Here is a 113,511-nt window from a genome sequence, read left to right on the forward strand (position 1 = left end):
TTCGCAGTGGTTGACCTGGGGGCGTCGTCAAGGGTGAATCGGGACGGCTGCTGCCGGAGCAGCGGCTCGGGCCGGCGCCGGCCGGGGCCGAAGGGCGGACCGGGGCGCGCAGCGCGCGTCGAGCCTGTCGTGAACTGCGGTGAAAAGCCGTCGGGAAAGCCTTCCATTATAGCTTTACGCGCTGTCCGGGGCGGACGGCGGGTTGTAGCCGCGCGACGCCGTCCGCCGCGCTCCTACCCCGAAATGGTGCGAGGCCGGCCGCGGCTGCGGTCGTCAGCGGCACGCGTTCAGCAGGTCGTCGTGCGCGGCTTCCTCGCGCGCGAAGCGTTCGACGAGGAAGTCGAGCAGCACGCGCACGCGCGGCGCCATGTAGCGCTTGCCCGGATAGATCGCGTGCAGCGGCGCGCTCTGGTGCCGCCAGTCGGGCAGCAGGACCTTGAGCCGCCCGGCGCGGATGTCGTCGGCGACATCCCAGATCGAGTTCAGCACGATGCCGCGACCGCGCAGTGCCCACTCGCGGGCGAGGCCGCCGTCGTTGGTCTCGAACGCGGTGGCGAGCGGCACCGTGCAGGTCTGCGTGTCGTCGCCGCGCGTGAAGCGCCACGTGTTCATCGGCCCGGACGCGACCGTGATCACGTTGCATGGAAAGCGGGCCAGATCGTGCGGATCACGCGGCTCGCCGTGGCGTTCGACGAACGACGGTGCCGCGCACGGCACGCGCCGGTCCGCGGCAAGCCGGCGGGCGACCAGCGCGCCGTCGGGCGGCGCGGCGAAACGGATCGCGAGGTCGATCTCGTCCTGCCACAGGTTCACCGTCGAGTCGGACGCCGTCAGCGAGAACGTCACGTCCGGGTGGCGTGCGGTGAATTCGTCGAGCCAGTCGAGCAGCCGTCGGCGGCCGAAATCGGACGTCGCCGACAGCCGCACCCGGCCGCCGACGACGTTGCGGCCGGCCTGCAGCAGCGCGTTTGCGTCGTCGAGCGCCTGCAATGCCTGCCGGCAGCCGTTCAGGTACAGGCGGCCCTCGTCGGTGAGCCGCAACTGCCGGGTCGAACGGTCGAACAGCCGGGTGGCGACCGCCGCTTCCAGCTTCGCGAGGCGCGCGCTCGCGGCGGCCGGCGTGAGGTTCAGCTTGCGCCCGGCCGCCGACAGGCTGCCCAGTTCAGCCGCCTCGACGAACAGCCGGATATCGCCCAGTCGGTCCATCGGATTTTTCACAATTTTTTGAAAATGGTTCAAATGCCACGCCAATTATCAAGGATAGGCGTATTCGGGACAATGCGCGCACATCCCGCCTTTTGTGCGGTGCGGCACCGATCTGACGCCGCATCCGCCGCCTTCCGGAGAACGTCATGCCCATTCCGCTCCTGGCGCTCGCGATCAGCGCGTTTGCCATCGGCACCACCGAATTCATCATCATGGGGCTCCTGCCCGAGGTCGCGCACGACCTGGCCGTGTCGCTGCCGTCGGCCGGGTTGCTGGTCACCGGCTATGCGCTGGGCGTCGCGGCCGGCGCGCCGCTGCTCGCCGTGCTGACGAGCCGCATGCCGCGCAAGGCTGCGCTGCAGCTGCTGATGGCGATCTTCATCGTCGGCAACGTGCTGTGCGCGACCGCGTCCGGCTACGCGATGCTGATGGTCGCGCGCGTCGTCACGTCGTTCGCGCACGGCTCGTTCTTCGGGATCGGCGCGGTGGTCGCCGCGTCGCTCGTGCCGGCCGACAAGCGCGCAAGCGCGATCGCGCTGATGTTCACGGGGCTCACGCTGGCGAACGTGCTCGGCGTGCCGTTCGGCACGTTCGTCGGCCAGTTGCTCGGCTGGCGTGCGTCGTTCTGGATCGTCGCCGCGCTCGGCGTGCTGGCGCTCGGCGGCGTCGCGCTGCTGGTGCCTAACCACCGCGACAGCGGGCCGGTCGGCCTCGGCCGCGAAGTGCGCGTGCTGAAGGAGCCGCAGGTGTGGCTCGCGCTGCTGATGACCGTGCTCGGCTTCGGCGGCGTATTCGTCGTGTTCACATACATCGCGCCGATTCTCGAGAGCGTGTCCGGCTATTCGCCGCGCGCGGTCGCGCTGATCCTCGTGCTGTTCGGCGCGGGGCTGACGATCGGCAACATGCTCGGCGGCAAGCTCGCCGACCGCGCGCTGATGCCGTCGCTGATCGCGATCCTCGTCGCGCTGATGGCCGTGATGGCCGTGTTCGCGAAGACGAGCCACCTGCCGGTCGCGGCGGCCGTGACCGTGTTCGTGTGGGGGATCGCCGCGTTCGCGACGGTGCCGCCGCTGCAGGCGCGCGTGGTCGAGAAGGCCGCGAGCGCGCCGCATCTCGCGTCGACGCTGAACATCGGCGCGTTCAACGTCGGCAACGCGGGCGGCGCGTGGCTCGGCGGGCTGGCGCTGGAGCACGGTTTCGCGCTCGATGCGTTGCCGTGGGTGGCCGTCGCGGTGACGTTCGCGGCACTCGTCGTCACGTGGGTCGCGATGCGGCTCGATGCGCGCGCGCCGGCACGCGGTGCGGCACCGGCCGCGCATTGAGCGAGGCAATGAGCAGGGCATCGACCGGTGCCTGCCTGGGTGCCGGACCGGTGCCATAGCGGCAGGAAAAGGTTCGCGAGAAACGCATTCCTCCGCGATGCTGATAACGGTGTGAAGATAACTTCGTTTGCCGTCTGGGGGCCGGGTGATAGCGTCTCGATACGCGCTGTTCGTGGCGCAACCCGATTCCGGTTTACCCCATTCGCAGGGCCGCGCAGCGGCCCGGAGGCCATGCTATGTCTTCACCCCTGGCGCTGGTGCGCGACGTGTCTTCCTTCGAGTCCGGCGACACCGCCGACGCGCGGACGTCCGCGTCGCTCGAGGTCCTCGAGCAGGTCGTTGGCGTGAACCTCGCGCGCTTGCGCGCCGAGCGGCAACTGTCGCTCGATGCGCTCGCGCGGCTGTCGGGTGTCTCGCGTGCGATGCTCGCGCAGATCGAGTCGGCGCGCAGCGTGCCGTCGATCAAGGTGCTCTGCAAGATCGCCGCGGCGCTGAAGGTGTCGGTCGCCGCATTTCTGCGCCGGCACGCGGTGAACGGCTTCGAGCATCTGGCGGCCGAGCGTGCGTCGCGCGTCGTCAGCTCGAACGGCCGCTTCTCGGCGCGCGCGCTGTATCCGGAAGGCGAACCGGCCGCCGCCGAATTCCACGAGCTGCGGATCGCGCCGCTGCATACGGAGCCTGGTGCGCGCCGCGCGCCCGGCACGACGGTGAACCTGGTCGTCAGCGAGGGCACGCTGGAGGTCAGCGTGCACGATCGCCGCCAGTTGCTCGCGACGGGCGATGCGATCGTGTTCGACGCCGATCAGCCGTACAGCTTGCGCAACCCGGGCGACAGCGAAGCGCGCGCGTTCCGCGTGACGGTCAGCCCCGAGGTGCCGCCGCGCTGGCTCGTGCCCGACGCGGCACACGCGGCCGGTTGATGCTGCGGCCGACGCCGGGCCCGTGCCTGTCGCATTCCGGACAGGTGCCCGGCGCCCGGTATCGGTCGTTTGGACGATGCCGTTAGACGGTGTCGTCAGTAAGGTTTTAGGTGTGGTTCGCTGCGCGGTGCGCGCAGCTGATGTATGCTTGGCCCGCCGGTCGTGGGTAGCCCCCAGCCGGCATCAGTGCGTCTTCAGGGCGGGGCGAAATTCCCCACCGGCGGTAGGCTGGCGAAAGCCGGCGAGCCCGCGAGCGCCCGCGCATCCGCGCGGGGTCAGCAGATCTGGTCGAATGCCAGAGCCGACGGTCACAGTCCGGATGAGAGAAGATGTGCAGATAGTCATGTCCGTCAGGGCCGCTTTGCCATGCGTGCGAAGCGGGTTGCCGTTCTGTCTGTTTGCAATGCCCTGAAACGTTTTTCGCCCAAATCGTCTTTGCGAGGAGCGTTTCACATGTCCTTGATGTCCGTTTCGTCGGCACCGTCCGACGCCTTTGCCGATCTCCCGTTGCTCGATTCCGAACCGGTGCCGCCGCGCATCGCCGCTGCGCTCGACGCGATGCGTGCGGGCCGTGCCGTCGTGTTGCAGGACGATCACGACCGCGAGAACGAGGCCGACCTGATCGTCGCCGCCGAGCGCATCACGCCCGAGACGATGGCGCTGCTGATCCGCGAATGCAGCGGCATCGTGTGCCTGTGCCTGACCGACGAGCAGGTGCGCGCGCTCGAGCTGCCGCCGATGGTGCAGACCAACGAGAGTCGCAACGGCACCGCATTCACCGTCTCGATCGAGGCGCGCGAGGGCGTGCATACCGGCGTGTCCGCGGCCGATCGCGTGACGACGATTCGCGCGGCGATCGCCGCCGATGCGAGGCCGTACGACATCGTGCGCCCCGGCCACGTGTTCCCGTTGCGGGCGCAGCCGGGCGGCGTGCTGGCGCGTCGCGGTCACACCGAAGGCACGGTCGACCTGTCGATCCTCGCGGGCCTGAAGCCGGCGGGCGTGCTGTGCGAGCTAATGAATCCGGACGGCACGATGACGCGCGGCGACGACGTCGAGCGTTTCGCGCAGCAGCACGGCCTGCCGATGCTGACGATCGCCGAACTGGTCGAATTCCGCGAGGCGCTGGCAGCTGCGCGCGAGCGCTGCTGCGAACCGGCCTGACGGGGCAGGAAGCGGGCGCGTCGATACGCCGATACGCCCGCGAGACGGCGTGCGCGCATCGGCGCACGCGAGCGCCGGCCGTCAGGACTGCACGTCGCCGAATTCGCCGCGCTGGCCGGCCGCGACGAGCGCCGGCAGTTCATCCATCTTGCGCATGATCCGCGTGATGCCCATCGCGCGCAGCGCGTCCGCGTAGTTGTCGGGGATGTGGCTCGCGCCGACGAACGCGATCGTCTTCATCCCTGCCGCGCGCGCGGCGTTCAGGCCCGACACGCTGTCCTCGACGACGATGCAGCGCTCCGGCGCGACGCCGAGCGTCTGCGCCGCGTGCAGGTACACGTCAGGGTAGGGCTTCGGCCGCGCGACCTGCTCGGAGCTGAACACGCGGTCGCCGAAGATGTCGGTCAGCGACGCGCGCTTCAGCGAGTTGCGCACGCGTACGAGCCGGCTGTTCGACACCACCGCGGCCGGCAGGCCGACCTTCAGCAATGCATCGCGCACGCCGGTGATCGGCGCGAGCGACTGCGCGAGCGCGATCTCGATGTTGTGCTCGATGGTTTCGATGAAGTTCCCGGGCATCCGGATCGCGAAGTGCGCTTCGAGTCCGGCGAGAAAGCGGGACGTCTGCTGGCCGAACGCGGACTTCGCGGCGGCTTCGAAATCGAGGTGCGGGAACGTGGCAGACAGCGTTTCGAGCAATACGCGGTCGGCGATGACTTCGCTGTCGACGAGGACGCCGTCGCAGTCGCAGATGAGGTGATCGAGCATGATGATGAAGAAGCGGGGTGTCGGCGACGCCGATCATGCCGCCATGATACGTGCTTTCGCCGATGCGCCGCGAGCCGTTCGGCGGGCGGTTTTCACCGGCGCGGGCGATTGCCGGCGGCGGAGATGCGAGGGGAGACGAAGGGCGGCAGCGCGCGACAACCGATGCCGCGCGCCGAAGGTGACGAAGGTGGCGAAGGTGGCGAAGGGCAGCGCGATCAGGCCATCGCGTGCAGATGCAGATACAGGCCGGCGGCCGCAGCGCCGCCGAGCAGCGGGCCGATCACCGGCACCCACGCATAGCGCCAGTCGCTGTCGCGCTTGCCGGGAATCGGCAGCAGCGCATGCATGATGCGCGGCGACAGGTCGCGCGCCGGGCTCATCGCATAGCCGGTCGGGCCGCCGAGCGAGATGCCGATGCCGAGCACCAGGAGGCCGACGGGCAGCGCGTCGAGCGCGCCGAGGCCGACTTGCGGCGACGCCAGGTACAGCACGCCGAGGATCAGCACGAACGTACAGATCGCTTCGGTCAGCACGTTGTGCGTGACGCTGCGGATTGCGGGCGCCGTGCAGAACACCGCGAGCTTCAGGTCGGGGTCGACTTCCTTCGCGAAGTGCTGGCGATACGCGAGCCACACGAGCAGCGAGCCGGCCATCCCGCCGAGCATCTGCGCGAGGATGTAGCCGCCGACTTTCGACCACGCGAACTTGCCCGCGAGCGCCAGGCTGATCGTCACGATCGGGTTCAGGTGCGCGCCGCTGAACGACGCGGTCACGTAGACGGCGACGAATACGGCCATCGCCCAGCCCATCACGATCACGATCAGGTCCGCGCCTTTGCCCTTGGTCTTCGCAAGCAGCACGTTTGCGACCGCGCCGTTGCCGAGCAGCACGAGGATCGCAGTGCCAATGAATTCTGCAATATAAGGTGACATGATTTGTCTCTCGTAAGTCGCGGCGGACTCGCGCGCTGCGCGGCCCGCCGGTGTTGTTGTATTTCTCTGGTTTTCTGGTGATTACTGCGCGTCGTCGGCCCACGCCTTGGCGGCGCGCACCGCACGCTGCCAGCCGGCCATGCAGCGTTCGACCTGCTCCTTCGGCATCGACGGCGAGAAGCGGCGATCGAGCTGCCACTGGTCGCGCACTTCGTCGAGGTTCTTCCAGTAGCCGATCGCGAGGCCCGCGAGGTAGGCCGCGCCGAGCGCGGTCGTCTCGGTGATCTGCGGACGCACCGCGTCGACGCCGAGCAGGTCGGCCTGGAACTGCATCAGCAGGTTGTTCGCGCTTGCGCCGCCGTCCACGCGCAGCTCGCCGATGCTGATGCCCGAGTCGGCTTCCATTGCGGCCAGCACGTCGAGCGACTGATACGCGATCGCGTCGAGCGCCGCGCGTGCGAGGTGCGCGGACGTCGTGCCGCGCGTGACGCCGAACACCGAACCGCGTGCGCGTGCATTCCAGTGCGGTGCGCCGAGGCCCGCGAACGCCGGCACGAGATAGACGCCGTCGGTGTGCGGCACGCTCGCGGCGAGCGCTTCGATTTCGGCGGCGGTCTTGATGATGCCGACGCCGTCGCGCAGCCACTGCACGACCGCGCCCGCGATGAAGATGCTGCCTTCGAGCGCGTACTGCACGTCGTCGCCGATCTGCCATGCGATCGTCGTCACGAGGTTGTTCTTCGACTCGATCGGCTTGCTGCCGGTGTTCATCATCAGGAAGCAGCCGGTGCCGTAGGTGTTCTTCACCATGCCCGAGGTCGTGCACATCTGGCCGAACAGCGCCGCGTGCTGGTCGCCGGCGATACCCGCGAGCGGGATCTTCGAGGCGAATACCGTGGTCTTGGTGTGGCCGTAGATTTCCGACGACGCCTTCACTTCCGGCAGCATGCTGCGCGGGATGTCGAGCAGTTCGAGCAGCTCGCTGTCCCACTCGCGCGTGTGGATGTTGAACAGCATCGTGCGCGACGCGTTCGTCACGTCGGTCACGTGCAGTTCGTGCTTCGTGAAGTTCCACACGAGCCAGCTGTCGACGGTGCCGAACGCGAGCTTGCCCTGGCGTGCCTTGTCGCGCGCGCCCGGCACGTTGTCGAGGATCCAGCGGATCTTGGTCGCGGAGAAGTACGAGTCGATCGGCAGGCCGGTCTTCGCGCGCACCTTCGCTTCGAGGCCCTGCTTCTTCAGCGAATCGCAGAAGTCGGCGGTGCGGCGGTCCTGCCAGACGATCGCGTTGTACACGGGCTGGCCCGTCTCGCGATCCCAGACGATCGTCGTCTCGCGCTGGTTGGTGATGCCGATCGCGGCGATCGACGTGCCGTTCAGGCCGGTGCGCGTGACCGCTTCGGCGGCGACGCCCGCTTGCGTCGACCAGATTTCCTGCGGGTCGTGCTCGACCCAGCCGGGTTGCGGGTAGATCTGCTCGAATTCCTTCTGGGCGATCGATACGATGTTGCCCTGGCGATCGAACAGCATTGCGCGGGAGCTCGTCGTGCCCTGGTCAAGCGCGAGGATGTACTGATCCTGCATGTCTCTCATCTCCATCCGTGGATTGGCGTAGTTGTGATGCGCGCCGCGTGTGGCGGCGCGTCGGTGAGTCAACGTCGGTAACGCAACTGCTACTGCAATCGGAATCAGGCGTGCGGCGCGTGCGCGGCGGCGAACCAGGCGTCGACCGCGGCCGTCACGGCGTCGAGCGTGCCCGGCGTGACGTGCAGGCCGAGCTTCGAGCGGCGCCACAGCACGTCCTGCGCGCAGGTCGCCCATTCGACGTCGCGCAGGTAGCGCAGTTCGGCGTCGTGAATGCCCGGGGCGATTTCGGCGCCCAGGTCGGCGAGCGACGTCGCGCCGTCGACCACGTGCTCCGCGCGCGTGCCGTACGCACGCGCATAACGGCGTGCGAGCGCGGCAGGCAGCCACGGATGGCGTTTCGCGAACGCGCCGGCGAACACGTCGAACTTCGCGTTCGCGATGTCGCCGCCCGGCAGCGGGGCGCCGGCCGTCCACGTCTTCGCGTCGCGGCCGAGCGCGCGGCACAGCATGTCGCCGGCTTCTTCGGCGAGCTTGCGGAAGGTCGTGATCTTGCCGCCGAACACCGACAGCAGCGGCGCGCCGGCGCCGTCGTCCATCTCGAGGCGGTAGTCGCGCGTGACGGCCGATGCGTTCGCCGCGTTCTCGTCCTCGAGCAGCGGGCGCACGCCGGAATAGGTCCAGTGCACGTCGGCCGGCGAGATCTTGCGCTTGAAATAGCGGTTGATCGACTCGCACAGATACTGCGTCTCGTCGCGGTCGATCGCGACCTTCGCGGGATCGTTGGTGTATTCGACGTCGGTCGTGCCGATCAGCGTGAAGTCGTGTTCGTACGGAATCGCGAAGATGATCCGCTTGTCCGGATTCTGGAAGATGTACGCGTGATCGTGATCGAACAGGCGCCGCGTGATGATGTGGCTGCCCTTCACGAGCCGCACGCTGTGATGCGCGCCGCGGCCGAGCGCGCCGTGCAGCACGTCGCCGACCCACGGGCCGGCCGCGTTCGCGACCGCACGCGCGTGCACGACGCGGATCGAACCGTCCGCGTGCTGCAGCCGCGCTTCCCATTCGTCGCCGTGGCGTTCGGCGGACACGAGCTTCGTGCGCGTGAGGATCTCGGCGCCGCGCTCCTTCGCATCCATCGCGTTCAGCACGACGAGGCGGGCGTCATCGACCCAGCCGTCCGAATACACGAAGCCGCGCTTGATCGAATCGATCAGCGGCGTGCCGGCCGCATGGCGGCGCATGTCGATGCCGCGCGAGCCCGGCAGCAGTTCGCGTTTCGCGAGGTGATCGTAGAGGAACAGGCCGATGCGGATCAGCCACGCCGGCCGCAGGTTCGGCATGTGCGGCATCACGAAGCGCAGCGGCCACATGATGTGCGGCGCCGCGCGCAGTAGTGTCTCGCGCTCCTGCAGCGCCTTGCGCACCAGTCCGAACTCGTTGTATTCGAGATAGCGCAGGCCGCCGTGAATCAGCTTCGTGCTGCACGACGACGTGTGCGACGCGAGGTCGTCCTGCTCGCAGAGCAGGACCGACAGGCCGCGGCCGGCCGCATCGCGCGCGATGCCCGCGCCGTTGATGCCGCCGCCGACGACGAGCAGATCGTAGCGATTCGGTTGGGTCACCCTGCTGTCCTTATCGTCTGATGGAAATGGATGAACATGAAATGTTCGAATTCGAAATTTAACGAACGAAATCGAAAAAGTAAAGTTCGAAAAAGCGGGGCCAGTAGCGCGCGGCGCCATCCCGGACGATACTGGCGGAATCGACCGTTTCGCGAGGTGAGTCATGCGTATTGGGATGTGGGCCGGCGCGTGCGCCGTCGTTCTGGCAGGCTGCACCGTCGGCACGCCGCCGCTGGCCGGCAACTGGCGTGCACCGTCATTCGTCGACCTGCAGACGTCGTGCGGCGGTGCCGCGCGCGACTGGGGCGCGGACGCGCAGCCGGTCTATTCGACGCTGTACGACGCGTACGTCGCGAAACGGTATCGCGGGCTGACGCAAGCGAACTATTGTGCGTTCGTAAACGAACTTTCGACGCACTATGTGGCGCCGGACGCGGCGGGGCGTGCCGGCTGGGTCGCATATTTCAACGGCGCGCGTGCGCAGGCGGTGAGCTGGCGGGCCGCGGTCGATCCGACGCTGCGCGGCGGCTGACGCGGGAAAGCTGCGGGAGGCGGAACGGGCGGGGAAGGCGGCCCGGCCGGGAATCCGGCCGGGCGCTCAGGTCAGGAACAGCAGGACTTCACGAATAGCGGCATTTGATCGATCGCAATGCGGCGTCGCCGGTTTCGGTCACGCAGTACTTGCGTCCCGATCCCAGTCCTTCCAGTCGTACGAGCTGCTGTTCGAGCAGCGCGTCGAGTTCATCGCGATCCATGTCGCCGTGATCGGGGGCGTCCTTTACTAGCAGTAGCGTGGCGAATTCATGCGGACTCAGCATCGTTCTCTCCATGGCAACCGGTTTGCCCGCGCGGCCGGCGCAAACGCCGGTGCGCGATACCCCGCGGGGTATGGCTTGGGGGGAAAGCTGTCTTCGCCGGCCTGGAGATTCGCACACGCCTTGGCACGGGCGGATCGCGCGAACGGGCCGGGGAACTGGAGTCTAGTCGAGCGCGCGGGCAACGACAAATCGTGCCCCGTTAATTTTCAGTTTGACAGGCACGCATGCTGCAAGCGGTTCGGCCGTCGCGCCAACTTCTTGATTTCACTTGAAGTTTTGGGTGCGGTGCAGCATCGCAACCGTCATTCCGCGACATACACCTCGGTGCCCGCGGTCGCGACCGCATCGGCCATCTCGGCCGGCAGCGGCTTGTCGGTGAAGAGCGCGTGCACCTGGCTCAGATGCCCCTGGCGCACCAGCGCGGGGCGGCCGACTTTCGAATGATCGGCGACGAGATAGACGGTGCGCGCGTGCTGCATGATCGCTTCGGCGACGCGCACCTCGCGCGTGTCGAAATCGCGCAGCGTGCCGTCGGCTTCGATCGCCGACGTGCCGATGATCGCGTAGTCGACCTTGAACTGGCGGATGAAGTCGATCGCGAGTTCGCCGACGATGCCCTTGTCCCACGGTCGCACGATGCCGCCCGTGATCAGCACCTCGCAATCGGGGTAGCCGCTCATCATCGACGCGACGTTCAGGTTGTTCGTGATCACGTGCAGCCCGTGATGGCGGTTCAGCGCGCGCGCGACTTCCTCGGTCGTCGTGCCGAGGTTGATGAACAGCGATGCCTGGTCGGGGATGTGCGACGCCGCGAGCGCCGCGATGCGCCGCTTCTCGTCGTGGAACATGCGCTGGCGCGCGGTGTATGACACGTTCTCCGAGCTGGTCGGCAGGCTCGCGCCGCCGTGGTAGCGGCGCAGCAGGTTCAGGTCGGCGAGCCAGTTCACGTCGCGGCGGATCGTCTGCGGCGTGACCGCGAAATGCGCGGCGAGATCGTCGACGGTCACGAAGCCGTCGCGCTGCACCCATTCGAGCAATTCCTGCTGGCGCGCGTTGAGGGTGAGGCGAGGATCTCGGGTCATGGCTCGGCGGTCGGATCGTAAGGCGGAGCGGCTATTGTAAGGGCGGGAAGGGCGTTCGACCGGCCTGCCGCGCACGGTTGCCGGCGATTCATGCGCAAATCGCATGGATTGATGTGACAAATGAATTTGCATGATTGCCTAGATCGCGCTGCAATGGCGGACTGCCCGCACGCGCGGGCGCGCATTCATTCAGCTTTCGACGAGGTAGAACCGATGACTGGCTTCAACTGGCACAACCCGTATCCGACGACCCGCATCCCGGTGTTCGCACGCAACGTCGTGTCGACGTCGCACCCGCTCGCCGCGCAGGCCGGGCTGCGGATGCTGTGGAAGGGCGGCAACGCCGTCGACGCGGCGCTGGCCGCTGCGGCCGCGATCACGGTGGTCGAGCCCGTGTCGTGCGGGCTGGGCGGCGACGCGTTCGCGCTGGTGTGGGACGGCGAGCGGCTGTCGGGGCTGAATGCGTCGGGCGTCGCGCCTGCCGCGTGGAACCCCGACTATTTCCGCAAGCGCCACGGCGAGGACGCGAACGGCGTCGCGAACAAGCCGACGCGCGGCTGGGATACCGTCACGGTGCCGGGCGTGATCGCGGGCTGGGAAGCGCTGCACGCGAAGTTCGGCTCGCTGCCGTTCGCGGATCTCCTCGAGCCGGCGATCGAGATCGCCGAGCGCGGCTATTCGGTGTCGCCGATCGTCGCGCACAAGTGGGCGGCCGCGGTGCCCGAACTGCAGGGGCTGCCGGGTTTCGCCGAGACCTTCATGCCGCGCGGGCGCGCGCCGCTCGTCGGCGAACGCATGTGCCTGCCGGGCCATGCGCAGACGCTGCGCACGCTCGCGAAGGAAGGTGCGCGCGCATTCTACGAGGGCGCGCTCGCCGAGCAGATCGCGGCGTTTGCGCGCGAAGGCGGCGGCGCGCTGACCGAAGCCGACCTGCGCGCATACCGGCCGGAATGGGTCGAGCCGATCGGCAAGCGCTTCGGCCGCCACACGATTCACGAGATCCCGCCGAACGGGCAGGGCATCGCCGCGCTGATCGCGCTCGGCATCGCCGAGCATGCCGGCGTGACCGAGTGGCCGGTCGATTCGGTCGACTCGCAGCACCTGCAGATCGAGGCGATGAAGCTCGCGTTCGCGGACGTCTATCGCTACGTCGCCGATCCGCGCGCGATGGAAGTGACGCCCGAGCAGATGCTCGACGACGCGTATCTCGCGGCGCGCGCGAAGCTGATCGACCGCTCGCGCGCGACGCACTTCGCGTCCGGCCGGCCGCATTCGGGCGGTACGATCTATCTGTCCGCCGCGGACGAGCGCGGGATGATGGTGAGCTTCATCCAGTCGAACTACATGGGCTTCGGTTCGGGGCTCGTCGTGCCCGGCTCCGGCATTGCATTGCAGAACCGCGGGCACGGCTTCTCGATGGACCCGGCGTCGCCGAACGTCGTCGCGGGCGGCAAGCGGCCGTTCCACACGATCATTCCGTCGTTCGTCACCGAGGAAGCGAACGGCCGCACCGAGGCCGTGATGAGCTTCGGCGTGATGGGCGGCGACATGCAGCCGCAGGGCCATCTGCAGACCATCGTGCGGATGCTCGGGTACGGGCAGCAGCCGCAGGCCGCATGCTGCGCGCCGCGCTGGAAGGTCAATCGCGACTTCACGCTCGACGTCGAGGCGACGATGAATCGCGACACGGTCGATGCGCTCGCCGCGCGCGGCCATACGATCAAGTCGATCGACGATCCTTACATGGATTTCGGTTCGGGGCAGTTCGTGTGGCGCCTCGATCCGGACGATCCCGAGCGCGGCTACGTGGCCGCGAGCGACAGCCGCCGCGACGGGCTGGCGGCCGGTTTCTGACGGAACGCTTCCAGTGTGGTGCCCCGACGGGCGGCCGAACGGCCGCCCGTTTTGCTTGATGCAGCACATGCTGCCGCATGCGCGCCATCCGTTCGAAGAACTCATCTAACGAACGGCAATACAGGCGGTGGAACTGCGCCCGTCAGGTATGGTCAGTGCTCTGAAGCACGAAGATCGAAGTCCGGCTAAGATGCCAGAATGGTTCGGCCGGACCCATCCACTATAAATGCAAGCAAAACGTCGCCTGCGGGCGCTCCGGGTCTGTTGCCGAAGGCACGGGCCGGACGGTCGCGCGACGACTGGGAGCGCATCACCATGCACACTGAAACGACGCATGTCATGCCGTGGCGTATCGAGGACATCGATCTGAACCGGATCGATCGTCAGCGCGCCGCTGCGAACGAGGATTTGCTGCTGCTGCTGTGCGCGGCATCCTTCATCGAGAGCGGCTCCGATCTGTACACGAGCAACCTGAGCGAGTTCTTCAACGACGATCCTGAAGTATCCGCGTGGCTCAACAATGCATGGGAGCACGAAGAGTTGCAGCACGGCCGCGCGTTGAAGGCGTACATCGCGCACGTGTGGCCGGAGTTCGACTGGGATACCGCGTTCGCGAATTTCTTCGACGAGTATTCGAAGACTTGCTCGATCGAAGCGTTCGAGAAGACGCGCGCGCTCGAGATGGTCGCGCGCTGCGTCGTCGAGACGGGCACGGCCACGCTCTATCGCGCGATCAACGAGTGCTCGGACGAGCCCGTACTGAAGGAAATCACCGACAACATCCGCACGGACGAAGTGCGCCACTACAAGCACTTCTTCAAATACTTCAAGAAGTACAACCAGCTCGAAGGCAATGGCCGGCTCGCCGTGCTCGGTGCGCTGATGCGTCGCGTGATGGAAATCAAGAACGAGGATTCGGAGATCGCGTTGCGCCACGTGTTCGCGATCCGCTATCCGGAGCACATCGGCGACAGCGAATACAACCGCGCGCGCGTGGCGCGCATCAACTCGCTGGTGCGACGCAACCTGTCGGCCGACATGTGCGTGAAGATGCTGCTCAAGCCGCTCGACCTGCCCGCGAAGATCCAGCCGGGCGTCCACTATCCGCTCACGAAGCTCACGCAGCACGTGTTCTTCCGCTGATCGTCACTGCGTGAACCGCCCCTGGCGCGTATGCTGCGGCATCGTCATTCGCTTTCCACCGGGGCCGCCATCATGACCGATTCCCATCGCCACGCGCTCGAACAATGGACGTTCGACACGTGGCCGCCGGCTGTCGTTGCACTGTTCGACGGCACCGCGCTCGACCGCCACGCCGACTTTGCCGCAGCGCTGATCGTCGCGACCGACGACGGCCAGTTGCGCACGACGCTGCTCAGCGTCGGCGAGATCTACGCGCGCGATGCGGGCACGCTGCTGCTCGCGCTATGGCCGCAATCTCGTGCGGCGCGCGCGCTGGCGCAACGGCGTGCGGCCGCGTTGACGCTCGTCGCGGACGGCGCGTTCTGGCAGGCTCAAATGAGGATCGAACCGCTCGAAGGGGACTTCGGCGGACTGGCCGGATTCGCTGCGACGATCGCGCACGGCGATGCGCAGCGGGTCGGCTATGCGCGTCTCGCGACTGGCGTCACGTTTGCGCTGGAAGGGGCGCGCACCGAGGTGCTCGCACGCTGGCAGCGCCAGGTCGAGCACCTGCGGCGCGCGGCCGCGCGGCTTCAGTGGCCGCGCTGACCGCTGCGCGACGAACGATTGCGGTTCGCGTGCGCGGCATTGCCGTTCGCGGGACGGGCACCGTTGCCGGCGGCCGGGCGACCGCCGCCACCATTGCCGGCGTTGCCGCTCGCGCCGCCTGCCGCGCGCGGCTTCGCCGTCTTCGCGGCCTTCGGCTGCGCGTTGCCGTCGCGCTTCGCGGCCGGCTGGCCTGAGCCGCCTGCACGCGGCTGGCGATTGCCGCCACCGCCACCACCGCTGTTGCCGCCGCGCGGCTGCTGGCCGCGGCGCTGCTGAATCGGTTCCGGCTTCGCGGTCGGGTCGGGTTCGAAGCCCGCGATTACTTCCTGCGGAATCTCGCGCTTGATCAGCCGCTCGATGTCGCGCAGCAACTGCTTCTCGTCGACGCACACGAGCGACACGGCTTCGCCGGTCGCGCCCGCGCGGCCCGTGCGGCCGATCCGGTGCACGTAATCTTCCGGCACGTTCGGCAGGTCGAAGTTGACGACGTGCGGCAACTGGTCGATGTCGATCCCGCGTGCGGCGATGTCGGTCGCGACCAGCACCTGCAGCGTGCTGTTCTTGAATTCGGCGAGCGCGCGCGTGCGGGCCGACTGGCTCTTGTTGCCGTGGATCGCCATCGCGCTGATACCGTCCTTCGTCAGCTGTTCGGCGAGCCGGTTCGCGCCGTGCTTCGTCCGCGTGAACACGAGCACCTGGAACCAGTTGTGTTCGCGGATCAGGTGCGTGAGCAGCTCGCGCTTGCGATCGCGGTCGACCGGGTGGATCTTCTGTGCGACGCCTTCCGCGGTGGTGTTGCGGCGTGCGACTTCGATCAGCGCGGGCGAGTCGAGCAGGCTGTCGGCGAGCGCCTTGATCTCGTCGGAGAACGTGGCCGAGAACAGCAGGTTCTGACGCTGCGGCGGCAGCTTCGCGAGCACGCGCTTGATGTCGTGGATGAAGCCCATGTCGAGCATCCGGTCGGCTTCGTCGAGCACGAGGATGTCGAGGTTCGACAGGTCGATCGTCTTTTGCTGCATGTGATCGAGCAGGCGGCCCGGCGTCGCGACGACGATGTCGACGCCGCGCTTGAGCGCATCGATCTGCGGATTGATGCTGACGCCGCCGAACATCACGGTCGAGCGCAGCTTCACGTATTTGCTGTAGGCACGCACGCTTTCCTCGACCTGCGCGGCGAGTTCGCGCGTCGGCGTGAGGATCAGCGCGCGCACCGCGCGCTTCGCGCCGCGGTGCTCGGTGTAGAAGGTATGCAGGCGCTGCAGGATCGGGAGCGTGAAGCCGGCGGTCTTGCCGGTGCCGGTCTGTGCGCCGGCGAGCAGGTCGCCGCCGCCGAGGACGGCCGGGATCGCCTGTTGCTGGATGGGGGTCGGCGACGTGTAGCCGAGCTCGTTGACCGCCTTGACGAGCGGTTCGGCCAAGCCGAGAGATTCGAAAGACATAGATACCACTCTTGAGTTTTATGATCGGCGACGCCTCGCGCGGCCCGCGCGGGGAACTGGCGTCGCAAAAAGCAAAGGGGCGCGGCTGCGGTTTCCCGCAGCCGCGCCCCCGTTTGTGTCGCGCGTTATTTAGTCAAGCGGCGCGGAACGCAGGTCGCTCACCTGTTGCGGCGAGATCGGCGTACCGTTGTTGCCCCACGACATCCGGATATACGTGACGACTGCCGCGACTTCCTGGTTCGACAGCGACTGTGCGAACGGCGGCATCCCGTACGGACGCGGATTCTTGAACGTGCTCGGCGGATAGCCACCATTCAGCACCATGCGGATCGGGTTGACTGCCGATTCCATCACGATCGAATGGTTGCCTGCCAGCGGCGGATAGGCCGGTGGCTTGCCCGAGCCCGTTGCCGCGTGACAGGTCGCGCAGTTGTCCGCGTAGATCTTCTTGCCCTGGTCGAACAATGCATTGCCGAACTGCTTCGACGGCTCGTACTGCATGTTCTTCGGCGCTTCAGCCTTCTGCGGGATCGACTTCAGGTACGTCGACATGGCGCGCGTATCTTCGTCGTTCATGTACTGCAGGCTGTTGTGCACGACGTCGGCCATCGGGCCGAACACCGCGCCCTTGTTCGACACGCCGGCCTGCAGCAGGTCGGACAGCTCCTGCACGTGCCAGTCGCCGAGGCCGAGTTCCTTGTCGTTCGTCAGCGACGGCGCGTACCAGTTCTGCAGCGGAATCAGGCCGCCGGCGAACGCCGACCCCGTCACCGGGCCGCCCATCATGTTGATCGACGTGTGGCACATCGAGCAGTGGCCGAGGCCTTCGACGAGGTACGCACCGCGGTTCCATTCGACCGACTTCGTCGGATCCGGCTTGTACTCGCCTTCCTTGAAGAACAGCGTGCGCCAGCCGATCAGCAGGTTGCGGTTGTTGAACGGGAACTTCAGTTCGTGCGGACGGCTCGGCACCGACACCGGCGCAACCGAACGCAGGTACGCGTAGATCGCGTCCGAATCGGCGCGCGTGACCTTCGTGTAGCTCGCGAACGGGAAGCCCGGGTAGAGCAGGCTGCCGTCCTTCGAACGGCCGGTGTGCATCGCGCGGTAGAAGTCGTCCGACGTCCACTTGCCGATACCGTCCGTGTCGTCCGGCGTGATGTTCGGCGTGTACATCGTGCCGAACGGCGTCGCCATCGGCAGGCCGCCCGCGAACGACTTGCCGCCGCGCACGGTGTGGCAAGCGATACAGTCGCCGACGCGCGCGAGGTATTCGCCCTTCTTGATCAGCGCGGCCTGGTCGGCCGGCGTGGCCGCGACGGCAGCAGCGCCGTGCAGCGTGTCGCTGCCCGGCCAGAAGACCGGGACGAGAGCGGCGGCAGCGACGATCGCGGCAGCCGAGAGTGCAAACAGGGACTTGCGTTTCATTGTGTCTGTCTCCCTTGCCTTATTGCGGTTCGCTGCCGCAGGCGAGCGGAGTCTTCATCGAACGCGCCGGAGCCGGCACGGGGTTGGCGGGCGCCGGTTGAGCCGCAAGCCATGCGGTCACGGCCGTCACGTCTTCGTCGGACAGCTTCGACGCGATCTCGTGCATGCAATCAGGTGCCTTCGCGTGACGGTTGCCCGAGCGCCATGCGCCGAGCTGTGCGCTCAGGTAGTCGGCGTGCAGGCCGACGAGGCCCGGGATCGCAGGCTGCATGCCGGTCAGCCCTGCGCCGTGGCAGGCCACGCAGGCCGGCAGCTTGCGGGACGGGTCGCCTTGCGTGACGATCTGCTTGCCGCGCGCGAGCGTGGCAGCCGGCAGCGTCGGCGTGGCCGGCGTCGGGTACGGCGGACGCTCGGCCGAGAAGTGCTCGGCGATTTCCTTCAGGTAATCGTCGTTCAGGTACGTCAGCAGGTAGTTCATCGGCGGGTACTTGCGCCGGCCGTCACGGAAATTGACGAGCTGGTTGTACAAGTACTCCGCGGGCTTGCCGGCAAGCCGCGGGAAGTAGTCGTTGTCCGTGCCCTGGCCGTGAACGCCGTGGCATGCGGTACAGCCGCGCACGCGCTCGGCCATGGTATCGGGTGCCTTGAGCGGCGCCTGCTGGGCGTGCGCTTGCTCGGGCTTGGTCTGCGCTTGGGCAGCGCTCATAAGGCCCGCGCTGCCGATCAAGAGAACGGCGAGCAACGGACGGAAGAGGCGTCTTGAAGACACACGAGACTCCATGTTTATTCGTCGGGGACCTGTCCGGGCTACGATCGGCTCGGCGCGTGGACGGCAGGACAGCCGGGCTGCTGCGACGCGGCATTCTATCATTGATGGGTAATGACGGCTATTTGGCAAAAGGACATCAGTTCCTGTCTGTTTGCGACTTGCGACAATTTGACGCGGTTTGGGCGCAGGTAGTGTGAACCGGCGTGCGCTTTGACCATCGAAGACCGTACACTCGCGGGTCGCGCGGCGCCGCCTCCGCCGCAGATCCAGTCATTTCTCCCGTTTCCGGAATCATCGATGACGTTTTTTACCATGCCGTTGCCGTCTTCCCGCCGTTGTTCCGTTTGCCGCCGCATCGCCGGCCTGCCGTTGTCGGGAGGGTGCGCACGATGAGGATCGACAGCTTGTGGATCGGGCAGGTGGCGCTCGCGGCGCTGATGGATGCAACGTTCGCGATGGCGGTCGGCTCCGCGCTGCTCAAGGCATGGCTCGGCAAGGACGGCGCGCGGCCGGTCGTCGCGCCGTCGCATCCCGCATGGCTGCGCGCGCAACATTCGCTGGTCGCGGCGGCGCTGGCGCTCGTGCTCGCCGATCTCGGCTGGCTGGTGTACGAGGCGGCGTCGATGAGCGGTGCGGGCCTCGGCGGCGCGTTCGCCGCGATTCCCGTCGTGCTCACGCAAACCCATGCGGGCTTCGCGTGGAGCGTCGCATTCGCCGGCGCCGTGGTGCTCGCGATCGTCGCGCTGGCCAAGCCCGACGGCCCGCGCGCACATGCGGTGCTGTGGCTCGCGGTGATCGTGATCGCGGGCGGCAAGGCGTCGCTCGGCCATGCGGCCGACACGGGCCCGCTGTCCGCCGCGGTCGGCGTGCAGACGCTGCACCTGCTCGCCACCGCGGTGTGGGGCGGCCTCGTGCTCGCGGGCGGGCTCGCGGTGCTGCCGGTGCTCGGCGCGTCGGTCGCGCGCGGCGCGCTGATCCGGGTCGGCCAGCACCTGTCGCGCACGTCGATGATCGCGGTCGTGTTCGTGCTCGGCACCGGCGTGCTCAATGCGCTGCGCGGGCTCGGCGGCTCGCTCGCGCCGCTCGACGGCAGCACGTGGGGCCGCGTGCTGTTGCTCAAGCTGCTGCTCGTCGTGCTCGCGCTCGTGCTCGGCGGGCTGAACCGCCTCTCCGCGCTGCCGCGCCTGCGTCGCACCGCGTCGACCGAGGATGCGCACACGTTCCGCAACATTCTGCATCTCGAAGCGCTGACGATGATCGGCGTGTTCGTCGCGGCCGCCGTGCTGTCGTTCAGCGTGCCGGGCTTCGCGGCGCTCAACTGACGGTACGCCCGGCGCGGCGCGCGGCGGCGTCGCCCGCGCGTGCCGCGCACGCAAAAACGGCCGCCTGGTCGGGCGGCCGTATCGAAACCGGCGGCGCGGCGTGATGCCCGCGCAATCCAGCCTGTCTCACCATTCGGCGACGCTGCCGTCCGCGTGACGCCACACCGGGTTGCGCCAGCGGTGGCCGGTTTTCGCCATCTCGCGCACCTTCTCCTCGTTGACGTCGATGCCGAGCCCCGGACCCTGCGGGATCGCTACGAAGCCGTCCTCGTAGCGGAACACCTCCGGGTTGCGCAGGTAGTCGAGCAGGTCGTTGCCCTGGTTGTAGTGGATGCCGAGGCTCTGTTCCTGGATGAACGCGTTGTAGCTGACCGCATCGAGCTGCAGGCACGCGGCGAGCGCGATGGGCCCAAGCGGGCAGTGCAGCGCGAGTGCGACGTCATAGCTTTCCGCGAGCGTCGCGATCTTGCGGCACTCGGTGATGCCGCCCGCATGCGATGCATCGGGCTGGATGATGTCGACGTAGCCGCCCGCGAGGATGTGCTTGAAGTCCCAGCGCGAGTAGAGCCGCTCGCCCAGCGCGATCGGCGTGTTGGTCTGGTTGACGATGTCGCGCAGCGCCTCGGCGTTCTCCGACAGCACCGGCTCCTCGATGAACATCAGCTTGTATGGATCGAGCTCCTTCGCGAGCACCTTCGCCATCGGCTTGTGCACGCGGCCGTGGAAGTCCACGCCGATCCCGACGTGCGGGCCGACCGCGTCGCGCACCGCCGAGACGTTCGCGATCACCTGCTCGACCTTGTCGTAGGTGTCGACGATCTGCAACTCCTCGGAGCCGTTCATCTTCACGGCCTTGAAGCCGCGCTCGACCACCGCGCGCGCATTGTTCGCGACGTCGCTCGGGCGATCGCCGCCGATCCACGAATACACCTTGATCCGGTCGCGCACCTGGCCGCCGAGCAGCGCGTGCACGGGCACGCCGTGATGCTTGCCCTTGATGTCCCACAATGCCTGGTCGACGCCGGCGATCGCGCTCATCATGATCGGACCGCCGCGGTAGAAGCCGGCGCGATACATTACCTGCCAGTGATCCTCGATCAGCAGCGGGTCGCGGCCGACGAGGTAGTCGGCGAGTTCCTGCACGGCGGCCTCGACCGTGTGCGCGCGGCCCTCGACGATCGGCTCGCCCCAGCCGACGATGCCCTCGTCGGTTTCGATCTTGAGGAACAGCCAGCGCGGCGGGACGACGAAGGTTTCGAGGCGGGTGATTTTCATGTCGCGAGTCTCCAGGGTTGACCGGTGCGGACGTGCGGAGGCCGGGCCGGTCGCGTGCGGTGCGGTTATCCTAGCGTAGGCTGATAAAAAATAGTATTAATAGCATTATTGTGCAGATAGTGGGCAACCGGCGGCATGGCCGTCAACGGAGAACGATCATTCAACGCGACCTGCATGGACAGACGGCTTTCCAGCTTGCGACCGCGATCCTGCGCGGCGACTATCCGCCCGAATCGCTGCTGCCGAGGGAACCCGAGTTGATGGAGATGTTCGGCGTGAGCCGCACGGTGCTGCGCGAGGCGCTGCGCACGCTGACGTCGAAGGGGCTCATCGAATCGCGGCCGAAGGTCGGCACGCGCGTGCGGCCGCGGCGCGCGTGGAACCTGCTCGATGCCGATCTGCTCGACTGGTATGCGCGCGTCGCGCCGCCGCTCGCGTTCGCGCTGAAGCTGCAGGAGATGCGCGAGATGATCGAGCCGCACGCGGCCGCGCTGGCGGCGCGCGCACACGGCCCGGGCGGCTTCGATGCGATCGAGGACGCGGTGCGTGCGATGGCCGCCGCACGCAACATCGACGAATGGGTGCGCGCCGACCTGCGCTTTCACCTGAGCGTGCTGGAGGCCGGCGGCAACGAACTGCTGGTGCCGCTCGGCGCACTGATCGACCGCACGCTCGAGGCGCAGCTGCATCTGAATGCGCGGCGCGCGCACGTGTTCAACGCGTCGCTCGCCGAGCACACGGCCGTCAGCGACGCGATCCGCGTGCGCGACGAGGACGGCGCGCGCCGTGCGATGACGACGCTGCTCGCGGTGACGCGCGCGCGGATCGAGATGTCGTGACCGGCAGGGCGCCGGCGTGGCGTCAGGCGTTTGCGCAGCCGCCGGGTTTCAGCACGCGTTGCGTCGACGCCGGGTATGTCGCGAGCAGGCTCGCCGGCCGCCGCGGGCGCGCGACCAGATCGCCGCCGCAGTTCGGGCAGCGGGCCTTCAGCACGTCGTCGGCGCAGCTCGCGCAAAACGGCTGGCCGCCCGCGTACACTCAAACGTACAAATACGTGCCTCCGCCGAATCGGGCGGCAGATCCTTGTCGCAGCATTCGCAGCCGGGGCGCAGTTCGAGCATGGCGATTTCCTGGTGATCGGAGCGGTTCGGGACGGCCGTCGCCGGACATTGCGCACGGTGCGGCTGCGCGCTACTGTACGCGCTTGAGTCGGCCCGGCCAACGGTGTCCCGCCGGGGTGCCGTCGACGCGCACGGGCCACCCCGGGAGACGACCATGCTTTATCGCGGAAGCTGTCACTGCGGCGACGTGAAGTTCGAGGCGGAAGGCGACCTGCAGGGCGTGATGGCCTGCAACTGCTCGATCTGCCAGCGCAAGGGCGCGCTGATGTGGTTCGTGCCGCGCGAGCATCTGACGCTGCTCACGCCGGACGAGAACCTCGCGACCTACATGTTCAACAAGCACGTGATCCGGCATCGCTTCTGCAAGCGTTGCGGGATTCACACGTTCGGCGAGGGCACCCATCCGAACGGCACCGAAATGGCCGCGATCAACGTGCGATGCCTCGAGGATGTCGATCTCGACGCGCTGCCCGTCACGCACTTCGACGGCCGCTCGCACTAGCGCCGGCAGCAGCGTGAGCCGGCCCCGGGCGGCGCGCCGTCGCGTGCGCGCGCGTGGCCGTCAGGACGGCTCGACCGGCGCCGCTTGCGGCGTCGGCATTTCGGCCTGCGGCGCCGGGCCCGTCGTGCGCGTGCCGGCGTCGGCCGGGCGTTCGATCAGCGGTGCGAGTGCCGGCGCCATCATCTTCAGCAACTGCACGGCCATCGCGCTCGTGAAGTCGTAGCGGGCCGCGTACGGCTCGTGCGCGGTCGCCGTCAGCACGCCGAAGAAGCGGTCGCCGAGCACGAACACGAACGTGCCGCTGCGATTGACCTTGCGCGACTCGATCAGCCGCGCCCCGCGCGCATACACGTTGAAGCGCTGGTCGCCCGTCCCCGTCTTGCCGTACACCGCCAGCGTCTTGCCGTCGGGCAGCGTGAGGCCGCCCGCGAGCCGCCGCCCCGTGCCGTTGAGCACGACGTCGCGCAGCAGCGTGCGCGACACGTTGACGATCTCCGGCGACAGCGTCGGCTGCGGTTGCGCGGCCGCCCGCACGAAGCGCGTTTCGTATGGCGTGCCCTTCGCGAAGTCCAGGCGCGTGATCGTCTCGGTCGGTGCCTTCTCGCCGTTGTTCGCGATCAGGCCGATCAGCTTCGCGAGCGCGTCGGGCTGGTCGCCCGACGCGCCGATCGCGGCCGCATACGACGGCGTGACGTTCGCGAACGGATAGCCGAGCGCGCGCCATGCCTTCGTGATTTCCCCGTACGCGCGCAGCTCGACCATGCGGCGGATGCGGCGATCCTGGGTCGCGTGGTAGCGCGTCTTGTACAGCCACGAGTACGTGTAGAAGCGGGCATCGTGGCTGTCGCGCTGCACGTCGGCGAGCGATGCGTCCGGGCGCGCGCGCAGGTAGTTCAGCGTCCACAGCGCGAGCGGGTGGACGCTCGCGATATAGCCGCGATCGTTCAGGTTGAAGCGGTCGATCGCGTACTTCGCATAGAGCGCGGCGAGATCGTCGTCCGACAGCGATGCGGCCGGCGTGCCCTTCAGTTGCGCGCGCATCTGCGCATCGAACCACGCGAGCGATTCGTTCGGCGCGACGCTGCGCAGCACCGTCGCGATCTTCGGCGGCGACTTGCGCACGTCCTGCAGCATCAGCGCGAGCGCATCGTCCGGCGCCTTGCCCGCATAGCGCGTGTAGTAGCGCTTCACGTAGACCTGGCTTTCGCTGTCGACGAACTGCGCGAGGTAATGCTGGCGCTGTTCGGGATCGTCGAGCCACGACGACGACGGGCCGGCCGCCTTCAGCATTTCGTAATGGACGATGTCGCGCATCAGCCGCACGAACACGAGGTTGACCGAATGCTCGAACGCGGTGTGCAGCGTCATGATCCGGCCGTTGTCCGACTTGTCGAAGTTCGAGAACACCTGCGCGCCGCCGCCCGTGTAGAACACGTCGGGGCTCGCCGAGTACTTGCGTTCGACCGCCGCGTCGAGCATCGCCTGCAGCGAGTGGTCGCGCGTATGCGACAGGTAGTCGAGCGCCCAGCGCGACAGCGCGTCGATTGGATCGGGCTTCACCTGCGCGAGCTGCGCGTTCGACAGGCCGGCGTAGCGCGCGTGCAGGTCGGACATGATCTGCAGGTAGGTGATCAGCGTGCGCAGCTTCGCGGTCGAGCCGAGGTTGATGCGGCCGCCGCGATTCACGTCGAACGGCTCGTTCACGCTGTCGGTCTGCACGCGCAGCAGGTTCGCGCCGTTGCGATGCTCGTACAGCGTGAAGCTGTACGTCAGGTGCGACGGATCGTCCTTCGGCGCGAGCATCTCGAAGCCGTACAGGCCGGCGGCCTGCGCGCCGTCGCGGGTGGAGGCCTGCGCGAGCCGTTGCGCGACGGCCTGCTGCACGCCGTTGTCGAGCGTGCTGGTCGCCTGCAGGTCGAGCTGGTCGAGTTGATACAGGTCGCTGATGCCGAGCACCGACAGCAGCGATGCGCGTGCCGACGTCACGGCCTTGCGCGACACGAACGATTGCACGTGCGCAGCGGCCGGCGGCGCGCTGCGCTCGATCTGCGCGGCGAGCGCCGCATCGCGCAGCGCGGGCGAGATCACGCCGCCGCCCGACAGCAGCCGCAGATAGCTGTCCGTCAGCTTCTGCAGCGCCGGATAGCCGCGATTCAGGAAATACGACGGCGCGCGCTGCGCGATGATCAGCGACAGCACCTCGCGGAACGTCTTGCCCTGTTCGTCGACGTTGTCGCCGGTGGTCGGTGCGGACAGGATGCGGTTCACGTCGTTGAAGTCGCGGCCGTACCAGGCGGCCAGGCCGTCGCCGATCCCGGTGATCTCGCCGATGTGCGGGCGCGCGGCGAGCGGCACCGAGTTCAGGTAGCGCACCAGGACCGTGCGGCGCGCGAGCATCGTCTGCGGGCCGTTCATGTACGCGAGGATCGACGCGGACGCGATCTGCCGCAGCTTCTCGGGCGGCGTCGCGGTGCGCCCGTTCGGCGAATGGCGGAATTTCTCGATCTGCGTGGCGAGCGTGCTGCCGCCCGGGCGCGCCTGGTGATGGTTGACGACGTGCATCGCCTGGTCGGCGAGCGCGCGGCTGAAGCGGCCCCAGTCGATCGCCGGGTTGCGGTTCGGCTGGGTCGGGTCGAGCAGGTAGCGATCCTCGATGAACATCAGCGAGTTGGCGACCAGCGGCGGCACCGTGTCGAAATCGGCGTACACGCGCTGCGGGAACACCGTCGCGAACAGCGGCGCGCCGGTCGAGTCGAACAGCATCAGCCCGGTCTGGTCTTTCTCGTCGTAAGGCAGGAACAGGCCGCGATCGGCGAGCGACAGCATCCGGTCGGAGTCGCGCGCCTGCTGGCCGACGACGAAGCCGCGCGCGAGCAGGCGCTGCTGGAATGCCGGAATCATCGAGTAGCCGAGCCGCTCGTCGTACGGGCCGTTCGCCGGAAAGCGGATATGGTCGCTCGGCCCGGTCTCGACGGTGTAGCCGACGTCGCGGGTGAGTTCGGACAGGTAGTGCGCCTGCAGGCGCGACGTCTCGATCTCGGTCTGTACGACGCGCGCAATGATCGCGATCGCGACCACCAGCGCGGCCAGCAAAGACCATTTGATCCACGTCCAGACCGATGCACTCCCGGTCACGCGCGGCAGGATGCGATTCAGCGGCCGATTCATGGCGGCGTCTCCCTGAAGGCGCGGGCTCCGGCCGCACCACTCATTAAGGATTAGTGTAGTCCTCAACCGCGGGCTGCCAAGAGCGGTTCACTACGGAGATGCGCTGACGCAACACGCGTGCCCGGGTCGCGCGAAGCGGGGGCGGGCACCGCCGGCGCGCCGGCTGGCGTGGCCTTGCGGCCGTTCGCGGCGGCGCGCAACAGGCGGGATCGAATGCCGAAAAAAGGTGTTCGATTACATCCTTCATTTACCTGACGAAATGGTCGATCAGGTGATCGACGAAGAGCCGCGCCTTGCGCGGAAAATGGCGCCGGCTCGGATACGCGATATTCATCTCGAGTGCCTCGAGCCGGTAGTCTGGCAGCATCGCCAGCAACCGGCCCTCTGCGAGATCCGGTTCGACGAGAAAATCGGGCAGCACCGCGATACCCATGCCCGCGAGTGCCCAGTTCCGGATCAACCCGATGTTGTTCGACGACGCCGATTTGTTCGGGCGGACGGTGACGTGCGCCGAGCCCTGGTCGAACGACAGGTGTTCGCCCGCGAAGTCGGCATGAAACGCGAGGCATGCGTGGGACGCGAGGTCGTGCGGGTGGGCCGGCGCGCCATGCCGCTCGACATACTGCGGCGCCGCGCAGACGAGCCGCCTGAGGCGCGTGAGCGGACGTTTCACCAGCGTGTTGTGGCTGATGTGCTGCGACAGCAGCAGCCCGACGTCGAAGCCTTCCGAGATGAGGTCGACGTGACGATCCACGATCGTGACTTCCGGCACGATGGCCGGATGCAGCGTCTTGAACGCTTCGATCGCCGGCGCGAGCACGTGCATGCCGAACATGACGGGCGCGGCGATTTTCAGCGACCCGATCGGCTCGTGGTGCATCGACGCGATCGTTTCCTCGACGCGGTCGATTTCCTCGATCACGTGACGAATCTGCGCGAGATACAGATGACCGGCGTCGGTCAGCGACAGGCTGCGGGTCGTGCGATTCAGCAGGCGTGCGCCGAGGCGATCCTCGATGCCCATCACGAGGCGCGTGGCCGACGAATTGGAGATGTTCAGCTCGGTGGCGGCGCGCGCGAAGCTGCGCAATTCGGCCACCTTGACAAATAATCGCATCGGTAGGAGTTCGTCCATTTTTTATCGTTAAACAGAAATTGTTTATTGAATTCTATCTAGCGATTTTCGAGTTTGAACGTCTCTTTTTGACGAATAATTATTATGAAATACAAGGTTGATCCGGACTGCGATCGGACCAAGAATGAACGGTTTGAAGCGGTGTTTTAAGGTTCATTGCCCGGTTTTCGTCGGATATAAACCTTGGTGGCTGATTTGTATTTGGTAATTGTACGAAAACGTCTGGAAATTTTTGGGAAAAAGAATTCGATATTTCAGGTGCGATTCGAGTTGAACGGGACGCGTCGCTATCGCCACAGCAATTTCGCGGGATCGTACCGGCGCACGGCCTCGACGAAGCAGTGGATCAGGTAGTCGCATGCGAGCGTGTTCAGCGCATCGCGCCGCGTGAGCACGCCGGCCGACACGGCCGGAATCGTCTCCTTCACGTCGATCGTGACCATCCGCTCGCGGATCCAGTCCACTTCCATGAAGTGCTTCGGCACGCACGACACGGTGTCGGTGTGCACCGACAGCGAGAACGCCGCGCTGAACGACGTGCATTCGACGATCGGCTGCGGCGCCGGGTAGCCGTGCGCGACGAACACGTTCTGCAGCAGCCGGCCGATGCTTTCCGGCGACGTGTTGAGCACCCATTGCGCGTCCTGAAGCTGCGCGAGCGACGTGCAGTGACGCAGCGGATTGCTCGCGCGCGTCATCAGGATCAGCTCCGATTCGATCAGCGGCCGGAACGTGAATTCGGGCGACAGCCGCGTGGCGTCGACGATCGCGATCACGAAGTCGAGCGAGCCGTCGCGCAGGCGCGGCAGCGCCGTGTCGAGAAAGCCTTCGCGCACGTCGAGACGAATCATCGGCATCCGCTGGCGGAATGCCTCGAGCGCGGCCGGCAGGAAGCCGAGCGACATCAGCGGCGTCAGCGCGCACGCGAGCGCGCCTTCCTTGCCGCCCGACAACTGGATCACGTCGTCGCGCGCGTGCTGCATTTCCGCGAGGATCAGCCGCGCGCGTGCATGGACGGCCTGCCCGAAGCGCGTGAGCTGCGCGCCGCGCGCATTGCGCGTGACGAGCGGCACGCCGAGGTCCTGTTCGAGTTCGCGGATCGCCTTCGTGAGCGCGGGCTGCGACAGATGGATGGCGCGTGCGGCGGCGCGCAGGCTGCCGTGTTCGGCGATGGCGGCAAGCGCGCGGAGCTGGTGATGTTTCACGGCGTGGCGGGGCGCGGCGGCAGTGGCGACGTTCGTATCCTACACCGCGCCAGCGCAGGAAAAGCACGCGATAACCAGGCGTTATCACGATCGAAAAATGTCGCTCCGGGCTGCGTATTTTGAATGCCTAGACTGCATGCGCAGGCCGTCGAACGGGCCGCGCACCAGACACGCACAACCAGTACGGAGACACACCTTCATGAAGGCGCCCCGAGCGGACAGCATGTTCGGCGGGCATGTCGGCGAGCTTGCCGCATCCCCGTCCAATCGCCAGCTGATCGTCGCAATCACGATCGGCAACGGCCTCGAATTCTTCGATCTCACCGTGTTCAGCTTCTTCGCGGTGCTGCTCGGCAAACTGTTCTTTCCGGCTGCGTCCGCGCAGCAGCAATTGCTGATGTCGGTCGCGACGTTCGGCGTCGGCTTCATCGCGCGGCCGCTCGGCGGTGTCGTGATCGGGCTCGTGGCCGACCGCTTCGGCCGCGTGCCGGCCATGAACCTCACGCTCGTCACGATGGCGCTTGGCACCGGAATGATCGGCATTCTGCCGACCTATGCGCAGATCGGCGTCGCGGCGCCCGTGCTCGTCGTGCTCGCACGGCTGCTGCAGGGCTTTTCGGCCGGCGGCGAAGTCGGCGTATCGACGTCGCTGCTCGCCGAGCGCGCGCCGCCCGGCCAGCGCGGCTACTACACGAGCTGGCAGTTCGCGAGCCAGGGTGCCGCGGCGCTGGCCGGTTCGTTCGTCGGCTTCCTGCTGTCGTATTTCCTCGAGCCGGCCGCGCTCGAATCGTGGGGCTGGCGCGTGCCGTTTCTCGCCGGCGTGCTGATCGCGCCGGTCGGCCTGTATTTGCGCGCACGCTTCAATGCGATCGAACAGCACGCGCCGGCCGCCGCTGCGCGACGCTCGTCCGCGGTGCTCGGCACCGTGCTGCGACGCGACGGCGGTGCGGTGCTGACCGCGCTCGGCCTCGTGGTCGGCGGCACGGCCGCGCATTTCATCGTCCTCTATTACATGTCGACGTACGCGATCCGGGTGCTGCACCTGCCGATGGATACCGCGCTGTGGTGCGGGATTTTGTCCGGTGCGGTGATGTTCGTCGCCGCGCCGATCGGCGGGCGCCTGTCGGACCGCACCGGCAGCAAGCGGGTCGCGCTGTGGACGCGCGTGGCGCTGACCGTGCTGATCCTGCCGGGCTTCTGGCTGATCCGCGCGGTGCCGTCGATCGCAACGATGTACGCGGTCGTGATGCTGCTCGCCGCGCTGCATTCGATCAACGCCGGCGCGAACGGCGTGATCCTCGCGGAGCTGTTTCCGAAGAGCACGCGTGCGACCGCGCTGTCGATCGCGTATGCGGGCGGCGTGTCGATCTTCGGCGGCTTCGCGCAGTTCATCGTCACCTGGCTGATCGGTGCAACCGGCAATCCCGCCGCCCCGGCATGGTACGTGATCGTCTGCGGTGTGCTGTCGCTCGTCGCGCTGGCGTTTGCGTCTGACCGAAGTGATAAGGATGACTGATCGGTTTTCTTATTCTTCTTCCACTCGCCCCATGACCTCCACCATTTCGTTTTCGTCGTCGCCCGCCGACGTCGCCGCCGGCGACCTGTGCGACCTGCCCGCGCGCACGATGCTCGCGTTGCTGAAGTCCCGGCAGATCGGCGCATGCGACCTGCTCGATGCGCATCTCGCGCGAATCGCGACGGTCAATCCGCGCGTGAACGCGCTCGTCACCCTCGTCGATCCCGATGCGCTGCGCGCCCGTGCGCGCGAGCTCGATGCGCGCTGGATGCGCGGCGAATGGCAGGGGCCGCTGCACGGGCTGCCGGTGTCGCAGAAGGACCTGACCGCGACGCGCGGTGTGCGCACGACCTTCGGTTCGCCGTTGTTCGCCGATCACGTGCCGCGGCACGACGCGCTGATCGTGCGCCGCTGTGCCGGCGCCGGCGCGCTGATGATCGGCAAGTCGAACACGCCGGAATTCGGTGCCGGCTCGCATACGTTCAACGAGGTGTTCGGCGCGACGCGCAACCCGTGGGACCTGACGTGCTCCGCCGGCGGCAGCAGCGGTGGCGCGGCGGCCGCGCTCGCATGCGGGATGAATCCGCTCGCGTGCGGCAGCGACATGGGCGGCTCGCTGCGCAACCCGGCCGCGTGGAACAACGTCGTCGGGCTGCGGCCGTCGCCCGGCCGCGTGCCGCGCGCGCCGGACCTCAACGGCTGGGCCACGCTCGGCGTCGACGGGCCGATGGCGCGCGATGTCGCCGACACCGCGCTGCTGCTGTCCGCGATCGCCGGGCCGAGCGGCGAAACCGCGACCGAAATCGCGGAGCCGGGTGCATGCTTCGCGCAGCCGCTAGAACGCGATTTCCGCGGCACGCGGATCGCGATGTCGCGCGGTCTGCCCGGCGTGCCGGTCGATCCCGAGATCCAGCGCGCGGTGGATGCGCAGGCGCGCGTATTCGCGTCGCTCGGCTGCGAAGTCGAATTCGACGACCCCGATCTCGCCGATGCCGAGGACGTGTTCCGGATCGAGCGCGCATGGATGATCGGTACGCTGGTCGACGGCTTCGACGAGCGGCAGCGCGCGGCGCTGAAACCTGAACTCCTCGACGAATACCGGCTGCATCGCTCGCTCACGGTCGCGGATCTCGGCCGCATGTTCGTGACGAAAACGCGCCTGTTCGAACGGATGCGTGCATTCATGCAGCGCCATGCGTTCTACGTGCTGCCGACGACCCAGGTGATGCCGTTCGACGCCGCGCTGCGCGCGCCCGCCGATGTGCTTGGCATCGCGAATACGTCCTACATCGACTGGATGCGCGTGTGCTGGCTGCTGTCGTCGACCGAGGCGCCGATCCTGTCGGTGCCGTGCGGCTTCTCCGCGACCGGCTTGCCGATCGGCATGCAGATCGTCGGCCGCTACCGCGACGACTGGAGCGTGCTGCAACTCGGCCATGCGTACGAAGTCGCGGCCGGCCGTCGCTGGACGCCGCCGCCCGTTGTCGCCGACACACTGCGCTGACCGTTTTTCCCGGCTGACACCGGAGCGTTCCGGTTCGTGCCGGAAGGCTGCGCGCCTGCGGGGGGCGCGCACGCCTGCGTTTCGCCATTACGACCCGCGCAATGGAGATCTCTCGATGAAAGAACGGCTGTTGGCAGGCGCGGGCGTCGCGCTGATCGCGGGTGCGGCGCACGCACAGAGCAGCGTCACGCTGTACGGCATTATTGACGAAGGGCTGACCTACACGAGCAATGTCGCGTCGACGAGTGCGAACGGCACGGCAAGCGGCAAGCCCGCGCTGCGGTTGCTGGGCGGCGTGCAGCAGGCAAGCCGCTGGGGGCTGCGCGGCAGCGAGGATCTGGGCGGCGGGCTCGCGGCGGTCTTCACGCTCGAGAACGGGTTCGATCCGAGCACCGGCAAGCTCGGGCAGGGCGGGCTGATCTTCGGCAAGAAGGCGTTCGTCGGGTTGTCGGGGCCGTTCGGCACCGTGACGCTCGGCCGGCAGTACGACACCAACGTCGACTTCCTCGGCCCGCTCGAGGCCGCCGCGCTGTTCGGCGGCTACATGGTTGCGCACCCCGGCGACCTCGACAACGTGAACAACGCGAATTCGACCAACAACGCGATCAAGTTCACGAGCAACGACTACGGCGGATTCCGCGTTGCGGCGATGTATGGGGTCGGCGGCGTGGCGGGCGCGGCGACGCGCAACCAGGTGTGGTCGGCGACCGTCGGCTACACGCGCGGGCCGCTCGCGGTGGCGGCCGGCTACCTGAATGCGCGCAACCCCAACGTGTCGTTTTTCGGCACGACCGGCAGCCCCGCGCCGACCGTGGGCGGCGTGCCGGGCAACAACATGCTGTCGCCGGTGTATTCGGGCTATGCATCGGCGCGCGCGCTGCAGGTCGCGGCCGTGGGCGGCACCTATGCAGTCGGCGCGGTGACGCTCGGCGCGATGTATACGAACACGTCGTTCCGCCAGCTCGGCGACCTGTCGTCCGGACCGAACCCGGGCGGCGTGTCCGGCAACGCGGTGTTCAACAACGCCGAGGCGAGCGTGCGCTACCAGTTCACGCCTTATCTGTTCGGCGGCGTCGCGTACGACTACACGCACGGCGGCGGCGTGAACGGCCGCGACGGCGCGACGTATCACCAGGTTGCGGCCGGGCTCGACTATTTCCTGTCGAAGCGTACCGACGTCTACGTGACCGCCGTGTATCAGCGCGCATCGGGCACCGATTCGACGGGGCATGCGGCCGTCGCGGCGATCAACGGTCCCGGCGCGTCCGCGAACGACCGGCAGTTCGAGGCGCGAATCGGCATGCGGCACAAGTTCTGACGGGCCGATCAGGAAGAGGGCGCGCGGCCGCACGGTGATATCCTCGCGAAACGCCCGCGACCGACGGGCGGATGCGGATTACCCGCACGCGGCCCGATGTTGCGTTGCGCGGCGTTTCCGAGGGAGAGCCGAACCATGAGCCGAAAATTCATTCTGAAGGGCGACACGACCGACCATGGCGGCGTCGTGCTCGACGGGATCGCCAATTCGTCGTTCGACGGCCGCGAGCTGGCCTATCTCGGCGCGCCGGTGTTCTGCGCCACGTGCAAGACCCAGGGCGTGATCGTGTCGGACGGCGGCGAGCGGACGATGACCGTGATGGGCAAGGTCGTCGCGCTCGAACACGACCTGTGCCAGTGCCTGTGCACGCCGCAACCGAAACTGATCCCGTCGCAGGGGACGGGGACCATCTCGGGCTGACCCCCGTCGTCAGGCGCTGCCTTCGGTCTCGATCACGAGGATGCGCGCTTCGCCGAGCGGGTGCGCGACGTGTTCGGTGCCGATCGTCGCGTGGAAGACGTCTCCCGTTTCGAGCACCGTCGCGTGCTCGATGCCCGCTTCTCGATAGCGCATCTCGACACGGCCGTCGAGTACCGCGAACACTTCCTCACCGTCGTTCACGTGCCATCTGTACGGCTGATCGGTCCAGTGCAGACGGACCGTGATGCCGTTCAGGTTCGCAATGTCCAGCGCGCCCCATGGGCGCTGCGCGGTGAACGCGCGACTGCGGACGATGTTCATCGGTAGATCCTTGTGTGCGCATGCGTCGACAGGCAGGCAGTCGGGCGAGCGGTGCCTGCCTGCGGGATTCCGTTCGCTCGGGATCACTGCGACATCGCGCGCAACGCTGTGTCGACGATCTGCCTGCGCTTTTCCAGACCGGCCGCCGTGCGCTCCGTCACGCGTTTCAGGACCGAGGCCGGTGCGGTATCCGGCGATCCCGCATTGAACGGCGGTGCCGGCGCGTATTCGAGTGCGAGCTGGATCGACTGCGCTTCTTCTTCGCCGGCCAGCTCGGCGGCGATCGTCAATGCGAAGTCGATGCCGGCCGTCACGCCGCCGCCGGTGATCAGGTTGCCGTCGCGCACCACGCGTTCGCGCACGGGCACTGCGCCGAGCGGTTCCAGCAGCGAATGAAAGCCCCAGTGCGTCGTGGCGCGGCGTCCGCGCAGCAGGCCGGCCACGCCGAGCAGCAGCGCACCCGTGCAGACCGATGTCACGTAACGCGCCGTGGCTGCGCGCTGCTGCACGAACGCGATCGTTTCGGCATCGAGCAGCAACGCGTTGATCCCGATTCCACCGGGCACGCAGATCACGTCGAGCGGCGGGCAATCGTCGAACGTGCAGGTCGGCGCGAGCACGAGGCCGCTGCTCGACGCGACCGTGTCGCGCGATTTCCACACGAGATGGACGGCCGCGTCGGGCAGCGACGCGAGCACGTCGTGCGGGCCGGTGAGATCGAGTTGCTGGACACCCGGAAACACGAGAAGGCCGATATGCAGGGTCATGCGAACACTCCGGATGAAAGGGGAACGCGCCGCGGCCGGCGCACGATGGACAGATCGATTCTAGGCGCGTAGTGTTTGGCGAAATTGCCATATCGCCCACGTTTTCAGCCAATCGCCATGCCTGCCGCTCCGCGCTCGATCCTGGTCCTCGCGTTTCCCCGTGCGCAACTGCTCGACGTGACCGGGCCGCTGCAGGTGTTCGCGTCCGTCAACGAGCTCGCGCAGGAGCGCGGACAGCCTGCGCCGTATGCGCCGCGCGTCGTCGCCGCCGACGCGGGGCCGATCGAGACGTCGTCCGGCCTCGTTGTGATGGCCGATTCGCTGCGCTCGGCCGGACGGCCCGATACGGTGATCGTGGCCGGCGGCAAGGGCGTGCAGGCTGCGTCGCGGGATCCGCGGATGGTGCGCTGGGTCCGGCAGCAGGCGCAGCGCGCGCGACGTGTCGCGTCGGTCTGCACCGGCGCGTTCCTGCTTGCCGAGGCCGGCCTGCTCGACGGGCGGCGCGCGGTCACGCACTGGGCGCGTTGCGACGAATTCGCGGCGCGTTACCCGAACGTGCGCGTCGAAGCCGATCCGATCTTCATCCGCGAAGGCGCGTTGTGGACGTCCGCCGGCGTGACGGCCGGCATCGATCTCGCGCTGGCGCTCGTCGAGGAGGATCTCGGACGGGCGGTCGCACTCGACGCCGCGCGCGAACTCGTCGTGTTCCTGAAGCGGCCGGGCGGACAGGCGCAGTTCAGCGCGATGCTGTCGATGCAGCGCACCGACGATCGTTTCGGCGAACTGCATGCGTGGATCGCCGAGCATCTGACGGCCGACCTGTCGGTGCCGGCGCTGGCCGAGCGCGTCAGCATGAGCGAGCGCAGCTTCGTGCGCCACTATCGCGCCGAAACCGGCCGCACGCCCGCGCGCGCGGTCGAGCAGATCCGCATCGAGGCCGCGCAGCGTCTGCTCGGTGAAACCACGTGGCCCATCAAGCGAATCGCCACGCGCTGCGGCTTCGGTTCCGAAGAGACGCTGCGGCGCAGTTTCGTGCGCGTGCTCGGCGTGTCGCCGCAGGGCTATCGCGAGCGCTTCGTGCGGTAACTGCACGGATGCGCGGTTGGCGGCCGCGCGCGGTTGCCGGGGACGGAACAATTGCCGCGTCGAACTGAACGCAGGTCGATCACTTTCGAGTCCGAAACGCTGCGACTATTCAGAAGTGGAGAACAATAGGCGGGGGCTTGTGCCGTGCCCGTTGCGCGCACTATTCTGTTCCGTTGGCGATTCGAAGGGGGCGCAGCATGGACCGCATCCAGGCAATGGAAGTTTTCACCCGCGTGGTCGACGCGAACAGCTTTACACGCGCGGCCGACACGCTCGCGATGCCGCGCGCGTCGGTGACGACCATCATCCAGAATCTCGAGGCGCTGCTCGGCGTGCGCCTGATGCACCGGACGACGCGCCGGCTGTCGCTGACGCCGGAGGGCGCCGCGTACTACGAGCATTGCATGAAGATCATTTCGGAGATCGCGGAAGCCGACGCGAGTTTCCAGACCGGCAACCGCAAGCCGAGCGGCGTGTTGCGCGTCCACATGCCGAGTTCGCTCGGGCGGCGCGTCGTGCTGCCCGAGCTGTCGGTCTTCCGGCAGCGCTATCCGGACATCACGCTCGATCTCGGCTTGTCGGACCGCTACGTCGATCCGGTCGAAGAGGGCATCGACTGCATGATCCGGGTGGGGCCGCTCGAGGATTCGTCGATGGTCGCGCGGCGGGTCGGGATGCTCAAGCGCGTGACCTGCGCGTCGCCCGACTATCTGGCGCGTCATGGCGAGCCGCAGGAGATCGCCGATCTGGCCGATCATCATGCGGTGAATTTCCGCGCGAGTCAGGGCGCGCGGGCGATTCCGTGGGTGTTCATGATCGAAGGCAAGCCGGTCGAGGTGCGGATGAACGGCAGCGTGACCGTCAACGAGTCGGATGCGTACGTGACCTGCGGGCTCGAAGGGTTCGGGATGATCCAGCCGACGTTGTTCATGGTGCTGTCGAACCTGCGTGACGGTTCGCTCGTCGAGGTGCTGCCCGACTGCAATCCGAAGCCCAAGCCGATCTCGATCGTGTATCCGCACAACCGGCATCTGTCGCAGAAGGTGCGCGTGTTCGCGGACTGGATCGCGGAGTTGTTCGAATCGACGCCGGCGCTGGAAGGCGGGGAGAACTGGCGGGGGAAGGTGCGGGCGGAGGTGCCGGAGTCGCGGCGGGGGGCGGTGGTGGCGTAGGGCAACGCGCGTATGGCCGGAAGGACGGGCGACGCGCGCGCCGGATGAGGCAATGAAAAAGCCCGGTAGATCTAGGATCTACCGGGCTTTCGCATTTGGTGGCGAATCAGGGATTCGAACCCCGGACCTGCGGATTATGATTCCGTCGCTCTAACCGACTGAGCTAATTCGCCGAAGACTTGAATTATGTCGATGTCCCGCCAGGCTGTCAATACCTTTTCCCATCTTTCCTGAAAAAAGTTGCCGGCGGCCCGCTCGGGCCAGGATGGCGGGCAGGGTGCCGCCCGCTATCCGAGGCTACCCGACCTCAATCCTGCGCGTAGATATCGGAGTCCTTCGTCTCCTTGACGAACAGCAGACCGATCACGAACGTGACCAGCGCGATCACGATCGGATACCAGAGCCCCGAGTAGATGTCGCCCTTCGCCGCGACGATCGCGAACGCGGTCGCCGGCAGGAAGCCACCGAACCAGCCGTTGCCGATGTGATACGGCAGCGACATCGACGTATAGCGGATCCGCGTCGGGAACATCTCGACCAGCATCGCGGCGATCGGACCGTAGACCATCGTCACGTAGATCACGAGGATCGTCAGGATCACGATCGTCATCGGCCAGTTGAGCTGCGCCGGGTCGGCCTTGGCCGGATAGCCTGCCGCCTTCAGCGTCGACGCGAGCGTCTTGTCGAACGCCGCGCCCTGCGCCTTCGCATCGGCCGCCTTGCCGTCATAGGCCGGGATCACCGTGTCGCCCACCTTGATCTCGGCGTTCGAGCCGGCCGGTGCCGCGACGTTCTCGTAGTTCAGGCCGGCCTTCGCCAGCGCGCTCTTCACGATGTCGCAGGAGCTCGTGAACTTCGACGTGCCCACCGGGTTGAACTGGAACGAGCAGGTGTCCGGATCGGCGACGACCGAGATCGGTGCCTTCTGCGTCGCGAGCTCGAGCTGCGGGTTCGCGTAGTGCGTGAGCGCCTTGAACAGCGGGAAGTAGGTGAGCGCGGCGATCAGGCAGCCGGCGAGAATGATCGGCTTGCGGCCGATCCGGTCCGACAGCGAGCCGAAGAACAGGAAGAACGGCGTGCCGATCAGGAGCGCGATCGCGATCAGGATGTTCGCGCTCGCGCCGTCGACCTTCAGCGTCTGCGTCAGGAAGAACAGCGCGTAGAACTGGCCCGTGTACCACACGACGGCCTGGCCGGCGGTCAGGCCGACGAGCGCGAGGATCACGATCTTCAGGTTCTTCCACTGGCCGAATGCTTCGGTCAGCGGCGCCTTCGACGTCTTGCCTTCCGCCTTGATGCGCAGGAACACCGGCGATTCGTTCAGTTGCATCCGGATCCACACCGACACCGCGAGCAGCAGGATCGACGCGATGAACGGCACGCGCCAGCCCCAGTTGCCGAACGCTTCTTCGCCGATGAAGGTGCGCACGCCGAGGATCACGAGCAGCGACAGGAACAGGCCGAGCGTCGCGGTCGTCTGGATCCACGCGGTGTAGAAGCCGCGGCGGTTCGCCGGCGCATGTTCGGCGACGTAGGTCGCCGCGCCGCCGTACTCGCCGCCGAGTGCGAGGCCCTGCAGCAGCCGCATCGCGATGAAGATCACCGGCGCGGCGATGCCGATCGACGTGTAGCCGGGCAGGAAGCCGACCACGAACGTCGAGATGCCCATGATCACGATCGTCACGAGGAACGTGTGCTTGCGGCCGACGAGGTCGCCGAGCCGGCCGAACACGATCGCGCCGAACGGTCGCACGGCGAAGCCGGCCGCGAAGCCGAGCAGGGTGAAGATGAAGGCGGCGGTCGGATTGACCCCGGAGAAGAAGCTCTTGCTGATGTAGGCCGCGAGCGAGCCGGCCAGGTAAAAGTCGTACCACTCGAACACGGTGCCGAGCGACGATGCGAAGATCACCTTCTTTTCTTCGCCCGTCATCGGCGAGTGCGAAATTTGCCCGCCTAACGTTGCCATGAATCGTCTCCAAGTCCCTTGATATAGATATGCGGCCGCCTTGGGTGGGCGGGCCTGTCGACGATTATTGGCAGGGAAACTTACGGCGCACTGACTCGCGCATGCAAAACGACTGCACGTTAACCCGCGAAGAATCGGCCGCTTCGCGTCCCGATCGTGTCGCGAACGGGCGATAAAACGCCGGTCTCGACGCGATCGCGACGGGCCGGGCGCGCGTGTCAGGATGGATCGGGCACGGCGCCCGACAGCGGCAGGCTGATGCGCACGAGCGTGCCGGCGAGGCGCGGCGTGTGCTGGTAGACGTGATCGTCGAGCGTCAGCGTGCCGCCATGCTGTGCAGCGATTTCACGCACGATCGCGAGCCCCAGCCCGCTGCCGTCGCCTTCGCGGCCGAGGATCCGGTAGAAGCGCTCGACAACACGCTCGCGTTCGCCGGCCGGGATGCCGGGCCCGGTATCCTCGACTTCGAGATGCACGCGCTGCGCCGCATGGTCGGCCCGCACGCGCACGGTGATGCGGCCGCCTTCGGGCGTGTAGCGGATCGCGTTGTCGACGAGGTTGCCGAGCATCTCGCGCAGCATCACGGGATGGCCGTCGACGTCGAGCGGCGCATCGTCCTCGGGGCCTTCGTAACCGAGGTCCATCCGTTTCGCGAGCGCGGCCTGAACCCAGTCGCGCACCGTGCGGCGCGCGAGCGAGCCGATCTCGACCGGCTCGAACGTCAGCCCGCTCGCGCGGTTCTCGGCGCGCGCGAGCGCGAGCAGTTGCGTGACGAGCCGCGCGGCCTGCTCGGAGCTCGTCGCGATCTGCTCGAGCGAGCGCTGCACGTCGGGCGGCACGGGGTGGCGCAGCGCGAATTCGGCCTGCGTGCGCAAGCCGGCGAGCGGGGTCTTCATCTGGTGCGCGGCGTCGGCGATGAAGCGCTTTTGCAGCGCCATGTTCTGCTCGAGGCGCGCAAGCAGGTCGTTGAACGACGTGACGAGCGGCTCGATCTCGGGCGGCGCGCGCTGCGCCTCGACGGGCGACAGGTCGTCGGGCCGCCGTGCGCGGATGTGCGCCTGCAGCGCGTTGAGCGGCGCGAGCCCGCGCGACAGCCCGAACCAGACGAGCAGGATCGCGAGCGGCAGGATCACGAACTGCGGCAGGATCACGCCCTTGATGATGTCGTTCGCGAGCGCATTGCGCTTGTCGAGCGTCTCGCCGACCTGCACGAGCACCGGCTGCGTATCGCTCGACTGCGGCAGCGCGACGGTCGTATACGCGACACGCACGTCGTTGCCGCGCAGCAGGTCGTCGCGGAACACGACGACGCCCGGCGGCGGGCGGTCCTCGTCGCGCGGCAGCGGCATGTCGGCTTCGCCCGCGACCAGCTCGCCACGGGTGCCGAGCACCTGGAAGTAGACGCTGTCGACGTTGTCCGCGCGCAGGAAGTCGCGGGTCTGCTGCGGCAGCGTCAGCTCGGCGACGCCGTTGACCGGATGGATCTGCCGCGCGAGCACGTACGCGTTGGTTTCGAGCGCGCGGTCGAACGGGCCGTTCGCGATCGTCTTTGCGACGAGATAGGTGACGGCAATGCTCATCGGCCACAGCAGCAGGAGCGGCGCGAGCATCCAGTCAAGAATTTCGCCGAACAGCGAGCGCGGGCGCGCGGCTTCGGGCGTGTCGATTTCGTCGGGCGGCGCGAACGGGTTCTCGTAGCGCGCGTCGCGCGCCACGTCGGCGGCGGACGGCTGCTCGCCGGTCGGATGACGGGAATGGGCCGGCGTGGCCATCGCGGCGACGGCCGGGGTCAGCGCAGCGGCGTGCCGGCCGCCGCGGGCTGGGGCGCCGCCGTGTCGGCCGGCGCCGCGGGCGCGACTTTCTCGAGGCAGTAGCCGAGGCCGCGCACGGTGGAGATCCGCACGCCGCTCGGCTCGATCTTCTTGCGCAGCCGGTGCACGTACACTTCGATCGCGTTGTTGCTGACTTCCTCGCCCCATTCGCACAGATGATCGACGAGCTGCTCCTTCGACACGAGTCGGCCGATGCGCTGCAGCAGCACTTCGAGCAGGCCGAGTTCGCGCGCGGACAGGTCCAGCACGCGCTCGTTCGCATACGCGATGCGGCCGACCTGGTCGAACGCGAGCGAGCCGTGCCGCACGACGGTCGGGCCGCCGCCCGCACCGCGCCGGGTCAGCGCGCGCACGCGTGCCTCGAGCTCGTTGAGCGCGAACGGTTTGGCCATGTAGTCGTCCGCGCCGAGGTCGAGCCCCTTCACGCGCTCGTCGACGCTGTCGGCGGCGGTGAGGATCAGCACGGGGAGGTTGGAGTTGCGGGCGCGCAGGCGCTTCAGCACGTCGAGCCCGGACATTTTGGGCAGTCCGAGATCGAGGATCAGCAGGTCGAAAGCCTGCATCGACAGCGCGGTATCGGCGTCGACGCCGCTCTTCACGTGGTCGACCGCATAGCCCGATTGGCGGAGTGACCGGGTGAGGCCGTCCGCGAGTATGCTGTCGTCTTCGGCGATGAGAATTCGCATGTTGCTGACCGGTGGCCGGCGGGGCGTTTGCGCCGGCGCGGCTGTCTCCGAATATTCATGTACAACGCAGCCTGCATTGCGGGCTTGCATAAAGTACTGTTTTTTTATACAGTGTCTGCATTCGTGGGCAGCGCTTGAAAGCGGGCGTGCCTCTAACAGACGCTGCTCATCATAGCAAAGGACGATTCATGGAAGATAGCAAGAAGGGCTCCGGGATGACCGCCGAGAAGAGCAAGGCGCTGGCGGCCGCACTCGCGCAGATCGAGAAGCAGTTCGGCAAAGGGTCGATCATGCGGATGGGCGACGGCGAAGCGACCGAAGACATCCAGGTCGTCTCCACGGGCTCGCTGGGTCTCGACATCGCGCTCGGCGTCGGCGGCCTGCCGCGCGGCCGGGTGGTCGAGATCTACGGTCCGGAATCGTCGGGTAAAACCACCCTCACGCTGCAGGTCATCGCCGAACTGCAGAAGATCGGCGGCACGGCAGCCTTCATCGACGCCGAGCACGCGCTCGACGTCCAGTACGCGTCGAAGCTCGGCGTGAACGTGCCGGAGCTGCTGATCTCGCAGCCGGACACCGGCGAGCAGGCGCTCGAAATCACCGACGCGCTGGTGCGCTCGGGCTCGATCGACATGATCGTCATCGACTCGGTCGCGGCGCTCGTGCCGAAGGCCGAAATTGAAGGTGAGATGGGCGATTCGCTGCCGGGCCTGCAGGCTCGCCTGATGTCGCAGGCGCTGCGCAAGCTGACGGGCACGATCAAGCGCACGAACTGCCTCGTGATCTTCATCAACCAGATCCGGATGAAGATCGGCGTGATGTTCGGCAACCCGGAAACCACGACGGGCGGCAACGCGCTGAAATTCTATGCGTCGGTGCGTCTCGACATCCGCCGGATCGGCTCGATCAAGAAGAACGACGAGGTGATCGGCAACGAAACCCGCGTGAAGGTCGTCAAGAACAAGGTGTCGCCGCCGTTCCGCGAAGCGATCTTCGACATCCTGTACGGCGAAGGCATTTCGCGTCAGGGCGAGATCATTGATCTCGGCGTGCAGGCGAAGATCGTCGACAAGGCCGGCGCCTGGTACAGCTACAACGGCGAGAAGATCGGTCAGGGCAAGGACAACGCGCGTGAATTCCTGCGCGAGAATCCGGAAATCGCTCGCGAGATCGAAAACCGCATTCGTGAATCGCTCGGTGTCGTCGCAATGCCGGATGGCGCAGGCAACGAAGCCGAGGCGATGGACGAAGAAGAGTGATGGTCGGACGCCGAGGTCAGGCTGGCGAACCGGAGCAGAGCGACGCGCCCGAAACGGCGGGTCGCTCCGGCCGGCGAACCGGGTCCTCGGCCACCAACCGGCGGGTCGCGGGCAGTCAGGCCGCGAACCGCACCGCGACGAGGGCATCCGACGATGCCCTCGTTTCGTTTGAGATTGCCGCGCCGGTCGATCCGTTCGACGACGACGAAGCGTTCGACGCACACGACCGGTCGCGTCGCCGCGTGTCCGGCGTCAGCTTCCCCGGTGAGCGCGCAGACGATGCCGCGGCACCGGTCAAGGAAGATGTCTATACGCGCAGCAGCCAGCATCCGCGTCGCACGCGCCGTGCGTCCGGCGCCTCTTCCGGCGATGCGCCGGGTGCGAGCGAGCGCAAGTCGTCGAAGCCGCCGCGTTCGCTGAAGGGCCGCGCACTCGGCTATCTGTCCCGGCGCGAGTACAGCCGTACCGAACTTGCCCGCAAGCTCGCGCCGTACGTCGGCGAGGACGAATCGGTCGAGCCGGTGCTCGATGCGCTGGAAAAGGACGGCTGGTTGTCCGATGCACGCTTTGCCGAGAGCCTCGTGCATCGCCGCGCATCGCGTGTCGGGGTCGCACGCATCGTCAGCGAACTGAAGCGCCATGCGGTCGGCGACAGTCTCGTCGAGGAGGTGAATGCACAATTGCGCGAGACCGAGTTGACACGCGCGCAGGCCGTCTGGCGCAAGAAATTCGGTGCACTGCCGCAAACGCCGGCCGAGCGCGCGAAGCAGGCACGCTTTCTTGCTGCGCGCGGCTTCTCGAGCGCGACCATCGTGAAGTTGCTGAAAGTCGGCGACGATTTCCCGATCGACGACTGAGTGCGTCAGTCACGCGCGCGGCGCGCGATTTTGCTGCAATGCAACCGGTGATGGACAGCGGGGAATACCCGCCGTCGCGGCAGCCTGCCTCAAATACCCAATATGCTAAAATCCACGGGTTTTCCTCTTCGGCCTCAACCTCCAGCATGCCGCTATCCGAGCCCGTGCCCCGTCAGTTGCGACATCGACGCGCAATCCGAGCGGAAGCTTACGAGCGCGGCGACGGCTTGTGGGACATCGAAGCCTGCCTGACCGACCACAAGCCGCGCGATGTCGCGCTTGCGTCGGGCATCCGGCCCCAAGGCCTGCCAATCCACGAACTCTGGCTGCGCGTGACTATCGATCGTGATCTCAATGTCGTCGACGCCGAAGCGTCTTCGGAATGGGTTCCCTATCCCGGTCACTGTCAATCCGCTCCTCCTGCCTATCGGGCCCTCATCGGGCTCAATCTCTTCCGCAATTTCCGCCGCAACGCGAACCGGCTGCTCGCCGGCGTCGCAGGCTGCTCCCATCTCACCGAACTGTGCGCCGTGCTGCCGACCGCAGCGATCCAGGCGTTCGCCGGTGATGTATGGAATGTGCGCGAAGAGGGGGGCGAAGGGCCGGATCACGACGGCGCGCACGCCGAAGCGCCTTTCCAGCTCGGCCGCTGCCAGGCGTTGCGGTTCGACGGCGAGGTCGTGCGGCAGTACTACCCGCGCTGGTATGGCCCGATTCGGCCGGATCTGCCCGGTGATGGCAGCACGAAGGAATGAACGGAAATCATTCGAAGAAGCGTCTTAAGCGACATTTCATCCAACTCTCAGACTGAAGGGAATCACGCATGAAGATTCACGAGTACCAGGGTAAGGAAATCCTGCGGAAATTCGGAGTCGCGGTACCGCGCGGCAAGCCGGCGTTCTCGGTTGACGAGGCCGTCAAGGTGGCAGAAGAGCTCGGCGGCCCGGTATGGGTCGTGAAGGCTCAGATTCACGCGGGTGGCCGTGGCAAGGGCGGCGGCGTGAAGGTGGCGAAGTCGATCGAGCAGGTTCGCGAATACGCGAACCAGATCCTCGGCATGCAACTCGTCACGCACCAGACCGGTCCGGAAGGCCAGAAGGTCAACCGTCTGATGGTCGAAGAAGGCGCCGACATCAAGCAGGAACTGTATGTCAGCCTCGTCGTTGATCGCGTGACGCAGAAGATCGTTCTGATGGGTTCGAGCGAAGGCGGCATGGACATCGAAGAAGTCGCCGAAAAGCACCCGGAACTGATCCACAAGGTCATCGTGGAACCGTCGACCGGCCTGCTCGACGCGCAAGCCGACGACCTCGCCGCGAAGATCGGCGTGCCGGCTGCTTCGATCCCGCAAGCGCGCGCGATCCTGCAAGGCCTGTACAAGGCATTCTGGGAAACCGACGCATCGCTGGCTGAAATCAACCCGCTGAACGTCGCCGGCGACGGCAAGGTCATCGCACTCGACGCGAAGTTCAACTTCGACTCGAACGCGCTGTTCCGCCACCCGGAAATCGTCGCGTATCGCGATCTGGACGAAGAAGATCCGGCTGAAATCGAAGCGTCGAAGTTCGACCTCGCGTACATCTCGCTCGACGGCAACATCGGCTGTCTCGTGAACGGCGCAGGCCTCGCAATGGCGACGATGGACACCATCAAGCTGTTCGGCGGCGAGCCGGCGAACTTCCTGGACGTCGGCGGTGGCGCGACGACCGAGAAGGTCACGGAAGCGTTCAAGCTGATGCTGAAGAACCCGGATCTGAAGGCGATCCTCGTGAACATCTTCGGCGGCATCATGCGCTGCGACGTGATCGCTGAAGGCGTGATCGCCGGTTCGAAGGCCGTGAACCTGAACGTGCCGCTCGTCGTGCGCATGAAGGGCACGAACGAGGACCTCGGCAAGAAGATGCTGGCCGACTCGGGCCTGCCGATCATCTCGGCGGACAGCATGGAAGAGGCTGCGCAGAAGGTCGTCGCGGCTGCCGCAGGCAAGTAAGCGCGCTCAATGAATAGGTATGGCGGCGCGGTTTGCACGCGACGCCAATCGAACAGAGGTCAAAATACATGTCGATTCTGATCAACAAGGACACGAAGGTCATCACGCAGGGCATTACCGGCAAAACCGGTCAGTTCCATACGCGCGCCTGCCGTGAATACGCAAACGGCCGCGAAGCATTCGTCGCGGGCGTGAACCCGAAGAAGGCCGGCGAAGATTTCGAAGGCATTCCGATCTACGCAAGCGTCAAGGAAGCGAAGGCAGAAACCGGCGCAACCGTGTCGGTCATCTACGTTCCGCCGGCAGGCGCAGCGGCTGCAATCTGGGAAGCGGTCGAAGCCGACCTGGATCTCGCGATCTGCATTACGGAAGGCATCCCCGTCCGTGACATGATCGAAGTGAAGGATCGCATGCGTCGCGAAGGCCGCAAGACGCTGCTGCTCGGGCCGAACTGCCCGGGCACGATCACGCCGGACGAACTGAAGATCGGCATCATGCCGGGTCACATCCACCGCAAGGGCCGCATCGGCGTCGTGTCGCGTTCGGGCACGCTGACGTATGAAGCTGTTGCACAGCTGACGGCACTGGGCCTCGGCCAGTCGTCGGCAGTCGGTATCGGCGGCGACCCGATCAACGGTCTGAAGCACATCGACGTGATGAAGATGTTCAACGACGATCCGGATACGGACGCAGTCGTGATGATCGGCGAAATCGGTGGTCCGGACGAAGCCAACGCGGCCGAGTGGATCAAGGACAACATGAAGAAGCCGGTCGTCGGCTTCATCGCGGGTGTCACGGCGCCTCCGGGCAAGCGCATGGGCCACGCCGGCGCGCTGATCTCGGGCGGTGCGGATACGGCTGAAGCGAAGCTGGAAATCATGGAAGCGTGCGGCATTACCGTCACGCGCAACCCGTCGGAAATGGGCCGTCTGCTGAAGAAGGCGCTGTAATTTCCGTCTGGTTCACCCCGCAGAAAACGCCGGCCATGCCGGCGTTTTTTGTTATGCTCGGCGAAATGATTTTGTAAGAAGCGGGCATGCGCGATGCATGCCTCGGCGATCAACCGGGTCGCCTGTCCGACCGTCGTTGCCCCGCACCGGATACCGCTCATGCTTGAATTCCTGACGTCGCTGCACTGGGGCGCCGTGCTTCAGATCGTCATCATCGACATCCTGCTCGGCGGCGACAACGCGGTCGTGATCGCGCTCGCGTGTCGCAACCTGCCGGCCAGCCAGCGGCTGCGCGGCATCGTGTGGGGGACGGCCGGTGCGATCCTGCTGCGTGTCGCGCTGATCGCATTCGCGGTCGTGCTGCTCGACGTCCCGTTCCTGAAATTCGGAGGTGGCCTGCTGCTGCTGTGGATCGGCATCAAGCTGATGGTGCCGGACGCCGATGCGCACGATAACGTGAAGCCGGCCGACCGGCTGTGGGACGCGGTGAAGACCATCGTGATCGCCGATGCGGTGATGAGCCTCGACAACGTCGTCGCGATCGCGGGCGCGGCCGAACAGGCCGATCCGTCGCACCGGCTCGCGCTCGTGATCTTCGGGCTCGTCGTCAGCGTGCCGATCATCGTGTGGGGCAGCACGCTGGTGCTGAAATTGCTCGACCGCTTTCCGGTCGTCGTCGCGTTCGGCGCCGGGTTGCTCGGCTGGATCGCGGGCGGGCTGATCGTGCACGACCCGGTGGCCGATCGCTGGCCGGTCCTCGATACGCCGGCTGCGATCTACGGCGCGAGCGTGGCCGGCGCATTGTTCGTCGTGGCGGCCGGCTATGCGCTCAGACGCCGTCGCGGCGTCCCGCACGCCCACTGACGTTGGCCATCCGGCCGAGTGCCGGATACGCAGCCCGCTGGCTACGATCGAAACGCCTGCCTGGATCGGCAGGCGTTTTTCGTTTCCGGAGCCTGTCATGTTCGAAGCCTTTTCCATTTCCCTGTTTCGTCGTCTTGCTGCCGATCTGCGGCGCACCCATCGGACGGTGCCGCGCTGGCGGCCGGCCGGTTTCACGCTGATCGAGCTGATGATCGTGCTCGCGATCGTCGGCGTGATCGCGGCCTATGCGATTCCCGCGTATCAGGATTACCTGGCGCGCTCGCGCGTCGGCGAAGGGCTCGCGCTCGCGTCGTCCGCGCGGCTCGCGGTGGCCGACAACGCCGCGAGCGGTGCAAGCCTGGACGGCGGCTACAGCCCGCCGGCTGCCACCCGCAACGTCGAATCCGTCGTCATCGACGGCGCGACGGGCCAGATCACGGTGGCGTTCACGACACGCGTCGCCGCGGCCGGCGTGAATACGCTGGTGCTGGTGCCGTCCGCGCCCGACAAGGCCGATACGCCGACCGCGCGCGTGCCGCTTAAAAAGGGCGCGATGCAGGCCGGCGCGATCGCATGGGAGTGTTTTGCCGCGGGGAAGGACGCGTCGTCGCTGCCGGCGCCGGGTGCCGGGCCGTTGCCCGCGCAGGCGGCAACGTTGCCGGCGAAATATGCGCCGGCGGAGTGCCGCGCGTAGCGTCGGCAGCGATGCGGGCCGGCGCGGCCCGGTGTGCACGGGGCGGCCTTTGCCGCTCCTGCCGACCGCGCCGGTCGTATACCCGTCGTGCGATGGCGCGACAGGCCCGCACAGAGCAGGGAAAGTTTTGTATAGTGCGCCGGTTGCTGACATCCGGTTTGCTCATGCCCTCTACTTTTTCCCGTTCGTTGCCGCTCGTTGCGCTGGCTGTCGCCCTGATCGTGCCGTACGCGATCACGAATCACACGTATCCGATCCCGACCTTCTATTCCGAGTTTGCCGCGCTGGTGCTGTACATGCTGGTGGGCGTCTCCGTCGTGCTGCTCGCGAGCACGGGCCGCCCGGCCCAGCCGTTTGCCGCGCCGACCGCTTTCGTCGCACCGCTCGGGTTTGCAGCGGTGCTGCTCGCACAGGTCGCGCTGATGCCGCTGAAGGTGCCGTCGATGAACTGGCTGGCGGTCGGCTATCTCGTCGCGGCGCTGGTCGCGATGCAGGCCGGCTATACGCTCGCGCGCGAGGGGCTCGCGGAAGCCGTCGCACGGATGATGGCCGGTGCACTGCTGATCGGCGGGGTGTTCGCCGTTGCCAGCCAGATCGTGCAGTTGTTCCATCTCGAGTCCGTGGTGGCACCGTTCGTCGTCTCGTACAACATCACGGTCGATCGCCGCCCGTACGGCAACATGGCGCAGGCGAATCACCTGGCGACCTACATCGCGTTTGCGCTCGCGGGTGCGCTGTATCTGGTGCAGACGCGCCGGCTCGCCGTCTGGGCGTGGCTCGCGCTGTCGATCGTACTGTCGGTCGGTCTCGCGCTGACCGTGTCGCGCGGGCCGTGGCTGCAGGTCGCGGTGATGGTGGTCGCCGGTTTCTGGATGGCGTGGCTCGAATCGCGCCGCGAGCCGGGCAACCGGCGGGCATGGCTGATGCCGGCCGTGCTCGCGGTGGCCTTCGTCGCGGTGAACGTCGCGGTGCGCTGGGCCAACGTGCATTTTCATCTGGGGCTCGCCGAGTCGGCGGCCGACCGGATGCGTGACGCCGGGCAGATCGCGCCGCGTCTCGCGCTGTGGAAGTACGGCCTTGCGATGTTCCGCGAGCATCCGCTGCTCGGCGTCGGCTGGGGCGAGTTCCCGTCGTACCAGTTCGCGCTCGTGCGCACGCTCGGCGGCGTCGAGATCGCGAACAACTCGCACGACATCTTCATCGACCTGCTCGCGAAGTCCGGGGTCGTCGGCCTCGGCGTGCTCGTCGTCGCGCTCGTGACGTGGTTCGGGCGCGCGGTGCGCGCGCCGCAGTCGAGCACGCGCGTGTTCGGCCTCGCGCTGATCGGCGTCCTGCTGATGCATGCGCTCGTCGAGTACCCGCAGCAATACATGTTCTTCCTGCTGCCCGCGATGTTCGTGATCGGTCTGCTCGAAGTGAAGCCGCTGCGGATCCTGCCGGGCCGCGCGGCGTTCGGGCTGTTCGCGGTGCTGTCGGTCGGCGGCGTGCTGGCGGCGGTGCCGATCCTGCGCGACTACCAGCGTGCGGAAGTGCTGTATTACGGCAGCAATCCGGCCGCGCAGTACCGTGATGCGCCGTCGTTGCTGTTCGGCGCGTGGGGCGACTACGGCGCGGCGACGCTGCTGCCCATTTCGCCGGACGACCTGCCGCTCAAGCTGGCCGCTCACGAGCGTGCGATCGCGCTGCTGCCCGGCGAGACGGTGCTGCGCCGCTATGCAGCGCTGCAGGCGATGGCCGGTCGCGAAGCCGACGCGCTCGACACGGTCGCGCGCCTGTACGTGTTCGCGAATGAGCTGAAGGACTGGCCGCAGCAACTCGCGTCGCTGTACAAACTGTGCGATCAGCAGCCGTCGTTGAAGGCGTTCAAGGCGGCCGTCGTCGCGAAGTACGGAGACGTGCCGCCCGACGAGGACGACGACGACTCGGACGACGATTCGGAATGAAACCGATTGGCGCCGGGCGGGGAATCCCGGCGTTTTTCGGATCGCGCTGAAGCAGGGGAGCAGGGAAGAGGTGACGTGCCGGGGCGGCGCGTCGATTGCTTCCCGTCGTGAATGGATACGGGCCGAAACCGACCTGATTCACGTCAACCATTGTCAAATCGCCGCCATGTGCGGGGTGGTGCGTGCACAATGCGCGAAAGCGGTCGCGTGCCGGGTTGCCCGTTGCGGGCCGCCGACGCGAAAGCAGCTCCCGGGGCCTATCCGGGGAACCCGCCAAGCAGGATCGCGGCCGATGCAGCCATCGGTCGTGCGGCCGTAACGGGGCGCCGGTCCGATGGCCGCGGCGCAGGGCGATGCATCCGATGCGGCCAAGTGTGGCCCGCCGATGCGGCAGTCGTCCGCAACAGTGCTGAAGAACGATATTCGACCATGGCCCTCCGCTCTACCTACCTGATCCTGCCTGCCGTCGCGGTGCTCTTTTCCGGCTGCGCGATGCTGTCGTCGTCGCAGGAAAGCAAGCTCACCTGCCACATCCCGCGTGCCGTCTACCCGGATACCGCGAAACCGCTCACGCGCCCGGTTACGGTGCTGGTGCGCGCGCTGATGACGACGTCGGGCGAAGCGCAGAACGTCACCGTGACGACGAGCAGCCGCAATGCGGCGGCCGACCGCGCGGCCGTCGACGCGATGACGCATGCGACCTGCGTGCAGACGGGCGCTACCGCGAATCCGTTCCTGCTGACCCAGCCGTTCGTATTCGAGCCGAAACACGCGGATTGATGCGAGGGCGGTGCGGACAGTCAGGCCGCATCGTCCTCGTTTCGAGCGAACCTCAATGCTGCGGCATCAGGTTCGCACCGTGACACATCGGCTCGGTTGTATTGCGCAGCCCAAGCATCGTGAATCCGTTGCGTTCCTGGCGGATCAGCGCGTAGCGTCGCGCGACCGTGTTCCCGTCCTTGCCCGTCAGATCCAGTTCGACCTGGAAGCGGTCCTTGCTGTCCGCGCAACCGCGCACCGGGCCGTAGGCGAAACCGATGTCGGGCGCGTTGCTTTCCGTATTGAATGCCTTGCGGGCTTGCAGCGCGGCCGCGGCGGCAGCGGGTTCGCTCCATGCGCGCGCGAGCGCGTCGTCCACCTTTAGCCATTCGTCGACGAAATCGCGTCCGTTGACCGCGGCGGGCTGCACGCGTTGCACCGTGTCGCCGTCGACGCGGTAGCGGAAGATGCCCGGCCGCGTCATCACTTCGCTGTCGAGCGAGCCGACCGTCGTGCGCATCTCGAAACCGTCCGGGCGCACCTTGAAGCGGATCGCGTTGTCGTCGAGCACGTAGCCGTGTTCCGTATGGAACAGCGTGCGTTGCGCGGCCGAGCCGCTCGCAGGCGCGACCACGTCCGCGCCGAAGCGGCTCCAGCGCGACGAGCACCACGGCGTGCCGTGGACGGCCGCGACCTGTCCTCCCGGCAACGCACCGAACCAGAAACCGCCGCCGTAGGCGCCGCCGATGTCCTTGTAGTCGTCGGCTTGCCAGCGCAGCACGCGCCGCCAGCCGCCGTTTTCCCATGCATAGCCCGTGAGCAGGTTGTCGTCGCCGCACGCGATGTCGAAGCCGGCGCGCACGAAGAGCAGCGGGCGGGACGTGCCGTCGCGTTCGACGTCGACGTCCGGGTTGCGACCGAACGCCGATTCACCGTTTTTCGGCTGGGCGGGCTGGGCTGGAACGCCGAGCGTGGCTGCCAGCGTGCGTTTCAGCGCAGCGGGGTCGACGTGTTCGTCGCTGCACGCGAGCCGCGCGTCGATCGCGCCGACGAGCGCCTGCTTGTACGCGCGGATCGCGTCGCGCAACGGCGGCGAGACGTCGACCGTGCCGCCGCCGTCGCCTTGCGGATTACGCACCTGCTGGACGCGGTACTGCGCGTCCAGCGCCGCGCGTGCGGCGGTGTCGGCGGCGGGGCAGGGACTGGCGGCGAACGCGGCGGCCGGTGTGGTGCAGGCGATGGCGAGCGCGAGTGTTGCGCGGTTCAGCATGTTTTTCATTGCAGTTTTTTTCGTTCTTTTCTGCGTTCATCACGCGAGCGGCCGGCAGGGCATCGACACGGAATCAAAGCCTGGCGCGATGGACGGAGGATTCGAGCGACCTCTACAGCTTCGTCGTTTGCGGCGCATCCCCGCCGTGTGCGTCGGGGGCCTTGTAGTTCATCCATGACGTGCTGAGGAACTGAACGGACCAGTCCGGCGAATACCACCACGCGGCATTCTGGCCGACCTGCTGGAACTGGCGCGTCATCCCGCCGTCGATGGTTCCGCGGAAGAAGCTGATCGTCATGCGGTTCAGCAGCTCGCCGGTGTCGTTCATCCATGCTTCGGTCGGCTCGGGCCGTCGCGGTTCGCTCGATTCGGCCGTGAGCTTGAACGTCACCTCGGGATTGGCGAGCCTGACGCTCATCACGTCGTTGCCCTTGATACGGAAGCGGCCGCCGCCATACGGCGTGTCGTTCCGCATGAAGTGGGTCGAAACCGTTTCCCAGCCCGTCGCCATGCTGACGTACCCGTACGTTCCAATGGCCAGGGCAACGAGACCTCCGGCGATTCACGTCCAGCGCTTGTGTTTTTGCATGTCACTTTTTCAGCAAGCGATCCAGTGCGCGGCTGACTTCGTCGGGCCGGCCGGTCAGCCGGCGGCATCCTCCGCCTTCCAGTCCCCCGACTTCCCGCCGCGCTTTTCCCGCACGCTCACGTCGGTGATCACCATCCCCCGATCGACCGCCTTGCACATGTCGTACACGGTCAACAACCCGACCTGCACCGCGGTCAGCGCCTCCATCTCGACGCCGGTCCGGCCGAACGTCTCGACCTGCGCGACGCAGTGCACGCCGGGCAGCGCGTCGTCGAGCTCGAAGTCGACGGCCACGCGCGTCAGCGCGAGCGGGTGACACAGCGGAATGAGGTCGGCGGTGCGCTTGGCACCCTGAATCGCGGCGATGCGCGCGACGCCGAGCACGTCGCCTTTCTTCGCCTTGCCGTCGCGAATCAGCGCGAACGTCGCGGGCAGCATCCTGATCGTGCCGCGCGCGATAGCGATGCGTTGGGTTTCCTGCTTGCCGCCGACGTCGACCATGTGTGCGTGGCCGGCGGCGTCGAAATGGGTGAGTCCTGACATGTCTTGCTCCGATCTCATGCGTCGCGGCCGGTCGATACACCGCATCCGGCGCCGTGCCGCGGTCGCATGCAACGTTTCAACGGGCGCCTATCATAGCAGCGGCATGCGTGACGCCGGGGGCGCAGAACGCCCGCGCGTCGCACGAAACAGTCGCGATCGCACCGTTACAATGACCGGAATCTTCAGACCAGACGCCGCGATGCGCGCCGGGCGCGCGGGGCGGCGTCGCTTTCATCCTGCCATGCGTGTCAAACAGTTGCTTGCCGCGGTGCTGTCGGTGGCGCTCGTGCTGCCGCAGAACGGCCATGCGCAGCCCACGTCCGCGTTGCCGCTCGAGGTGGCGACCGGCGCTGCGTCGTCGATTTCCACGGTGCCGTCCGGCATCGCGCCCGGCGTATTCGGCACGTACGGCGGCGCGGAAAGCCGCTTCTCGGGCGCCGGCGGCGCCTCCGCGCCCGCCGCGAACCTGCGCGCACCGCTGCGCGCGCTGGAGCTGCCCGATCTCGGCGACGGCTCCGGCGGCTCGCTGACGCCGCAGGCCGAGCGCCGTCTCGGCGAGCGCGTGATGCGCGAGGTGCGGCGCGACCCGGACTATCTCGACGACTGGCTGGTGCGCGACTACCTGAACGCGATAGCGGCGCGGCTCGCGGCAGCGGCCGCGGCGCGCTTCATCGGCGGCTACATGCCGGACTTCGAGCTGTTCCCGGTGCGCGATCCGCAGATCAATGCATTCTCGATGCCGGGCGGCTTCATCGGGATCAACAGCGGGCTGGTGGTGACGACCCAGACGGAGTCGGAGCTTGCCTCGGTGGTTGGCCACGAGATGGGACACGTGCTGCAGCGGCACATCGCCCGGATGATCGGCGCGAACGAGAAGACCGGCTACACCGCGCTCGCGACGATGCTGCTCGGCGTGCTGGCGGGCGTGCTCGCGAGAAGCGGCGATCTCGGCAGCGCGATCGCGGTGGGCGGGCAGGCGTATGCGGTCGACAACCAGCTGCGCTTCTCGCGTTCGGCCGAGCGCGAGGCCGATCGCGTCGGCTTCCAGCTGCTCGCGGGCGCAGGCTACGACCCGTACGGCATGCCGGGCTTCTTCGAGCGACTCGATCGTGCGTCGATGGGCGATGCGGGCGTGCCGGCCTATGCACGCACGCACCCGCTGACGGGCGAACGGATCGCCGACATGGAGGATCGCGCGCGCCGCGCGCCGTACCGGCAGCCGCGCCAGTCGGCCGAATACGGCTTCGTGCGGGCGCGGCTGCGGATCCTGCAGAACCGCGCGCCGAACGACATCGCGGGCGAGGCGCACCGGATGCAGCTGGAGATCGACGATCGCACCGCGCCGAACGTCGCGGCGAACGCGTACGGCATCGCGCTCGCGAACACGCTGCTCGGCCAGTACGACGCGGCCGACAAGGCGCTCGCGTCGGCACGCAGCGCGTTCGACGCGCGCGAGCGGCGCGAGGACGATCCGGCGACGAGTTCGCCGAGCCTCGACGTGCTGGCCGCCGACATCGCGCGCCGCGCGGGCCGGACCGACGACGCGGTGCGGCTCGCGGCGCTCGCGCAGCGGCGCTGGCCGGCGTCGCACGCGGCGATCGTCGCGCATCTGCAGGCGCTGCTGGCTGCGCGCCGCTTCGCCGAAGCGCAGGCGCTCGCGCGCACGCAGGCGAAGGCGGACCCGGAGCAGTCGGACTGGTGGAACTATCTCGCGAAGGCGAGCGACGGCAAGGGCGATGTGCTCGCGCGGCGCCGCGCACTGGCGGAGAAACTGGCGCTCGACGGCGCGTGGCCGTCGGCGATCCGCCAGCTGAAGGAAGCGCGCGACGCGAAGGACGTGTCGTTCTACGACCAGTCGATCATCGGCGCGCGGCTGCTGGAGTTCGAGGCGCGCTACAAGGAAGAGCGCGAGGACGAGAAGAACGGCCGCGGATAGCGGCCGTCAGGCGGACAGAGGCGGGGGCAGAGCGGGGCGAGTCAGCTTTCGCTGCCGCCGCCATTGGCTTCGTCGTGCGCCTGCCGCGCGGGACTCGCGACGAAGCCGAACATCGCGGGCACGTCGGCGCACGCGAGACTGCCGAGCGGCAGCGTGCGCCCGTCGCGCCAGCGCAGCACGGGCGGCGCCGCGTCGAAGTCCGCATGATCGGCGAACAGGCCGAGGTCGTGGTCGTGCAGCGCCGCGACGCGCGGCGGCGTGCCCGCGTCGCGAAACAGCACGCCGCCCGCATCGTCGAGCCATGCGGCGTCCGGTTCGAACGGCACCCCTGTCTGGTCGGCGAGCGTGAGCTGTCCGTCGCGTTCGGCGAGGCGCACGACCCACGGCGTATAGGCGAGCTCGACGTACACGCGCTGCGGCCCGTTCTGGAAGAACCACTGGCCGTGCGCATCGGATTCGTAATTGCGTCCGATGAACGCGTTCAGCGCCGCGTGCCGGATCGGCGAACCGAGTTCACCGGCGGCCTGCGCGGCGTCGTCGCGCAGCCGCCATTCGCCGCGCCGGTCGAGCAGCAACCAGCCGGTGCAGTGGGGCACGTTCGGCCATTTGGCGAGTGCCTGTCTGACGATGTCATCCATGGTCGACGAATTTCGAGCAATAGCCGAACACCCGCGCCGACAGCCAGTCGAGGCGGCCGGGGAACGGCCCGGTCATGAATCCCGCATGGCCGCCGTGCGCGGGCTGGTCGAGTTCGACGGCCGGCGACACGTCGGCGGCGCTCGGCAGCGCGGATTCGGGCAGGAACGGATCGTTGCGGGCGTTGAGAATCAGCGTCGGGACGTCGATCGCGGGGAGCAGCGGGCGGGTCGTCGCCTGCGTCCAGTAATCGTCCGCGTCCGTGAAGCCGTGCAGCGGCGCAGTCACGACTTCGTCGAAGTCGCGCATCGTCACGGCGCGCAGCATTGCGTCGCGGTCGAACAGCCCCGGATACTGGTCGAGTTTCGTGAGCGCCTTGCGTTTGAGCGTCTTCAGGAAGCTGCGTGTATAGACCATCGCGAAGCCTTGCGACAGCGCGCGGCCGCCTGCATGCACGTCGATCGGCGTCGAGATCGCGGCGGCGGCGCGCACGATCGACGTGTCGCTGCGGTGCTCGCCGAGCCAGCGCAGCAGCACGTTGCCGCCGAGCGACACGCCGGCCGCGACGATCGGCCCGCGATGCTGCGCGGCGAGCCGGCGCAGGATCCAGTCGACTTCGGCGCTGTCGGCGAGATGGTAGAACCGCGGCTGCCGGTTGATTTCGCCGCTGCAACTGCGAAAGTGCGGGACGACCGCATGCCAGCCCTTCGCGCGGGCGGCGGCCATCATCGCGAGCGCGTAGTGCGAGCCGGAACTGCCCTCGAGGCCGTGGAACAGCACGAACAGCGGCGCATCGGGCGACGGCGCCGCGCTGTCGAGATGCGCGACCCAGTCGAGATCGATGAAGTCGTGGTCGGGCGTTTCCCAGCGCTCGCGCCGGTAGGCGACAGCCGGGCGCCGCGCGAACAGTGCGGGTACGATGGTTTGCGCATGGCTGTTTGGCAGCCAGCGCGGTGCGCGATAGCGCAGTGAATCGTCGTCGGGGGCCGGGGCCCCGGTCAGCGGCGAGGTGGGCGGAGAAGCCGTACTCATGATCGCCCCGCTAATGCGTTGCTTCGTTCTTCGTCAGTGCAGCGGACCCTGCCCGTGACGGATCTTCGCGGCGAATTGTCCGGCCGCTTGTTCAGGAATCGGGCTCGCGTGAATGTGCGCGATGCGCCACTCGCCGCGTTCGTGGATCATCACGTACGTGGCGAAAACCATGTCGGGGTCGGCCGTCAGGTCGGCCTGCTGATGCGCTTCGGCGATCGTGTAGACGACGGTGCCGAGGCTGTCGTAGACGCGGATGTCGAGCGGCTCGATCGTCACCGGGCGCGTGGCGAGCCGGTTGGCCAGCCCGCTGCGGATCTGGTCGAGGCCGTGCAGATGCTCGCCGTCGGCCCAGACACAGCTGGCGAAGTCCTCGTCGATCCACAACCCCAGCAGCGCGTCGAGATTGGCATCGGCGACGGCCTGGTAGTAGGCGTTCAGCGTATCGGCAGCGGCTTCGAAAAGGCGGGCAAAACGTGGCATCGGGGTTATCTCTCGCGCGCGTCGCGCGCCGTATTCAGCACGGCGGCCCGCATGAGGCCGCCGTACACCGGTGAATCGGATTGCCCGGCGCGCCGTGCGGCGCTGCCGGCCAGGGTCAGCGCTGCCCGACGAGCATGCCGCGCAAATCGCCGAATACCTGCTCGGGACCGAGTTCGCGCAGGCAGTTCAGATGGCCGAGCGGGCACTCGCGTTCGAAGCAGGGACTGCATTCGAGATGTAACCATTGTACCTTCGCCAGCTCCGACAGCGGAGGGGTGTGGCGCGGATCGGTCGATCCGTACAACGCGACGAGCGGCCGGCGCAGCGCGGCGGCGACGTGCATCAGCCCCGAATCGTTGGTGACGACCGCGTTCGCCCGCGCGATCAGCGCGCAGGCCTCGGACAGCGACGTCTGCCCGCACAGGTTGCGCACGTTCGGCGCGTGGTCGGCGATCGCCTGCGCGGCGGCCGAATCCTTCGGCGAGCCGAGCGCGACGATCTGCGTGTACGGGAACGACTGATGGACGATCGTCGCGAGTGTCGCGAAGTGCTCGGGCGGCCAGCGTTTGGCCGGGCCGTATTCCGCACCGGGGCAGAACACGACGAGCGGCTTGCGCGTATCGAGGTTGAAGCGCGCGGATACGCGCGCCGTCTCGTTCAGGTCGGCGTCCAGGCGCGGCGGCGGCAACGTCTTCATCGACTCGGGCAGCTTCGCGCCCGGCGCATACGCGAGCGCCGCATAGTGGGTCGTCATCGGCGGACGCTCGCCCGACTTGTCGGGGTTCGCGTGCCGCACGTTCAACAGCCCATAGCGGTGCTCGCCCGTGTAGCCGATCCGCAGCGGAATGTTCGCGAGCCACGGGATCACCGCGGACTTCAGCGAATTCGGCAGCACGTACGCCGCGTCGTAGCCGACGTCGCGCAGGTCGCTCGCAAGTTGCCAGCGTCGCAGCAACTGCAGCTTGCCGTGCGCGAGGTCGGTCGCGTAGACATCGTGGATCTCGGGCATCCGCTCGAGTACGGGCGCGACCCAGGTGGGCGCGACGGCATCGATCGCGATGCGGGGATGGAGCTTTTTCAGCAGCGCAAAAAGTGGCTGCGCCATCAATGCGTCACCGATCCAGTTCGGTGCGATAACCAGCGCTCGACGCATCAGGTCGACTTCCGATGTCGTAATGAAGCACGGCGCGTGAGCACCGCGTTCGGGTTGTCAGAACAGGAAAAGGGCGGCGCGCCGGATGTCCGGCGGCGCCGCCTCGCGAGCGGCGGGCCCGCAGGCCCGGCCGACCGGGCTCAGTGGCCCTTGACCACCTCGCCGTCGCGCAGCTTGTAGCGCGTGCCGCAATACGGGCAGCGCGCTTCGCCGTGCGAGACGTCGATGAACACGCGCGGGTGTGCGTTCCAGCGCGTCATGGCCGGGTTCGGGCAGTAGGCGGGAAGATCCTTGGCCGTCAGCTCGACCAGCGGCATTTCCTTGATTTCACTCATGAGACGTTCTCTTTATCACTCTTTTGTGGGGCGGTCGGTGCGGCAGCGCACTCAGACCTTCGTCAGCCAGTGCGCGTACTTCGCGTTCTTGCCCGACACGATATCGAAGAATGCCGACTGAAGCTTTTCGGTGATCGGGCCGCGGGCGCCGCTGCCGATCGTGCGGTTGTCGAGTTCACGGATCGGCGTGACTTCGGCGGCCGTGCCCGTGAAGAACGCTTCGTCGGCCGTGTAGACCTCGTCGCGCGTGATGCGCTTCTCGATCACCTCGATGCCGGCGTCCTTCGCGAGCGTGATGACCGTGTCGCGCGTGATGCCGTCGAGGCACGACGCCAGGTCGGGCGTGTACAGCTTGCCGTTGTTGACCAGGAAGAAGTTCTCGCCCGAGCCTTCCGACACGTAGCCGTCGACGTCGAGCAGCAGTGCTTCGTCGTAGCCGTCGGCGGTCGCTTCCTGGTTCGCGAGGATCGAGTTCACGTACCAGCCCGACGCCTTCGCGCGCACCATCGACACGTTCACGTGGTGGCGCGTGAACGACGACGTCTTCACGCGGATGCCCTTCGCGAGGCCGTCTTCGCCGAGGTACGCGCCCCACGGCCACGCGGCGATCGCGACGTGGATCGTGTTGCCCTTCGCGGACACGCCGAGCTTTTCCGAGCCGACCCAGATGATCGGGCGCAGGTAGCACGACTCGAGCTTGTTCTCGCGCACGACTTCGAGCTGCGCGGCTTCGAGCGTTTCCCGGTCGAACGGCACGTCCATCTGGAAGATCTTCGCCGAATTCTGCAGGCGTTTCGTGTGCTCGGGCAGGCGGAAGATCGCGGTGGCGCCGTCGGCCGTCTTGTACGCACGCACGCCTTCGAAGACGCCCATGCCGTAGTGCAGCGTATGGGTCAGGACGTGGATCTTGGCGTCGCGCCAGTCGATCAGCTTGCCGTCCATCCAGATCTTGCCGTCGCGGTCGGCCATTGACATAGGATTCTCCTGGAAGCAGTGGGTGCTGCGGGGTGTGTGCAGCGTTGAGCTGGAAAGACGCTTATTTTAGCGTCATTTGGGGTTGATCCGGTCGGTCGGCGCGGGGCCGGCGCTATAATCGTCCGGCACCGATTCCAATAACGACGGGCCGTGCCGGCAGGAGACGCCGGAGCCCGGACGAACCGCCCGCTGCGGCCCCGTTTCCCCATGCTCGCTCGATTGTCCGCCACCGACCGCTTCGCGCTGATCCAGGGCGCGCGCGACTATTCCCCGACATTGATGGCGATCCTGTCCTGGGGGCTCGTCACCGGCATCGCGATGAGCAAATCGGTGATGACGCTCGGCCAGGCGAGCGCGATGTCGATCTTCGTCTACGCGGGCTCGTCGCAGCTCGCGGTGCTGCCGCTCCTCGTCGCGAAGCTGCCGATCTGGACGGTCCTGCTCACGGCCGCGATGGTCAACATGCGCTTCGTGATCTTCAGCGCCGGCCTTGCTCCCCATTTTTCCTACCTGCCGCTGTGGCGGCGCCTCGCGATCGGCTATTTCAACGGCGACGTGATCTACCTGCTGTTCCAGAAACAGGGCTTCGCATACGGCCGCGTGCCGGGCAAGGAAGCGTACTTCTGGGGGATGGCGCTCGCGAGCTGGGCGTCGTGGCAGGTGTCGTCGCTCGCCGGCATCCTGCTTGCAAGCTTCTTTCCCGCGAGCTGGGGGCTGGAGCTGGCCGGCACGCTCGCGCTGATTCCGATCATGGTGTCGGCGGTCGCGAACCGCTCGACGCTCGCGGCCGTCGCGGTCGCGGGCATCGTGTCGCTGATCGCGTTCGACCTGCCGTACCGGCTCGCGCTGCCGCTCGCGGTGCTCGCCGCGCTCGCCGCCGGCTGCACGGCCGATTTCTTCGTCGAACGCGCCGACTGGCGGCGCATCCGCACCGAAACCGTGCACGAAAAGGAAGTCGAATGAGCGCGACCGAAATCTGGATCGTCATCGTCGGGATGACGATCGTCACGGCGGTCACGCGCGCCTTGTTCCTGATCGGCGGCGAACGCACCGTGCTGCCCGAGCGCGTGCAACGCGCGCTGCGCTATGCGCCGGCCGCCGCGCTCGTCGCGGTCGTGCTGCCGGACGTGCTCGAAACGCCCGCCGGGATCTCGTTCGCGCTGTCCAACCATCCGTTCTATGCGGCGCTCGCCGGCCTCGGATGGTTTTTGTGGCGGCGCAGCATGCTCGGCACGATCGTCATCGGGATGCTCGTCTTCACCGTGTTGCGGCTGATCTTCTGACGCGTCGTCGCGCCGGCAGGCCGTGTGCGGGCTGCCCGAATACCTGCATTGCTGCGTTGCGGCAATGTGTCGAACATCGCGCGCAATCCCAAATAGGCGGAATTCGCCGCCGCGCGGGTCAGTCTGCCGGGTGGATCGGCTAGAATGCCCGTTCGAGATTTTTTACCCCGTGCGCGTCATGCGAACCGCCAGCCACGGCCGCATCCGGCGCCCTTTCGCGGCAGCCCGCGCACGTATCAGCGTGAACCCCCTTTCCCCATCCACTACTTCAATCTGTTCAACATGAGCCAAGTCAAGCGTCTTACCGACCTGATCGCCGCCGGCCAGCTCGCCGGCAAGCGGGTGTTCATCCGCGCCGACCTGAACGTCCCGCAGGACGATCACGGCAACATCACCGAAGACACGCGCGTGCGCGCGTCCGTGCCGGCCATCCAGGCCGCGCTCGACGCCGGCGCGGCCGTGATGGTCACGTCGCACCTCGGTCGTCCGACCGAAGGCGAATTCAAGCCGGAAGACTCCCTCGCGCCGGTCGCGAAGCGCCTCGCCGAGTTGCTCGGCCGCGATGTGCCGCTCGTCTCCAACTGGGTCGAGAACGGCGTGAACGTCGCGCCGGGCCAGGTCGTGCTGCTCGAGAACTGCCGCGTGAACAAGGGCGAGAAGAAGAATTCCGACGAGCTCGCGCAGAAGATGGCGAAGCTCTGCGACGTGTACGTGAACGACGCGTTCGGCACCGCGCACCGCGCGGAAGCGACCACCCACGGGATCGCGAAGTACGCGCCGGTCGCGTGCGCGGGCCCGCTGCTGGCCGCCGAACTCGACGCGCTCGGCAAGGCGCTCGGCAACCCGGCGCGTCCGCTGGTCGCGATCGTCGCCGGTTCGAAGGTGTCGACCAAGCTGACCATCCTCAAGTCGCTGGCCGGCAAGGTCGACCAGCTGATCGTCGGCGGCGGCATCGCCAACACGTTCATGCTCGCGGCCGGCCTGCCGATCGGCAAGTCGCTCGCGGAAGCCGATCTCGTTGCCGAGGCGAAGGCGATCATCGACGAAGCGCGCGAGCGCGGCGCGTCGGTGCCGATCCCGACCGACGTCGTGACGGCCAAGGAATTCTCGCCGACGGCCGCGGCCACGGTGAAGCAGGTTGCCGACATCGAAGCGGACGACATGATCCTCGACATCGGCCCGGATACGGCCAAGGCGCTCGCCAGCCAGCTCGAGAAGGCCGGCACGATCGTGTGGAACGGTCCGGTCGGCGTATTCGAATTCGACCAGTTCGGCAACGGCACCAAGACGCTCGCCGAAGCCATCGCCAAATCGTCCGCGTTCTCGATCGCGGGCGGCGGCGACACGCTCGCAGCCATTGCGAAGTACGGCATCCACGACCAGGTCAGCTACATCTCGACGGGCGGCGGCGCCTTCCTCGAGTTCCTCGAGGGGAAGAAGCTGCCGGCGGTGGAAGTGCTCGAAACGCGGGCGGCCTGAGCGTGGCGGCGCGCGCAGGGTTGACCAAGGCCGCGCGCTCCGCGAAAGCGGAGCAGCCGGCCGGCGCGGGCAAGCGCAAACGCGCGCCCGCGCGGGCGAACTCAGCCCCGCGCGCACCGGCGGCCGCCGGCGACGCGGCCGTGCAGCACCACGAAATTCAGAACAAAGCGATGCCGGGCGCAAGCACCGGCACGCCCCCCGGAACGGCCGCCGCTGGGCCCGCCGACTCCGGCTCTCGCAGCGTTTCACCCAGCGCACCCACCTTGATCCAGATGAGGAGTTTCATGCAGCGCGCCACCAAGATAGTCGCCACGATCGGCCCGGCTTCCAGTTCGCCGGAGATTCTGCTGCAGATGATGCAGGCGGGCCTCGACGTCGTGCGGCTCAATTTTTCGCACGGCACGGCCGACGATCACCGCCAGCGCGCCGAAATGGTGCGCGAGGCCGCCCGCAAGGTCGGCCGCGAGATCGCGATCATGGCCGACCTCCAGGGCCCGAAGATTCGCGTCGGCAAGTTCGAGAACGGCAAGACGACGCTCGTGCCGGGCCAGGCCTTCATCCTCGACGCGGGCTGCGAGCTCGGCAACGACGAGCGGGTCGGCCTCGACTACAAGGAGCTGCCGCGTGACCTGAAGCCGGGCGACCTGCTGCTGCTGAACGACGGCCTGATCGTGCTGACCGTCGAGCGCGTGCTCGGCGAAGAGATCCACACGGTCGTCAAGGTGGGCGGCGAGCTGTCGAACAACAAGGGGATCAACCGCCAGGGCGGCGGCCTGTCGGCGCCCGCGCTGACCGCGAAGGACATGGAAGACATCCGCACGGCGATGTCGCTCGGCGCGGATCTGGTCGCGGTGTCGTTCCCGAAGAACGCGACCGACATGGAAATGGCGCGCCAGCTCGCGAACATCGCGGGCGCACCGTACGGCATCAAGCCGAAGATGATCGCGAAGATCGAGCGCGCGGAAGCGATTCCGGCGCTGCAGAGCATTCTCGACGCGTCCGACGGCATCATGGTCGCGCGCGGCGACCTCGCGGTGGAAGTGGGCAACGCGGCGGTGCCGGCGCTGCAGAAGCGGATGATCCGGATGGCGCGCGAGTCGAACAAGCTCGTGATCACCGCGACGCAGATGATGGAGTCGATGATCTACGCGCCCGTGCCGACCCGCGCGGAAGTGTCGGACGTCGCGAACGCGGTGCTCGACGGCACCGACGCGGTGATGCTGTCGGCCGAGACGGCCGCCGGCAAGTACCCGGTCGTCACGATCGAGACGATGGCGGCCGTGTGCGTCGAGGCGGAAAAGTCCGAAGAGGTCGAGCTGGACAAGGATTTCCTCGACCGCACGTTCACGCGGATCGACCAGTCGATCGCGATGGGCGCGCTGTTTACCGCCTACCACCTGGGCGCGAAGGCGATCATCGCGCTGACCGAATCGGGCGCGACCGCGCTGTGGATGTCGCGTCACTACACGCACGTGCCGATCTTCGCGCTGACGCCGCGCGTCGGCAGCGAGCGCACGATGGCGCTGTACCGCAACGTGACGCCGCTGCACGTCGACTTCAACAGCGACCGCGACTCGGCGCTGCAGGCCGCGCTCGAGATCGTCGTCAAGCAGGGCTACGTGCAGCACGGCGACATGGTCGTGCTGACCGTCGGCGAGCCGATGGGGCAGGCGGGCGGCACCAACACGCTGAAGATCGTGCGCGTCGGCGAGCATTATTGAGCATCGGCGTGCCACCGGCCGGTCGATCGACCGGCCGCCCGAGCTGATCGGGCACCGTTTTTTGACGAAAGCCGCGCGGGGTACGACGCCCCGCGCGGTTTTTTTTCTGTTTTTTGCCCGGATTGTGCCGTGCGAAGGTAACAAATTGCGAGTACGCGCCGCCTGGCGGTCGGAATCGGAGGCGCTTCGCGATAAAATGCGGCTATTCGACGCTCAGCCGCGCCGCGCCACCCCGGTTTTGCCGGGTGCGAGCGCCGCGCCGGCAGTCAGGGCGCACCGGTTTTCATTCCAAGGAGTTCCACAATGCCTCTCGTATCAATGCGTCAATTGCTGGACCACGCGGCAGAGCACGGTTACGGCCTGCCGGCCTTCAACGTGAACAACCTGGAGCAAGTCCAGGCGATCATGGCGGCGGCGGACCAGGTCGGCGCGCCCGTGATCATGCAGGCATCGGCCGGCGCGCGTAAGTACGCGGGCGAGCCGTTCCTGCGCCACCTGATCGAAGCGGCGGTCGAATCGTATCCGCACATCCCGGTCGTGATGCACCAGGATCACGGCCAGTCGCCGGCAGTCTGCATGGGCGCGATCCGCAGCGGCTTCACGAGCGTGATGATGGACGGCTCGCTCGAAGCCGACGGCAAGACGGTCGCGTCGTACGAGTACAACGTCGACGTGTCGCGCAAGGTCGTCGAAATGGCGCACTCGATCGGCGTGACGGTCGAAGCCGAACTCGGCGTGCTCGGCTCGCTCGAGACGATGAAGGGCGACAAGGAAGACGGCCACGGCGCGGAAGGCACGATGACCCGCGAGCAGCTGCTGACCGATCCGGAGCAGGCCGCCGACTTCGTGAAGCTCACGCAGTGCGACGCGCTCGCCATCGCGATCGGTACGTCGCACGGCGCGTACAAGTTCTCGAAGAAGCCGACGGGCGACATCCTGTCGATCCAGCGCATCAAGGAAATCCACGCACGCATCCCGAACACGCACCTGGTGATGCACGGTTCGTCGTCGGTGCCGCAGGAACTGCTGGCCGAGATCCGCGAATTCGGCGGCGACATGAAGGAAACCTACGGCGTGCCGGTCGAGGAAATCCAGGAAGGCATCAAGCACGGCGTGCGCAAGATCAACATCGACACCGACCTGCGTCTCGCGATCACCGGCGCGATCCGCCGCTATATGTTCGAGAACCCGGGCAAGTTCGATCCGCGCGACTACCTGAAGCCCGCACGCGAAGCGGCGAAGCAGGTTTGCGTCGACCGCTACCTCGCGTTCGGTTGCGAAGGCCAGGCCGGCAAGATCAAGCCGGTGTCGCTCGACAAGATCGCTGAGCAGTACAAGTCCGGCGCGCTCGCGCAGGTCGTGCGTTAAGACTGTAGTACGATTGCCCCGCCCGATGCCGTCATCGGGCAGGGGCGGGCAGCCCGGTTGCCGGACCTGATCCGGCCCCGGCAGCCGTTCCGTCCGGCCGAACGAGGGCCGGCCGGCAACCGCCCGGGCATCGTCCCGGCCGGTTCGCCGACGTATTGCAAGACCGCCGTTCCCGCCTGCCGCGGGGAACGGCGTTTCCCTTTTTGTTTGGCTCCTTATCTGCGAAAAGACGATGTCTACCCTCTACGAATCCACGCTCCGCTCGCTGCCGCTCCTCGGTCGCGGCAAGGTCCGCGACAACTACGCGGTCGGCAACGACAAGCTCCTGATCGTCACGACCGACCGTCTGTCGGCATTCGACGTGATCATGGGCGAGCCGATTCCGAACAAGGGCCGCGTGCTGAACCAGATGGCGAACTTCTGGTTCGACAAGCTCGCACACATCGTGCCGAACCACCTGACGGGCGACGCGCCGGAAGCGGTCGTCGCGGCCGACGAGGTCGAGCAGGTCAAGGGCCGTGCGGCGGTCGTCAAGCGCCTCGAGCCGATCATGATCGAGGCAGTCGTGCGCGGCTACCTGGCGGGCAGCGGCTGGAAGGAATACCAGACGTCGGGCGCGGTGTGCGGCGTGCAATTGCCGGAAGGGCTGCAGAACGCGCAGAAGCTGCCTGAGCCGATCTTCACGCCGGCCGCGAAGGCCGAGCTCGGCGAGCATGACGAGAACATCACGTTCGAGGAAACCGAGCGCCGCATCGGCACCGAGCTGGCCGCGACGATCCGCGACATCTCGATCAAGCTGTACAAGGAAGCGGCCGATTACGCGGCGACGCGCGGCATCATCATCGCCGACACGAAGTTCGAATTCGGCCTCGACAACCACGGCAAGCTGTACCTGATGGACGAAGTGCTGACGGCCGATTCGTCGCGCTTCTGGCCGGCCGACCAGTACCAGGTCGGCACGAACCCGCCGTCGTTCGACAAGCAGTTCGTGCGCGACTGGCTCGAAGCGCAGCCGTGGGGCAAGACCGCACCGGCACCGGCGCTGCCGGCCGACGTCGTCGAAAAGACGGCCGCGAAGTATCAGGAAGCGCTCGAGCGCATCACCGGCCAGCCGCTTGCCTGACAGAAGGAACGTGAAATGAGTGAAGTCCAGACCGCCCACACGCACAGCGCGCCGCTCGTCGGCGTGCTGATGGGCTCGAGCTCCGACTGGGACGTGATGAAGAACGCGGTCGCGATCCTGCAGGAATTCGGCGTGCCGTACGAAGCGAAGGTCGTGTCCGCGCACCGGATGCCCGACGAGATGTTCGACTACGCAGAGAAGGCGCGCGAGCGCGGGCTGCGCGCGATCATCGCGGGCGCCGGCGGCGCCGCGCACCTGCCCGGCATGCTGGCCGCGAAGACCACGGTGCCGGTGCTCGGCGTGCCGGTCGCGAGCAAGTACCTGAAGGGCGTCGATTCGCTGCACTCGATCGTCCAGATGCCGAAGGGTGTGCCGGTCGCGACGTTCGCGATCGGCGAGGCCGGTGCTGCGAATGCGGCGCTGTTCGCGGTGTCGATCCTGTCCGTCACGTCGGTCGACTACGCGAACCGGCTCGCCGCGTTCCGCGTGCGCCAGAACGAAGCCGCGCACGCGATGGTGCTGCCGCCGCTGGAATGACGGCACCGGCGGCCGCGCATCGCGGCCGCCTGACCCTCCTACTGCGGCGGGCAGCGCCCGCCGCGACCGATCACTGACATGACCGCAACTCCTGATTCCGTTTCCCCGATCCTGCCCGGCGCGTGGCTTGGCATGGTCGGCGGTGGCCAGCTCGGCCGCATGTTCTGCTTTGCCGCCCAGTCGATGGGCTATCGCGTCGCCGTGCTCGATCCCGATCCGACGAGCCCGGCCGGCACGGTCGCCGACCGTCACCTGCGCGCAGCCTACGACGACGAAGCCGCACTCGCCGAGCTGGCAGAACTGTGCGATGCCGTGTCGACGGAGTTCGAGAACGTGCCGGCCGCGAGCCTCGATTTCCTCGCGCGCACGACGTTCGTCGCGCCGGCCGGGCGCTGCGTCGCGGTCGCGCAGGACCGGATCGCGGAGAAGCGTTTCATCGAAGCCTCGGGCGTGCCGGTCGCACCGCACGTCGTGATCGAATCGGCCGCGGCGCTCGCCGCGCTCGACGATGCCGCGCTCGACGCGGTGCTGCCGGGCATCCTGAAGACGGCACGGCTCGGCTACGACGGCAAGGGCCAGGTGCGCGTGAGCACCGCGCGGGAAGCGCGCGATGCGCATGCGGCGCTCGGCGGCGTGGCGTGCGTGCTGGAAAAGCGCCTGCCGCTGAAATACGAAGTGTCGGCGCTGATCGCGCGCGGCGCGGACGGCCGCTCGGCCGCGTTCCCGCTCGCGCAGAACGTGCACCACAACGGCATCCTCGCGCTGACGATCGTGCCGGCGCCGGCCGCCGATGCCGCGCGCGTCGAGGAAGCGCAGCAGGCAGCCGTGCGGATCGCCGATACGCTCGGTTACGTCGGCGTGCTGTGCGTCGAATTCTTCGTGCTGGAAGACGGCTCGTTCGTCGCGAACGAGATGGCGCCGCGCCCGCACAATTCCGGCCACTACACGGTCGATGCGTGCGCAACGAGTCAGTTCGAGCAGCAGGTGCGCGCGATGACCCGCATGCCGCTCGGCAACCCGCGCCAGCATTCGCCGGCCGCGATGCTGAACATCCTCGGCGACGTGTGGTTCCCGAACGGTGCGGCCGAAGCCGTCACGCCGCCGTGGGACACCGTCGCGGACATGCCGGCCGCGCACCTGCATCTGTACGGCAAGGAAGAAGCGCGCGTCGGCCGCAAGATGGGCCACGTGAACTTCACGGCCGAGACGCGCGACGAAGCCGTCGCCGCGGCCACCGCGTGCGCGCAGTTGCTGCGCGTGCCGCTCGACTGAGGCGCCAGCCGATGTCCAGCGATCTCCCGAATGCCGTGACGCCTGCCCAGATCGACGCGGCCGCCGCGCTGCTCGACGCGGGGCAACTCGTCGCGTTCCCGACCGAAACCGTCTACGGGCTCGGCGGCGATGCGGCGAACCCCGAGGCCGTCGCGCGCATCTACGCGGCGAAAGGGCGCCCCGCGAACCATCCGGTGATCGTGCATCTGCCGCCCGGCGGCGATCCGGGCTACTGGGCCGCCGACCTGCCGGCCGATGCGCAGGCACTGATCGATGCATTCTGGCCGGGCCCGCTGACGTTGATCCTGAAGCGCCATGCGCGCATTCCGGATGCCGTGAGCGGCGGGCAGGACTCGGTCGGGCTGCGCTGCCCGTCGCATCCGGTCGCGCAGGCGCTGCTGGCCGCGTTCAGCGCGCGGCGCGGCGGCCACGGCGGGGTGGCTGCGCCGTCCGCGAACCGGTTCGGGCATGTGAGCCCGACCACGGCGCAGCACGTGCGCGACGAATTCGGCGATACGGTCCATGTGCTGGACGGCGGCGCATCCGAAGTCGGCATCGAGTCGACGATTCTCGATCTGTCGCGCGGTTTCCCGGCACTCCTGCGTCCGGGCCACGTGACGCCGCAGCAGATCGCCGCCGTGCTCGGCCGCGCGCCGCAACTGCCCGACGGCAGCGACGCGACCGCACCGCGCGCGTCCGGCACGCTGAAGGCGCATTACGCGCCGCGCACGCCGCTCGCGCTGCTGCCGTTCGAGGCGCTCGAGGCGCTGCTCGCGGCCGCGCAGACCGACGGCGAACGCGTCGCGCTGGTCGCACGCGCATCGCGCGCGGCGCATTGGGCGCAGGCCGACGGCGTGCATTTCGTCGCGGCGCCGGAAGATCCGCAGGCCTATGCGCGTGATCTGTACGGCATGCTGCGTGCGCTCGACCGTGCGCAGGTCGCCCGCATTCTCGTCGAGAAGCTGCCCGAGACCGTCGAGTGGATCGCGGTCAACGATCGCCTCGGCCGCGCGGCCGCGGCCTTCGAAGCGCGCGACTGACGCCGCCCGCTTCAACCGGGCCACGAACAAAAAACGCCCGACCGGCGAACCGGTCGGGCGTTTTCGTTGGTGCGCGCGGCGGGTGGCTTACTTGCCGACGCCCGATGCCGCGATCTGCTTCTCGACGTACTGCGCGAACAGCGCGTGCAGGTGGGTCGTCGGGTGGACCGTGTCGGCGAACATGTAGGTCTGGTCCGCGTTGGGGGTCGTGTAGGTCTGCGGCGAGCAGAACAGCGACGAGCCGAAAGCGCTCGCGTCCGCGACGCCGTATTGCGTCGCCGCCGCGACCATCGCCTTCAGGTTGCAGGCGGTGTCGGTGTTCGACACGGTGAAGCCGTTCGCCTGGTAGTTGGCCGCGATGCCGTCCTGCCACGTGAACGAATCGACCACCGCATACTTCGTCGCGTCGACCTTCAGCGCGGCCAGCGTGCCGACCAGCGTCTGGTTGAACAGCCCCGACAGTTGCGTGAACACGGCCTGCGTGCCGCCCTGCAGCGCGAGCGGCGTGCCGCCGATGTCCGGCACGTTCGCGACGAACACGTGCGTCGCGCCGGACGCGACGATCTGCTGGACGAGGGCCGCGAGCTGCTGCGCGGCCAAGCCGATCGCCTGGGCGGCCGCGAGCTGCGCAGCCGGCGTGTTGCCTTGCGCCTGCGCGACTTGCGCCTGATAGAAGATGTCGTTCGCGCCGCCGTTGATCAGCACGATCTGGCCTGCGTTGAAGGTGCCGTGCTGCGACAGGTACTGCTTGACCTGGTCGGCGATCGGCGTCGTGGTCGCCTGCGCGTAGTCCGCGTTCGCCACGCTCGCATCCGCGTGGCCGATGCCCGGCTGCAGCGTCACGCGCGAGCCGCCCTGTGCATAGCCGAGGCCGCCGGTGGCCTGCAGCGGAATGCCGAAGCCGCCCTGGTTCGCGGGTTGCAGCGTGTCGCCGTAGTACTGCGCGACGTCCTGCGTCCATACCTGGCCGGGGTTGGTCGTGAAGCGGCCGCCGCCGAAGCCGAGCTTGATCTGCGAGTAGGTGCCGGCGTCCGACAGGCTGTCGCCGAACGAGACGATCTGCATCTGCACGCCGGACGGCGGCGTGTTCGATGCGCTGCTGTTGTTGTCGTCGCCGCCGCCGCACGCGGCGAGCAATGCGAGCGCGGCGCCCGCGATCGCGACCTGCGCGGTGCGCAGCAGGCGTTGCCGGTTGCGCGACGGGGTGCGTTGTTGTGATTGCATCGATGGATCTCCTCGTTGATATGGCCCAGATGTATCGTGCATCTGCCGCGTGTCTGTTCAGGTCCGGACTGCGCGGCGGCCGTTGGCTGAAGTGGTTTATTGGTCGCGCACGGCCGCAAGCGGCGTGGTGCGCGGATCGTGGTTTGCGGCCTCGGCGATCTGCGCATGATAAGCGCTCGCCCATTCGGGCGGGCCGAAAATCGCGCGCTGCTTGTTGCGCCATCCTTCGACGTGCAACGCGTCGGCCGCCATCGACACCCACTCGTGAAACGTCGCGACGAGCGGGTTGTTCGAGCCCAGCGGCTCGACGATTCCGTATTGCGGCGGGTCGTCGGGCGATTCCTCGACGTAGCTGCCGAACAGGCGATCCCAGATCACGAGGACACCTGCGTAATTGCGGTCGATGTAGCGCGGATTGCGCGCGTGGTGCGCACGATGGATCGACGGCGTGTTGAGCACGTACTCGAGCCAGCCGAGCTTGCCGATCGCCTGCGTATGCACGAAGAACTGGAACGCGAGATTGATCAGCACGACGCCGACGATCTGCTGCGGCGGAAAGCCGACGAACGCCAGCGGCAGCCAGAATACCCACATGCCTGCGACGGGATACATCAGGCTCTGCCGGAACGCGGTCGAGAAGTTCATGCGCTCGGACGAGTGGTGCACGACGTGCGCGGCCCACAGCCAGCGCACGCGATGGCTCGCGCGATGGAACACGTAGTAGAGCAGGTCCTGCCCGACGAACAGCACGGCGAACGACAGCCAGCCGTCGTGCCACGTGAACAGCCGGAAATGTGCGTAGCAGTACGCATAAACGGGGATCACGAACAACCACGCGAGCTTGTCGGCACCCTGGTGCATCAGCGCGAGCGCCGCGTTGCACAGCGTGTCGCGCCACGCATAGACATGGTCCTGCGCACGTGTGCGGGCGAGGTGCCAGGCCTCCCAGCCGATGCAGAGCAGGAAGACGGGCGCCAGCGCGAGCAGAAGCAATTCGACGTCGAATCGCATGGACGTGTCTCCTCCTTTCCCCTGCAAGCCGTGAGGCCGGGCACGTGGCCCGTTGTAGATATCGATCAGGCCAACAGCCTACGCAATCGCCACGCGCTAGGCGAGGGGGCACCGTAGAGGGTTCCCTCTGAGGACAGGGTTTCTACGGAAGCCGCGCGGCACGGGCGCGGGCGGTATGGCCCCGTTTTTTGGGCAGCGCCGGCGCGCGGGTTGCGGCGTGCCGGCGACGGCGGCCGTTTCAAACCGCGCATGGCGTTTCGGAGGGAGAAGGGGCGGCGGCAGATGGCCTGCCGGGCCCCGGGATGAGGTGCCGCGCCGTTACCGGCGCGAGCCGATGGCGCAGCGTCAGTGCGCGCCGGCGTAGATCCATTCGAGCAGCGTGTCGTGCGCGGCGCGCGCGGCTTCGGCGTGATCGTCGTTGATGAAGCTGACGACGATGTAGCTCTGGCCGTCGGCGCCCGCCACGTAGCCCGCGATCGCGCGCACGTCGCGCAACGTGCCGGTCTTGATGTGCGCGTTGCCGAGCACGCCGGCGTTGGTCAGGCGGTTCTTCATCGTGCCGTCGATGCCGGCGATCGGCAGCGAATCGACGAACGCCTGCGCGACGGGGCTCGCGTTCGCGGCCTGCAGCAACGCGGCGAGCGACAGCGCGCTCACGTGCTCGTCGCGCGACAGGCCCGAGCCGTTCTGCAGTTCGAGATCGGGCATCGCGATGCCGTTCTTCTGCAGGAACGCGTGCACGACGCGGCTCGACTGCTCCGGCGTCGCGGGCGGCCTGCCGGCGACCGCGCCGATCGTCAGGAACAGGTTGCGCGCCATCACGTTGTTGCTGAACTTGTTGATGTCGTAGACGATGTTGCCGAGCACGGGGCTTTGATGCACGGCGAGCGGCCGCGCGTTGCCCGGCACCTTGCCTTCGCTGACCGGCCCCGTGATCGTGCCGCCGTCCTGCTGCCACAGCGCGAGGAAACCGCGCGCGAAGAACGTCGTGTGATCGAGGATCGCGAGGTTGGTCGTATGCGCGCCGCAGCGCAGCGGATAGTCGCCGGCGAACGCTGCCGTCATGATCCCGCCGGTGCCGGTCGACAGCGTCGGGCGCGCGGCCTCGGCGGCCGCGCCGCACGAGCCGTTGCCTTCATGCAGCTGGTTGTCGATCGACAGGTCCGCGAGCGGCGGCAGCACGTCGACGGCCACCTTGCCGTCGTCGCCCGGCGTGACCGTGAACGACACGGCCTTGAACGCGTACAGCAGCGGATCGGGGCCGACGTTGTACGGCGCGCTCACGTCGTCGTCGAACGACGGCAGGTCGCGCGTCGACGCCGCGAAATAGCTCTTGTCGAGGACGAGGCCGCCGGCCACGCGCTTGACGCCGGCCTTGCGGATCTTGTCGACGAGGTCGATCAGTTCCTCGGGCACGAGCTTCGGATCGCCGGTGCCCTTGATGTACAGGTTGCCCTGCAGCGTGCCGTCCGGCTCGATCGGGCCGTCCGCATACGCGGTGGTGCGCCAGCGGAAGTCGGGGCCGAGGATCGACAGGCCGGAGAAGGTCGTGACGAGCTTCATCGTCGACGCCGGCAGCATCGGCCGGCTCGCGTTCCACGCGATCAGCGGCTCGGGGTTGCCGACCCGCTCGACGACGACGCTCATCGCGGACGCCGGCACCTTCGCGCGCTGCAGCGCGACGAGCACGGACGCCGGCAGGCCGGCCGCGCGCGCGGCCGGCGACACGACGACGCTCTTGCGCGCTTCCTTGTGGGCTTCTTTGTGGGACTTCTTGCGGGCTTGCGCGGCCGGTGCGAAGGCAAGGGCGGCGCAGGTGGCGACGACGGCGGCGGTGCGCAGGCAGAGGCGGGCGCTGGGCGCGAACCGGGTGGAAAGATCGGAAATCGGCATGGGCGAATACGGGAAAAGCACGAAACTCGGGCGGGGCGCGCGCGGCGCCGGAGCGCACATTGTAGAGACAAGTCCGCACACGTCCCTTGCAATCCGCCTTTCTGTTGCATTGCAAGGGGCGCCGGCAATTCGCGGCGCTACAATGGGCGCCATGTCTCACTCGTCCCATGGATTCCTGTTCCGATGCGCATTCTGCTTGTCGAAGACGACCGGATGATCGCGGAGGGCGTGCGCAAGGCGCTGCGCTCCGACGGCTTCGCGGTCGACTGGGTGCAGGACGGCGACGCGGCGCTCACCGCGCTCGGCGGCGAGGCGTACGACCTGCTGCTGCTCGATCTCGGCCTGCCCAAGCGCGACGGCATCGACGTGCTGCGCACGCTGCGCGCGCGCGGGCTGGCGGTGCCGGTGCTGATCGTCACCGCGCGCGATGCGGTTGCCGATCGCGTGAAGGGGCTCGACGCCGGCGCCGACGATTACCTCGTCAAGCCGTTCGATCTCGATGAGCTCGGCGCGCGGATGCGCGCGCTGATCCGCCGCCAGGCGGGGCGCAGCGAGTCGCTGATCCGCCACGGCGCGCTCACGCTCGATCCCGCGTCGCACCAGGTGACGCTCGACGGCGCGCCCGTTGCGCTGTCCGCGCGCGAGTTCGCGCTGCTCGAGGCACTGCTCGCGCGGCCCGGCGCGGTGCTGTCGAAGAGCCAGCTCGAGGAGAAGATGTACGGCTGGGGCGAGGAGATCGGCAGCAACACGGTCGAGGTCTACATCCACGCGCTGCGCAAGAAGCTCGGTTCGGATCTGATCCGCAACGTGCGCGGGCTGGGCTACATGGTCGTCAAGGAAAGCTGACGCGTGCGGTCGATTCGTCATCAATTGCTGATCTGGCTGCTTGCGATCGTCGTCGCGGGCGTGGGCATCGCGGGCTGGCTGATCTATCGGCAGGCGCTCGCCGAAGCGAACGAGCTGTTCGACTATCAACTGCAGGAAATCGCGGCCGCGCTGCCGTCCGAGCCGTTCTCGCAGGTGTTCGGCTCGCGCACCAACGGCGACGAAGGCATCGTGATCCAGATCTGGAATCGCAACGGCGTGCTGATGTACTTCTCGCATCCGCGCGCGCCGATCGCGCCGCGCGCGGAGCTGGGTTTCTCGACCGAGCGCACCGATCGCGGCGAATGGCGCGTGTACGGCGCGATCGTCGGCGACAACGTCGTGCAGCTCGCGCAGCCGCTGTCGGTGCGCAACCGGCTCGCGGCGAACGTCGCGCTGCGCACGCTATGGCCGCTGATCGTGCTGCTGCCGTTCCTCGGCGCGGCCGTCTGGATGATCGTCGGGCGCGGGCTCGCGCCGCTCGCGCGCGTGACGCGCGCGGTCGAGACGCGCCGGCCGGAGGCGCTCGATCCGTTGCCCGATGCGCGCCTGCCGCTCGAGGTGCAGCCGCTCGTGCGTGCGCTGAACGGGCTGCTCGCGCGGCTGTCGGCGGCGCTCGACACGCAGAAGGCCTTCGTCGCCGATGCCGCGCACGAACTGCGCACGCCGCTCGCGGCCGTGCAGATCCAGGCGCAGCTCGTCGCGCGTGCGAAGGACGATGCGTCGCGTCGCGAGGCGGTCGCCGATCTGCAGGACGGCGTCACGCGTGCGACGCGTCTCGCGGAGCAGTTGCTCGCGCTGGCGCGTGCCGAACCCGACGGCGCCACGATGCGCGAGCCGGTCGACCTGCAGGCGCTGCTCGCCGAATGCGTGGCCGCGCATGCGCCGCTCGCGCAGCGGCACGACATTGATCTCGGCTTCGAGGAGGCGCGCGCGGCGACGGTCGTCGCGGACGTCGGCGCGTTGCGCGTGATGTTCGGCAACCTGCTCGACAACGCGGTGAAGTACACGCCCGACGGCGGCCGCATCGACGTATCGCTGATGTGCGACGCGGCCGGCCGCGCCTGCGTGCAGATTGGCGACAGCGGGCCTGGCATCCCGGCCGACGAGCGCGAGCGCGTGTTCGACCGGTTCTACCGCGACAGCTCGGCGCGCTCGCGCGCCGACGTGTCGGGCAGCGGGCTCGGGCTCGCGATCGTCAAGCGCGTTGCGGCACAGCAGGGCGCGACGGTGTCGCTCGGCGACGCGGCCGCGGGCGGCCTGCTCGTGAGCGTCGTGTTCCGCGACGCCGAGATCCCTGCGCAGGCGCCCGAATCCGTATGAGGAACGGCGCCGGGGGCCCGGCGCCGACCGGCTTAAGCCCCGCTTAAGGCCGATTAAGCCTCCTTTAAGTCAGGGTCGTTACGCTGCGTCCTAACAAAGAGGAGGTCCTACGATGAATACCCGATTCCTTGCGCGCGGTGCCGTCGCGGTCGCCGTGGCGGCTGCGCTGTCCGCCGGCTATGTCGCAGGCACCCGCCGTGCCGATCCGCAGATCATCACGCCCGCTCAGGCGGCCGCGCTGATGCCGGCCGAGGCCGCGGCGAAGACCGGCATTCCCGATTTCTCCGGACTGGTCGAAACCTATGGCCCGGCCGTCGTGAACATCAGCGCGAAGCACGTCGTGAAGCAGGTGTCGCGACGCGTGCAGCAGCCGCAGCTGCCGATGGACCCGAGCGACCCGTTCTACCAGTTCTTCAAGCACTTCTACGGTCAGGTGCCGGGCATGGGCGGCGACGCGCAGCCGGACGACCAGCCGAGCGCGAGCCTCGGCTCGGGCTTCATCATCAGCCCCGACGGGTACATCCTCACCAACGCACACGTGATCGACGGCGCGAACGTCGTGACGGTCAAGCTGACCGACAAGCGCGAGTACAAGGCGAAGGTCGTCGGCTCCGACAAGCAGTCCGACGTCGCGGTGCTGAAGATCGACGCGAGCGGCCTGCCGATCGTGAAGATCGGCGACCCGTCGCAGAGCAAGGTCGGCCAGTGGGTCGTCGCGATCGGCTCGCCGTACGGCTTCGACAACACGGTCACGTCCGGCATCATCAGCGCGAAGTCGCGCGCGCTGCCCGACGAGAACTACACGCCGTTCATCCAGACCGACGTGCCGGTGAACCCCGGCAACTCGGGCGGCCCGCTGTTCAACCTGCAGGGCGAGGTGATCGGCATCAACTCGATGATCTACTCGCAGACGGGCGGCTTCCAGGGCCTGTCGTTCGCGATCCCGATCAATGAGGCGATCAAGGTCAAGGACGAGCTCGTGAAGACGGGCCACGTGAGCCGCGGCCGCCTCGGCGTCGCCGTGCAGGGCCTGAACCAGACGCTCGCGAGCTCGTTCGGGCTGCAGAAGCCGGACGGCGCGCTCGTCAGCTCGGTCGACCCGAACGGCCCGGCCGCGAAGGCCGGCCTGCAGCCCGGCGACGTGATCCTGGCGGTGAACGGCTCGCCGGTTGCCGATTCCACGTCGCTGCCCGCGCAGATCGCGAACCTGAAGCCCGGTTCGAAGGCCGACCTGCAGGTGTGGCGCGACAAGGCGAAGAAGTCGATCACCGTGACGCTCGGCGCGATGACCGATGCGAAGCTGGCGTCGAACGACGGCAGTCCGGTCGAACAGGGGCGCCTCGGCGTCGCGGTGCGTCCGCTCACGCCGCAGGAACGCAGCGCCGACAACCTGTCGCACGGGCTGATCGTGCAGCAGGCCGGCGGTCCGGCCGCCAGCGCGGGCATCCAGCCCGGCGACGTGATCCTCGCGGTCAACGGCCGCCCGGTCACGAGCCCCGAGCAGTTGCGCGATGCGGTCAAGGGAGCAGGCAACAGTCTTGCTCTGTTGATTCAGCGCGATAATGCACAGATCTTCGTGCCGGTCGACCTGAGCTGACCGGCGGCCGTTGCGGGCCGGCCTGGCCGGCCCCGGCGGGCGCCGCCGTCGTTCGGCCCCGTGGTGCTGTGTTCCGACCCAAAAGGAGAGAGCCATGCAATATCTACGCAACGTGTCCCGAATTGCCGTCGCCGCGGCGCTGGCCGCGGGCCTCGCGACCGCCGCGACCGGCGCGTACGCTCAGTCGGACGGCTTGCCCGCCGCGAGCCAGCAGGGCGATGTGAGCTACGTGTCAGGCGGCGTCGGCAAGGATCAATCGACGGCATTCGAGCGCAACGAGGCGGCGTGGCCGCTCTCGCTGCGCTTCACCGGCAAGGGCGGCGAATATCTGGCCGACGTTCACGTGCGGATCGTCGACGGCAAGAGCAACGAGGTGCTGAAGACGGACGCACGCGGGCCGTACATGCTCGTGAAGCTGCCGCCGGGCCGCTACACCGTCCATGCGTCGTACCAGGGCAGCGACGAGTCGCGCGCGGTCACGGTCGGTTCGAAGGGCGGCGCGAAAGCGGCGTTCCAGTGGAGCGCGCAGTAAATTGTCGGCCGCGACCCCGTCCGGGGTCGCGCAATCGGACGAAGTTTCGCCCATAATGAAAGCCACGGCTGCGTGCCGTGGCTTTTTCGTTTCCAGCGCCCGTCCAGCGCCCGGCTTGCCTGCCGGGGCCGCCCGAAGGAGAAACGATGTCCGACTCCCTCCGCCTCGAAATCGTGCCGAACCGCCATCGCGTGCGGGTGATCCATCGCGGCATCACGTATGCCGATTCGCAGGGTGCGCTGACGGTGCGCGAGGCGGGCTTGCCGGACATTCACTACCTGCCGCGCGACGACGTCAACATGCGCCGGCTCGTGAAGTCGGGTGTCACGACGGTCTGTCCGATGAGGGGCGAGGCCGTGCATTTCGATTTGCAGACCGAAGACGGCGTGATCGAGAACGCCGCATGGAGTTACGAGGAACCGCCGGAGGCCGCGTCCGCGCTTGCGCACTACGTTGCCTTCGACGCCGCACGGATCGACAGTCTCGTCGAGACATCCTGATGCGGTATGCGTTCATCGGGGAGGCATCATGGAACTGAACGACACGTTACGCGTCCCGCTCGCGCCGGCGATCGTGCGGGACGCGCTCGAGGATCTCGCGCTGCTGCGGGCGAGCTTCGACCACTGCGAATCGTTCGTGAAGCGGCCGCACGGCGAGTTCGCGCTGACCATCACGGTGCCGCTCGGCCCGCTGCGCGCGCGCTACGACGTGCGTGCGCATTCGGCGGGCGAGCAGGGCGATGCGGAAGGGCAGCCGCGCCGCGTGCTCAACTTCAAGGCGCGGGCCGACGGCCTCGGGGCGTTGCGCGGCCAGGTCGAACTCATGCTGCTGCCGGACGACGATGACGCCGACGCGACGCGCATCGACTACGTGGTGTGGGCGACCGCGAGCGGGCCGCTCGCCGAATTGCCGGCACGGCAGATCGAGAACGCGCTGCGCGAGTGGACCGACGATTTCTTCCGCGAATTCTGCGCGGTCGTGCAGGCGAAGCACGGACTCGTGCCGAACCGTGCGCGCCCGGGCCCGCAGCGTCGCCAGCATATATTCCTGCGGCCCGCGTCGATCATGGCCGCGACGAAGCGGCCGTTGCCGCCGCACGTGGGCGGCGCGCTGAGCGGCCGCGCCACCAGTGCGCTGCGTCATCGCGAACCCGGCCCGCTGCCCGTATGGGTGTGGGCGGCGATCGTCGTGTTCGTCGCGCTGCTGCTTTACGCGGCGCGCTGGATCAACGGCGCCTGAGCGCGCCGCCCCGTGGCCGGCCGCCGGCGGTTGCCGCGGCGGCCGCTACCGTCGCGCGTCGGCCCCGGCGCCGCGAAATTCCCTCCGATAGGCCGACGGCGACGTGCCGAGCGCACCGGCGAAATGCTGGCGCAGCGACACGCTCGACCCGTACCCGGCCGCCTGCGCGATCGCGTCGATGGATTGTCCGGTGGTTTCCAGCAGATGCTGTGCGCGCGTGAGCCGCTCCGCCTGCAGCCACGCGGTGACGGTCGTGCCGGTGGCCTGGCGGAAATGACGCGTGAACGTGCGCCGGCTCATCAGCACGCGCTCGGCGAGCGAATCGACGCTGTGCGCGACGTCCAGATGCGCGCGCACCCAGTCGAGCAGCGCCGCGAGCCGCGCGTCGCGCGGATGCGCGGCGACCGGCTGCGGCACGTATTGCGCCTGCCCGCCCTGACGGTGCGGCGGGATCACGAGGCGGCGGGCGATCTGGTTCGCCGCGTCCGTGCCGAAGCGGCGGCGCACGACGTGCAGGCAGCAGTCGAGCCCCGCGGCCGTGCCGGCCGACGTCATCAGGTTGCCGTCGTCGACGTACAGCACGTCGGGATCGAGCTTCACGCGCGGAAAGCGCTGCGCGAAATCGTCGGCCCACGCCCAGTGCGTCGTGGCCGGCCGTCCGTCGAGCAGCCCGGCCGCGGCGAGCACGTACGCGCCGAGGCACAGGCCGACGAGTTGCGCGCCGCGTGCGGCGGCCGCACGCACCGCGTCCAGCATCACGTCGGGCGGCGCTTCGTCCGGGTCGCGCCATGCCGGCACGATCACGATGTCCGCGTCGTCGAGCGCATCGAGCCCGTACGGCGCGGTGATCGTGAAGCCGCCAGTCGTCGACAACGGCCCGCGCTCGGCCGAGCACACGCGAAACTCGAACGCGGGCGTCGCGGCCGCATCGCGCTCCTTGCCGAACACGACGGACGGCACCGACAGATGGAACGGGCTGATGCCGTCGTACGCGATCACGGCGACGACGGTCGGGGCAGCAGCAGCGGGCGACGCAACGGCGCTCATGGCAGGCTCCGGGATGGCGATGGCCCGATTCTATCGAAGAATGGCTATCGGGCCACTGTCCGCGTGCGCGACGCGATCCGACAATGCATCGCATCGCGCTGCCGGCCGCTCCGTTCCGGAGCGGGGCGGCGCGGCCGAACCCGGAGCCAGCCATGTCGAATGCCGCGTCGTCTTCCGCTTCCCGTCGCGCCCTCATCGTGATCGATGTCCAGAATGAATACGTGACGGGCAACCTGCCGATCGAGTATCCGCCCGTCGACACGTCGCTTGCGAACGTCGGCCGCGCGATCGACGCCGCGCATGCGGCCGGCGTGCCGGTGATCGTGGTCCAGCACGTCGCACCGGCCGGCGCGCCGATCTTCGCGCCTGGCACGGACGGCGTCGCGCTGCACCCGGTCGTCGCCGGGCGGCCGTACGCGCACCTGATCGTGAAGGCACAGGCCAGCGCGTTCGCCGGCACCGACCTCGCCGCGTGGCTTGCCGCGCACGGTGTCGACACGCTCGCGGTCGCCGGCTACATGACGCACAACTGCAATGCATCGACCGTCTATCACGCGGCGCACGCGGGGTTGAACGTCGAGTATCTGGCGGACGCAACCGGTGCGTTGCCTTACGAGAATGAAGCGGGCGCGGTGAGCGCCGAGGAGATTCACCGCGCGTACACGGTGGTGTTCCAGTCGAATTTCGCGGCGGTGATGTCGACCGATGCGTGGATCGCCGGACTCGCCGGTGCGACGATGCCCGGGCGCGATTCGGTGGCTGCGTCGAACCGGCGGGCCCGCGCGCAACGCGCGAAGGCGGCCTGAACGAAGCGGGGAGGAGGAAGCGATCGGGCGGAGCCCGTGCGCGGCCGGGACGACCGGCCGCCGATGATGCTGACGATGAAACGGCGCGCGTCGCGCCGTCGGCGGGGCGACCGTCAGTCGCTCATTTTCAGCATCGCCGGGCTGTAGCGCAGCATGTCGAAGCAGCCGTCGACGAGCTTTTCCGCATGCTGTTCGGCGTCGATCTCGTCGGGCAGCATCAGCATGTCGCGCACGAAACCGCTCACAAGCGTGTGCAGCATCAGCGTCGCGCGCCACGTGTCGAGCCGCTCGGGCAGCAGCTTGAGCCGCACGGCCACCGCGAGGTCGGCGTCGATCGCGTGCAGCGCCTCGCTCATCCCGGCGCGGTTGCGCTGCAATAATGGTTCCATATCGGCGACGTATTCACATTTCATGAACAGGATGCTGAACACGCGCCGCAGCTGCGAGTCGCGCTGCACCCCGAGCAGGCACCAGATCAGGATCTTGCGGATCTTGTCGAGCGGGTTGCCGCCGGGCGCGTCGAGCGGCATCCTCTTCAGTTCGTCGATCGGCAGAAACACGCGGTCGAACATCGCGTCGAACAGTTCGCTCTTGTTCGCGAAATGCCAGTAGATCGCGCCGCGCGTTACGCCGGCGTGATGGGCGATGTCCGCGAGCGACGTGTGCGACACGCCTTTCTCGAAGAACACGTGTTCGGCGGCATCGAGAATGCTGTTGCGCGTCTCGAGTGCCTCCTCCTTGGTGCGTCTGACCATGTGCAGGCCTGAATGGGTCGATCGTAGTTGAAATAGGGTCTGCAACCCTCGTCGCGATCGCGTGGAGCAGCTATGCTTGCGACTGGTAATAATTCGTAAGACTGTGCGGTCGGCGACGGGCGAGCGGGCTTTTTACATACATTCGTGAATGTATATACAATACCACCCTACGATCGAATGGCCCAAGTGGCAATCAGTTAATATCCCACTCTGCTGATTCCCGCCAAAGTAACAGTCCGCAGTTCGCGGCATCTCGTCGGCATGGAGGTTTCGTGCCGACTTGCTGTATCTAGTAGTCCAGTAATTCAGGTGTTCGATCTGCGCCGCGAGGCGCATCCGTGTGGCGCTCCGTTCGGGCGTCGTACTTATTCCAATGGCTATACACAGAGGTCGCTCCATGCGCGTCGAACGGGTTCCATACCGCTTACTCACTGTCGCGACGGCCGCCGTTTTCCTGGCCGCGTGCGGGAAAAAAGAATCGGCACCGCCGCCGCAAACGCCGGAAGTCGGCGTCGTCACCGTCCAGCCGCAAAACGTACCGGTCTTCACCGAACTGCCGGGCCGCACCAGTGCATTCCTCGTCGCGCAGGTTCGCGCGCGGGTCGATGGCATCGTGCTGCGCCGTGAATTCACCGAAGGCGGCGACGTGAAGGCCGGCCAGCGCCTCTACAAGATCGATCCGGCCCCGTACATCGCCGCGCTGAACAGCGCGAAGGCGACGCTGGCGAAGGCGCAGGCGAATCTCGTGACGCAGAACGCACTGGTCGCGCGCTACAAGGTGCTGGTTGCCGCGAACGCGGTCAGCAAGCAGGACTACGACAACGCCGTGGCTACGCAAGGGCAGGCCGCAGCGGACGTCGCGGCCGGCAAGGCGTCGGTCGACACCGCGCAGATCAACCTCGGCTATACGGATGTCGTGTCGCCGATCACCGGCCGCGTCGGCATTTCGCAAGTGACGCCGGGCGCGTACGTGCAGGCGAGCCAGGCGACGCTGATGTCGACGGTGCAGCAGCTCGACCCGGTGTACGTCGACCTGACGCAGTCGAGCCTCGACGGGCTGAAGCTGCGCCAGGACGTACAGAGCGGCCGTCTGAAGACGACCGGCCCGGGCGCGGCGAAGGTGTCGCTGATCCTGGAAGACGGCAAGACCTATCCGGAACCGGGCAAGCTGCAGTTTTCGGACGTGACGGTCGACCAGACGACGGGCTCGGTCACCATCCGCGCGGTGTTCCCGAACCCGGGCCGCGTGCTGCTGCCGGGGATGTTCGTGCGGGCACGGATCGAGGAAGGCGTGAACGAGAACGCCTTCCTGGTGCCGCAGATCGGCGTCACGCATGACCAGAAGGGCCAGGCGATCGCGATGGTCGTGAACGCGAGCAACAAGGTCGAGTCGCATCCGCTGAAGACGACCGGCATGCAGGGTCAGAACTGGGTCGTCGAAGGCGGCCTGGAAGCGGGTGACCGCGTGATCGTGCAGGGCGTCGACAAGGTGCGTCCGGGTGCGACCGTGAAGGCCGTGCCGGCGCAGTTGTCGGCACCGGACGCCGCATCGGGCGCTGCCGCATCCGCCGCGCCGGCCGCCGCCGGTTCCGGCGCTGCAGCCGCTTCGGGCGCCGCCGCATCGGGCGCTGCTCCGGCAAGCGCCGCCGCTGCGTCGAGCGCGCAATAACAGGGAGCCTGTTTCATGGCAAAGTTTTTTATCGATCGCCCGATCTTCGCATGGGTGATCGCCATCATCCTGATGCTGGCCGGGGTTGCGGCGATCTTCACGCTGCCGATCTCGCAGTATCCGACGATCGCGCCGCCATCGATCCAGATTACCGCGAACTACCCGGGCGCTTCCGCGAAGACGGTGGAAGACACGGTGACGCAGGTGATCGAGCAGCAGATGAGCGGTCTCGACAACTTCCTGTACATGTCGTCGACGAGTGACGACTCGGGCAACTCAACGATCACGCTGACGTTCGCGCCGGGCACCAACGCCGACATCGCACAGGTTCAGGTCCAGAACAAGCTGTCGCTCGCGACGCCGGTTCTGCCGCAGGTCGTGCAGCAGCTCGGTCTGTCGGTGACGAAGTCGAGCAGCAGCTTCCTGCTGGTGCTCGCCTTCAACTCCGAAGACGGCAGCATGAACAAGTACGACCTCGCGAACTTCGTGGCGTCGCACGTGAAGGATCCGATCAGCCGGTTGAACGGCGTCGGTACCGTCACGCTGTTCGGCTCGCAGTACGCGATGCGGATCTGGCTCGACCCGAACCGCCTGACGAACTACGGCCTCACGCCGGTCGACGTGACGAGCGCGATCACCGCACAGAACGTGCAGATCGCGGGCGGCCAGATCGGCGGCACGCCGGCCAAGCCGGGCACCGTGCTGCAGGCGACGATCACCGAATCGACGCTGCTGCAGACGCCCGAGCAGTTCGGCAACATCCTGCTGAAGGTCAACCAGGACGGCTCGCAGGTTCGCCTGAAGGACGTCGCGCAGATCGGCCTCGGCGGCGAAAACTACAACTTCGACACGAAGTACAACGGTCAGCCGACGGCCGGCCTCGGTATCCAGCTCGCGACCAACGCGAACGCGCTTGCGACCGCGAAGGCCGTGCGCGCGAAGATCGACGAGCTCGCACCGTTCTTCCCGCACGGCCTCGTCGTGAAGTATCCGTACGACACGACGCCGTTCGTGAAGCTGTCGATCGAGGAAGTGGTCAAGACGCTGCTCGAAGGTATCGTGCTCGTGTTCCTCGTGATGTATCTGTTCCTGCAGAACCTGCGGGCGACGATCATCCCGACGATCGCGGTGCCGGTGGTGCTGCTCGGCACGTTCGCGATCATGTCGATGGTGGGCTTCTCGATCAACACGCTGTCGATGTTCGGCCTCGTGCTCGCAATCGGCCTGCTGGTGGACGATGCGATCGTGGTGGTGGAGAACGTCGAGCGGGTGATGGCGGAAGAGGGGCTGTCTCCAAGGGAGGCGACCCGCAAGGCGATGGGCCAGATCACCGGCGCACTCGTCGGCGTGGCGCTGGTGCTGTCGGCGGTGTTCGTGCCGGTCGCGTTCTCCGGCGGGTCGGTCGGCGCGATCTATCGTCAGTTCTCGCTGACGATCGTGTCGGCGATGGTGCTGTCGGTGCTGGTCGCGTTGATTCTGACGCCCGCCCTGTGCGCGACGATCCTCAAGCCGATCCCGCAAGGGCATCACGAAGAGAAGAAGGGCTTCTTCGGCTGGTTCAACCGCACGTTCAACAACAGCCGCGACAAGTACCACGTCGGCGTGCACCACGTGATCAAGCGCTCGGGCCGCTGGCTCATCATCTATCTGGTCGTGATCGTCGCGGTCGGGCTGCTGTTCGTGCGCCTGCCGAAGTCGTTCCTGCCCGATGAAGACCAGGGCCTGATGTTCGTGATCGTGCAGACGCCGTCGGGTTCGACGCAGGAAACGACCGCGAAGACGCTCGCGAACATTTCCAACTACCTGCTGACGGACGAGAAGAACATCGTCGAATCGACGTTCACGGTCAACGGCTTCAGCTTCGCCGGCCGCGGCCAGAACTCGGGTCTCGTGTTCGTGAAGCTGAAGGACTTCTCGCAGCGTCAGCATGCGAACGAGAAGGTCCAGGCGCTGATCGGCCGGATGTTCGGTCGCTATGCGGGCTACAAGGACGCGGTCGTGATTCCGTTCAACCCGCCGTCGATTCCGGAACTCGGTACGGCCGCCGGCTTCGACTTCGAGCTGACGGACAACGCGGGTCTCGGCCACGATGCGCTGATGGCCGCGCGTAACCAGCTGCTCGGGATGGCCTCGAAGGATCCGACGCTGCAGGGCGTGCGTCCGAACGGGCTGAACGATACGCCGCAGTACAAGGTCGACATCGATCGCGAGAAGGCGAACGCGCTCGGCGTGACGGCATCGGCGATCGACCAGACGTTCTCGATCGCATGGGCGTCGCAGTACGTGAACAACTTCCTCGATACCGACGGCCGGATCAAGAAGGTGTACGTGCAGGCAGACGCGCCGTTCCGGATGACGCCGGAAGACCTGAACATCTGGTACGTGCGCAACGGGTCGGGCGGGATGGTGCCGTTCAGCGCGTTCGCGACCGGTCACTGGACGTACGGTTCGCCGAAGCTCGAGCGTTACAACGGCGTGTCGGCGATGGAAATCCAGGGTCAGGCCGCACCGGGCAAGTCGACCGGTCAGGCGATGACCGCGATGGAAGGGATCGCGAAGAAACTGCCGGTGGGTATCGGCTATTCGTGGACCGGCCTGTCGTTCCAGGAAATCCAGTCGGGCTCGCAGGCGCCGATCCTGTACGCGATCTCGATCCTGGTCGTGTTCCTGTGTCTCGCGGCACTGTATGAAAGCTGGTCGATCCCGTTCTCGGTGATCATGGTGGTGCCGCTCGGCGTGATCGGCGCACTGCTGGCGGCGACGATGCGCGGCCTCGAGAACGACGTGTTCTTCCAGGTCGGCCTGTTGACCACGGTGGGCTTGTCCGCGAAGAACGCGATTCTGATCGTCGAGTTCGCGCGCGAACTGCAGGTGACGGAGAAGATGGGGCCGATCGAGGCTGCGCTGGAAGCAGCGCGCCTGCGGCTGCGTCCTATCCTGATGACGTCGCTCGCGTTCATTCTCGGCGTGATGCCGCTCGCGATCAGCAATGGCGCGGGTTCGGCGAGCCAGCACGCGATCGGTACCGGCGTGATCGGCGGGATGATCACGGCGACGTTCCTCGCGATCTTCATGATCCCGATGTTCTTCGTGAAGATCCGTTCGATCTTCAGTGGCGAGAAGGAAGACGTCGACGAGGCACTGCGCCTGGCTCAGGAGCACTCGCACCACGAAGAGAAGCCGAGCAACGGCGACGAAGGCAACAAGGGACAGTGATGATGCAAAAACACGCTTTGACTGCAATCGCGGTCGCGCTCTTTGCCACGGGCTGCACGATGGCGCCGCATTACAAGCGGCCCGACGCGCCCGTCGCGCAGGCGTACCCGGCCGGCGGCGTCTATGCGACGCAGCCGGGTGCTGCCGGTGCACGCAGCGCGAACGGCCAGGCGGCCACCGCCATCGGCTGGCGCGAATTCTTCGTCGATCCGCGCCTGCAGCGGCTGATCGAGATCGCGCTGAAGAACAACCGGAACCTGCGTGTCTCGGTGCTCAACATCGAGGCATCCCGTGCGCAGTACCAGATCACGCGCGCGGGGCTGTTCCCGACGCTCGACGGCGTAGGCACGGGCAGCATCCAGCGCTATCCGGCTGGCGTGTCGACGACGGGGCAACCGCTGATCTCGCGTGCCTACAACGTCAACGCGGCCGCGTCGTGGGAGCTCGACCTGTTCGGCCGCGTGCAGAGCCTGAAGGACCAGGCACTCGCGCAGTACCTGTCGACCGCGTATGCGCGTCAGGCGACCGAGATCTCGCTCGTGTCGCAGGTCGCGGATCAGTACCTGACGCTGTTGTCGACCGACGACCTGCTGCAGGTCACGGAAAACACGCTGAAGTCCGCTCAGGCGCAGTACGACCTGACGAAGCTGCAGTTCGACAACGGCACGGGCTCCGAGCTCGACCTGCGTCAGGCGCAGACGGTCGTCGAGACGGCGCTCGCGAACCAGCAGGCGCAAGCGCGTGCACGTGCGCAAGCCGTGAATGCGCTGGTGCTGCTGATCGGCGAGCCGCTGCCGGACGATCTGCCGCCGGGCCTGCCGCTCGACGCGCAGAACCTGCTGACGGACGTGCCGGCAGATCTGCCGTCCGACCTGCTGACGCGTCGTCCGGACGTGATGCAGGCCGAGCAGGCGCTTCTGGCCGCGAACGCGAACATCGGTGCTGCGCGCGCCGCGTTCTTCCCGAAGATCTCGCTGACGGCCGCGTTCGGCAGCGCGAGCCCGACGCTGGGCGGCCTGTTCAAGGCCGGCACGGCGGCGTGGTCGTTCGCGCCGCAGATCACGATGCCGATCTTCGAAGGCGGGCAGAACATCGCGAACCTGAACCTCGCGCACGTGCAGAAGCGCATCGAGATCGCCAACTACGAGAAGGCGATCCAGACGGCGTTCAGCGAAGTGGCGGACGGGCTGGCCGCACGCGGTACGTACGACCAGCAGATCGCGGCGCTCGAGCGCAACGAGCATGCGCAGCAGCGCCGTTTCGACCTGTCGGATCTGCGTTACAAGAACGGTGTCGACAGCTACCTGTCGGTGCTGACCGCGCAAACCGATCTGTACTCCGCACAGCAGACGCTGATCAGCGCGCGTCTGGCGCGCTGGACGAACCTCGTCGATCTGTATCGCGAACTGGGCGGCGGCTGGATCCAGCATGCAGGCGAGACGCCGCGCGCACCCGACCAGACGGACGACTACGACAAGGCCGCCGCTCCGGCGCCTGCGTCGGCAACGGCGACCAACGGGTAAGCACGGCGGCGGGCAGGGGCGGGCGACCGCTCCGGTTCGCCGAAGCGCTGGACCGTACATGCGAAAACGCCACGGACGTGCGTCCGTGGCGTTTTCTTTTTGTGCGACGGGTTGGCGGTGAGGGCGGGGGGGTGTTCGGGTCGGTGGTGTCGAGTGTTGTCGTTGCGTTGTGCGGTGGAGCCGGGTGACGCCGCACGGCATGATGTCGCCAGGTTTTGGCGGCCAGTGACCGAACCGCCGATCGCCAGAAGGCCGGCACGCCCCGACCTCACAGCCACCCCAGCCTCCGCACCTCCCCACAAAGCAAAACGCCACGGCATGCCGTGGCGTTTTGCTTTACCGCGTCGCGCCGCGATCCGGCGCGTCCGGGTTGGGCCGATCAGTGGTGCACGTCGGCCGGGCGTCCGTCGAAGTCGTGTCCGGCGCGGCGGATGTCGCAACGTGCGTCCTTCTCGCCTTTCACGCCGTTGAACACGATGTTCAGGATCACCGAGGTTGCCGATGCCAGCAGGATGCCGCTGTGCAGGATCGGTGCGAGTGCCGGCGGCAGCTTCGAGAAGAAGTGCGGCGACACGACCGGCACGAGGCCCATGCCGACGCTCACGGCGACGATGAACAGGTTGTGCGTGTTGTTCACGAAGTCGACCTTCGACAGCACCTTGATGCCGTTCGCGGCGACCATCCCGAACATCACGATGCCTGCGCCACCCAGCACGAACGGCGGCACCGATGCGACGACCTGCGCCATCTTCGGGAACAGGCCGAGCAACACCAGGATCACGCCGCCCGTCGCGCAGACGAACCGGCTCTTCACGCCCGTCACGCCGATCAGGCCGACGTTCTGCGAGAACGACGTATGCGGGAACGAGTTGAAGATGCCGCCGATCAGCGTGCCGAGACCGTCGACGCGCAGGCCGCGCACGAGACGCTCCTGGTTGACCGGACGGTCGACCATGTCGCCGACCGCGAGGAACATCCCGGTCGATTCGATGAACGTCACGAACATCACCGTGACCATCGTCGCGATCGACAGCGGGTCGAAATGCGGCCAGCCGAAGTGGAACGGCATCACGATGCCGACCCATGCGGCGTGCGCCACGCCGTCGGTATTCACGCGGCCGATGGCGAACGCGATCACGAAGCCGGCGACGATGCCGAGCAGCACCGAGATGTTCGCGAGGAAGCCGCGGCCGTACTTGTTGATCAGCAGGATCAGCGTGAGCACGAGCAGCGACAGGCCGAGGTAGACGGGGCTGCCGTACTCGGGGTTGCCGACGCCGCCGGCCGCCCAGTTAATGCCGACTTCCATCAGCGACAGCCCGATCACGGCGATCACGGTGCCGACGACGACGGGCGGGAAGAACCGCAACAGCTTGCCGATCATCGGCGCGAGCACGATGCCGATGATGCCGGCCGCGATCGTTGAACCGAAGATGTCGAGAATGCCGAGGCCGGGGTTGGTGCCGATCGCGATCATCGGGCCGACTGCCGCGAACGTGCAGCCCATGATGACGGGCAGGCGGATCCCGAAGATCCACAGGCCAAGCGTCTGGATCAGCGTTGCGATGCCGCACGAAAACAGATCGGCGCTGATCAGAAACGCGATCTGGTCTTTCGGCAGCTTCAGCGCGCCGCCAATGATGAGCGGCACGGCGACAGCGCCGGCGTACATGACGAGGACGTGCTGGAGACCAAGCGTTACAAGCTTGCCGGTCGGCAGCACCTCATCGCACGGATGGACCGTGTTCGATTGCATCTGTCTCACTCCATGATCTTGTTTTCGGGGTGATACGAAGTTATGCGGAATGAACCATCGCAACAAGAGCGCTGGGTTCTATTCCGTTCTTTGCTGGTTCGATATGCCATTTCGGCATGGAACAGGGTGGCGATCATCGGGAAACTGCCGTAGGAGTGAGGTTTCCCGGTTTTATAGCGCTCCAAAATAGCGCGGACCCCCGAGTCAAATATAGGCCGCTTTATGGTGTGTATCGCGCATACGGCATAGTGGCAAAATCGACCGGCGAAAAATCGTGCCGGGTTAACCCGCGAGCAGCCGTTTTTGCCGTCAAGGTGCACCCGGGCGCCACTCGCCAGTCGCGGCCGCGTTTTGGCGTCGTCGCTGCGCAAATCGACCGTATCAATCGGGGCGCGTATCGCGATCCCGCTATCATCGACATTTGTTCATTCGAATATCGCCTCCCGTCATGCGCCTGCTCGGAATCGACCTCGGTACCGGCTCCGTCAAACTCGTCACGCTCGATGCCGACGGCACCGAGCGTGCGGTCGCGAGCGAACCCTATGCGTTGTCGTCGCCGCAGCCGGGCTGGGCGGAAATCTCGCCGCAGGTCTGGTGGGATGCGCTGGTGCGCGCCGCCGCGAAATTGCCGGTTGGCGAGCGCGAGCAGGTCGTCGCGATCGGCTTCTCCGGCCAGATGCACGGCGTCGTGCTGATCGACGCGGCCGGGCAGCCGGTGCGGCCCGCGCTGCTGTGGCCCGACACACGTGCGGTGCGCGAAGCCGATGCGACGGGCTGGCCCGACGCACCGAACCCCATCGCGCCCGGCATGGCGGGCCCGCTGTTGCGCTGGCTGGCCGAACACGAGCCGCAGGCATTGCGTGCCGCGCGCTGGGCCGTGCAGCCGAAGGACTGGCTGCGCATCGCGCTGGGCGGCGACGTCGCGGCTGATCCGAGCGACGCGTGCGCGACTGCGCTTGCGACACCGGATGGCGCCTGGGATATGCCGCGGATCGACGCGCTCGGCCTGCCGGCCGGCCGCTTCGCGCCGGTGCGGGCGTCGGGCATGCGCTGCGGGGTGCTCGATGAGCCGGCCGCCGCGGCGCTCGGTCTGCCGGCCGGCGTGCCGCTCGCGACGGGCGCCGCCGATACCGCCTGCGCGGCGCTCGGCAGCGGGCTCGTCGCGACCGGCGACGCGCTGCTGACGACGGGCAGCGGCGGCCAGATCGTGGTGCTCGCGGATACGTTGCCGCCGGCGCGGCGCGGGCTGCATCGCTATCGCACCGCGGCAGGCGGCGGCTATTACACGATGGCCGCGATGCAGAACGTCGGGCTTGCGCTCGAAGCCGTACGCGGCTGGCTCGGTTATGCGAGCTGGCCCGATGCATACGACGACGCGTTCGCGCAGCCGGCGTCCGGGCGGCTGTGTTTTCTGCCGTATCTGACGGGCGAGCGTTCGCCGTGGATGAACCCCGATGCGCGCGGCGGCTGGCTCGGCCTCGGGCTCGGCGACACGCGCGGTGCGATGATGCGCGCGGCATTCGAAGGCGTCGCGTTCGCATTGCGCGCGGGGCTCGATGCGATTCGCGATGCGAACCATGCCGATCCCGTGACGACGCTGCGTCTCGCGGGCGGCGGCTCGGTCGATCCGCGCTGGCGACAGTTGCTTGCGGACGCGCTTGGCGCGTCGCTCGACGCGGTCGATTGCCCGAACGCCGCGACGCGCGGTGCCGGGCTGCTCGCAGGTGTCGCGATCGGGCACTGGCGCGAAGATGCGTTGCACACGTTGGCGCCGGCCGCAGCACCCGTCGCCGCGCCGCGCGACGATCGCGCGCTGGCCGCACGTCTGGCACGCTTCGTCGACCTGTACGCCCGAACGGATGCATGGTTCACGGCGGGTGTTTAAACTCGGGCACTTGTCCAGTTGCGTCAGCGATGACGCATCGTGGCAAGCCGACGGCTGTTTCCGGCACACGATGCGTGCCGGGATCGACGATGATGCCGGGCACGACAGGGGCCGCATGTGCCGGGCGGCCCGGCTTTACAAGGGGCAGGTCGCTCGGGACAACACCGAAGCGCCGGCTCCGCGACACAGACGCAGACACCGATGCAAGTCGATGATCGGATGACACACGCGCTGCCGCTCGGGAAGATCGACGACGGCCGCGACCTGATGAACGAGAGCGAATCGCTTCGCTCGATCGTGCTGTATTGAACGGAAGGGAAACCCCATGCTCGAACTCGTTTCTTCGCATGCTTGCCACGGTGGCGAGCAACGCTTCTATCGCCACGATTCGAAGGCGATCGGCCTGCCGATGAAGTTCTCGGTGTACCTGCCGCCGCAGGCCGCGCACGGCCGCGTGCCGGCGTTGTTCTATCTCGCGGGGCTCACGTGCACCGAAGAGACGTTCGCGATCAAGGGCGGCGCGCAGCAATACGCGGCGCAGCACGGCATCGCGCTCGTGATGCCCGATACGAGCCCGCGCGGTGCGGGCGTGGCGGGCGAGACCGATGCGTGGGATTTCGGCGTCGGCGCGGGCTTCTACGTCGATGCGACGCAAGCGCCGTGGTCGACGCATTACCGGATGGAGTCGTACGTGACGGGCGAGCTGCGCGAGCTCGTCGCGGCCGAACTGCCGATCGACGGCGCGCGGCTCGGGATCTTCGGTCACTCGATGGGCGGGCATGGCGCACTGACGCTCGCGCTGCGTCACCCGGGCCTGTACCGGTCGGTGTCGGCGTTCGCGCCGATCGCCGCGCCGACGCGCTGCCCGTGGGGCGAAAAGGCGTTCTCCGGTTATCTCGGCGCGGACCGTGAGGCGTGGAAGCAGCACGATGCAAGCGAACTCGTCGCGCGCGCGGAGGCACCGAAGTTCGCGGACGGCATCCTCGTCGACCAGGGCCTCGCCGACCAGTTTCTCCCGAACCAGCTGAACCCCGACGTGTTCGAAGCCGCATGCGCGAAGGCCGGGCAGCCGCTGACGCTGCGCCGCCATCCGGGCTACGACCACGGGTACTACTTCATCTCGACGTTCATCGCCGATCACCTCGCGCATCACGCGCGCGTGCTGGCACGGTGAGCGCGGCGCGCTGCATCGCGCGCGCATGAAAAAACGCCGGCGCTGCCTTCGGGCATGCCGGCGTTTTCGTTTTCGCCGCTAGACGGCGGGACGATCAGTGGCGCCGCAACAGACTCGCGCCGTACACCAGCGCCGACAACGCGGTGATCCAGAAGCTTGTCGGCCAGTCGGTGTGATACGCGAGCGCAATCCCGACCCACGCTTCGAACAGGGCGAACAGCGCGGCGAGCAGCACGCCCGTCGACAGCCGCGTCGCCACGTTCTGCGCGGCCGCGGCCGGCCCGACCAGCAGCGTGAACACCAGCAGCACACCGACGATCTGCGTCGCCGCGGCCACGGCGAGCGCGCACACCGCGAGGAACAGCACCGACACCGTGCGCAGCGACACGCCCTTGGCTTCGGCCAGCTCGGGCTGCAGCGACGCGAACAGCAGCGGCCGCGCGATCAGCGCGAGCGCGACGAGGCTCACCGCGCCGATGCCGGCCAGCACTGCGAGCGTGTCGTGGCTGACCGCGAGCACGTTGCCGAACAGCAGTGCGGTGACCTGCGTCGCGAACGACGTGTAGAAGTGCAGGAACAGCAGCCCGAAGCCGAGCGCGCCCGACAGAATCACGCCGATCGCGACGTCGCGGCCCGCGAGCCGTTCGCCGAGCGCACCCATCCCGATCCCGGCCGCGAGCGTGAAGCCGACCATCCCCCAGATCGGCGAGATGCCGAGCAGCACCGCGCCCGTCGCGCCGGTGAAGCCGACGTGCGACAGCGCATGGCCGGCGAAGGTTTGTCCGCGCAGCACCAGGAAGTAGCCGACGATGCCCGCGAGCACCGCGACGATCCCCGACGCGGCGAACGCGTTGATCATGAAGTCGTATTCAAACATCGTGCGATTGCCCGGGATGAGCGTGTCCGTGGTGGTGATGGCCGTGGCCGCCGCCACCGCCGTGCGAGTGACCGTCGTCGTCCTCGTGTTCGTGATCGTGCTTTTCGATTTCGACGTCGCCCGACATCACGAAGATCTTGCCGTTCACGCGCATCACGTCGATCGGCGAGCCGTAGAGCCGCGACAGCACGGGCCGGGTGATCACCTCGTCGACGGTGCCGAGCGCGGCGACGCCGTTACCCAGATACAGCACGCGGTCGAGCGCGTTCAGGAGCGGATTCAGCTCGTGCGCGGAGAACAGCACGGTGATGCCGAGCTCGCGCTGCACGTTGCGCACGAGTTCGACGACGCCGCGCTGATGGTTCGGGTCGAGGCTGATCAGCGGTTCGTCGAGCAGCAGCAGCTTCGGGCTGCCGAGCAGGCATTGCGCGAGCAGCAGGCGCTGGCGCTCGCCGCCCGACAGTTCCGACAGCGGCCGGCGCGCGAGCGTCGGGCCGCCGACGAGGTCGAGCACGCGGTCGACGTCGCGCCGCGTCGCGGCATTCGTGTGCGGCAGCCCCCAGCGGTGGCCGTCGGCGGCCATCGCGACGAAGTCGTAGCCGCGCATCCGGCGATTCGCGAGGCCGCTGCGGATCTGCGGCATGTAGCCGATCGACGCGTTGCCGCGCACGACCGGCACGCCGCCGACCGACAGCGTGCCGCTCGACACGGGGACGAGGCCGAGCACCGCGCGCATCAGCGTCGTCTTGCCCGCGCCGTTCGGTCCGAGCACGCCGACGAATTCGCCGGGTTCGATCGAGAAGCTGACGTCGCGCAGGATCGTGCGTCCGCCCAGTTCGAGCGTGACGCGATCGACGGCGAGTGCGTGGGGAGTGGCGGTCATGTCGTTGCAGGGGTTATTTCTTGCCGGCGGCAAGCGCGGTGGCGAGTGCGTCGAGCTGGCCGGCCATCCATTGCTGGAAGGTCTTGCCGGCCGGCTGCGTCTCGGTGACGCTGAAGCTCGGCACGCCGGCGTCACGCGCGATCTTCAGCATCCGCTTGGTCATCGGTTCTTCGGCCTGGCTGTTGTAGATCAGCACGCGCACCTGCTTTTTGCGCAGGTCGGTCTCGAACGCGGCGACGTCCTGCGCGCTGGCTTCGGTGTCGTTCATCGTCGCGAGCTGGAAGCGCTGGTTGCGCATGTCGAGGCCGATCGCATCCGACATGTAGCCGAACACGGGTTCGGTGGCCGTCACCGGCACGCCCTTGTACTGCGCGCGCAGCGCGGCGACCTTGTCGTCGACGGGCTTCAGCGACGCGACGAACTTCTGCAGGTTCGCATCGTACTCGGCCTTGTTCGCGGGGTCGGCGCGACCGAGTTCGGTCGCGATCGCGCGTGCGGCCGCCGGCATCGTCGCCGGGTCGTACCACAGGTGCGGGTTGTCGCCCGGCTTCTTGCCGACCAGATCGGCGACGACGATCGTCGCGCGCCCAGCCTGCTTCGATGCGGACAGCAGCTTGCCCATCCACGGATCGTAGTCGGCGCCGTTGTAGATCACGACCTGCGCGTGCTGCAGCGCGCGCGCGGTTTTCGGGCTCGCTTCGAACAGGTGCGGATCCTGGTCGGGATTGCTGAGGATGCTGGTCACGGCGACGTGGCGGCCGCCGATCTGCGACGCGACGTCGCCATAGAAATTCTCCGCGGCGACGACGTTGACGGTCGCGGCCTGCGCGAAACCGGGCGCCGCGAACGACAGCGCGGCGGCCGTGGCGGCGAACAGGCGTGCAAGCGACAGGGCGCGCCGCGGCGCGCGCTTCAGGGCAATGGACATGGAACTCCTCGTTGGAAAGGGCGCCGGCACGGCGCCGTGCGACGCGCGGCGTCAGCGCTGCGCGGGCTTGCCCTTGCAGTGTCCGCACAGGCCGTTGAGCTCGACCACCTGATGGTGGACTTCGAAACCGTGCGCGGGCTCGCTCGCGGACAACTGCTTCGCGAGGTCGCTGCCCGGGATCTCGACGGTATCGCCGCACGAATCGCAGATCAGGAACTGGCCTTCATGCGGCACGCCGATCTCGCAGCATGCGAAGAACGCGTTCCTGGATTCGATCCGGTGGATGAAGCCGTGTTCGACGAGGAAATCCAGCGCGCGATAGACGGTCGTGGGCGGCACGCGGCCGCGTTGCGGTTCGAGCTCGGCGAGCAGGTCGTATGCGCCGATCGGGCGCTGCGCGGCGAGCACGCGTTCGTAGACCTGCCGGCGCAGCGGCGTCCACGCGAGCCCGTGCTCGGCGGCGAATGCGTCGGCCCGGGACAGCCGGGCGTCAATGGACGATGAGGTAGCCATGGCGTGAAGCACGCGAATGAAACGAAGTATGGCGATGATATAACGTATCTCATCCCCGTGCAGCCCGAATTCTCGGTTCCCCCTGCGCTCCGTCCCCTTCATCGTCACTTCAGCCGCGCCGCACCCAGCGCGCCGCGCCTTGCCGGGTGCGGGTCCCCGACCTGCGGCCGATGCCACCGTGCCGCAGCGCATCATCGAAAGCCGCCGTGTCGCCTTGACAGCACGAATCGCGTATCCGATCATTCGATCACCAACAGAGCAATTGATCGGTCAGCGAGCGTTCGCTCACCTCGCGACCTTCGTGCAGCAGAACGAACCGGAGACAACCAGTGAGACTGGACAACAAGGTCGCGATCCTGACGGGCGCGGCAAGCGGTATCGGCGAAGCGGTCGCGCAACGCTATCTGGACGAGGGCGCGCGCTGCGTGCTGGTCGACGTGAAGCCGCCGAGCGGGTCGCTCGCGCGGCTGATCGAAGCGAATCCCGGCCGCGCGGTGGCGGTTACCGCCGACGTCACGCGCCGCGACGACATCGAACGGATCGTCACCACGACCGTCGAGCGCTTCGGCGGCGTCGACATCCTGTTCAACAACGCGGCGCTGTTCGACATGCGCCCGCTCCTCGACGAATCGTGGGACGTGTTCGACCGGCTGTTCTCGGTCAACGTGAAGGGGCTGTTCTTTTTGATGCAGGCCGTCGCGCAGCGGATGGTCGAGCAGGGACGCGGCGGCAAGATCGTCAACATGTCGTCGCAGGCAGGGCGTCGTGGCGAGGCACTCGTTTCGCACTACTGCGCGACCAAGGCCGCGGTGATCAGTTACACGCAGTCGGCCGCGCTCGCGCTCGCGCCGCACCGGATCAACGTGAACGGCATTGCGCCGGGCGTGGTCGACACGCCGATGTGGGAGCAGGTCGATGCGCTGTTCGCACGCTACGAGAACCGGCCGCTCGGCGAGAAGAAGCGGCTCGTCGGCGAAGCCGTGCCGCTCGGCCGCATGGGCGTGCCGGGCGACCTGACGGGTGCCGCGCTGTTCCTCGCGTCGGCCGACGCCGACTACATCACCGCCCAGACGCTGAACGTCGACGGCGGCAACTGGATGAGCTGAGACATGGCGCCGCTCGCACGCGCAACCGCCGAACCACGAGGGCACGCATGATGGCCGAGATCGTCGTCGCCGGCGAACTGCTGGCCGAATTCGTCGCCGCCGAGCGCGGCCAGGGCTTCGACACGCCGGGCCTGTTCGCCGGGCCGTTCCCGAGCGGCGCGCCGGCGATCTTCGCCGATCAGGCCGCGCGGCTCGGCGCGCGCGTCGCGTACGCGGGCTGCGTCGGTCGCGATGCGTTCGGCGACGCGATCGTCGCGCGGCTCGAACGCGATGGCGTCGACGTCGCGCGCATCCGCCGCGTTGCCCGCCCGACCGGCACCGCGTTCGTCGCGTATCGCGACGACGGGTCGCGCAGCTTCGTGTTTACGCTGTCCACCAGCGCGGCCGCTTGTGTCGATGCATCCGACGTCGATGCCGCGATGTTCGACGGCTGCCGCTACTTCCACGTGATGGGCTCGTCGCTGACGAGCGAATCGGCGATCGCGGCGGTGCAGCGCGGCGTGTTCGAGGCGGCGCGCGTCGGCGCGAAGGTGTCGTTCGATCCGAACGTGCGGCCCGAGATGCTGAGCTTCCGCCCGATGCGCGCGGCGCTCGACGCGATGCTCGCCGCGTGCCACCTGTTCCTGCCGAGCGAGGCCGACCTGCCGTTCTTCTGCGGGCCGCAGCCGGCCGAACGCGCGATCGCGGGCCTGCTCGCGACGCATCCGTTGCTCGAGCGCGTCGTGCTCAAGCGCGGCGCGGCCGGTAGCGTCGCGTTCGATCGCGCGAGCCGCGTCGAGGCGCCGGCCTGCGCGGTCGACGAGCTCGACCCGACCGGCGCCGGCGACTGCTTCGGCGGCACGCTGGTCGCGAGTCTCGTCGCCGGCCTGCCGATCGACGTGGCATTGCGCCGGGCGAATGCGGCCGGCGCGATCGCGGTCACGCGGCGCGGCCCGATGGAGGGCAACAGCGGCGCCGCCGAGATCGACCGTTTCCTGACCGAACGAGGTATCGCATGTCCGGCCTGACCTCCACCGCCGAGCGCGCGCGCACCGCGCATGCCGACGCCGTGCTGCGGATGATCTTCGACGCGAACCGCGCGGATGCGCAGCGCGGCATCTATTCGATCTGCAGCGCGCACCGGCTCGTGCTGGAAGCCGCATGCGAAGCCGCGCGCGCGGACGGCTCGCCGCTGCTGATCGAGGCGACCTGCAACCAGGTGAATCATCTTGGCGGCTATACGGGCATGACGCCCGCCGATTTCCGGCGCGACGTCGACGCGATCGCGCAGCGCTGCGGGCTCGCGCCGTCGGCGCTCGTGCTCGGCGGCGATCATCTGGGGCCGAACCCGTGGCGGCACCGCCGCGCGGCCGACGCGATGCGCGAAGCGGCCGCGATGGTCGCGGCCTACGTCGAAGCCGGTTTCGAGAAGATTCACCTCGATGCGAGCATGGCCTGCGCGGACGATCCCGCGCGGCTCGACGATCGCACGATCGCCGCGCGCGCGGCCGAGCTGTGCCGCGTGGCGGAAGCGGCGGCCGCGCGCGCCGGCACCGCTCCCGTCTACGTGATCGGTACCGAGGTGCCGACGCCGGGCGGCGAAGTGGCGGGCGACGCTGCGATGACGCACATCGTGGTCACGCGCAGCGACAGCATCGCCGCGACGCTCGACGCGCACCGCAGCGCCTTCGCGGCGGCGGGGCTCGACGACGCATGGACGCGCGTGGTCGCGATCGTCGCGCAGCCGGGTGTCGACTTCGACGATCGCCACGTGCTCGACTACGACAGCGCGAAGGCCGCATCGCTCGGCGCAAGCATCCTGCGCACGCCGCGCCTCGTGTTCGAAGCGCATTCGACCGACTACCAGACCGAAGGCGCGCTCGCCGCGCTCGTGCGCGACCACTTCGCGGTGCTGAAGGTCGGCCCCGCACTGACCTTCGCGCTGCGCGAGGCGCTGTTCGCGCTGACCTTCATCGAGGACGCGCTGATCGACGACGCCGCGCAGCGTTCGCGGCTGCGCGACGTGGTCGATGCGGCGATGCGCGCGCAGCCCGAGCACTGGGCGCCGTACTACCGCGGCGACGAGACCGCGCAGCGGCTCGCGCGCCAGTTCAGCTACAGCGACCGGATCCGTTACTACTGGCTGCAGCCGGCCGTCGCGGCGGCGGTCGAGCAGTTGTTCGACAACCTCGCGCGGCAACCGGTGCCCGAAACGCTCGTCGCGCAGTGGCTGCCGGACGTGTACGCGGCGTGCCGCGCGGGCGATCTTGCGAAAGCGCCGCGCGCCTGGGTGCGCCACCGGATACGCGACGTGATCGCGCACTATGCGCGCGCGTGCGGAATGCAGCGGCCGGCGTGACGGGCCGCGAACGAAACGACGCAACAACGACGCAGTTCGAATAATCACAGGAGACATGCCATGCAACGAAAGATGCTCGACGCCGCCGTACGCTGCTTCGCCGGAGCCGCGTTCGCGACGGCCGCCTGCGCCGCATCCGCCGGCACGCTGACGATCGCGACGCTGAACAACCCCGACATGATCGAGCTGAAGAAGCTGTCGCCGGCGTTCGAGAAGGCGAACCCCGACATCAAGCTGAACTGGGTGATCCTCGAGGAGAACGTGCTGCGTCAGCGCGCGACCACCGACATCACGACCGGCAGCGGCCAGTTCGACGTGATGGCGATCGGCACCTACGAGACGCCGCAGTGGGGCAAGCGCGGCTGGCTCGCGCCGATGACGGGGCTGCCCGCCGATTACGACCTGAACGACATCGTGAAGACCGCGCGCGACAGCCTGTCGTACAACGGCCAGCTCTACGCGCTGCCGTTCTACGTCGAAAGCTCGATGACGTTCTACCGGAAGGACCTGTTCGCGGCGAAGGGGCTGAAGATGCCCGACCAGCCGACCTACGACCAGATCGCCGAATTCGCGGACAAGCTCACCGACAAGGCGAAGGGGACCTACGGGATCTGCCTGCGCGGCAAGGCCGGCTGGGGCGAGAACATGGCGTACGTGTCGACGGTCGTGAACACGTTCGGCGGGCGCTGGTTCGACGAGAACTGGAATGCGCAGCTCACGTCGCCCGAATGGAAGAAGGCGATCACGTTCTACGTGAATCTGCTGAGGAAAGACGGCCCGCCGGGAGCGAGCTCGAACGGCTTCAACGAGAACCTGACGCTGACCGCCTCGGGCAAGTGCGCGATGTGGATCGACGCGACGGTCGCGGCCGGGATGCTCTATAACAAACAGCAGTCGCAGGTCGCCGACAAGATCGGTTTCGCGGCCGCGCCGGTCGCCGTCACGCCGAAGGGTTCGCATTGGCTGTGGGCGTGGGCGCTGGCCGTGCCGAAGACGTCGAAGCAGCAGGACGCCGCGCGCAAGTTCATCGCGTGGGCGACCTCCAAGCAGTACGTCGAGATGGTCGGCAAGGACGAAGGCTGGGCGTCGGTGCCGCCGGGCACGCGTACGTCGACCTACCAGCGCCCCGAGTACAAGGCCGCCGCGCCGTTCTCGGACTTCGTGCTGAAGGCGATCGAGACGGCCGATCCGAACGATCCGTCGCTGAAGAAGGTGCCGTACACGGGCGTGCAGTACGTCGGGATTCCTGAATTCCAGTCGTTCGGCACGGTGGTCGGCCAGGCGATCGCCGGTGCGGTGGCCGGCCAGATGACGGTCGACCAGGCGCTCGCCGCCGGACAGGCCGCCGCGGACCGCGCGGTGCGCCAGGCCGGCTACAAGAAGTAACGCGGCCTGCACCGTGCGCGTCGTTGCGCACGGTGCGTGTCGCGCCAGCAGAAGGGCGGGCAGGCCGTTCGCCCCCGCGCCTCAACCGGAGGGACTCCGATCATGCGTCATTTACGTCTTCCCCTGAGCCACGCGCCGTCGGTCGGCGACGCGACGTCGCCGCCGGGCGCCCCGCGCCGCGCGCGCAGCGGTACGCGCTGGCTCGTCTCGCCGTCCGTCGCGGTGCTGCTGCTGTGGATGTCGATTCCGCTCGCGATGACGATCTGGTATTCGTTCTCGCGCTACAACCTGCTGAACCCGGACGAAAAGGGCTTCGCCGGGCTCGACAACTACCGCTTCCTCGCGACCGATCCGTCGTTCCTGCCCGCGATCTGGCACACGCTCGTGCTGATCGGCGCGGTGCTCGCGATCACGGTGGTCGGCGGCGTGCTGATGGCCGTGCTGTTCGACCGCAAGTTCTACGGGCAGGGCGTCGCGCGATTGCTCGCGATCGCGCCGTTCTTCGTGATGCCGACGGTTGCCGCGCTGATCTGGAAGAACATGATCCTGCATCCTGTGTACGGGCTCGTCGCGACCGCGATGCGCGCGCTCGGGATGACCCCGATCGACTGGTTCGCCACCTATCCGCTCACCGCCGTGATCATGATCGTCGCGTGGCAGTGGCTGCCGTTCGCGTTCCTGATCCTGTTCACCGCGATCCAGTCGCTCGACCAGGAGCAGAAGGAAGCCGCGCGCATCGACGGTGCCGGCCCGATCGCGATGTTCTTCTACATCACGCTGCCGCACCTGAAGCGCGCGATCGCCGTGGTCGTGATGATGGAGACCATCTTCCTGCTGTCGATCTTCGCGGAGATCTACACGACGACGGGCGGCGGCCCGGGCGACGCGACCACCAACCTGTCGTACCTGATCTATGCGCTCGGCCTGCAGCAGTTCGACGTCGGCCTCGCGTCCGCGGGCGGGATCATCGCCGTCGTGGTCGCGAACGTCGTGTCGTTCTTCCTCGTGCGGATGCTCGCACGCAACCTGAAGGGAGAGTACGAGAAATGAGCGACCTCACTTTCGAAGGCCGGCGCGTGCCGGCTGCGTTCGACCTCGTGCGGCGCGCGCTGCCCGGCGCGCTCGCGTGGCTCATCGCGCTGCTGCTGTTCTTCCCGATCTTCTGGATGGCGATCACCGCGTTCAAGACCGAGCAGCAGGCGTATGCGTCGACGCTGTTCTTCGTGCCGACGCTCGACAGCTTCCGCGAGGTGTTCGCACGCAGCAACTACTTCGCGTTCGCGTGGAATTCGGTGCTGATCTCGGCGGGCGTCACGGTGCTCTCGCTGCTGCTCGCGGTGCCGGCTGCCTACTCGATGGCGTTCTTCCCGAACCAGCGCACGCAGAAGGTGCTGCTGTGGATGCTGTCGACCAAGATGATGCCGTCGGTGGGCGTGCTGGTGCCGATCTACCTGCTGTGGAAGAACGCGGGGCTGCTCGATACCGTGTCGGGCCTCGTGATCGTCTACACGCTGATCAACCTGCCGATCGCGGTGTGGATGACCTTCACGTACTTCAACGAGATCCCGAAGGACATCCTCGAAGCCGGGCGCATCGACGGCGCGTCGACCTGGCAGGAGATCGTCTACCTGCTGATGCCGATGGCGCTGCCGGGGCTCGCGTCCACCGCGCTGCTGCTCGTGATCCTGTCGTGGAACGAGGCGTTCTGGAGCATCAACCTGTCGAGCTCGAACGCCGCGCCGCTGACCGTGTTCATCGCGTCGTACTCGAGCCCCGAGGGCCTGTTCTGGGCGAAGCTGTCCGCAGCTTCCCTGCTCGCGGTCGCGCCGATCCTGATCGTCGGCTGGCTGTCGCAGAAGCAGCTCGTGCGCGGCCTCACGTTCGGAGCGGTCAAATGAGCGCGGCCGGCAAAGGCGGCGCAAGCGAAGGGACGAACGTGCTGATCTGCGATTGCGACGGCGTGCTGATCGACAGCGAGGCCGTGGCCGCCGACGTGATCGTGCGCGAGCTCGATGCGCGCTGGCCGGGTGTCGATGCGCGACCGGCGGTGATGCCGCTGCTCGGGCTGCGTATCGAGCGCGTGCTGGCCGGCGCGGGCGAAGCGGTCGGGCGCACGCTGTCGGCCGACGACGTCGATGCGATTCGCCGCGCGGTCGAGGCGGCGGCCGTCAACGCGCCGATGGTCGACGGCATCGACGCGGCGCTCGCCGCGATCAAGCTGACGACCGCCTGCGCGAGCAACAGCTACCGCGCATACGTCGAGGCGGCGCTGGCACGCACCGACCTCGCACGCTTCTTCGGAGACCGGCTGTTCTGCGCGGATTCCGTTGCGCGGCCGAAACCGGCGCCCGACGTGTATCTCGCGGCCGCGCACGCGCTCGGCGTCGTGCCCGCGCACTGCCTCGTCGTCGAGGACAGCGTGACCGGCATCACCGCGGCGGCCGCGGCCGGCATGACCGTGCTCGGCTTCGTCGGCGGCGGGCACGCCTCGGCGGCGCAAATCGACGCGTTGCGCAGCATCGGCGCGCGTCACGTATTCGACGACATGCACGAGCTGCCCGGCTACGTCGCGCGCTGGCAGGCGACGGGCGCGGTGCTGCCGAACTAGCAACGATCAAGCGCTGCCGGCAAGGCGGCGCATCACGAACGAACGGAGACAGACCATGGCAAGCGTGCTCCTGCGCAACATCGCGAAGCGCTACGACGACACCGAAGTGCTGCGCAACGTGAACCTCGACATCGCCGACGGTGAATTCGTCGTGTTCGTCGGGCCGAGCGGCTGCGGCAAATCCACGCTGATGCGGATGATCGCCGGGCTCGAGGACATCTCGAGCGGCGACCTGCTGATCGACGGCGCGAAGGTCAACGACGTGCCGAGCGCGAAGCGCGGCATCGCGATGGTGTTCCAGTCGTATGCGCTGTACCCGCACATGACGCTGTACGACAACATGGCGTTCGGCCTCAAGCTCGCGGGCGCGAAGAAGCCCGAGATCGACCAGGCCGTGAAGCAGGCCGCGAAGATCCTGCATATCGACCACCTGCTCGACCGCAAGCCGAAGCAGCTGTCGGGCGGCCAGCGGCAGCGCGTCGCGATCGGCCGCGCGATCACGCGCAAGCCGAAGGTGTTCCTGTTCGACGAGCCGCTGTCGAACCTTGACGCCGCGCTGCGCGTGAAGATGCGGCTGGAGTTCGCGCGGCTGCACGACGAGCTGAAGACGACGATGATCTACGTGACGCACGATCAGGTCGAGGCGATGACGCTCGCCGACAAGATCGTCGTGCTGTCGAACGGTGCGGTGCAGCAGGTCGGCACGCCCAACGTGCTGTATCACGCGCCGGCGAACCAGTTCGTCGCGGGCTTCATCGGCTCGCCGAAGATGAATTTCCTGAAGGGCACGGTCGAATCGGCCGATGCGACGGGCGTGCTGGTGCGCTTCGGCAGCGGCGAGACGCAGCACGTCGCGGTCGATGCGGTGGGGTTGCAGCGCGGCGCAACGGTGACGGTTGGCGTACGGCCCGAGCATTTGATCGTGGGGCAGGCGGCGACCGGCGTCGCTGCGCGGACGATGGCCGTCGAATCGCTCGGCGATGCCGCGTATCTGTACGCGGAGTCGGCCGTCGCACCGGACGGGCTGATCGCGCGAATTCCGCCGCTCGACACGTACCGCACCGGCGAGGCGCTGCACGTGCATGCGCAGGCCGGGCACTGCCACCTGTTCGACGAGAACGGGCAAGCGTTCCGGCGGCTCGACGTACACGCGAAGGCCGCGTGACGGGCGGCGCCTGCGCCGCTCAGAGGCGCAGGTGTTCGGCCATGTGGTCGACGAACGCGCGCAGCTTCGGCGTCGGATGGCGGCCCGACGGCCACAGCACGTAGACCGGCGTGCGGCTCGCGACGTGTTCGTCGAGCACCGCGTGCAGCGTGCCGTCGGCGAGCGCGTCGCGCACGAAGAACTCGGGCAGGCACGCGATGCCGAGCCCGCGCAGCGCGAAGCACACGCGTGTTTCCGCGGTGTTGCTGACCATCGAGACCGGCACCTCCGGCGGCGTGCCGGCGCGCGGCGCGCGCAACGGCCAGATCTCGAGCTTGCCGCTGCTCGGGAAGCGGAAGTGCAGGCAGCGGTGCTGCGCGAGATCGGCCGGCGTGCGCGGCGTGCCGTGCCGCTCGAGGTAGTCGGGCGACGCGACGAGGTGTTGCCGGAAATGGCCGAGCAGTCGCGACGACAGCCGCGAATCGGTCGGCCGGCCGGTGCGCAGCACCACGTCGAAGCCTTCGTCGACCACGTCGACGATCCGGTCGTTGAAGTCGATGTCGAGCTCGATCTCCGGATACCCGGCCATGAAGTCGGCGAGCACCGGCAACAGCAGCGTGCCGATCGTCGGCAGGCTCACGCGCAAGCGCCCGCGCGGCGCTTCGGCGCTGTGCGTCAGTTCCTGTTCGGCCGCGTCGATCTCGGCGATCACGCGCCGGCACCGTTCGAGAAAGCGTTCGCCTTCGGCCGTCAGCGTGATGCTGCGCGTGCTGCGGTGAAAGAGCCGCACGTTCAGGCGCGCCTCGAGCCGCGCGATGCGCTTGCCGATCGCGGACGCCGACAGCCCGAGCGCGCGGCCCGCCGCGACGAAACTGCGCGTTTCCGCGACCTGAACGAACACGACGAAGCCGCCGAGGTTTTCCATGCGAGTTTCCGATTGCGGACACCGGCGTCCGGATTGTCCGGAACTCTACCCCGGTTTTTCTTCTCGCGCCGGCTCCCTACGATGGGCGTTCCTTCACTGTTCGAGGTCGCACCATGTCATTCCTGCCTGTCATCGCTCGTCGCGTCGAAGCCGGGAGCGCATCATGAGCGATTGCCCGTCGATGGACGGCCGTGTTGCCGGCCGGCCGGCGCAGGCGGCAGAACGCCTGCCGGTCGCGAACCTGCTGGCGCTCGCGACGGCCGGCTTCATCACGATCCTCACCGAAGCATTGCCGGCCGGCTTGCTGCCGCTGATGAGCATCGACCTGCATGTGACCGAGGCGCTGATCGGCCAGCTCGTGACCGTGTATGCGCTCGGCTCGATCGTCGCGGCGATTCCGCTCGTCGCCGCGACACGCGCGATGCGCCGGCGCGGCCTGCTGCTCGCGGCGCTGGCGGGCTTCGTCGTGTCGAACGCGGTCACGGCCGTGTCGCCGTACTACGCGCTCACGCTCGTCGCGCGTTTCGTCGCCGGGATGGCGGCCGGGCTGCTGTGGGCGCTGCTGGCCGGTTACGCGAGCCGGATGGTCGATGCGTCGCTGCGCGGCCGCGCGATCGCGGTCGCGATGCTCGGCGCGCCGGTCGCGATGTCGATCGGCATTCCGGGCGGCACGTCGCTCGGCGCAGCGTTCGGGTGGCGCGTTGCGTTCGCGGGCATCACGCTCGCGGCGCTCGCGCTGATCGGCTGGATCCGTCTGCGCGTGCCCGATTATCCGGGGCAGCCTGCCGGCGCGCGCGAACCGGTGTTCGGCGTGATGACGCTGCCTGGCGTGCGGCCGGTGCTGACGGTGATGTTCGCGTACGTGCTCGCGCACAACATGCTGTACACGTACGTCGCGCCGTTCCTCGCGGGCATGCGGATGGGCGCGCAGGTCGATGTGGTGCTGCTCGTGTTCGGCATCGCGTCGCTGGTCGGCATCGCGCTGACGGGCGCCTGGATCGGTGCGGCGCAGCGGCGCCTGACGCTTGCGAGCATCGCGTTGTTCGCGCTCGCGGCGGCGATACTCGGCGCCGGCTCCGGGATGACGATCGTCTATGCGGGCGTGGTGCTGTGGGGGCTCGCGTTCGGCGGTGCGCCGACGCTGTTCCAGACGGCCACCGCGAACGCGGCCGGGGAGTCGGCCGATGTCGCGCAGTCGATGCTCGTGACGGTGTGGAATCTCGCGGTCGCGGGCGGCGGCATCGCGGGCGGGATGCTGCTCGGCGCAACGGGCGCCGGCGCGATTCCGTGGGTGCTCGTCGCGCTGCTGGCGGCCGCGTGGGCCGTCGCGTGGCGTGCGCGCCGGCATGCGTTCCCGGCGCCGCGCGCGGCGGCTGCGGCTGCCGTGTGAGCCTGCGGCGGCGTCAGGCCGCCTTCGCGGCGAGTGCGGCGCGCGCGCAGGTTTCGTCGGTGACGAGCCCCGACAGCCAGCCGCCGCGTAGCGCGGCAATCACCGCGTCGTGTTTCTTCGGGCCGCCGGCGAACGCGATCGTCGGCAGCTTCGGCGGCGTGGCGAGCGCGACGCTCGTCACGCGCCCGCTCGTCGAGACGTCGATCCGCTTGCCCTGCGCATCGATCGGCACGCCGAGCAGTTCGGCCACCGCGCCGAGCGCGGTCATCTCGTCGCGTTCCTGCTCGGTGATGAAGCCGTCTTCGTAGAGCGGGCAGTGCGGGCCGATGTTGCCGACCCCGACGAACGCGACGTCGGCCTTGCCCGACAGCGCATCGACGATCCGGTACAGCCGGTGATTGCACCATTGCGCGCGCTCGGCGGCGCTGTCGGCGAACAGCGGCGCGGGCAGCAGGAAGTGCTTGCTGCCGGTTTTCTCGGAGATGTACTGCGCGACGTCGTAGCGGTTCGACGAGCCGTCGGCCGCGATCGCGCCGACCATCGACACGAGGCGGTGCTGCGGCCGGTCGATCTGCGCGATCTGCGCGACGGCCGCCTTCAGCGTCCGGCCGCTGCTCACGGCGATCACCATCGGCCGCGTTTCGTTCAGGTAGCGCTCCATCACCTGCGCGCCGGCGACCGCGAGCTTGCGGTCGATCGCGTCGGGCGCGTCGGCATCGACCGGCACGACTTCGCACATCGCGAGGCCGTAGCGTTTCGACAGCTGCGCGCCGAGGTCGAGACAGTCGGCGAGCTGGTGGTCGACGCGCACGCGGATCAAATTCTTCTCGACCGCGAACGCGACGAGGCGCTGCGCGACCGGGCGCGACACCTGCAGCTTCTCGGCGATTTCGTTCTGCGTGTCGCCCGCGACGTAGTAGAGCCACGCGGCACGTGTGGCGAGATCGAGTTTTTCTGAGGACTTGGACACGATAGCGGTTCGGTTCGGATCTGGGGGCGCCCCCGCGGGCCGGCCGTCAGGCGGCGCAACGGCATCCACTGTAACGCATGCCGGGTGCGCGGCCGACGGGCGCGGCGCGTCGCCGCGGCGGCGCTTACGCGAGCCGTGCGCGCGATGGTTCGTAAAGCGGGCGCACGTGACGGTACAGCGAGCGGAACGCGTCGAGGCGCTCGCGCAGCAGCGCATGACGCGCGGCGTCGGGCGCGTATTCGGCGCGCACCGGCGGCTTGGTCAGCACCGCATGCGGATCGCCGCCGACGGCGAGCCAGCCCAGGCGCGCCGCGCCGAGCGCCGCGCCCGTTTCACCGCCGCCGTGCTGGCGCGTGCGCACGTTCAGCGCATCGGCGATCAGTTGCGCCCAGAACGCGCTGCGTGCGCCGCCGCCGATCAGCGACAGCCGGTCGGTTTCGACGCCGGCCGCATGCAGCGCATCGAGGCCGTCGGCGAGGCCGAGCGTCACGCCTTCGAGTACCGCGTAGCCGAGATGCGCGCGTTCGGTCGCATGCGTCATCCCGAAGAACACACCCTGCGCGTACGGATCGTTGTGCGGCGTGCGCTCGCCCGACAGGTAGGGCAGGAACAGCGGCGCCGTCGCGAGCGTGTCCGCGTCGAGCGCTTCGATTTCGGCGAGCAGCGCGGGCTCGTCGGTGCCGGTCAGCTTGCAGACCCAGCGCAGGCAGCTCGCGGCCGACAGCACGACGCTCATCAATTGCCAGCGATCGGGAATCGCGTGACAGAACGCATGCACGGCCGACGCCGAATTCGGCATGAAGCGGTCGCCGACCACGCTCAGCACGCCCGACGTGCCGAGCGACACGAAGCCGTCGCCAGCGTGGATCGCGCCGATGCCGAGCGCGCTCGTCGCGTTGTCGCCGCCGCCGCCGGCCACCACGACGCCCTCCGGCAGCCCGAGTTCGCGCGCGACATCCGCGCGCAGCGTGCCGGACGGCGCGTTGCCTTCGACGATGCGCGGCATCTGGTCACGCGTCATGTCGCAGGCGGCGAGCAGCGCGTCGGACCAGTCGCGGCGCGCGACGTCGAGCCACAGCGTGCCGGCCGCGTCGGACGGATCGGATACCTTGGCGCCCGTGAGCCGGAAGCGCAGGTAATCCTTCGGCATCAGCACGCACGCGGTGGCGGCGAACACGCCGGGTTCGTGCTTCGCGACCCACAGCAGCTTCGGCGCGGTGAAGCCGGGCATCGCGAGATTGCCGGCCAGCGCGTGCAGATCGGGTGCGCGTTCGGTGAGCAGTGCGCATTCGTCGGCGCTGCGCATGTCGTTCCACAGGATCGCCGGGCGCAATACGCGGTCGTCCCGGCCGAGCAGCACCGCGCCGTGCATCTGGCCCGACAGGCCGATCCCGCGCACCTGCGCGAACGCCTGGCGGTGCCGTTCGCGCAGCGCCGCGAGCGCGGCGAGCGTGCCTTGCCACCAGTCGTCCGGATGCTGTTCAGCCCACCGCGGGTGCGGCCGCGACACGCTGAACGGCGTGCCCGCGGTGCCGACCACGGTGCCGTCCGGGGCCAGCAGCAGCACCTTCACTTCCGAGGTGCCGAGGTCGATGCCGAGATACATGAGCGATCCGTTCCGTCAGTGAGGAGCCGCTACTTTAGCCGTACGCATGCGCGCCTGCCAACGCAGGTTCGCCCGGATGCGCGGCCGCTTGCCGGCGGCCTGCGGCCGGGCGGCGGGCCGCGTCAGCGCGGCGCGAGCCATGCGTCCACGCGTGCGAGCCCCGCGCGCAGCGCTTCGAACAGCGCGGCGTTGCCGGCGAGCGAGCCCCACAGCGCGCGGCTCGCGCACAGCGCGACGACCGGGTCGTCGGCCTCGACGATCGTGCGCGCCGCGCCTTCGTCCATCACGCCGTCCTGGTAGGCATACGGCAAGAGGCCGCGCGCCCGGCGTTCGAGAAAGCGCAGGAACAGCGCCGGCAATACGGCGGTGGCGACCGGCGCCGCGCCGCGCGCGAACGATTCGACGAGCGTCGGCGCGATGAAGCCGGGAATCTTCGAGAAACCGTCGGCCGCGACGCGCTGGTTCGTGTCGAGCACGTACGGGTTGCCGAAGCGTTCGAGCACGACGTCGCGATAGCGTTCGAGGTCGAGCGGGCTCGGGGTGAGGCACGGGATCACGTCCTGCGTCACGTAGTCGTGCGCGAAGCGGCGGATCGCCGCGTCGTGCGTGCCTTCGTGGATATACGTGTAGCCCGCGAGCGTGCCGGCCCATGCGATGCAGCTGTGCGTCGCGTTGAGGATGCGGATCTTCGCTTCCTCGTACGGATGCACGTCGTCGACTAGTTCCGCGCCGGCCAGCTCCCAGCGCGGCCGGCCGGCCGCGAAGCGGTCCTCGATCACCCACTGGATGAACGATTCGCCCATCACCGGGCACGCATCGTCGATGCCGGTCGCCGCGCGCACGCGTTCGCGCACGTCGTCGGTCGGGCGCGGCGTGATGCGGTCGACCATCGCGCTCGGTGTCGCGACATGGGCGTCGAACCACGCGAGCAGGTCGGTCTGGCCGCGCCGTTCGAGGAATTCGCGCATGCCCGCGCGAAAGCGCGCGCCGTTGTTGCGCAGGTTGTCGCAGCTTTGCAGCGTGAGCGGCCCCGCGTCGCGCTTCACGCGTTCGGCGAGCAGCGCCGCGAGCGCGCCGTACAGCGTCGTGCGCGCGCCCTGCAGGTCGGCCGCGAGATCCGCGTTCGCGAGATCGAGCCGGTTGTGTTCGTCGAGGTAGTAGCCGCCTTCGGTGACGGTGAACGACACGATCCGGCACGCCGGGTCGGCGCCGGCGTCGATCAGCGCGGCGAGGTCGATCGACCACGGCAGCACGCGCGAGATCGCGCGGACCGTCTCGTACGCGCGCTCGCCTTGCGGCGTGACGGTTTCCAGCGTGTACGCGCCGTGTTGCGCGGCGAGCGCATCCATCGTCGCGTGCATGTCGTCGCGGATGTTGCCGACGCTCAGCGACCAGCGTTCGTCGGCCGGCACGGCCGCGTTCACGCGGTGCAGATACCACGCCTGGTGCGCGCGGTGGAACGAGCCGGCACCGATGTGCAGCAGCACGGGCGTGCGGGCGGAGGGCGATTCGGTCATCAGGTGTCTCCTGTCGCGAGCGGATCGCGCTCGGCCTGGCTGCCGCCGCGATCCATGCTGACGAATACGATCATTTGCTCTTCATGTGAGCGAATGATCGTATTCGGGCAAGCGAAAGTCAAGGCAACAGCGTGGCATTTCGATGGTGCGCTGCGGCGGCCGGCGATTCGCGGACGCCGCGCGGCAGCAGCGGGGTGGGCGTCAGCGCCCGTCGGCGCGCGTCAATGCGACGAGTTCGTCGAGCAGCTTGCCGGCCGGGCCGGGCAGAATGCCGTGGCGGCGGCGGAATGCGGTGAGCGTGCGCACCGCGACGACTTCGCGCACGGGCAGCGTGTCGATCGTGCCGGCGCGCCGTTCGGCGCCGTACATCGGCTCGGCCATCCAGCTCAGGAAGCCCGCATGCGCGACGAGGCTCTTCAACGTCGTGACCGAACGCGTCTCGACCGCGATATCGGGCAGCGCCAGCCCGTGCGCGTCGAAGGTCGCGCGCATGTGATCGAACGGTGCGGTGCCGCGCGGCGGAATCGCCCAGCGCGCGTGCAGCGTATCGGCGAGCGTCGGCGCGCGGCCGAGCGCGCGCAGCGGATGGTGCGGCGCCGCAACGATATGGCTGCGATCTTCCCAGCGGCACTCGGGAATCGCGACGATCTCGTCGGTGTCGGGCCCGTGCGCGGACAGCGCGAGATCGATCTCGTGCTTGTGCAGCCCTTCCGCGAGCCGGTCCCACACGCCTTCGAGGATCTCGACGCGCAGATTCGGCCAGCGATCGAGCACGCGGCCGACCGCGACCGGCAGCACGAGGCTCGCGATGCTGCCCACCGCGCCGACCTTGATCGTGCCCTTCGCGAAGCCGCGCATCGCGTTGAGCTCCTCGCGCGCATGCTCGGCCTCGTGCTGCAGCAGCGTCGCGTGCGGCAGCAGCGCGTCGCCGAACGCGGTGAGCTGCACGCCTTTCGAGTGGCGCTCGAACAGCGGCGCGCCGACCTGCTCCTCGAGCCGCTTCAGGATCCGGCTCAGCGCCGGCTGCGTGACGTGCAGCGCGTCGGCCGCGCGGCCGAGGCTGCCGCACGCGACGATGGTCGTGAAGGCCCGCAATTGTCGGAGATCGAAAGTCATGCCGAATCGTAATGGCTTTTTGCAGAAAATACAGTATCCGAGAATGACTCGCGCTTCGATACTGTGGAAACCGCCAAGCCACCGAGGAGACGCCCGAGCATGTCCGGCACCCCGTCCCATTCCGCCGCACCGATCACCGTCCGTGACGCCGTCATCGACCTGTTCCGCCAGTTCGGCATCGACCGCGTGTTCGGCAATCCCGGCTCGACCGAGCTGCCGATGTTCCGCGATTTCCCCGCCGATTTCAGCTACGTGCTCGGCCTGCAGGAGGCCGTCGTGGTCGGCATGGCGGACGGCCATGCGCAGGCCACCGGCAATGCGGCCGTCGTGAACCTGCACTCGGCGGCCGGCGTCGGCAACGCGATGGGCAACCTGTTCACCGCGTTCAAGAACCGCACGCCGCTGATCGTCACCGCGGGCCAGCAGGCGCGCGCGATCCTGCCGTTCGATCCGTTCCTCGGCGCGACGCAGGCCGCCGAGCTGCCGAAGCCGTACGTGAAATGGAGCATCGAGCCCGCCCGGGCGCAGGACGTGCCGGCGGCGATCGCGCGCGCGTACCGGATCGCGATGCAGGAGCCGCGCGGGCCGGTGTTCGTGTCGATCCCGGTCGACGACTGGGACCAGCCCGCCGAACTGCTGCCGCGCCGTGACGTGAGCAGCGTCGTGCGGCCCGATCCCGACGCGCTCGCGCGGCTCGGCGACGCGCTCGATGCCGCGCGGCGTCCCGCGCTGGTGGTCGGCGCGGCCGTCGATCGCGCCGGCGCGTGGGACGACGTCGTGCGGCTCGCCGAGCGGCACCGTGCGCGCGTGTACGTCGCGCCGATGTCGGGACGCTGCAGTTTTCCCGAGGACCATCCGCTGTTCGCCGGCTTCCTGCCCGCGATCCGCGAGAAGATCGTCGCGCGGCTCGACGGGCACGACCTCGTGTTCGCGTTCGGCGCGCCCGCGTTCACCTATCACATCGAAGGGTTCGGCCCGCACGTGCCGCCGGGCGCCGTGCTCGTGCAGCTCGTCGACGATCCCGGCATCGCCGCGTGGACGCCGTCGGGCGATGCGGTGGTCGGCAACCTGCGGCTCGCGGCGCGCGACCTGCTGGCGCGACCGGTGCCGCCGGAGCGGCCGATGCCGGCGCCGCGTCCGCCGCGCCCGCGCGTCGCCGTGCCGCCCGCCGGCGAACGGATGTCCGTGGCGTTCGCGCTGCAGACGCTCGCCGACGTGCGCGACGCGCACGACATCGTCGTCGAGGAGGCGCCTAGCGCGCGGCCCGTGATGCAGGACCATCTGCCGTTCACGCGCAGCGGCACGTTCTACACGATGGACAGCGGCGGCCTCGGCTACGGGATGCCGGCCGCGGTCGGCGTCGCGCTCGCGCGGCCGGGGCAGCGCGTGATCGCGCTGATCGGCGACGGGTCGAGCCTGTATTCGATCCAGGCGTTGTGGAGCGCCGCGCAGCTGAAGTTGCCGATCACGTTCGTGATCCTGAACAATCGTCGCTATGCGGCGCTGCAGGATTTCGCGCCGGTGTTCGGCTTCGGCCCCGACGATCCGGTGCAGGGCACCGATCTGCCCGACCTGAATTTCGTCGCGCTGGCGCAGGGGATGGGCTGCCATGGCACCCGCGTCGCCGATGCCGCGCGCCTG

Annotated in this window: 101 protein-coding genes, 1 tRNA gene, 1 pseudogene and 1 riboswitch (1 of these 104 running past the window's edge); of the genes and pseudogenes, 57 read left to right on the plus strand and 46 right to left on the minus strand. The window is 67.9% G+C overall.

Features of this window, described 5'->3' with window-relative positions:
* Positions 1-273: 273 nt before the first annotated feature.
* The gene (locus BX604_RS10265) at positions 274-1,206 is read right to left on the minus strand and encodes a LysR family transcriptional regulator (RefSeq protein ID WP_098550667.1); all 933 of its coding nucleotides are present in this window, start codon (positions 1,204-1,206) and stop codon (positions 274-276) included.
* 146 nt (positions 1,207-1,352) lie between these two features.
* Here BX604_RS10265 and BX604_RS10270 point away from each other — a divergent pair, with 146 nt between their 5' ends.
* The 3 genes from BX604_RS10270 (at position 1,353) to ribB (ending at position 4,612) form a co-directional block, all read left to right on the plus strand.
* On the plus strand, positions 1,353-2,528 hold the full coding sequence (locus tag BX604_RS10270) for an MFS transporter (RefSeq protein WP_098550669.1): 1,176 nt from the start codon (positions 1,353-1,355) through the stop codon (positions 2,526-2,528).
* Between the two features lie 236 nt (positions 2,529-2,764).
* The gene (locus BX604_RS10275; protein ID WP_098550672.1) at positions 2,765-3,448 is read left to right on the plus strand and encodes a helix-turn-helix domain-containing protein; all 684 of its coding nucleotides are present in this window, start codon (positions 2,765-2,767) and stop codon (positions 3,446-3,448) included.
* Between the two features lie 186 nt (positions 3,449-3,634).
* Positions 3,635-3,783, plus strand: a riboswitch (FMN riboswitch).
* Between the two features lie 118 nt (positions 3,784-3,901).
* On the plus strand, positions 3,902-4,612 hold the full coding sequence (gene ribB / locus BX604_RS10280) for a 3,4-dihydroxy-2-butanone-4-phosphate synthase (RefSeq protein ID WP_098550674.1): 711 nt from the start codon (positions 3,902-3,904) through the stop codon (positions 4,610-4,612).
* 81 nt (positions 4,613-4,693) lie between these two features.
* Here the strand turns inward: ribB and BX604_RS10285 are convergent, their stop codons facing one another.
* From BX604_RS10285 to glpD, 4 genes are all read right to left on the minus strand, one after another.
* Positions 4,694-5,380, minus strand: a complete 687-nt coding sequence (locus BX604_RS10285) for an HAD family hydrolase (RefSeq protein ID WP_098550676.1) — start codon at positions 5,378-5,380, stop codon at positions 4,694-4,696.
* Between the two features lie 215 nt (positions 5,381-5,595).
* Positions 5,596-6,312: an MIP/aquaporin family protein gene (locus BX604_RS10290; RefSeq protein ID WP_098550677.1), complete on the minus strand. Its 717-nt coding sequence runs from the start codon at positions 6,310-6,312 to the stop codon at positions 5,596-5,598.
* An 81-nt stretch (positions 6,313-6,393) separates the two neighbouring features.
* On the minus strand, positions 6,394-7,896 hold the full coding sequence (glpK, locus tag BX604_RS10295; protein ID WP_098550678.1) for a glycerol kinase GlpK: 1,503 nt from the start codon (positions 7,894-7,896) through the stop codon (positions 6,394-6,396).
* A gap of 104 nt (positions 7,897-8,000) precedes the next feature.
* A complete protein-coding gene (gene glpD, locus BX604_RS10300; RefSeq protein WP_098550681.1) occupies positions 8,001-9,524 on the minus strand; it encodes a glycerol-3-phosphate dehydrogenase in 1,524 nt (507 codons plus the stop codon).
* Between the two features lie 163 nt (positions 9,525-9,687).
* Between glpD and BX604_RS10305 the strand changes: the two genes are divergently transcribed.
* Positions 9,688-10,056, plus strand: coding sequence for a hypothetical protein (locus BX604_RS10305; protein WP_179894792.1), 369 nt, complete (start codon positions 9,688-9,690; stop codon positions 10,054-10,056).
* Between the two features lie 88 nt (positions 10,057-10,144).
* Here the strand turns inward: BX604_RS10305 and BX604_RS10310 are convergent, their stop codons facing one another.
* Positions 10,145-10,342: a hypothetical protein gene (locus tag BX604_RS10310; protein WP_044846784.1), complete on the minus strand. Its 198-nt coding sequence runs from the start codon at positions 10,340-10,342 to the stop codon at positions 10,145-10,147.
* A gap of 302 nt (positions 10,343-10,644) precedes the next feature.
* Positions 10,645-11,424 (minus strand): DeoR/GlpR family DNA-binding transcription regulator, encoded by a 780-nt coding sequence (locus BX604_RS10315; RefSeq protein WP_098550686.1) that lies wholly within the window; start codon positions 11,422-11,424, stop codon positions 10,645-10,647.
* 213 nt (positions 11,425-11,637) lie between these two features.
* Between BX604_RS10315 and BX604_RS10320 the strand changes: the two genes are divergently transcribed.
* The 3 genes from BX604_RS10320 to BX604_RS10330 all read left to right on the plus strand — a co-directional run bounded on the left by BX604_RS10320 (position 11,638) and on the right by BX604_RS10330 (position 15,009).
* Positions 11,638-13,278, plus strand: a complete 1,641-nt coding sequence (locus BX604_RS10320; RefSeq protein ID WP_098550689.1) for a gamma-glutamyltransferase family protein — start codon at positions 11,638-11,640, stop codon at positions 13,276-13,278.
* A 315-nt stretch (positions 13,279-13,593) separates the two neighbouring features.
* On the plus strand, positions 13,594-14,421 hold the full coding sequence (locus BX604_RS10325) for a ferritin-like domain-containing protein (protein ID WP_098550692.1): 828 nt from the start codon (positions 13,594-13,596) through the stop codon (positions 14,419-14,421).
* Between the two features lie 72 nt (positions 14,422-14,493).
* Positions 14,494-15,009, plus strand: coding sequence for a hypothetical protein (locus tag BX604_RS10330; protein WP_098550694.1), 516 nt, complete (start codon positions 14,494-14,496; stop codon positions 15,007-15,009).
* Here BX604_RS10330 and BX604_RS10335 read toward each other — a convergent pair.
* The 3 genes from BX604_RS10335 to BX604_RS10345 all read right to left on the minus strand — a co-directional run bounded on the left by BX604_RS10335 (position 14,994) and on the right by BX604_RS10345 (position 18,657).
* Positions 14,994-16,448 carry a DEAD/DEAH box helicase gene (locus BX604_RS10335; RefSeq protein WP_098550697.1) on the minus strand — a complete coding sequence of 485 codons (1,455 nt, stop codon included), beginning with the start codon at positions 16,446-16,448 and terminating at the stop codon, positions 14,994-14,996. The two genes, BX604_RS10330 and BX604_RS10335, sit on opposite strands and share 16 nt — an antisense overlap.
* A gap of 129 nt (positions 16,449-16,577) precedes the next feature.
* The gene (locus tag BX604_RS10340; RefSeq protein WP_098550698.1) at positions 16,578-17,876 is read right to left on the minus strand and encodes a c-type cytochrome; all 1,299 of its coding nucleotides are present in this window, start codon (positions 17,874-17,876) and stop codon (positions 16,578-16,580) included.
* Positions 17,877-17,895: 19 nt separating this feature from the next.
* The gene (locus BX604_RS10345; RefSeq protein WP_098550699.1) at positions 17,896-18,657 is read right to left on the minus strand and encodes a c-type cytochrome; all 762 of its coding nucleotides are present in this window, start codon (positions 18,655-18,657) and stop codon (positions 17,896-17,898) included.
* A gap of 377 nt (positions 18,658-19,034) precedes the next feature.
* Between BX604_RS10345 and BX604_RS10350 the strand changes: the two genes are divergently transcribed.
* Complete coding sequence (locus tag BX604_RS10350; RefSeq protein ID WP_098552813.1) at positions 19,035-19,967, plus strand: CopD family protein; 933 nt, start codon at positions 19,035-19,037, stop codon at positions 19,965-19,967.
* Positions 19,968-20,093: 126 nt separating this feature from the next.
* On the opposite strand, the gene dgoD is transcribed toward BX604_RS10350, so the two are convergent.
* A complete protein-coding gene (gene dgoD / locus BX604_RS10355; protein WP_059233275.1) occupies positions 20,094-21,242 on the minus strand; it encodes a galactonate dehydratase in 1,149 nt (382 codons plus the stop codon).
* 155 nt (positions 21,243-21,397) lie between these two features.
* Here dgoD and BX604_RS10360 point away from each other — a divergent pair, with 155 nt between their 5' ends.
* Positions 21,398-22,081, plus strand: a complete 684-nt coding sequence (locus BX604_RS10360; protein WP_373562422.1) for a FadR/GntR family transcriptional regulator — start codon at positions 21,398-21,400, stop codon at positions 22,079-22,081.
* Positions 22,082-22,103: 22 nt separating this feature from the next.
* Here BX604_RS10360 and BX604_RS10365 read toward each other — a convergent pair.
* Positions 22,104-22,363, minus strand: a pseudogene (locus tag BX604_RS10365) (DUF1272 domain-containing protein).
* Between the two features lie 154 nt (positions 22,364-22,517).
* On the opposite strand from BX604_RS10365, the gene BX604_RS10370 reads away from it, so the two are divergent.
* A complete protein-coding gene (locus tag BX604_RS10370) occupies positions 22,518-22,865 on the plus strand; it encodes a GFA family protein (protein ID WP_098550701.1) in 348 nt (115 codons plus the stop codon).
* Between the two features lie 60 nt (positions 22,866-22,925).
* On the opposite strand, the gene BX604_RS10375 is transcribed toward BX604_RS10370, so the two are convergent.
* From BX604_RS10375 to BX604_RS10385, 3 genes are all read right to left on the minus strand, one after another.
* On the minus strand, positions 22,926-26,033 hold the full coding sequence (locus BX604_RS10375) for a transglycosylase domain-containing protein (RefSeq protein ID WP_098550702.1): 3,108 nt from the start codon (positions 26,031-26,033) through the stop codon (positions 22,926-22,928).
* 247 nt (positions 26,034-26,280) lie between these two features.
* Positions 26,281-27,168: a LysR family transcriptional regulator gene (locus BX604_RS10380; RefSeq protein ID WP_098550703.1), complete on the minus strand. Its 888-nt coding sequence runs from the start codon at positions 27,166-27,168 to the stop codon at positions 26,281-26,283.
* Positions 27,169-27,455: 287 nt separating this feature from the next.
* Positions 27,456-28,373 (minus strand): LysR substrate-binding domain-containing protein, encoded by a 918-nt coding sequence (locus BX604_RS10385; protein ID WP_098550704.1) that lies wholly within the window; start codon positions 28,371-28,373, stop codon positions 27,456-27,458.
* Positions 28,374-28,572: 199 nt separating this feature from the next.
* Between BX604_RS10385 and BX604_RS10390 the strand changes: the two genes are divergently transcribed.
* The 4 genes from BX604_RS10390 (at position 28,573) to BX604_RS10405 (ending at position 33,131) form a co-directional block, all read left to right on the plus strand.
* A complete protein-coding gene (locus BX604_RS10390; RefSeq protein WP_098550706.1) occupies positions 28,573-29,889 on the plus strand; it encodes an MFS transporter in 1,317 nt (438 codons plus the stop codon).
* Between the two features lie 31 nt (positions 29,890-29,920).
* Positions 29,921-31,393, plus strand: a complete 1,473-nt coding sequence (locus BX604_RS10395; protein WP_098550708.1) for an amidase — start codon at positions 29,921-29,923, stop codon at positions 31,391-31,393.
* A 115-nt stretch (positions 31,394-31,508) separates the two neighbouring features.
* Positions 31,509-32,711: a porin gene (locus BX604_RS10400; RefSeq protein WP_098550710.1), complete on the plus strand. Its 1,203-nt coding sequence runs from the start codon at positions 31,509-31,511 to the stop codon at positions 32,709-32,711.
* 135 nt (positions 32,712-32,846) lie between these two features.
* On the plus strand, positions 32,847-33,131 hold the full coding sequence (locus tag BX604_RS10405) for a PAAR domain-containing protein (RefSeq protein WP_096507147.1): 285 nt from the start codon (positions 32,847-32,849) through the stop codon (positions 33,129-33,131).
* 9 nt (positions 33,132-33,140) lie between these two features.
* Here BX604_RS10405 and BX604_RS10410 read toward each other — a convergent pair whose 3' ends face one another.
* Positions 33,141-33,452: a cupin domain-containing protein gene (locus BX604_RS10410; protein WP_098550713.1), complete on the minus strand. Its 312-nt coding sequence runs from the start codon at positions 33,450-33,452 to the stop codon at positions 33,141-33,143.
* Between the two features lie 83 nt (positions 33,453-33,535).
* Positions 33,536-34,219 (minus strand): DJ-1/PfpI family protein, encoded by a 684-nt coding sequence (locus tag BX604_RS10415; protein WP_098550716.1) that lies wholly within the window; start codon positions 34,217-34,219, stop codon positions 33,536-33,538.
* A 117-nt stretch (positions 34,220-34,336) separates the two neighbouring features.
* Between BX604_RS10415 and BX604_RS10420 the strand changes: the two genes are divergently transcribed.
* Positions 34,337-35,305 (plus strand): GlxA family transcriptional regulator, encoded by a 969-nt coding sequence (locus BX604_RS10420; RefSeq protein WP_098550719.1) that lies wholly within the window; start codon positions 34,337-34,339, stop codon positions 35,303-35,305.
* Positions 35,306-35,502: 197 nt separating this feature from the next.
* Positions 35,503-36,477, plus strand: coding sequence for a LysR family transcriptional regulator (locus BX604_RS10425; protein ID WP_098550721.1), 975 nt, complete (start codon positions 35,503-35,505; stop codon positions 36,475-36,477).
* 96 nt (positions 36,478-36,573) lie between these two features.
* On the opposite strand, the gene BX604_RS10430 is transcribed toward BX604_RS10425, so the two are convergent.
* The 4 genes from BX604_RS10430 to BX604_RS10445 all read right to left on the minus strand — a co-directional run bounded on the left by BX604_RS10430 (position 36,574) and on the right by BX604_RS10445 (position 40,961).
* A tRNA-Met gene (locus BX604_RS10430) sits at positions 36,574-36,650 on the minus strand.
* A 134-nt stretch (positions 36,651-36,784) separates the two neighbouring features.
* Positions 36,785-38,443: an MFS transporter gene (locus BX604_RS10435; protein WP_098550724.1), complete on the minus strand. Its 1,659-nt coding sequence runs from the start codon at positions 38,441-38,443 to the stop codon at positions 36,785-36,787.
* Between the two features lie 218 nt (positions 38,444-38,661).
* Positions 38,662-40,215: a sensor histidine kinase gene (locus tag BX604_RS10440; protein WP_098550727.1), complete on the minus strand. Its 1,554-nt coding sequence runs from the start codon at positions 40,213-40,215 to the stop codon at positions 38,662-38,664.
* A gap of 17 nt (positions 40,216-40,232) precedes the next feature.
* A complete protein-coding gene (locus BX604_RS10445) occupies positions 40,233-40,961 on the minus strand; it encodes a response regulator transcription factor (RefSeq protein WP_098550730.1) in 729 nt (242 codons plus the stop codon).
* A gap of 188 nt (positions 40,962-41,149) precedes the next feature.
* Between BX604_RS10445 and recA the strand changes: the two genes are divergently transcribed.
* The 9 genes from recA to BX604_RS10490 all read left to right on the plus strand — a co-directional run bounded on the left by recA (position 41,150) and on the right by BX604_RS10490 (position 50,298).
* Positions 41,150-42,220 (plus strand): recombinase RecA, encoded by a 1,071-nt coding sequence (recA, locus tag BX604_RS10450; protein WP_098550733.1) that lies wholly within the window; start codon positions 41,150-41,152, stop codon positions 42,218-42,220.
* Positions 42,220-43,077 (plus strand): recombination regulator RecX, encoded by an 858-nt coding sequence (gene recX, locus BX604_RS10455; RefSeq protein WP_098550735.1) that lies wholly within the window; start codon positions 42,220-42,222, stop codon positions 43,075-43,077. Before recA ends, recX begins: the two co-directional genes overlap by 1 nt.
* 146 nt (positions 43,078-43,223) lie before the next feature.
* Positions 43,224-43,832: a DUF2889 domain-containing protein gene (locus BX604_RS10460; RefSeq protein WP_098550738.1), complete on the plus strand. Its 609-nt coding sequence runs from the start codon at positions 43,224-43,226 to the stop codon at positions 43,830-43,832.
* A gap of 68 nt (positions 43,833-43,900) precedes the next feature.
* A complete protein-coding gene (sucC, locus tag BX604_RS10465) occupies positions 43,901-45,067 on the plus strand; it encodes an ADP-forming succinate--CoA ligase subunit beta (protein ID WP_014896152.1) in 1,167 nt (388 codons plus the stop codon).
* A gap of 68 nt (positions 45,068-45,135) precedes the next feature.
* Positions 45,136-46,017 carry a succinate--CoA ligase subunit alpha gene (gene sucD / locus BX604_RS10470; RefSeq protein ID WP_006477916.1) on the plus strand — a complete coding sequence of 294 codons (882 nt, stop codon included), beginning with the start codon at positions 45,136-45,138 and terminating at the stop codon, positions 46,015-46,017.
* A gap of 159 nt (positions 46,018-46,176) precedes the next feature.
* Positions 46,177-46,881, plus strand: coding sequence for a TerC family protein (locus BX604_RS10475; RefSeq protein WP_098552815.1), 705 nt, complete (start codon positions 46,177-46,179; stop codon positions 46,879-46,881).
* A gap of 97 nt (positions 46,882-46,978) precedes the next feature.
* Complete coding sequence (locus BX604_RS10480) at positions 46,979-47,575, plus strand: pilin (RefSeq protein WP_098550741.1); 597 nt, start codon at positions 46,979-46,981, stop codon at positions 47,573-47,575.
* A 164-nt stretch (positions 47,576-47,739) separates the two neighbouring features.
* Complete coding sequence (locus BX604_RS10485; RefSeq protein ID WP_098550743.1) at positions 47,740-49,518, plus strand: PglL family O-oligosaccharyltransferase; 1,779 nt, start codon at positions 47,740-47,742, stop codon at positions 49,516-49,518.
* 429 nt (positions 49,519-49,947) lie between these two features.
* Entirely contained in the window at positions 49,948-50,298 is a 351-nt protein-coding gene (locus BX604_RS10490) for a TonB family protein (RefSeq protein ID WP_098550746.1), read from the plus strand.
* Positions 50,299-50,350: 52 nt separating this feature from the next.
* On the opposite strand, the gene BX604_RS10495 is transcribed toward BX604_RS10490, so the two are convergent.
* From BX604_RS10495 to moaC, 3 genes are all read right to left on the minus strand, one after another.
* Positions 50,351-51,556, minus strand: a complete 1,206-nt coding sequence (locus BX604_RS10495) for a hypothetical protein (RefSeq protein WP_098550749.1) — start codon at positions 51,554-51,556, stop codon at positions 50,351-50,353.
* 103 nt (positions 51,557-51,659) lie between these two features.
* A complete protein-coding gene (locus tag BX604_RS10500) occupies positions 51,660-52,022 on the minus strand; it encodes a hypothetical protein (protein WP_257146290.1) in 363 nt (120 codons plus the stop codon).
* Positions 52,023-52,190: 168 nt separating this feature from the next.
* On the minus strand, positions 52,191-52,679 hold the full coding sequence (moaC, locus tag BX604_RS10505) for a cyclic pyranopterin monophosphate synthase MoaC (protein WP_040141784.1): 489 nt from the start codon (positions 52,677-52,679) through the stop codon (positions 52,191-52,193).
* Between the two features lie 241 nt (positions 52,680-52,920).
* Between moaC and BX604_RS10510 the strand changes: the two genes are divergently transcribed.
* Complete coding sequence (locus BX604_RS10510) at positions 52,921-54,615, plus strand: M48 family metalloprotease (protein WP_098550750.1); 1,695 nt, start codon at positions 52,921-52,923, stop codon at positions 54,613-54,615.
* A 41-nt stretch (positions 54,616-54,656) separates the two neighbouring features.
* Here the strand turns inward: BX604_RS10510 and BX604_RS10515 are convergent, their stop codons facing one another.
* The 6 genes from BX604_RS10515 to BX604_RS10540 all read right to left on the minus strand — a co-directional run bounded on the left by BX604_RS10515 (position 54,657) and on the right by BX604_RS10540 (position 59,226).
* Positions 54,657-55,253, minus strand: a complete 597-nt coding sequence (locus BX604_RS10515) for a DUF2946 family protein (protein WP_098550751.1) — start codon at positions 55,251-55,253, stop codon at positions 54,657-54,659.
* On the minus strand, positions 55,246-56,283 hold the full coding sequence (locus tag BX604_RS10520; protein WP_098550752.1) for a hydrolase: 1,038 nt from the start codon (positions 56,281-56,283) through the stop codon (positions 55,246-55,248). The genes BX604_RS10515 and BX604_RS10520 overlap by 8 nt, the downstream gene beginning before the upstream one ends.
* A 33-nt stretch (positions 56,284-56,316) precedes the next feature.
* Positions 56,317-56,763 (minus strand): nuclear transport factor 2 family protein, encoded by a 447-nt coding sequence (locus BX604_RS10525; protein ID WP_096507184.1) that lies wholly within the window; start codon positions 56,761-56,763, stop codon positions 56,317-56,319.
* Positions 56,764-56,878: 115 nt separating this feature from the next.
* On the minus strand, positions 56,879-57,916 hold the full coding sequence (waaF, locus tag BX604_RS10530; RefSeq protein WP_098550753.1) for a lipopolysaccharide heptosyltransferase II: 1,038 nt from the start codon (positions 57,914-57,916) through the stop codon (positions 56,879-56,881).
* 140 nt (positions 57,917-58,056) lie between these two features.
* Positions 58,057-58,251, minus strand: coding sequence for a zinc-finger domain-containing protein (locus BX604_RS10535; protein ID WP_006482499.1), 195 nt, complete (start codon positions 58,249-58,251; stop codon positions 58,057-58,059).
* A 51-nt stretch (positions 58,252-58,302) separates the two neighbouring features.
* Entirely contained in the window at positions 58,303-59,226 is a 924-nt protein-coding gene (locus BX604_RS10540) for a branched-chain amino acid transaminase (RefSeq protein WP_098550754.1), read from the minus strand.
* Between the two features lie 207 nt (positions 59,227-59,433).
* Here BX604_RS10540 and BX604_RS10545 point away from each other — a divergent pair, with 207 nt between their 5' ends.
* The 3 genes from BX604_RS10545 to BX604_RS10555 all read left to right on the plus strand — a co-directional run bounded on the left by BX604_RS10545 (position 59,434) and on the right by BX604_RS10555 (position 61,988).
* On the plus strand, positions 59,434-60,189 hold the full coding sequence (locus BX604_RS10545) for an AzlC family ABC transporter permease (protein WP_098550755.1): 756 nt from the start codon (positions 59,434-59,436) through the stop codon (positions 60,187-60,189).
* Entirely contained in the window at positions 60,186-60,509 is a 324-nt protein-coding gene (locus BX604_RS10550) for an AzlD domain-containing protein (protein ID WP_098550756.1), read from the plus strand. Before BX604_RS10545 ends, BX604_RS10550 begins: the two co-directional genes overlap by 4 nt.
* Positions 60,510-60,791: 282 nt before the next feature.
* Positions 60,792-61,988 carry a phosphoglycerate kinase gene (locus BX604_RS10555; protein WP_096507189.1) on the plus strand — a complete coding sequence of 399 codons (1,197 nt, stop codon included), beginning with the start codon at positions 60,792-60,794 and terminating at the stop codon, positions 61,986-61,988.
* Between the two features lie 157 nt (positions 61,989-62,145).
* Here BX604_RS10555 and BX604_RS39485 read toward each other — a convergent pair whose 3' ends face one another.
* Positions 62,146-62,274 (minus strand): hypothetical protein, encoded by a 129-nt coding sequence (locus tag BX604_RS39485; protein ID WP_257146291.1) that lies wholly within the window; start codon positions 62,272-62,274, stop codon positions 62,146-62,148.
* On the opposite strand from BX604_RS39485, the gene pyk reads away from it, so the two are divergent.
* The 6 genes from pyk to BX604_RS10585 all read left to right on the plus strand — a co-directional run bounded on the left by pyk (position 62,273) and on the right by BX604_RS10585 (position 69,049).
* On the plus strand, positions 62,273-63,709 hold the full coding sequence (gene pyk, locus BX604_RS10560; protein ID WP_098550757.1) for a pyruvate kinase: 1,437 nt from the start codon (positions 62,273-62,275) through the stop codon (positions 63,707-63,709). The genes BX604_RS39485 and pyk overlap by 2 nt on opposite strands.
* Positions 63,710-64,012: 303 nt before the next feature.
* The gene (fba, locus tag BX604_RS10565; RefSeq protein WP_096507191.1) at positions 64,013-65,077 is read left to right on the plus strand and encodes a class II fructose-bisphosphate aldolase; all 1,065 of its coding nucleotides are present in this window, start codon (positions 64,013-64,015) and stop codon (positions 65,075-65,077) included.
* Between the two features lie 232 nt (positions 65,078-65,309).
* The gene (locus BX604_RS10570) at positions 65,310-66,200 is read left to right on the plus strand and encodes a phosphoribosylaminoimidazolesuccinocarboxamide synthase (protein ID WP_098550758.1); all 891 of its coding nucleotides are present in this window, start codon (positions 65,310-65,312) and stop codon (positions 66,198-66,200) included.
* Positions 66,201-66,215: 15 nt separating this feature from the next.
* The gene (gene purE / locus BX604_RS10575) at positions 66,216-66,737 is read left to right on the plus strand and encodes a 5-(carboxyamino)imidazole ribonucleotide mutase (RefSeq protein WP_098550759.1); all 522 of its coding nucleotides are present in this window, start codon (positions 66,216-66,218) and stop codon (positions 66,735-66,737) included.
* 78 nt (positions 66,738-66,815) lie between these two features.
* Positions 66,816-68,009, plus strand: a complete 1,194-nt coding sequence (locus BX604_RS10580; protein ID WP_098550760.1) for a 5-(carboxyamino)imidazole ribonucleotide synthase — start codon at positions 66,816-66,818, stop codon at positions 68,007-68,009.
* 11 nt (positions 68,010-68,020) lie between these two features.
* Positions 68,021-69,049, plus strand: a complete 1,029-nt coding sequence (locus tag BX604_RS10585; RefSeq protein WP_098550761.1) for an L-threonylcarbamoyladenylate synthase — start codon at positions 68,021-68,023, stop codon at positions 69,047-69,049.
* Between the two features lie 87 nt (positions 69,050-69,136).
* Here BX604_RS10585 and BX604_RS10590 read toward each other — a convergent pair whose 3' ends face one another.
* The 3 genes from BX604_RS10590 to dacB form a co-directional block, all read right to left on the minus strand.
* Positions 69,137-70,273, minus strand: coding sequence for an SGNH/GDSL hydrolase family protein (locus tag BX604_RS10590; RefSeq protein WP_098550762.1), 1,137 nt, complete (start codon positions 70,271-70,273; stop codon positions 69,137-69,139).
* A 96-nt stretch (positions 70,274-70,369) separates the two neighbouring features.
* A complete protein-coding gene (locus tag BX604_RS10595; RefSeq protein WP_098550763.1) occupies positions 70,370-71,284 on the minus strand; it encodes a sterol desaturase family protein in 915 nt (304 codons plus the stop codon).
* A gap of 345 nt (positions 71,285-71,629) precedes the next feature.
* On the minus strand, positions 71,630-73,177 hold the full coding sequence (gene dacB / locus BX604_RS10600) for a D-alanyl-D-alanine carboxypeptidase/D-alanyl-D-alanine endopeptidase (protein ID WP_098550764.1): 1,548 nt from the start codon (positions 73,175-73,177) through the stop codon (positions 71,630-71,632).
* Between the two features lie 183 nt (positions 73,178-73,360).
* Between dacB and BX604_RS10605 the strand changes: the two genes are divergently transcribed.
* The 6 genes from BX604_RS10605 (at position 73,361) to BX604_RS10630 (ending at position 78,732) form a co-directional block, all read left to right on the plus strand.
* Complete coding sequence (locus BX604_RS10605) at positions 73,361-74,023, plus strand: response regulator (protein ID WP_098550765.1); 663 nt, start codon at positions 73,361-73,363, stop codon at positions 74,021-74,023.
* A gap of 3 nt (positions 74,024-74,026) precedes the next feature.
* A complete protein-coding gene (locus tag BX604_RS10610) occupies positions 74,027-75,364 on the plus strand; it encodes an ATP-binding protein (protein ID WP_098550766.1) in 1,338 nt (445 codons plus the stop codon).
* Positions 75,365-75,476: 112 nt separating this feature from the next.
* Positions 75,477-76,961: a DegQ family serine endoprotease gene (locus BX604_RS10615; protein WP_098550767.1), complete on the plus strand. Its 1,485-nt coding sequence runs from the start codon at positions 75,477-75,479 to the stop codon at positions 76,959-76,961.
* A gap of 94 nt (positions 76,962-77,055) precedes the next feature.
* Positions 77,056-77,493, plus strand: coding sequence for a carboxypeptidase-like regulatory domain-containing protein (locus tag BX604_RS10620; protein WP_098550768.1), 438 nt, complete (start codon positions 77,056-77,058; stop codon positions 77,491-77,493).
* 146 nt (positions 77,494-77,639) lie between these two features.
* The gene (locus tag BX604_RS10625; RefSeq protein WP_098550769.1) at positions 77,640-77,993 is read left to right on the plus strand and encodes a DUF427 domain-containing protein; all 354 of its coding nucleotides are present in this window, start codon (positions 77,640-77,642) and stop codon (positions 77,991-77,993) included.
* 28 nt (positions 77,994-78,021) lie between these two features.
* Positions 78,022-78,732 (plus strand): CoxG family protein, encoded by a 711-nt coding sequence (locus BX604_RS10630; RefSeq protein WP_098550770.1) that lies wholly within the window; start codon positions 78,022-78,024, stop codon positions 78,730-78,732.
* 45 nt (positions 78,733-78,777) lie between these two features.
* Here BX604_RS10630 and BX604_RS10635 read toward each other — a convergent pair whose 3' ends face one another.
* Positions 78,778-79,779 (minus strand): helix-turn-helix domain-containing protein, encoded by a 1,002-nt coding sequence (locus BX604_RS10635; RefSeq protein WP_098550771.1) that lies wholly within the window; start codon positions 79,777-79,779, stop codon positions 78,778-78,780.
* Between the two features lie 152 nt (positions 79,780-79,931).
* Between BX604_RS10635 and BX604_RS10640 the strand changes: the two genes are divergently transcribed.
* A complete protein-coding gene (locus BX604_RS10640) occupies positions 79,932-80,585 on the plus strand; it encodes a cysteine hydrolase family protein (protein ID WP_098552816.1) in 654 nt (217 codons plus the stop codon).
* Positions 80,586-80,698: 113 nt separating this feature from the next.
* Here the strand turns inward: BX604_RS10640 and BX604_RS10645 are convergent, their stop codons facing one another.
* Positions 80,699-81,340 (minus strand): TetR family transcriptional regulator, encoded by a 642-nt coding sequence (locus BX604_RS10645; RefSeq protein ID WP_098550772.1) that lies wholly within the window; start codon positions 81,338-81,340, stop codon positions 80,699-80,701.
* A 397-nt stretch (positions 81,341-81,737) separates the two neighbouring features.
* On the opposite strand from BX604_RS10645, the gene BX604_RS10650 reads away from it, so the two are divergent.
* From BX604_RS10650 to BX604_RS10660, 3 genes are read left to right on the plus strand one after another with little or no spacing between them, the layout of a single operon-like run.
* Positions 81,738-83,009 (plus strand): efflux RND transporter periplasmic adaptor subunit, encoded by a 1,272-nt coding sequence (locus BX604_RS10650; protein ID WP_098550773.1) that lies wholly within the window; start codon positions 81,738-81,740, stop codon positions 83,007-83,009.
* Positions 83,010-83,024: 15 nt separating this feature from the next.
* Positions 83,025-86,225 (plus strand): efflux RND transporter permease BpeB, encoded by a 3,201-nt coding sequence (gene bpeB, locus BX604_RS10655; protein WP_098550774.1) that lies wholly within the window; start codon positions 83,025-83,027, stop codon positions 86,223-86,225.
* Positions 86,225-87,748: an efflux transporter outer membrane subunit gene (locus BX604_RS10660; protein ID WP_098550775.1), complete on the plus strand. Its 1,524-nt coding sequence runs from the start codon at positions 86,225-86,227 to the stop codon at positions 87,746-87,748. The genes bpeB and BX604_RS10660 overlap by 1 nt, the downstream gene beginning before the upstream one ends.
* Before the next feature lie 379 nt (positions 87,749-88,127).
* Here the strand turns inward: BX604_RS10660 and BX604_RS10665 are convergent, their stop codons facing one another.
* Positions 88,128-89,504 carry a nucleobase:cation symporter-2 family protein gene (locus tag BX604_RS10665; RefSeq protein ID WP_175775789.1) on the minus strand — a complete coding sequence of 459 codons (1,377 nt, stop codon included), beginning with the start codon at positions 89,502-89,504 and terminating at the stop codon, positions 88,128-88,130.
* 448 nt (positions 89,505-89,952) lie between these two features.
* Between BX604_RS10665 and BX604_RS10670 the strand changes: the two genes are divergently transcribed.
* Both BX604_RS10670 and fghA read left to right on the plus strand, forming a co-directional pair.
* Positions 89,953-91,389, plus strand: coding sequence for a xylulokinase (locus BX604_RS10670; protein ID WP_098550777.1), 1,437 nt, complete (start codon positions 89,953-89,955; stop codon positions 91,387-91,389).
* 325 nt (positions 91,390-91,714) lie between these two features.
* Complete coding sequence (gene fghA / locus BX604_RS10675; protein ID WP_098550778.1) at positions 91,715-92,563, plus strand: S-formylglutathione hydrolase; 849 nt, start codon at positions 91,715-91,717, stop codon at positions 92,561-92,563.
* A 94-nt stretch (positions 92,564-92,657) separates the two neighbouring features.
* On the opposite strand, the gene BX604_RS10680 is transcribed toward fghA, so the two are convergent.
* From BX604_RS10680 to BX604_RS10695, 4 genes are read right to left on the minus strand one after another with little or no spacing between them, the layout of a single operon-like run.
* Positions 92,658-93,440 (minus strand): metal ABC transporter permease, encoded by a 783-nt coding sequence (locus tag BX604_RS10680; protein ID WP_098552817.1) that lies wholly within the window; start codon positions 93,438-93,440, stop codon positions 92,658-92,660.
* Positions 93,433-94,323, minus strand: coding sequence for an ABC transporter ATP-binding protein (locus BX604_RS10685; RefSeq protein ID WP_098550779.1), 891 nt, complete (start codon positions 94,321-94,323; stop codon positions 93,433-93,435). Before BX604_RS10685 ends, BX604_RS10680 begins: the two co-directional genes overlap by 8 nt.
* 13 nt (positions 94,324-94,336) lie before the next feature.
* A complete protein-coding gene (locus BX604_RS10690; protein WP_098550780.1) occupies positions 94,337-95,251 on the minus strand; it encodes a metal ABC transporter solute-binding protein, Zn/Mn family in 915 nt (304 codons plus the stop codon).
* A 51-nt stretch (positions 95,252-95,302) separates the two neighbouring features.
* The gene (locus tag BX604_RS10695; protein WP_096502480.1) at positions 95,303-95,764 is read right to left on the minus strand and encodes a Fur family transcriptional regulator; all 462 of its coding nucleotides are present in this window, start codon (positions 95,762-95,764) and stop codon (positions 95,303-95,305) included.
* 329 nt (positions 95,765-96,093) lie between these two features.
* Here BX604_RS10695 and BX604_RS10700 point away from each other — a divergent pair, with 329 nt between their 5' ends.
* From BX604_RS10700 to BX604_RS10735, 8 genes are all read left to right on the plus strand, one after another.
* A complete protein-coding gene (locus BX604_RS10700; RefSeq protein WP_098550781.1) occupies positions 96,094-96,870 on the plus strand; it encodes an L-iditol 2-dehydrogenase in 777 nt (258 codons plus the stop codon).
* A 50-nt stretch (positions 96,871-96,920) separates the two neighbouring features.
* Positions 96,921-97,877, plus strand: coding sequence for a sugar kinase (locus BX604_RS10705; protein ID WP_098552818.1), 957 nt, complete (start codon positions 96,921-96,923; stop codon positions 97,875-97,877).
* Positions 97,865-99,208, plus strand: a complete 1,344-nt coding sequence (locus tag BX604_RS10710) for a D-tagatose-bisphosphate aldolase, class II, non-catalytic subunit (RefSeq protein ID WP_098550782.1) — start codon at positions 97,865-97,867, stop codon at positions 99,206-99,208. The genes BX604_RS10705 and BX604_RS10710 overlap by 13 nt, the downstream gene beginning before the upstream one ends.
* A 60-nt stretch (positions 99,209-99,268) precedes the next feature.
* Complete coding sequence (locus tag BX604_RS10715) at positions 99,269-100,594, plus strand: ABC transporter substrate-binding protein (RefSeq protein ID WP_098550783.1); 1,326 nt, start codon at positions 99,269-99,271, stop codon at positions 100,592-100,594.
* A gap of 102 nt (positions 100,595-100,696) precedes the next feature.
* Positions 100,697-101,644 (plus strand): carbohydrate ABC transporter permease, encoded by a 948-nt coding sequence (locus BX604_RS10720; RefSeq protein WP_098550784.1) that lies wholly within the window; start codon positions 100,697-100,699, stop codon positions 101,642-101,644.
* Positions 101,641-102,492 (plus strand): carbohydrate ABC transporter permease, encoded by an 852-nt coding sequence (locus BX604_RS10725; protein WP_098550785.1) that lies wholly within the window; start codon positions 101,641-101,643, stop codon positions 102,490-102,492. Before BX604_RS10720 ends, BX604_RS10725 begins: the two co-directional genes overlap by 4 nt.
* Complete coding sequence (locus tag BX604_RS10730; RefSeq protein ID WP_098550786.1) at positions 102,489-103,202, plus strand: HAD family hydrolase; 714 nt, start codon at positions 102,489-102,491, stop codon at positions 103,200-103,202. Before BX604_RS10725 ends, BX604_RS10730 begins: the two co-directional genes overlap by 4 nt.
* A 55-nt stretch (positions 103,203-103,257) precedes the next feature.
* Entirely contained in the window at positions 103,258-104,367 is a 1,110-nt protein-coding gene (locus BX604_RS10735; RefSeq protein ID WP_098550787.1) for an ABC transporter ATP-binding protein, read from the plus strand.
* Positions 104,368-104,386: 19 nt separating this feature from the next.
* On the opposite strand, the gene BX604_RS10740 is transcribed toward BX604_RS10735, so the two are convergent.
* Complete coding sequence (locus BX604_RS10740) at positions 104,387-105,271, minus strand: LysR family transcriptional regulator (RefSeq protein ID WP_098550788.1); 885 nt, start codon at positions 105,269-105,271, stop codon at positions 104,387-104,389.
* Positions 105,272-105,434: 163 nt separating this feature from the next.
* On the opposite strand from BX604_RS10740, the gene BX604_RS10745 reads away from it, so the two are divergent.
* A complete protein-coding gene (locus BX604_RS10745; protein ID WP_179894793.1) occupies positions 105,435-106,661 on the plus strand; it encodes an MFS transporter in 1,227 nt (408 codons plus the stop codon).
* Between the two features lie 13 nt (positions 106,662-106,674).
* On the opposite strand, the gene BX604_RS10750 is transcribed toward BX604_RS10745, so the two are convergent.
* From BX604_RS10750 to BX604_RS10765, 4 genes are all read right to left on the minus strand, one after another.
* Entirely contained in the window at positions 106,675-107,631 is a 957-nt protein-coding gene (locus BX604_RS10750) for a sugar-binding transcriptional regulator (RefSeq protein WP_098550790.1), read from the minus strand.
* A 124-nt stretch (positions 107,632-107,755) separates the two neighbouring features.
* Positions 107,756-109,237 (minus strand): xylulokinase, encoded by a 1,482-nt coding sequence (xylB, locus tag BX604_RS10755; protein ID WP_098550791.1) that lies wholly within the window; start codon positions 109,235-109,237, stop codon positions 107,756-107,758.
* Between the two features lie 122 nt (positions 109,238-109,359).
* Positions 109,360-110,754 carry a D-arabinitol 4-dehydrogenase gene (dalD, locus tag BX604_RS10760; RefSeq protein ID WP_098550792.1) on the minus strand — a complete coding sequence of 465 codons (1,395 nt, stop codon included), beginning with the start codon at positions 110,752-110,754 and terminating at the stop codon, positions 109,360-109,362.
* Between the two features lie 201 nt (positions 110,755-110,955).
* The gene (locus BX604_RS10765) at positions 110,956-111,870 is read right to left on the minus strand and encodes a LysR family transcriptional regulator (RefSeq protein WP_098550793.1); all 915 of its coding nucleotides are present in this window, start codon (positions 111,868-111,870) and stop codon (positions 110,956-110,958) included.
* A gap of 99 nt (positions 111,871-111,969) precedes the next feature.
* On the opposite strand from BX604_RS10765, the gene mdlC reads away from it, so the two are divergent.
* Positions 111,970-113,511, plus strand: the 5' portion of a protein-coding gene (mdlC, locus tag BX604_RS10770; protein ID WP_098550794.1) for a benzoylformate decarboxylase. It continues 66 nt past the right edge of the window; only the first 1,542 of its 1,608 coding nucleotides appear in the window; its start codon is at positions 111,970-111,972; its stop codon lies off the right edge, out of view.

This window comes from Burkholderia sp. JKS000303, assembly GCF_002563755.1.
GTDB classification, from domain to species: domain Bacteria; phylum Pseudomonadota; class Gammaproteobacteria; order Burkholderiales; family Burkholderiaceae; genus Burkholderia; species Burkholderia anthina_B.

Excerpts from the sequence above, each read along its gene's own strand:
- BX604_RS10265 (WP_098550667.1), bottom strand. The coding sequence starts at position 1,206 with ATGGACCGACTGGGCGATATCCGGCTGTTCGTCGAGGCGGCTGAACTG.
- BX604_RS10270 (WP_098550669.1), top strand. The coding sequence starts at position 1,353 with ATGCCCATTCCGCTCCTGGCGCTCGCGATCAGCGCGTTTGCCATCGGC.
- BX604_RS10275 (WP_098550672.1), top strand. The coding sequence starts at position 2,765 with ATGTCTTCACCCCTGGCGCTGGTGCGCGACGTGTCTTCCTTCGAGTCC.
- ribB (WP_098550674.1), top strand. The coding sequence starts at position 3,902 with ATGTCCTTGATGTCCGTTTCGTCGGCACCGTCCGACGCCTTTGCCGAT.
- BX604_RS10285 (WP_098550676.1), bottom strand. The coding sequence starts at position 5,380 with ATGCTCGATCACCTCATCTGCGACTGCGACGGCGTCCTCGTCGACAGC.
- BX604_RS10290 (WP_098550677.1), bottom strand. The coding sequence starts at position 6,312 with ATGTCACCTTATATTGCAGAATTCATTGGCACTGCGATCCTCGTGCTG.
- glpK (WP_098550678.1), bottom strand. The coding sequence starts at position 7,896 with ATGCAGGATCAGTACATCCTCGCGCTTGACCAGGGCACGACGAGCTCC.
- BX604_RS10305 (WP_179894792.1), top strand. The coding sequence starts at position 9,688 with ATGCGTATTGGGATGTGGGCCGGCGCGTGCGCCGTCGTTCTGGCAGGC.
- BX604_RS10310 (WP_044846784.1), bottom strand. The coding sequence starts at position 10,342 with ATGCTGAGTCCGCATGAATTCGCCACGCTACTGCTAGTAAAGGACGCC.
- BX604_RS10315 (WP_098550686.1), bottom strand. The coding sequence starts at position 11,424 with ATGACCCGAGATCCTCGCCTCACCCTCAACGCGCGCCAGCAGGAATTG.
- BX604_RS10320 (WP_098550689.1), top strand. The coding sequence starts at position 11,638 with ATGACTGGCTTCAACTGGCACAACCCGTATCCGACGACCCGCATCCCG.
- BX604_RS10325 (WP_098550692.1), top strand. The coding sequence starts at position 13,594 with ATGCACACTGAAACGACGCATGTCATGCCGTGGCGTATCGAGGACATC.
- BX604_RS10330 (WP_098550694.1), top strand. The coding sequence starts at position 14,494 with ATGACCGATTCCCATCGCCACGCGCTCGAACAATGGACGTTCGACACG.
- BX604_RS10335 (WP_098550697.1), bottom strand. The coding sequence starts at position 16,448 with ATGTCTTTCGAATCTCTCGGCTTGGCCGAACCGCTCGTCAAGGCGGTC.
- BX604_RS10340 (WP_098550698.1), bottom strand. The coding sequence starts at position 17,876 with ATGAAACGCAAGTCCCTGTTTGCACTCTCGGCTGCCGCGATCGTCGCT.
- BX604_RS10345 (WP_098550699.1), bottom strand. The coding sequence starts at position 18,657 with ATGGAGTCTCGTGTGTCTTCAAGACGCCTCTTCCGTCCGTTGCTCGCC.
- BX604_RS10350 (WP_098552813.1), top strand. The coding sequence starts at position 19,035 with ATGAGGATCGACAGCTTGTGGATCGGGCAGGTGGCGCTCGCGGCGCTG.
- dgoD (WP_059233275.1), bottom strand. The coding sequence starts at position 21,242 with ATGAAAATCACCCGCCTCGAAACCTTCGTCGTCCCGCCGCGCTGGCTG.
- BX604_RS10370 (WP_098550701.1), top strand. The coding sequence starts at position 22,518 with ATGCTTTATCGCGGAAGCTGTCACTGCGGCGACGTGAAGTTCGAGGCG.
- BX604_RS10375 (WP_098550702.1), bottom strand. The coding sequence starts at position 26,033 with ATGAATCGGCCGCTGAATCGCATCCTGCCGCGCGTGACCGGGAGTGCA.
- BX604_RS10380 (WP_098550703.1), bottom strand. The coding sequence starts at position 27,168 with ATGGACGAACTCCTACCGATGCGATTATTTGTCAAGGTGGCCGAATTG.
- BX604_RS10390 (WP_098550706.1), top strand. The coding sequence starts at position 28,573 with ATGAAGGCGCCCCGAGCGGACAGCATGTTCGGCGGGCATGTCGGCGAG.
- BX604_RS10395 (WP_098550708.1), top strand. The coding sequence starts at position 29,921 with ATGACCTCCACCATTTCGTTTTCGTCGTCGCCCGCCGACGTCGCCGCC.
- BX604_RS10400 (WP_098550710.1), top strand. The coding sequence starts at position 31,509 with ATGAAAGAACGGCTGTTGGCAGGCGCGGGCGTCGCGCTGATCGCGGGT.
- BX604_RS10405 (WP_096507147.1), top strand. The coding sequence starts at position 32,847 with ATGAGCCGAAAATTCATTCTGAAGGGCGACACGACCGACCATGGCGGC.
- BX604_RS10410 (WP_098550713.1), bottom strand. The coding sequence starts at position 33,452 with ATGAACATCGTCCGCAGTCGCGCGTTCACCGCGCAGCGCCCATGGGGC.
- BX604_RS10415 (WP_098550716.1), bottom strand. The coding sequence starts at position 34,219 with ATGACCCTGCATATCGGCCTTCTCGTGTTTCCGGGTGTCCAGCAACTC.
- BX604_RS10420 (WP_098550719.1), top strand. The coding sequence starts at position 34,337 with ATGCCTGCCGCTCCGCGCTCGATCCTGGTCCTCGCGTTTCCCCGTGCG.
- BX604_RS10425 (WP_098550721.1), top strand. The coding sequence starts at position 35,503 with ATGGACCGCATCCAGGCAATGGAAGTTTTCACCCGCGTGGTCGACGCG.
- BX604_RS10435 (WP_098550724.1), bottom strand. The coding sequence starts at position 38,443 with ATGGCAACGTTAGGCGGGCAAATTTCGCACTCGCCGATGACGGGCGAA.
- BX604_RS10440 (WP_098550727.1), bottom strand. The coding sequence starts at position 40,215 with ATGGCCACGCCGGCCCATTCCCGTCATCCGACCGGCGAGCAGCCGTCC.
- BX604_RS10445 (WP_098550730.1), bottom strand. The coding sequence starts at position 40,961 with ATGCGAATTCTCATCGCCGAAGACGACAGCATACTCGCGGACGGCCTC.
- recA (WP_098550733.1), top strand. The coding sequence starts at position 41,150 with ATGGAAGATAGCAAGAAGGGCTCCGGGATGACCGCCGAGAAGAGCAAG.
- recX (WP_098550735.1), top strand. The coding sequence starts at position 42,220 with ATGGTCGGACGCCGAGGTCAGGCTGGCGAACCGGAGCAGAGCGACGCG.
- BX604_RS10460 (WP_098550738.1), top strand. The coding sequence starts at position 43,224 with ATGCCGCTATCCGAGCCCGTGCCCCGTCAGTTGCGACATCGACGCGCA.
- sucC (WP_014896152.1), top strand. The coding sequence starts at position 43,901 with ATGAAGATTCACGAGTACCAGGGTAAGGAAATCCTGCGGAAATTCGGA.
- sucD (WP_006477916.1), top strand. The coding sequence starts at position 45,136 with ATGTCGATTCTGATCAACAAGGACACGAAGGTCATCACGCAGGGCATT.
- BX604_RS10475 (WP_098552815.1), top strand. The coding sequence starts at position 46,177 with ATGCTTGAATTCCTGACGTCGCTGCACTGGGGCGCCGTGCTTCAGATC.
- BX604_RS10480 (WP_098550741.1), top strand. The coding sequence starts at position 46,979 with ATGTTCGAAGCCTTTTCCATTTCCCTGTTTCGTCGTCTTGCTGCCGAT.
- BX604_RS10485 (WP_098550743.1), top strand. The coding sequence starts at position 47,740 with ATGCCCTCTACTTTTTCCCGTTCGTTGCCGCTCGTTGCGCTGGCTGTC.
- BX604_RS10490 (WP_098550746.1), top strand. The coding sequence starts at position 49,948 with ATGGCCCTCCGCTCTACCTACCTGATCCTGCCTGCCGTCGCGGTGCTC.
- BX604_RS10495 (WP_098550749.1), bottom strand. The coding sequence starts at position 51,556 with ATGAAAAACATGCTGAACCGCGCAACACTCGCGCTCGCCATCGCCTGC.
- BX604_RS10500 (WP_257146290.1), bottom strand. The coding sequence starts at position 52,022 with ATGCGGAACGACACGCCGTATGGCGGCGGCCGCTTCCGTATCAAGGGC.
- moaC (WP_040141784.1), bottom strand. The coding sequence starts at position 52,679 with ATGTCAGGACTCACCCATTTCGACGCCGCCGGCCACGCACACATGGTC.
- BX604_RS10510 (WP_098550750.1), top strand. The coding sequence starts at position 52,921 with ATGCGTGTCAAACAGTTGCTTGCCGCGGTGCTGTCGGTGGCGCTCGTG.
- BX604_RS10515 (WP_098550751.1), bottom strand. The coding sequence starts at position 55,253 with ATGGATGACATCGTCAGACAGGCACTCGCCAAATGGCCGAACGTGCCC.
- BX604_RS10520 (WP_098550752.1), bottom strand. The coding sequence starts at position 56,283 with ATGAGTACGGCTTCTCCGCCCACCTCGCCGCTGACCGGGGCCCCGGCC.
- BX604_RS10525 (WP_096507184.1), bottom strand. The coding sequence starts at position 56,763 with ATGCCACGTTTTGCCCGCCTTTTCGAAGCCGCTGCCGATACGCTGAAC.
- waaF (WP_098550753.1), bottom strand. The coding sequence starts at position 57,916 with ATGCGTCGAGCGCTGGTTATCGCACCGAACTGGATCGGTGACGCATTG.
- BX604_RS10535 (WP_006482499.1), bottom strand. The coding sequence starts at position 58,251 with ATGAGTGAAATCAAGGAAATGCCGCTGGTCGAGCTGACGGCCAAGGAT.
- BX604_RS10540 (WP_098550754.1), bottom strand. The coding sequence starts at position 59,226 with ATGTCAATGGCCGACCGCGACGGCAAGATCTGGATGGACGGCAAGCTG.
- BX604_RS10545 (WP_098550755.1), top strand. The coding sequence starts at position 59,434 with ATGCTCGCTCGATTGTCCGCCACCGACCGCTTCGCGCTGATCCAGGGC.
- BX604_RS10550 (WP_098550756.1), top strand. The coding sequence starts at position 60,186 with ATGAGCGCGACCGAAATCTGGATCGTCATCGTCGGGATGACGATCGTC.
- BX604_RS10555 (WP_096507189.1), top strand. The coding sequence starts at position 60,792 with ATGAGCCAAGTCAAGCGTCTTACCGACCTGATCGCCGCCGGCCAGCTC.
- pyk (WP_098550757.1), top strand. The coding sequence starts at position 62,273 with ATGCAGCGCGCCACCAAGATAGTCGCCACGATCGGCCCGGCTTCCAGT.
- BX604_RS39485 (WP_257146291.1), bottom strand. The coding sequence starts at position 62,274 with ATGAAACTCCTCATCTGGATCAAGGTGGGTGCGCTGGGTGAAACGCTG.
- fba (WP_096507191.1), top strand. The coding sequence starts at position 64,013 with ATGCCTCTCGTATCAATGCGTCAATTGCTGGACCACGCGGCAGAGCAC.
- BX604_RS10570 (WP_098550758.1), top strand. The coding sequence starts at position 65,310 with ATGTCTACCCTCTACGAATCCACGCTCCGCTCGCTGCCGCTCCTCGGT.
- purE (WP_098550759.1), top strand. The coding sequence starts at position 66,216 with ATGAGTGAAGTCCAGACCGCCCACACGCACAGCGCGCCGCTCGTCGGC.
- BX604_RS10580 (WP_098550760.1), top strand. The coding sequence starts at position 66,816 with ATGACCGCAACTCCTGATTCCGTTTCCCCGATCCTGCCCGGCGCGTGG.
- BX604_RS10585 (WP_098550761.1), top strand. The coding sequence starts at position 68,021 with ATGTCCAGCGATCTCCCGAATGCCGTGACGCCTGCCCAGATCGACGCG.
- BX604_RS10590 (WP_098550762.1), bottom strand. The coding sequence starts at position 70,273 with ATGCAATCACAACAACGCACCCCGTCGCGCAACCGGCAACGCCTGCTG.
- BX604_RS10595 (WP_098550763.1), bottom strand. The coding sequence starts at position 71,284 with ATGCGATTCGACGTCGAATTGCTTCTGCTCGCGCTGGCGCCCGTCTTC.
- dacB (WP_098550764.1), bottom strand. The coding sequence starts at position 73,177 with ATGCCGATTTCCGATCTTTCCACCCGGTTCGCGCCCAGCGCCCGCCTC.
- BX604_RS10605 (WP_098550765.1), top strand. The coding sequence starts at position 73,361 with ATGCGCATTCTGCTTGTCGAAGACGACCGGATGATCGCGGAGGGCGTG.
- BX604_RS10615 (WP_098550767.1), top strand. The coding sequence starts at position 75,477 with ATGAATACCCGATTCCTTGCGCGCGGTGCCGTCGCGGTCGCCGTGGCG.
- BX604_RS10620 (WP_098550768.1), top strand. The coding sequence starts at position 77,056 with ATGCAATATCTACGCAACGTGTCCCGAATTGCCGTCGCCGCGGCGCTG.
- BX604_RS10625 (WP_098550769.1), top strand. The coding sequence starts at position 77,640 with ATGTCCGACTCCCTCCGCCTCGAAATCGTGCCGAACCGCCATCGCGTG.
- BX604_RS10630 (WP_098550770.1), top strand. The coding sequence starts at position 78,022 with ATGGAACTGAACGACACGTTACGCGTCCCGCTCGCGCCGGCGATCGTG.
- BX604_RS10635 (WP_098550771.1), bottom strand. The coding sequence starts at position 79,779 with ATGAGCGCCGTTGCGTCGCCCGCTGCTGCTGCCCCGACCGTCGTCGCC.
- BX604_RS10640 (WP_098552816.1), top strand. The coding sequence starts at position 79,932 with ATGTCGAATGCCGCGTCGTCTTCCGCTTCCCGTCGCGCCCTCATCGTG.
- BX604_RS10645 (WP_098550772.1), bottom strand. The coding sequence starts at position 81,340 with ATGGTCAGACGCACCAAGGAGGAGGCACTCGAGACGCGCAACAGCATT.
- BX604_RS10650 (WP_098550773.1), top strand. The coding sequence starts at position 81,738 with ATGCGCGTCGAACGGGTTCCATACCGCTTACTCACTGTCGCGACGGCC.
- bpeB (WP_098550774.1), top strand. The coding sequence starts at position 83,025 with ATGGCAAAGTTTTTTATCGATCGCCCGATCTTCGCATGGGTGATCGCC.
- BX604_RS10660 (WP_098550775.1), top strand. The coding sequence starts at position 86,225 with ATGATGCAAAAACACGCTTTGACTGCAATCGCGGTCGCGCTCTTTGCC.
- BX604_RS10665 (WP_175775789.1), bottom strand. The coding sequence starts at position 89,504 with ATGCAATCGAACACGGTCCATCCGTGCGATGAGGTGCTGCCGACCGGC.
- BX604_RS10670 (WP_098550777.1), top strand. The coding sequence starts at position 89,953 with ATGCGCCTGCTCGGAATCGACCTCGGTACCGGCTCCGTCAAACTCGTC.
- fghA (WP_098550778.1), top strand. The coding sequence starts at position 91,715 with ATGCTCGAACTCGTTTCTTCGCATGCTTGCCACGGTGGCGAGCAACGC.
- BX604_RS10680 (WP_098552817.1), bottom strand. The coding sequence starts at position 93,440 with ATGTTTGAATACGACTTCATGATCAACGCGTTCGCCGCGTCGGGGATC.
- BX604_RS10685 (WP_098550779.1), bottom strand. The coding sequence starts at position 94,323 with ATGACCGCCACTCCCCACGCACTCGCCGTCGATCGCGTCACGCTCGAA.
- BX604_RS10690 (WP_098550780.1), bottom strand. The coding sequence starts at position 95,251 with ATGTCCATTGCCCTGAAGCGCGCGCCGCGGCGCGCCCTGTCGCTTGCA.
- BX604_RS10695 (WP_096502480.1), bottom strand. The coding sequence starts at position 95,764 with ATGGCTACCTCATCGTCCATTGACGCCCGGCTGTCCCGGGCCGACGCA.
- BX604_RS10705 (WP_098552818.1), top strand. The coding sequence starts at position 96,921 with ATGGCCGAGATCGTCGTCGCCGGCGAACTGCTGGCCGAATTCGTCGCC.
- BX604_RS10710 (WP_098550782.1), top strand. The coding sequence starts at position 97,865 with ATGTCCGGCCTGACCTCCACCGCCGAGCGCGCGCGCACCGCGCATGCC.
- BX604_RS10715 (WP_098550783.1), top strand. The coding sequence starts at position 99,269 with ATGCAACGAAAGATGCTCGACGCCGCCGTACGCTGCTTCGCCGGAGCC.
- BX604_RS10720 (WP_098550784.1), top strand. The coding sequence starts at position 100,697 with ATGCGTCATTTACGTCTTCCCCTGAGCCACGCGCCGTCGGTCGGCGAC.
- BX604_RS10725 (WP_098550785.1), top strand. The coding sequence starts at position 101,641 with ATGAGCGACCTCACTTTCGAAGGCCGGCGCGTGCCGGCTGCGTTCGAC.
- BX604_RS10730 (WP_098550786.1), top strand. The coding sequence starts at position 102,489 with ATGAGCGCGGCCGGCAAAGGCGGCGCAAGCGAAGGGACGAACGTGCTG.
- BX604_RS10735 (WP_098550787.1), top strand. The coding sequence starts at position 103,258 with ATGGCAAGCGTGCTCCTGCGCAACATCGCGAAGCGCTACGACGACACC.
- BX604_RS10740 (WP_098550788.1), bottom strand. The coding sequence starts at position 105,271 with ATGGAAAACCTCGGCGGCTTCGTCGTGTTCGTTCAGGTCGCGGAAACG.
- BX604_RS10745 (WP_179894793.1), top strand. The coding sequence starts at position 105,435 with ATGAGCGATTGCCCGTCGATGGACGGCCGTGTTGCCGGCCGGCCGGCG.
- xylB (WP_098550791.1), bottom strand. The coding sequence starts at position 109,237 with ATGTATCTCGGCATCGACCTCGGCACCTCGGAAGTGAAGGTGCTGCTG.
- dalD (WP_098550792.1), bottom strand. The coding sequence starts at position 110,754 with ATGACCGAATCGCCCTCCGCCCGCACGCCCGTGCTGCTGCACATCGGT.
- BX604_RS10765 (WP_098550793.1), bottom strand. The coding sequence starts at position 111,870 with ATGACTTTCGATCTCCGACAATTGCGGGCCTTCACGACCATCGTCGCG.